The sequence below is a fragment of the Prosthecobacter fluviatilis genome, from assembly GCF_042655725.1.
GTDB lineage: Bacteria > Verrucomicrobiota > Verrucomicrobiia > Verrucomicrobiales > Verrucomicrobiaceae > Prosthecobacter > Prosthecobacter fluviatilis.
Genome location: NZ_JBHSMQ010000002.1, coordinates 517,072 through 628,640 on the forward strand (window position 1 = coordinate 517,072; position 111,569 = coordinate 628,640).

Annotated in this window: 101 protein-coding genes (1 of these 101 running past the window's edge); 48 read left to right on the top strand and 53 right to left on the bottom strand. The window is 61.9% G+C overall.

Annotated elements, in window-relative coordinates; genetic code table 11:
• From ACFQDI_RS07125 to ACFQDI_RS07140, 4 genes are all read left to right on the top strand, one after another.
• Positions 1 to 526: the 3' portion of a polyprenyl synthetase family protein gene (locus ACFQDI_RS07125; protein ID WP_377164875.1), read on the top strand. 485 nt of this gene lie to the left of the window's left edge; only the last 526 of its 1,011 coding nucleotides appear in the window; its start codon lies beyond the left edge, outside the window; the stop codon is at positions 524 to 526.
• A gap of 36 nt (positions 527 to 562) precedes the next feature.
• Complete coding sequence (gene radC / locus ACFQDI_RS07130) at positions 563 to 1,258, top strand: RadC family protein (protein WP_377164877.1); 696 nt, start codon at positions 563 to 565, stop codon at positions 1,256 to 1,258.
• Positions 1,259 to 1,389: 131 nt separating this feature from the next.
• Positions 1,390 to 2,106, top strand: coding sequence for an RNA polymerase sigma factor (locus ACFQDI_RS07135; protein ID WP_377164879.1), 717 nt, complete (start codon positions 1,390 to 1,392; stop codon positions 2,104 to 2,106).
• 40 nt (positions 2,107 to 2,146) lie between these two features.
• A complete protein-coding gene (locus tag ACFQDI_RS07140) occupies positions 2,147 to 6,244 on the top strand; it encodes a protein kinase domain-containing protein (protein WP_377164881.1) in 4,098 nt (1,365 codons plus the stop codon).
• A gap of 9 nt (positions 6,245 to 6,253) precedes the next feature.
• Here the strand turns inward: ACFQDI_RS07140 and ACFQDI_RS07145 are convergent, their stop codons facing one another.
• Positions 6,254 to 7,216: a phosphoglycerate dehydrogenase gene (locus ACFQDI_RS07145; RefSeq protein ID WP_377164883.1), complete on the bottom strand. Its 963-nt coding sequence runs from the start codon at positions 7,214 to 7,216 to the stop codon at positions 6,254 to 6,256.
• Positions 7,217 to 7,265: 49 nt separating this feature from the next.
• On the opposite strand from ACFQDI_RS07145, the gene ACFQDI_RS07150 reads away from it, so the two are divergent.
• The 5 genes from ACFQDI_RS07150 (at position 7,266) to ACFQDI_RS07170 (ending at position 10,590) form a co-directional block, all read left to right on the top strand.
• Positions 7,266 to 7,526 carry a hypothetical protein gene (locus ACFQDI_RS07150; RefSeq protein WP_377164885.1) on the top strand — a complete coding sequence of 87 codons (261 nt, stop codon included), beginning with the start codon at positions 7,266 to 7,268 and terminating at the stop codon, positions 7,524 to 7,526.
• A gap of 87 nt (positions 7,527 to 7,613) precedes the next feature.
• Positions 7,614 to 8,030, top strand: coding sequence for a cupin domain-containing protein (locus tag ACFQDI_RS07155; protein ID WP_377164887.1), 417 nt, complete (start codon positions 7,614 to 7,616; stop codon positions 8,028 to 8,030).
• A gap of 81 nt (positions 8,031 to 8,111) precedes the next feature.
• Positions 8,112 to 8,822 (top strand): SMC-Scp complex subunit ScpB, encoded by a 711-nt coding sequence (scpB, locus tag ACFQDI_RS07160; protein ID WP_377164889.1) that lies wholly within the window; start codon positions 8,112 to 8,114, stop codon positions 8,820 to 8,822.
• Between the two features lie 21 nt (positions 8,823 to 8,843).
• Positions 8,844 to 9,929, top strand: a complete 1,086-nt coding sequence (gene pheA, locus ACFQDI_RS07165) for a chorismate mutase (protein WP_377164891.1) — start codon at positions 8,844 to 8,846, stop codon at positions 9,927 to 9,929.
• A gap of 58 nt (positions 9,930 to 9,987) precedes the next feature.
• The gene (locus tag ACFQDI_RS07170) at positions 9,988 to 10,590 is read left to right on the top strand and encodes a CAP domain-containing protein (protein ID WP_377164893.1); all 603 of its coding nucleotides are present in this window, start codon (positions 9,988 to 9,990) and stop codon (positions 10,588 to 10,590) included.
• Between the two features lie 13 nt (positions 10,591 to 10,603).
• On the opposite strand, the gene ACFQDI_RS07175 is transcribed toward ACFQDI_RS07170, so the two are convergent.
• The 3 genes from ACFQDI_RS07175 to xseB form a co-directional block, all read right to left on the bottom strand.
• A complete protein-coding gene (locus ACFQDI_RS07175; RefSeq protein WP_377164895.1) occupies positions 10,604 to 11,986 on the bottom strand; it encodes an SUMF1/EgtB/PvdO family nonheme iron enzyme in 1,383 nt (460 codons plus the stop codon).
• A gap of 189 nt (positions 11,987 to 12,175) precedes the next feature.
• Entirely contained in the window at positions 12,176 to 14,068 is a 1,893-nt protein-coding gene (dxs, locus tag ACFQDI_RS07180; protein ID WP_377164897.1) for a 1-deoxy-D-xylulose-5-phosphate synthase, read from the bottom strand.
• Positions 14,069 to 14,072: 4 nt separating this feature from the next.
• Positions 14,073 to 14,420, bottom strand: a complete 348-nt coding sequence (gene xseB, locus ACFQDI_RS07185) for an exodeoxyribonuclease VII small subunit (RefSeq protein WP_377164899.1) — start codon at positions 14,418 to 14,420, stop codon at positions 14,073 to 14,075.
• Positions 14,421 to 14,691: 271 nt separating this feature from the next.
• Here xseB and ACFQDI_RS07190 point away from each other — a divergent pair, with 271 nt between their 5' ends.
• Positions 14,692 to 15,813: a hypothetical protein gene (locus ACFQDI_RS07190; protein WP_377164901.1), complete on the top strand. Its 1,122-nt coding sequence runs from the start codon at positions 14,692 to 14,694 to the stop codon at positions 15,811 to 15,813.
• Between the two features lie 67 nt (positions 15,814 to 15,880).
• Here ACFQDI_RS07190 and ACFQDI_RS07195 read toward each other — a convergent pair whose 3' ends face one another.
• The 4 genes from ACFQDI_RS07195 to folD form a co-directional block, all read right to left on the bottom strand.
• Positions 15,881 to 17,176, bottom strand: a complete 1,296-nt coding sequence (locus ACFQDI_RS07195) for a DUF1501 domain-containing protein (protein ID WP_377164903.1) — start codon at positions 17,174 to 17,176, stop codon at positions 15,881 to 15,883.
• Between the two features lie 45 nt (positions 17,177 to 17,221).
• On the bottom strand, positions 17,222 to 19,435 hold the full coding sequence (locus ACFQDI_RS07200) for a DUF1549 domain-containing protein (protein ID WP_377164905.1): 2,214 nt from the start codon (positions 19,433 to 19,435) through the stop codon (positions 17,222 to 17,224).
• 280 nt (positions 19,436 to 19,715) lie between these two features.
• Positions 19,716 to 21,272: a S10 family peptidase gene (locus ACFQDI_RS07205; RefSeq protein WP_377164907.1), complete on the bottom strand. Its 1,557-nt coding sequence runs from the start codon at positions 21,270 to 21,272 to the stop codon at positions 19,716 to 19,718.
• A 49-nt stretch (positions 21,273 to 21,321) separates the two neighbouring features.
• Positions 21,322 to 22,200 (bottom strand): bifunctional methylenetetrahydrofolate dehydrogenase/methenyltetrahydrofolate cyclohydrolase FolD, encoded by an 879-nt coding sequence (gene folD / locus ACFQDI_RS07210; RefSeq protein WP_377164909.1) that lies wholly within the window; start codon positions 22,198 to 22,200, stop codon positions 21,322 to 21,324.
• A 223-nt stretch (positions 22,201 to 22,423) separates the two neighbouring features.
• Between folD and ACFQDI_RS07215 the strand changes: the two genes are divergently transcribed.
• From ACFQDI_RS07215 to ACFQDI_RS07225, 3 genes are read left to right on the top strand one after another with little or no spacing between them, the layout of a single operon-like run.
• Positions 22,424 to 23,011: an RNA polymerase sigma factor gene (locus ACFQDI_RS07215; RefSeq protein WP_377164911.1), complete on the top strand. Its 588-nt coding sequence runs from the start codon at positions 22,424 to 22,426 to the stop codon at positions 23,009 to 23,011.
• Positions 22,992 to 23,297 carry a hypothetical protein gene (locus tag ACFQDI_RS07220; protein ID WP_377164913.1) on the top strand — a complete coding sequence of 102 codons (306 nt, stop codon included), beginning with the start codon at positions 22,992 to 22,994 and terminating at the stop codon, positions 23,295 to 23,297. Before ACFQDI_RS07215 ends, ACFQDI_RS07220 begins: the two co-directional genes overlap by 20 nt.
• A 7-nt stretch (positions 23,298 to 23,304) precedes the next feature.
• Positions 23,305 to 23,736, top strand: a complete 432-nt coding sequence (locus tag ACFQDI_RS07225) for a hypothetical protein (RefSeq protein ID WP_377164915.1) — start codon at positions 23,305 to 23,307, stop codon at positions 23,734 to 23,736.
• Positions 23,737 to 23,787: 51 nt separating this feature from the next.
• Here the strand turns inward: ACFQDI_RS07225 and ACFQDI_RS07230 are convergent, their stop codons facing one another.
• On the bottom strand, positions 23,788 to 23,997 hold the full coding sequence (locus ACFQDI_RS07230) for a hypothetical protein (RefSeq protein ID WP_377164917.1): 210 nt from the start codon (positions 23,995 to 23,997) through the stop codon (positions 23,788 to 23,790).
• A 90-nt stretch (positions 23,998 to 24,087) separates the two neighbouring features.
• On the opposite strand from ACFQDI_RS07230, the gene ACFQDI_RS07235 reads away from it, so the two are divergent.
• Positions 24,088 to 24,252, top strand: a complete 165-nt coding sequence (locus ACFQDI_RS07235) for a hypothetical protein (protein WP_377164919.1) — start codon at positions 24,088 to 24,090, stop codon at positions 24,250 to 24,252.
• A 175-nt stretch (positions 24,253 to 24,427) separates the two neighbouring features.
• Positions 24,428 to 25,123, top strand: a complete 696-nt coding sequence (locus tag ACFQDI_RS07240) for a 3-keto-disaccharide hydrolase (RefSeq protein WP_377164921.1) — start codon at positions 24,428 to 24,430, stop codon at positions 25,121 to 25,123.
• On the opposite strand, the gene ACFQDI_RS07245 is transcribed toward ACFQDI_RS07240, so the two are convergent.
• Positions 25,078 to 25,698 (bottom strand): hypothetical protein, encoded by a 621-nt coding sequence (locus tag ACFQDI_RS07245; RefSeq protein ID WP_377164923.1) that lies wholly within the window; start codon positions 25,696 to 25,698, stop codon positions 25,078 to 25,080. The genes ACFQDI_RS07240 and ACFQDI_RS07245 overlap by 46 nt on opposite strands.
• Positions 25,699 to 25,709: 11 nt before the next feature.
• Complete coding sequence (locus ACFQDI_RS07250) at positions 25,710 to 26,822, bottom strand: NHL repeat-containing protein (RefSeq protein ID WP_377164925.1); 1,113 nt, start codon at positions 26,820 to 26,822, stop codon at positions 25,710 to 25,712.
• A gap of 119 nt (positions 26,823 to 26,941) precedes the next feature.
• Between ACFQDI_RS07250 and ACFQDI_RS07255 the strand changes: the two genes are divergently transcribed.
• A complete protein-coding gene (locus ACFQDI_RS07255; RefSeq protein ID WP_377164927.1) occupies positions 26,942 to 29,188 on the top strand; it encodes a redoxin family protein in 2,247 nt (748 codons plus the stop codon).
• Positions 29,189 to 29,192: 4 nt separating this feature from the next.
• Here ACFQDI_RS07255 and ACFQDI_RS07260 read toward each other — a convergent pair whose 3' ends face one another.
• The 6 genes from ACFQDI_RS07260 to ACFQDI_RS07285 form a co-directional block, all read right to left on the bottom strand.
• Positions 29,193 to 30,128, bottom strand: a complete 936-nt coding sequence (locus ACFQDI_RS07260; RefSeq protein ID WP_377164929.1) for a hypothetical protein — start codon at positions 30,126 to 30,128, stop codon at positions 29,193 to 29,195.
• A gap of 17 nt (positions 30,129 to 30,145) precedes the next feature.
• Positions 30,146 to 30,484, bottom strand: coding sequence for a hypothetical protein (locus ACFQDI_RS07265; protein ID WP_377164931.1), 339 nt, complete (start codon positions 30,482 to 30,484; stop codon positions 30,146 to 30,148).
• 309 nt (positions 30,485 to 30,793) lie between these two features.
• Positions 30,794 to 32,497 (bottom strand): trypsin-like peptidase domain-containing protein, encoded by a 1,704-nt coding sequence (locus ACFQDI_RS07270; protein ID WP_377164933.1) that lies wholly within the window; start codon positions 32,495 to 32,497, stop codon positions 30,794 to 30,796.
• Positions 32,498 to 32,513: 16 nt separating this feature from the next.
• The gene (locus ACFQDI_RS07275; protein WP_377164935.1) at positions 32,514 to 32,822 is read right to left on the bottom strand and encodes a hypothetical protein; all 309 of its coding nucleotides are present in this window, start codon (positions 32,820 to 32,822) and stop codon (positions 32,514 to 32,516) included.
• 137 nt (positions 32,823 to 32,959) lie between these two features.
• On the bottom strand, positions 32,960 to 33,538 hold the full coding sequence (locus tag ACFQDI_RS07280) for a hypothetical protein (protein WP_377164937.1): 579 nt from the start codon (positions 33,536 to 33,538) through the stop codon (positions 32,960 to 32,962).
• Between the two features lie 14 nt (positions 33,539 to 33,552).
• Positions 33,553 to 33,885: a hypothetical protein gene (locus ACFQDI_RS07285; RefSeq protein ID WP_377164939.1), complete on the bottom strand. Its 333-nt coding sequence runs from the start codon at positions 33,883 to 33,885 to the stop codon at positions 33,553 to 33,555.
• Between the two features lie 112 nt (positions 33,886 to 33,997).
• Here ACFQDI_RS07285 and ACFQDI_RS07290 point away from each other — a divergent pair, with 112 nt between their 5' ends.
• Positions 33,998 to 34,807 (top strand): ParA family protein, encoded by an 810-nt coding sequence (locus ACFQDI_RS07290; protein ID WP_377164941.1) that lies wholly within the window; start codon positions 33,998 to 34,000, stop codon positions 34,805 to 34,807.
• Entirely contained in the window at positions 34,788 to 35,705 is a 918-nt protein-coding gene (locus ACFQDI_RS07295; protein ID WP_377164943.1) for a hypothetical protein, read from the top strand. Before ACFQDI_RS07290 ends, ACFQDI_RS07295 begins: the two co-directional genes overlap by 20 nt.
• 25 nt (positions 35,706 to 35,730) lie before the next feature.
• On the opposite strand, the gene ACFQDI_RS07300 is transcribed toward ACFQDI_RS07295, so the two are convergent.
• A complete protein-coding gene (locus ACFQDI_RS07300) occupies positions 35,731 to 38,340 on the bottom strand; it encodes a protein kinase domain-containing protein (RefSeq protein ID WP_377164945.1) in 2,610 nt (869 codons plus the stop codon).
• 191 nt (positions 38,341 to 38,531) lie between these two features.
• Here ACFQDI_RS07300 and ACFQDI_RS07305 point away from each other — a divergent pair, with 191 nt between their 5' ends.
• The 3 genes from ACFQDI_RS07305 to ACFQDI_RS07315 are packed head-to-tail and all read left to right on the top strand — an operon-like array spanning position 38,532 to position 41,193.
• Positions 38,532 to 39,008 (top strand): low molecular weight protein arginine phosphatase, encoded by a 477-nt coding sequence (locus ACFQDI_RS07305; RefSeq protein WP_377164947.1) that lies wholly within the window; start codon positions 38,532 to 38,534, stop codon positions 39,006 to 39,008.
• A gap of 54 nt (positions 39,009 to 39,062) precedes the next feature.
• Positions 39,063 to 40,766 (top strand): ribose 5-phosphate isomerase B, encoded by a 1,704-nt coding sequence (rpiB, locus tag ACFQDI_RS07310; protein ID WP_377164949.1) that lies wholly within the window; start codon positions 39,063 to 39,065, stop codon positions 40,764 to 40,766.
• 13 nt (positions 40,767 to 40,779) lie between these two features.
• The gene (locus tag ACFQDI_RS07315) at positions 40,780 to 41,193 is read left to right on the top strand and encodes a hypothetical protein (RefSeq protein WP_377164951.1); all 414 of its coding nucleotides are present in this window, start codon (positions 40,780 to 40,782) and stop codon (positions 41,191 to 41,193) included.
• Here the strand turns inward: ACFQDI_RS07315 and ACFQDI_RS07320 are convergent, their stop codons facing one another.
• The 5 genes from ACFQDI_RS07320 to ACFQDI_RS07340 all read right to left on the bottom strand — a co-directional run bounded on the left by ACFQDI_RS07320 (position 41,194) and on the right by ACFQDI_RS07340 (position 48,058).
• Positions 41,194 to 42,075: a CvfB family protein gene (locus ACFQDI_RS07320; protein WP_377164953.1), complete on the bottom strand. Its 882-nt coding sequence runs from the start codon at positions 42,073 to 42,075 to the stop codon at positions 41,194 to 41,196.
• Between the two features lie 39 nt (positions 42,076 to 42,114).
• Positions 42,115 to 43,338, bottom strand: a complete 1,224-nt coding sequence (locus ACFQDI_RS07325) for a PQQ-binding-like beta-propeller repeat protein (RefSeq protein ID WP_377164955.1) — start codon at positions 43,336 to 43,338, stop codon at positions 42,115 to 42,117.
• A 16-nt stretch (positions 43,339 to 43,354) separates the two neighbouring features.
• Positions 43,355 to 44,365, bottom strand: a complete 1,011-nt coding sequence (gene tsaD / locus ACFQDI_RS07330; protein ID WP_377164957.1) for a tRNA (adenosine(37)-N6)-threonylcarbamoyltransferase complex transferase subunit TsaD — start codon at positions 44,363 to 44,365, stop codon at positions 43,355 to 43,357.
• A gap of 578 nt (positions 44,366 to 44,943) precedes the next feature.
• Positions 44,944 to 45,141, bottom strand: a complete 198-nt coding sequence (locus ACFQDI_RS07335; RefSeq protein WP_377164959.1) for a CPXCG motif-containing cysteine-rich protein — start codon at positions 45,139 to 45,141, stop codon at positions 44,944 to 44,946.
• 79 nt (positions 45,142 to 45,220) lie between these two features.
• Positions 45,221 to 48,058 (bottom strand): PQQ-dependent sugar dehydrogenase, encoded by a 2,838-nt coding sequence (locus ACFQDI_RS07340; RefSeq protein ID WP_377164961.1) that lies wholly within the window; start codon positions 48,056 to 48,058, stop codon positions 45,221 to 45,223.
• A gap of 98 nt (positions 48,059 to 48,156) precedes the next feature.
• On the opposite strand from ACFQDI_RS07340, the gene ACFQDI_RS07345 reads away from it, so the two are divergent.
• The 3 genes from ACFQDI_RS07345 to ACFQDI_RS07355 all read left to right on the top strand — a co-directional run bounded on the left by ACFQDI_RS07345 (position 48,157) and on the right by ACFQDI_RS07355 (position 50,771).
• Complete coding sequence (locus ACFQDI_RS07345) at positions 48,157 to 49,026, top strand: hypothetical protein (RefSeq protein WP_377164963.1); 870 nt, start codon at positions 48,157 to 48,159, stop codon at positions 49,024 to 49,026.
• Positions 49,027 to 49,111: 85 nt separating this feature from the next.
• Positions 49,112 to 50,113 (top strand): sugar phosphate isomerase/epimerase family protein, encoded by a 1,002-nt coding sequence (locus ACFQDI_RS07350; RefSeq protein WP_377164965.1) that lies wholly within the window; start codon positions 49,112 to 49,114, stop codon positions 50,111 to 50,113.
• A 226-nt stretch (positions 50,114 to 50,339) separates the two neighbouring features.
• On the top strand, positions 50,340 to 50,771 hold the full coding sequence (locus ACFQDI_RS07355; RefSeq protein WP_377164967.1) for a hypothetical protein: 432 nt from the start codon (positions 50,340 to 50,342) through the stop codon (positions 50,769 to 50,771).
• Position 50,772: 1 nt separating this feature from the next.
• On the opposite strand, the gene ACFQDI_RS07360 is transcribed toward ACFQDI_RS07355, so the two are convergent.
• Both ACFQDI_RS07360 and ACFQDI_RS07365 read right to left on the bottom strand, forming a co-directional pair.
• Positions 50,773 to 52,125 carry a neutral/alkaline non-lysosomal ceramidase N-terminal domain-containing protein gene (locus ACFQDI_RS07360; RefSeq protein ID WP_377164969.1) on the bottom strand — a complete coding sequence of 451 codons (1,353 nt, stop codon included), beginning with the start codon at positions 52,123 to 52,125 and terminating at the stop codon, positions 50,773 to 50,775.
• Positions 52,126 to 52,130: 5 nt separating this feature from the next.
• Complete coding sequence (locus ACFQDI_RS07365) at positions 52,131 to 53,354, bottom strand: PQQ-binding-like beta-propeller repeat protein (protein WP_377164971.1); 1,224 nt, start codon at positions 53,352 to 53,354, stop codon at positions 52,131 to 52,133.
• A gap of 191 nt (positions 53,355 to 53,545) precedes the next feature.
• Between ACFQDI_RS07365 and ACFQDI_RS07370 the strand changes: the two genes are divergently transcribed.
• From ACFQDI_RS07370 to ACFQDI_RS07380, 3 genes are read left to right on the top strand one after another with little or no spacing between them, the layout of a single operon-like run.
• Complete coding sequence (locus ACFQDI_RS07370) at positions 53,546 to 55,951, top strand: Tex family protein (protein WP_377164973.1); 2,406 nt, start codon at positions 53,546 to 53,548, stop codon at positions 55,949 to 55,951.
• 47 nt (positions 55,952 to 55,998) lie between these two features.
• A complete protein-coding gene (locus tag ACFQDI_RS07375) occupies positions 55,999 to 56,451 on the top strand; it encodes a hypothetical protein (RefSeq protein WP_377164975.1) in 453 nt (150 codons plus the stop codon).
• A 53-nt stretch (positions 56,452 to 56,504) separates the two neighbouring features.
• On the top strand, positions 56,505 to 57,092 hold the full coding sequence (locus tag ACFQDI_RS07380; protein ID WP_377164977.1) for a hypothetical protein: 588 nt from the start codon (positions 56,505 to 56,507) through the stop codon (positions 57,090 to 57,092).
• An 85-nt stretch (positions 57,093 to 57,177) separates the two neighbouring features.
• Here the strand turns inward: ACFQDI_RS07380 and ACFQDI_RS07385 are convergent, their stop codons facing one another.
• From ACFQDI_RS07385 to ACFQDI_RS07405, 5 genes are all read right to left on the bottom strand, one after another.
• Complete coding sequence (locus tag ACFQDI_RS07385) at positions 57,178 to 57,429, bottom strand: hypothetical protein (protein ID WP_377164979.1); 252 nt, start codon at positions 57,427 to 57,429, stop codon at positions 57,178 to 57,180.
• A gap of 145 nt (positions 57,430 to 57,574) precedes the next feature.
• Positions 57,575 to 58,297, bottom strand: coding sequence for a hypothetical protein (locus ACFQDI_RS07390; RefSeq protein ID WP_377164981.1), 723 nt, complete (start codon positions 58,295 to 58,297; stop codon positions 57,575 to 57,577).
• 164 nt (positions 58,298 to 58,461) lie between these two features.
• Positions 58,462 to 59,640 carry a radical SAM protein gene (locus ACFQDI_RS07395; protein ID WP_377164983.1) on the bottom strand — a complete coding sequence of 393 codons (1,179 nt, stop codon included), beginning with the start codon at positions 59,638 to 59,640 and terminating at the stop codon, positions 58,462 to 58,464.
• Positions 59,641 to 59,820: 180 nt separating this feature from the next.
• A complete protein-coding gene (locus ACFQDI_RS07400; protein WP_377164985.1) occupies positions 59,821 to 60,900 on the bottom strand; it encodes a pyridoxal-phosphate-dependent aminotransferase family protein in 1,080 nt (359 codons plus the stop codon).
• A gap of 469 nt (positions 60,901 to 61,369) precedes the next feature.
• Entirely contained in the window at positions 61,370 to 62,266 is an 897-nt protein-coding gene (locus tag ACFQDI_RS07405; RefSeq protein WP_377164987.1) for a sugar phosphate isomerase/epimerase family protein, read from the bottom strand.
• 47 nt (positions 62,267 to 62,313) lie between these two features.
• Between ACFQDI_RS07405 and ACFQDI_RS07410 the strand changes: the two genes are divergently transcribed.
• The 3 genes from ACFQDI_RS07410 to ACFQDI_RS07420 are packed head-to-tail and all read left to right on the top strand — an operon-like array spanning position 62,314 to position 64,841.
• Positions 62,314 to 63,114, top strand: coding sequence for an SDR family NAD(P)-dependent oxidoreductase (locus tag ACFQDI_RS07410; protein WP_377164989.1), 801 nt, complete (start codon positions 62,314 to 62,316; stop codon positions 63,112 to 63,114).
• Between the two features lie 36 nt (positions 63,115 to 63,150).
• Positions 63,151 to 64,065 carry an ROK family protein gene (locus tag ACFQDI_RS07415; RefSeq protein WP_377164991.1) on the top strand — a complete coding sequence of 305 codons (915 nt, stop codon included), beginning with the start codon at positions 63,151 to 63,153 and terminating at the stop codon, positions 64,063 to 64,065.
• The gene (locus ACFQDI_RS07420; protein WP_377164993.1) at positions 64,062 to 64,841 is read left to right on the top strand and encodes a sugar isomerase domain-containing protein; all 780 of its coding nucleotides are present in this window, start codon (positions 64,062 to 64,064) and stop codon (positions 64,839 to 64,841) included. The genes ACFQDI_RS07415 and ACFQDI_RS07420 overlap by 4 nt, the downstream gene beginning before the upstream one ends.
• On the opposite strand, the gene ACFQDI_RS07425 is transcribed toward ACFQDI_RS07420, so the two are convergent.
• Complete coding sequence (locus ACFQDI_RS07425) at positions 64,838 to 65,671, bottom strand: PEP-CTERM sorting domain-containing protein (protein ID WP_377164995.1); 834 nt, start codon at positions 65,669 to 65,671, stop codon at positions 64,838 to 64,840. The two genes, ACFQDI_RS07420 and ACFQDI_RS07425, sit on opposite strands and share 4 nt — an antisense overlap.
• A gap of 168 nt (positions 65,672 to 65,839) precedes the next feature.
• Between ACFQDI_RS07425 and ACFQDI_RS07430 the strand changes: the two genes are divergently transcribed.
• Positions 65,840 to 66,877, top strand: a complete 1,038-nt coding sequence (locus ACFQDI_RS07430; protein ID WP_377164997.1) for a methionine synthase — start codon at positions 65,840 to 65,842, stop codon at positions 66,875 to 66,877.
• Positions 66,878 to 66,913: 36 nt separating this feature from the next.
• Positions 66,914 to 67,189 carry a hypothetical protein gene (locus ACFQDI_RS07435; RefSeq protein ID WP_377164999.1) on the top strand — a complete coding sequence of 92 codons (276 nt, stop codon included), beginning with the start codon at positions 66,914 to 66,916 and terminating at the stop codon, positions 67,187 to 67,189.
• A gap of 229 nt (positions 67,190 to 67,418) precedes the next feature.
• Here ACFQDI_RS07435 and ACFQDI_RS07440 read toward each other — a convergent pair whose 3' ends face one another.
• On the bottom strand, positions 67,419 to 68,252 hold the full coding sequence (locus ACFQDI_RS07440) for a PP2C family protein-serine/threonine phosphatase (RefSeq protein ID WP_377165002.1): 834 nt from the start codon (positions 68,250 to 68,252) through the stop codon (positions 67,419 to 67,421).
• Positions 68,249 to 69,352, bottom strand: a complete 1,104-nt coding sequence (locus ACFQDI_RS07445) for an aldose epimerase family protein (RefSeq protein ID WP_377165004.1) — start codon at positions 69,350 to 69,352, stop codon at positions 68,249 to 68,251. The genes ACFQDI_RS07440 and ACFQDI_RS07445 overlap by 4 nt, the downstream gene beginning before the upstream one ends.
• 150 nt (positions 69,353 to 69,502) lie before the next feature.
• On the opposite strand from ACFQDI_RS07445, the gene ACFQDI_RS07450 reads away from it, so the two are divergent.
• Positions 69,503 to 72,673 (top strand): serine/threonine-protein kinase, encoded by a 3,171-nt coding sequence (locus ACFQDI_RS07450; protein WP_377165006.1) that lies wholly within the window; start codon positions 69,503 to 69,505, stop codon positions 72,671 to 72,673.
• The gene (locus ACFQDI_RS07455; protein ID WP_377165008.1) at positions 72,670 to 73,386 is read left to right on the top strand and encodes an RNA polymerase sigma factor; all 717 of its coding nucleotides are present in this window, start codon (positions 72,670 to 72,672) and stop codon (positions 73,384 to 73,386) included. Before ACFQDI_RS07450 ends, ACFQDI_RS07455 begins: the two co-directional genes overlap by 4 nt.
• A 56-nt stretch (positions 73,387 to 73,442) precedes the next feature.
• Here ACFQDI_RS07455 and aspS read toward each other — a convergent pair whose 3' ends face one another.
• The gene (gene aspS / locus ACFQDI_RS07460) at positions 73,443 to 75,281 is read right to left on the bottom strand and encodes an aspartate--tRNA ligase (RefSeq protein WP_377165010.1); all 1,839 of its coding nucleotides are present in this window, start codon (positions 75,279 to 75,281) and stop codon (positions 73,443 to 73,445) included.
• A gap of 108 nt (positions 75,282 to 75,389) precedes the next feature.
• On the opposite strand from aspS, the gene ACFQDI_RS07465 reads away from it, so the two are divergent.
• Together ACFQDI_RS07465 and ACFQDI_RS07470 are read left to right on the top strand one after the other, a co-directional pair.
• Positions 75,390 to 76,877 (top strand): sulfatase, encoded by a 1,488-nt coding sequence (locus ACFQDI_RS07465; RefSeq protein WP_377165012.1) that lies wholly within the window; start codon positions 75,390 to 75,392, stop codon positions 76,875 to 76,877.
• 309 nt (positions 76,878 to 77,186) lie between these two features.
• Entirely contained in the window at positions 77,187 to 77,783 is a 597-nt protein-coding gene (locus ACFQDI_RS07470; protein WP_377165014.1) for an RNA polymerase sigma factor, read from the top strand.
• 772 nt (positions 77,784 to 78,555) lie between these two features.
• Here the strand turns inward: ACFQDI_RS07470 and dtd are convergent.
• From dtd to ACFQDI_RS07500, 6 genes are all read right to left on the bottom strand, one after another.
• Positions 78,556 to 79,008, bottom strand: coding sequence for a D-aminoacyl-tRNA deacylase (gene dtd, locus ACFQDI_RS07475; RefSeq protein WP_377165016.1), 453 nt, complete (start codon positions 79,006 to 79,008; stop codon positions 78,556 to 78,558).
• 49 nt (positions 79,009 to 79,057) lie between these two features.
• On the bottom strand, positions 79,058 to 79,642 hold the full coding sequence (locus ACFQDI_RS07480) for a YdcF family protein (protein WP_377165018.1): 585 nt from the start codon (positions 79,640 to 79,642) through the stop codon (positions 79,058 to 79,060).
• 7 nt (positions 79,643 to 79,649) lie between these two features.
• Positions 79,650 to 80,573 (bottom strand): amidohydrolase family protein, encoded by a 924-nt coding sequence (locus tag ACFQDI_RS07485; RefSeq protein WP_377165020.1) that lies wholly within the window; start codon positions 80,571 to 80,573, stop codon positions 79,650 to 79,652.
• A gap of 78 nt (positions 80,574 to 80,651) precedes the next feature.
• Entirely contained in the window at positions 80,652 to 80,999 is a 348-nt protein-coding gene (locus ACFQDI_RS07490; RefSeq protein ID WP_377165022.1) for a type II toxin-antitoxin system RelE/ParE family toxin, read from the bottom strand.
• Positions 80,969 to 81,175: a hypothetical protein gene (locus ACFQDI_RS07495; protein ID WP_377165024.1), complete on the bottom strand. Its 207-nt coding sequence runs from the start codon at positions 81,173 to 81,175 to the stop codon at positions 80,969 to 80,971. Before ACFQDI_RS07495 ends, ACFQDI_RS07490 begins: the two co-directional genes overlap by 31 nt.
• A gap of 79 nt (positions 81,176 to 81,254) precedes the next feature.
• Positions 81,255 to 82,487 (bottom strand): thymidine phosphorylase, encoded by a 1,233-nt coding sequence (locus tag ACFQDI_RS07500; protein ID WP_377165026.1) that lies wholly within the window; start codon positions 82,485 to 82,487, stop codon positions 81,255 to 81,257.
• A 75-nt stretch (positions 82,488 to 82,562) separates the two neighbouring features.
• On the opposite strand from ACFQDI_RS07500, the gene ACFQDI_RS07505 reads away from it, so the two are divergent.
• Positions 82,563 to 85,001, top strand: a complete 2,439-nt coding sequence (locus tag ACFQDI_RS07505) for a PSD1 and planctomycete cytochrome C domain-containing protein (RefSeq protein ID WP_377165028.1) — start codon at positions 82,563 to 82,565, stop codon at positions 84,999 to 85,001.
• 92 nt (positions 85,002 to 85,093) lie between these two features.
• Here ACFQDI_RS07505 and ACFQDI_RS07510 read toward each other — a convergent pair whose 3' ends face one another.
• The 8 genes from ACFQDI_RS07510 to ACFQDI_RS07545 form a co-directional block, all read right to left on the bottom strand.
• The gene (locus ACFQDI_RS07510; RefSeq protein WP_377165030.1) at positions 85,094 to 85,669 is read right to left on the bottom strand and encodes a hypothetical protein; all 576 of its coding nucleotides are present in this window, start codon (positions 85,667 to 85,669) and stop codon (positions 85,094 to 85,096) included.
• Between the two features lie 230 nt (positions 85,670 to 85,899).
• Positions 85,900 to 86,685: a hypothetical protein gene (locus ACFQDI_RS07515; RefSeq protein WP_377165032.1), complete on the bottom strand. Its 786-nt coding sequence runs from the start codon at positions 86,683 to 86,685 to the stop codon at positions 85,900 to 85,902.
• Positions 86,686 to 86,737: 52 nt separating this feature from the next.
• Entirely contained in the window at positions 86,738 to 88,147 is a 1,410-nt protein-coding gene (gene pyk, locus ACFQDI_RS07520) for a pyruvate kinase (protein WP_377165034.1), read from the bottom strand.
• Positions 88,148 to 88,942: 795 nt separating this feature from the next.
• A complete protein-coding gene (locus tag ACFQDI_RS07525) occupies positions 88,943 to 89,743 on the bottom strand; it encodes a TatD family hydrolase (protein WP_377165036.1) in 801 nt (266 codons plus the stop codon).
• A 114-nt stretch (positions 89,744 to 89,857) separates the two neighbouring features.
• On the bottom strand, positions 89,858 to 90,205 hold the full coding sequence (locus tag ACFQDI_RS07530) for a hypothetical protein (RefSeq protein WP_377165038.1): 348 nt from the start codon (positions 90,203 to 90,205) through the stop codon (positions 89,858 to 89,860).
• A 136-nt stretch (positions 90,206 to 90,341) separates the two neighbouring features.
• A complete protein-coding gene (locus ACFQDI_RS07535; protein ID WP_377165040.1) occupies positions 90,342 to 92,066 on the bottom strand; it encodes a Do family serine endopeptidase in 1,725 nt (574 codons plus the stop codon).
• Between the two features lie 933 nt (positions 92,067 to 92,999).
• Positions 93,000 to 94,028, bottom strand: coding sequence for a Gfo/Idh/MocA family protein (locus ACFQDI_RS07540; protein WP_377165042.1), 1,029 nt, complete (start codon positions 94,026 to 94,028; stop codon positions 93,000 to 93,002).
• A gap of 108 nt (positions 94,029 to 94,136) precedes the next feature.
• Complete coding sequence (locus ACFQDI_RS07545; RefSeq protein WP_377165044.1) at positions 94,137 to 94,562, bottom strand: outer membrane protein assembly factor BamB family protein; 426 nt, start codon at positions 94,560 to 94,562, stop codon at positions 94,137 to 94,139.
• A gap of 155 nt (positions 94,563 to 94,717) precedes the next feature.
• On the opposite strand from ACFQDI_RS07545, the gene ACFQDI_RS07550 reads away from it, so the two are divergent.
• The 3 genes from ACFQDI_RS07550 to ACFQDI_RS07560 all read left to right on the top strand — a co-directional run bounded on the left by ACFQDI_RS07550 (position 94,718) and on the right by ACFQDI_RS07560 (position 97,583).
• Positions 94,718 to 94,870 carry a hypothetical protein gene (locus ACFQDI_RS07550; protein ID WP_377165046.1) on the top strand — a complete coding sequence of 51 codons (153 nt, stop codon included), beginning with the start codon at positions 94,718 to 94,720 and terminating at the stop codon, positions 94,868 to 94,870.
• 80 nt (positions 94,871 to 94,950) lie between these two features.
• Positions 94,951 to 96,057 carry a CHC2 zinc finger domain-containing protein gene (locus ACFQDI_RS07555; protein ID WP_377165048.1) on the top strand — a complete coding sequence of 369 codons (1,107 nt, stop codon included), beginning with the start codon at positions 94,951 to 94,953 and terminating at the stop codon, positions 96,055 to 96,057.
• Positions 96,058 to 96,284: 227 nt separating this feature from the next.
• Positions 96,285 to 97,583, top strand: coding sequence for an AAA family ATPase (locus tag ACFQDI_RS07560; RefSeq protein ID WP_377165050.1), 1,299 nt, complete (start codon positions 96,285 to 96,287; stop codon positions 97,581 to 97,583).
• 249 nt (positions 97,584 to 97,832) lie between these two features.
• Here ACFQDI_RS07560 and ACFQDI_RS07565 read toward each other — a convergent pair whose 3' ends face one another.
• Positions 97,833 to 98,492: a hypothetical protein gene (locus ACFQDI_RS07565; RefSeq protein WP_377165052.1), complete on the bottom strand. Its 660-nt coding sequence runs from the start codon at positions 98,490 to 98,492 to the stop codon at positions 97,833 to 97,835.
• 38 nt (positions 98,493 to 98,530) lie between these two features.
• On the opposite strand from ACFQDI_RS07565, the gene ACFQDI_RS07570 reads away from it, so the two are divergent.
• The gene (locus tag ACFQDI_RS07570) at positions 98,531 to 99,325 is read left to right on the top strand and encodes an HNH endonuclease (RefSeq protein WP_377165054.1); all 795 of its coding nucleotides are present in this window, start codon (positions 98,531 to 98,533) and stop codon (positions 99,323 to 99,325) included.
• Positions 99,326 to 99,358: 33 nt separating this feature from the next.
• Positions 99,359 to 99,760, top strand: a complete 402-nt coding sequence (locus ACFQDI_RS07575; protein WP_377165056.1) for a hypothetical protein — start codon at positions 99,359 to 99,361, stop codon at positions 99,758 to 99,760.
• A gap of 1,511 nt (positions 99,761 to 101,271) precedes the next feature.
• On the opposite strand, the gene ACFQDI_RS07580 is transcribed toward ACFQDI_RS07575, so the two are convergent.
• Entirely contained in the window at positions 101,272 to 101,817 is a 546-nt protein-coding gene (locus ACFQDI_RS07580) for a very short patch repair endonuclease (RefSeq protein WP_377165058.1), read from the bottom strand.
• Between the two features lie 241 nt (positions 101,818 to 102,058).
• On the opposite strand from ACFQDI_RS07580, the gene ACFQDI_RS07585 reads away from it, so the two are divergent.
• On the top strand, positions 102,059 to 102,955 hold the full coding sequence (locus ACFQDI_RS07585; protein ID WP_377165060.1) for a hypothetical protein: 897 nt from the start codon (positions 102,059 to 102,061) through the stop codon (positions 102,953 to 102,955).
• 104 nt (positions 102,956 to 103,059) lie between these two features.
• On the opposite strand, the gene ACFQDI_RS07590 is transcribed toward ACFQDI_RS07585, so the two are convergent.
• Positions 103,060 to 104,376: an outer membrane protein assembly factor BamB family protein gene (locus tag ACFQDI_RS07590; protein WP_377165062.1), complete on the bottom strand. Its 1,317-nt coding sequence runs from the start codon at positions 104,374 to 104,376 to the stop codon at positions 103,060 to 103,062.
• 146 nt (positions 104,377 to 104,522) lie between these two features.
• Between ACFQDI_RS07590 and ACFQDI_RS07595 the strand changes: the two genes are divergently transcribed.
• Complete coding sequence (locus tag ACFQDI_RS07595) at positions 104,523 to 105,239, top strand: putative polyvalent protein kinase domain-containing protein (RefSeq protein WP_377165064.1); 717 nt, start codon at positions 104,523 to 104,525, stop codon at positions 105,237 to 105,239.
• A 276-nt stretch (positions 105,240 to 105,515) separates the two neighbouring features.
• Here ACFQDI_RS07595 and ACFQDI_RS07600 read toward each other — a convergent pair whose 3' ends face one another.
• The gene (locus ACFQDI_RS07600) at positions 105,516 to 107,018 is read right to left on the bottom strand and encodes a cellulose synthase family protein (protein ID WP_377165066.1); all 1,503 of its coding nucleotides are present in this window, start codon (positions 107,016 to 107,018) and stop codon (positions 105,516 to 105,518) included.
• Positions 107,019 to 107,354: 336 nt separating this feature from the next.
• Here ACFQDI_RS07600 and ACFQDI_RS07605 point away from each other — a divergent pair, with 336 nt between their 5' ends.
• From ACFQDI_RS07605 to ACFQDI_RS07615, 3 genes are all read left to right on the top strand, one after another.
• Positions 107,355 to 108,155: a class I SAM-dependent methyltransferase gene (locus ACFQDI_RS07605; protein WP_377165068.1), complete on the top strand. Its 801-nt coding sequence runs from the start codon at positions 107,355 to 107,357 to the stop codon at positions 108,153 to 108,155.
• 242 nt (positions 108,156 to 108,397) lie between these two features.
• Positions 108,398 to 109,378, top strand: coding sequence for a GDSL-type esterase/lipase family protein (locus ACFQDI_RS07610; protein ID WP_377165070.1), 981 nt, complete (start codon positions 108,398 to 108,400; stop codon positions 109,376 to 109,378).
• Between the two features lie 125 nt (positions 109,379 to 109,503).
• On the top strand, positions 109,504 to 110,061 hold the full coding sequence (locus ACFQDI_RS07615) for a YaeQ family protein (protein ID WP_377165072.1): 558 nt from the start codon (positions 109,504 to 109,506) through the stop codon (positions 110,059 to 110,061).
• Positions 110,062 to 110,193: 132 nt separating this feature from the next.
• Here ACFQDI_RS07615 and ACFQDI_RS07620 read toward each other — a convergent pair whose 3' ends face one another.
• Entirely contained in the window at positions 110,194 to 110,727 is a 534-nt protein-coding gene (locus ACFQDI_RS07620) for a hypothetical protein (RefSeq protein ID WP_377165074.1), read from the bottom strand.
• A 265-nt stretch (positions 110,728 to 110,992) separates the two neighbouring features.
• Here ACFQDI_RS07620 and ACFQDI_RS07625 point away from each other — a divergent pair, with 265 nt between their 5' ends.
• A complete protein-coding gene (locus tag ACFQDI_RS07625; RefSeq protein ID WP_377165076.1) occupies positions 110,993 to 111,364 on the top strand; it encodes a hypothetical protein in 372 nt (123 codons plus the stop codon).
• Positions 111,365 to 111,569: the final 205 nt, after the last annotated feature.

Here is a 111,569-nt window from a genome sequence, read left to right on the forward strand (position 1 = left end):
CGACTTTAATCTGTCCATCGCCGATTATCTCAAGATGATCGAGATGAAGACCGCTGCGCTCTTCGCCGCCGCCAGCGAGCTTGGCGCCCGCCTGAACCAGCAGCCCGACTCCGTCCAGGCAGCGCTGAAAGACTACGGTCTCAAGCTTGGCACCGCCTACCAGATCTATGATGACTGCCTTGACATTGTGGGTGACGAAAAGACCGTCGGCAAAACACTCCGCACTGATCTTGCGCGTGGCAAGCTGACCCTGCCGGTTCTCTATCTGCTCGAAGGCGCTACAGACGCGCAAAAGCAAAAGCTCAATCGCATGCTCCTCAAGGGCGAGCCCATGGACACGACCATCCTCGCGGGCATAGCCGACTACGAAGGCGCCGTCGAGAGAGCGGTCAAATTCGCGCAGAACATGCTCCTCGAAGCGCGTGCTGACCTCGTCTGCCTTGAGGCCTCACCGCACAAGCAGGCGCTCGAAGACATCGTTGGTTATCTGCACAGTTTGCTGGATCAGTGCCGGGCGATCCACTGAGATTTGTCTGCAGTCGTGTGAAGTGAGCACCGATTCATGAGCCGCATCCACGACATTCCGGAAAATGATCGGCCGCGTGAGCGCCTGCTCCGCCTGGGGCCGCAGGCGCTTTCAGACGCGGAGCTGCTCGCTCTTTTCATCAACACCGGAACGAAGGGGGAAAACGCCCTGCAGATCGGACAGCGCATTCTTCGAGATTACAAGTCCCTACGGGAGCTCTCCCGTCTCGAACCTGCCATATTGAGAAAGATCAAAGCCTTGGGGCCTGCGAAAACCGCCCTGCTGGCCGCTGCATTTGAGCTGGGGCGCCGCTCTGCGCAGGAGCCCTCACATGCCGAGGTCATCCTCGACCGGCCGCAGCGCATCTACGACTACATCGGCGCTGAGATGCAGGCCTTGGGCCATGAATCTGTCCGCATCATCCTGCTCAATACGAAATTCGTCCTCATGCGCAGCGAGGAAGTTTTCCGGGGCAGTCTGAACGAATGCATCGCCCATCCGCGGGACCTGTTGCGCAAGGTGCTGATCCACAACGCTCACGTCTTCATCCTTATCCACAATCATCCATCCGGAGACCCCACGCCGAGTGAGGCGGACCGCCGCCTTACGCGCCGCCTGCGTGAAGCTTCTGAGGCGACAGGCCTTCACCTGCAGGATCATGTGATCATCGGCGCCCCCGGGGATTCACGCCCGCTGCCCTATTTCAGTTTCAGGGAGCATGGCCTGCTCTGACCGGCGCTGGTCAGGATCTGTAGCAGCTGGGTAAAGGCGGTTCGCTTTTCATGGCATGTGAACAGGAGCTGTTTCTGATTCAGAGTTGTAACTTCATGTCCCGCATCTCCAAGGTACTCACTTAGCCCCCCATGCAAGACTCTCAACCTGCCGGCAGTTTCATGCCAACTCGCTGGACCTTGGTGCTGCGCGCGAATGCCGCTTCGCCCGAGGGCAGGGCGGCGCTGAGCGACTTGTGTGCGGCCTATTACCAGCCAGTCTTCGTTTTCCTGCGCCGCACAGGATTTGACCCGGACATGGCGCGTGACCACACGCATTCGTTTTTCGCGCATTTGCTGCAGCGCGGATTTGCCGGCCCTGATCCTGAGCGGGGGAGGTTTCGCAGCTATCTGCTCGGTGCGGTGAAATACTTTGTCATCGGGCTGCAGAATCACGCTTGCAGGGGAAAGCGCGGCGGCTGCATGACTCATGAACCACTGGATGCTGGCGGGGAAAGTTCGCCGCATCTTATGATCGGTGATCCCTCGGCTTTTCCGAGGTCGGAAATTTTTGACCGGGAGTGGGCTGTCGCTTTGATGAATCGTGCGGTGGCTGCTCTGGCGGCAGAGCACAGCTGTGGCAGATCAGCCCAGTTCGAAGCACTGCAAACGTGGTTGATGGGGGATGGTGCGGCATGCCATGCCGAGACGGCCAAAAAGCTCGGTATGAGTGAAGGGAGTGTCAAGGTGGCGGCTCATCGGCTGCGCAAACGATTCCGTGAACTCCTGCGGCAGGAAATCGCTCAGACGCTGCATGATGAGGCGGATGTCGAGGATGAACTGCGCTATCTTTGCTCCGTGCATGGTTGATTTGATGTAACGATGCACCGGCAGTCTTCAAGGAACATGCATGACCACGATCTCATCGAGCATCTGTCCGCATTGCGGCTCTCACATACCGGAGGATTCCATGAATGGACTGTGCCCGCGCTGTGTTTATGCCAGCGCCCTGGCTCCGACTGCCGATGGAGTTTGGATGGCCTATGCCCCGCCGAGCCTGGACGCCGTGCGTGCCGCCTTCCCAAACTTGGAAATCACCGCGCTCATTGGCAGTGGTGGCATGGGGGCGGTGTTTAAAGCCCGCCAGCCGCAGCTCGACCGTTTTGTGGCGCTGAAGATTCTGCCGGCCGAACTTGCGGACCTGCCCGGCTTCTCCGAGCGGTTTCAGCGTGAGGCGCAGGCTCTGGCAAGGCTCAGTCACCCGCACATCGTCACCGTGCATGACTTTGGGCGCGCAGGAGGCTTTTACTTCCTGCTGATGGAGTTCATCGATGGAGTGAACCTGCGGCAGCTCCTGCAGACAAAACGACTAACCCCCAGTGAGGCCCTCAGCATTGTGCCTCCAGTCTGTGAGGCGCTGCAGTGCGCGCATGATCACGGCATCGTTCACCGTGACATCAAGCCTGAGAACCTGCTCATTGACAAGGCTGGCACCGTGAAGATCGCCGATTTTGGCATCGCGAAAATCATCGATGGCAGTGACGCTGCTTCTTTTGGCGGGGAGGTTCGTGATTCGACCAACGGCAAGCACGAAGCCCCTAGCATGCCCCTCGGCACCCCAGACTATGCCGCTCCGGAACAGGCAAGCGGCTCCGCCGACCATCGCGCAGACATCTACTCTCTCGGCGTCGTTCTTTATGAGATGCTCACTGGGGAGCGCCCCACCGGCAAACTCGAAGCGCCGTCGAGACGTGTGCAGGTGGACATCCGCATCGACGAGATCGTGCTTCGTGCCCTGGAAAAATCTCCCGAATTACGCTTTGCCACCGCAGCGGAGTTCCGCACCTGCGTCGAGAATGTGCAGGCAACTTCCAGCCAGACGGTTGCTGCGGGCGGGTCCCAGATTGCCAGGGCATGGGTGCTGCCAGCAGCCGTCATCATGCTGCTTTGTGCAGGAGGTCTCATGATGGGACTGGGCGTGCATGCGGCGCAGCAATGGGGTTGGGGTGCTGAAAACGGACTGATGATTGCAGGTGTGCTGCTGCCGATCATTGCTGCCATCCTTTCTGTGTGGCGTCTTTTCCGCGAGCCAGCCCATGGCTCGCTTGGTCCTGTGGCGAGGGCTGTGTTTGCTGCAGTGTCCACCTTTGGACTGCTCGCGGTGCTTCGCATTCCCGGAACCTTGTGGCTGGTCTTCGCCCAGAAAATACTGAGCCCGTCTTCTCTGGTGACAGTGCTGGCGGTGCAGGGGGCCTTCTCACAGGTGGTGCTGGTGCTGCAGGTGGGCCTGGTTTTTGGTCTCTATGCGTGGACCCAACGGCGAATGCTTGGGGTGGGCACAAAGACGGCTGCCCATGTGGCGGCTGGCTGTTTTGTGCTGCTGATCATTCATTCCACGGCTCCCTGGGGAGTGCTGGCCTACGCAAAACTGACGGCGAATCAAAGTGCGCTTGCCTCTCGCGCCAGCAAGCCTGCCCTCTCCCCCGCGCCTCTTCAGTCCAGTGAGCCAGTCGCGGCAGCTGTCAAAAAACAAGACGCCAAAGAGCTTGGCGATGTCATCTTCAAAGGAGACCCCAAGCTGTGCTACGTCGCCTGGATGCCCAGAGAGAGCAACGGCTGGCAGTTGCGTGCACCGAGCGGTGAGGCCGTGGCTGCCCCGGGAGACATTCCCGTGAGTGACTGGGAATGGTGGAGAACGGGCTTGCTGGGAAATGGCACTGTTTCCAAAATCAGCGATACCGCGGGCTGGCTGATGTTTTTCTACTCACATCCGGCCATTGACCAACGCAGCGAAAGCAGGATAAGCCTTTTCACCCAAGAAGGAGTTGAAGTTAAGCAGACACAACGTGTGTCTGCCGCCCATGCACCCAAAGGCCCTCGGGCAGTTGGCTGGCTGGCCACCGGCTGCCGGGTTCCTTATGCAGCCGTCACCGGCCCCTTAAAGGTGCGTCTTGAGCTCACAGCCGGCTCCTGGCAAAGCAGTGCTCTCATTCAGGCGGGCAAGACAAACAACAGCGGGGGAGGTCAGTTCCTGACCAACTCAGGCGAAGACGCAAACCACCAGGCCTTCGTGACCGTGGTTACGGAGGATGAGGACCAATTTCCGCACGACCAATGGGAGGTGATTGGCCGACTGCATGACGGTTCGGATTTGCGCAGCCAGGGAAGCACTGTGGTGGATTTTCAGAGCCAATATGTACATACCATCTCCTTCGGGCAGCCGCTGTCATCCTTGGCCGGATTCATCATGCGCAACCGTGAGAGGCGAAACTTCATCAGCAATGGAGTGCATGTGCCGCCCTTGCTCTTTGTGCCTCCAGAGGTCGCTGCCAAGTCCACGTTCCAGATTTGCCGGGTTCTGGATTCTCCTTCTGCAGATACGGAGCCGATGAAAATCGCCGGGCAGGGGGAAGTGCTCAATGTCGAGAAAACCTCTCAGCTGGACCAGTCTGCCTTGCAGTCAGTCGAAGCCATTCACAGGCCGGTAGGGCCGCAGATTGCCTTGCAATTCAATCAAAGCGGCAAGCAGCGAATCGCACAGGTGACGCACGAAGCCAAAGGCAAAAAGCTCGCGATTCTGATAGATGGCCTGCTCTTTGCGGCGCCGGTTGTCCATTCAGAGATCCGTGGCGGACGCCTCGAAATCAGCGGACACCTGACCCATGAAGAGGCTGATGATCTCGCTGCCAGGCTGCAGCAAGTTCTTAACGGCACGTCAGCCACTGAGCCATCCACGACCCAACAGCCTGCCAATGAAAAAAAGAATCCTCCGTCGGCGCAGACTGAGAGCGAATGGATCTTTGGCTCCGCCAAACAGCACGTGCTTGCCTGCGCCGGGAATGGCATCGTGCCGCATTTCCAATTTGCCGGCGGGAAGACCTTCACCATCCGCGCTGCTTCTGCGCAAAGCCCTGGGGAAATCACGGACGAATGGCCAAAGGTCGATGCAGCGGGTGGGGCGGACTTCAGTCTGAGTCAGGAGGCTGGTGATGTTTTGATTCATCCGCATGGGTGTGCTTTTGGAAAGTGGCTTACGGGAAACCAACCGCTTTTCATGTCTGCCGCCAATGCAGCGGCTTCGGCCGGCGGACTGACTGGCAACGATGATGTCCTCAGGCTCGCCCAGGGGCAGTGGCCTGTTTCGTGTGTGTTTCGCACTTCTCGTGGCGCGGTCGGTTTGATGACCATCACCTCCGTGCAGCAGGCGGAAGGCAGCCCCACGAGCCTGTTCTTTGAATACAAGCTGGTGCAGAAGACCGAGCCTGCAGGCTCTCCACAAACGGTGGATGAAGCTTTGCAAAAAGCCCGCGTGTTATGGGATCAGGGAGATTTCGAAGGAGTGCTTCGCATTTACGATGATGCGATCCGGCATCATCCCGATGAATGGCGGCTTTGGCATAACAGGGCCAATGCCCATGCCGCCCTTTTGCAGCATACGAAGGCGCTGGCTGACTATGGCGAGGCTTTGCGGCTCAATCCTGGCAATGACAACATACGCAGAGCCCGGAGCGTGGCCTATTATCAGATGGGCGACTATGATCGAGCCATCGCCGACCTGGATGCTGCGATCAAACAGTCTCCAGAAGGTGTGAACTTTGACCTGCGCGGCCGCGCCTACCACGCCAAAGGTGATTTTCGGGCCGCGCTCGCAGACTACGAGAAAGGTGTGCAGAAGACGCCGGGCTACAGTCTCACGTTTCTGGATCTCGCCTGGCTGCTGGCCACCTGTCCGGACAGCTCGATCCGTGATGGGCAGAAGGCCGCTCAGTACGCGAGCCTGGCAGCTGGCATGTTATCGGCAAACCAGCCATACGTGTCTGCCGCCCAGGCGGCGGCCAGTGCTGAGCAGGGGGACTACGCAGCAGCCATCGGTCTGGAGCGGGAGTTTTTCAAAAAACTGCCGCCCGGCAGCAACGAGGCCGGAGTTTCAAGCGAGCGCTTGAAACTCTATCAGGCGCATCAGCCTGTGCGCAGTTCCATGCCGATCACGCGCAACATGTGGCGCTGAATCGGGGCATTACCACTTGTTTGCCTGAATCACGTCCTTCTCTCCCTTGAGATAATTCACGAGGTTCAGGGTGGCGCGCATAGCCTGCCGGGGGACGCTCTCGTAAGTGCGTGAGCCGATATGGGGCGTGATGAGGGCCTTGGGGTGCTTGAGCAGCGGGTGGTCAGCAGGCGGGGGCTCGATGTCGAGCACATCGGTGGCATAGCCGCCGACCTTGCCTGCGTCCAGCGCAGCGATCATGTCGGGCATGTGGACGAGCTCGGCACGGGAGGTGTTCACCACCAGCAGCTCTGGCTTCGCAAGCTTCAGACGCTCGGCATTGATGAGGTTGCGGGTGCTTTCGCTCAGGTTCGCGTGCAGGCTTAGCACGTCGATGTGTGGGAGCATCGTCTCAATTTCTTCGTGCTGGGTGATGCCGTGAACGTCCGCAAAGGCCTTGGGCCAGTATTGAGGCAGGTCCATGGCGTGAATGTTCATGCCAAAGGCGGTGGCCCGCTTGGCCACTTCCTGGCCGATGCGGCCCAGGCCTACGATGCCGATGGTTTTGTTCCAGATTTCGTGGCCGGTGACGCGCTTCCACTGGCCGTTGCGCACGGAGTTGGCGGAGTCGACGAGATTGCGTACGAGGGCGAGCAGCAGGCAGAAGGTGTGCTCGGCCACGGTGGTGTGATTCACGCCTGGAGTGAAGAGCACGGGCAGCTTTTTCTCCGTGCAGGCCGCCACATCGATCTTGTCCAAACCGATCCCGTACTTGGAGATCACCCGCAGGCGAGGCAGGGCTTTGTCCAAAACGGCGCGGGTGATTTCATCGTCGCCGCAGAGGAAGGCGTCAAATTCACCAGCGAGTTCCAGCATGCGGCTCTCCGGCAGGGGGCCGCGCTCACGGTGTACGTCGTAGCCTTGGGCGGCGAGCAGCGCGTGGTGTTCGCCGGGGGTGTCCTGATAGCTGGTGGTGGTGAGAAGGATGCGCATGGCTGGAATTCAGATTGCAGATGACGGTTTGCGGAATGAGAAGGTGATCATGGGACAAGACGAAATCGAGCGCAACATGGGCGTGCAGCCTTTGGACGGGATCATGACCGGGCATGAGCTGGGGAATCACGATCTTGTGGCCGCCAGCACGGAGCCCATGACCCACAAAGCCGTGCAGCGCGCCCGCAAAGGCCGCCGCCTGACCAGGCACATGAAGCAGCGCATGGCCGATGCGCTGACTGTGCTCATGCGGCAGAAGGGCATGGAGCTGGAAAAGCCCTGGACGGTGAAGGAATTGTTCACCTACTGAGAGCGTGGAGGACGTGGCAAAACGGATAGCCACAGGTGCATCGCCCGGCTTGCCGGGGGGATTTCACCACGCTAGCATCCGCCCATCATGTCAGACGCCATCGCCAACCGCCGTTTCGTTACTGCTGCCGAAAAAATCGACTATCTTTCTCCTTGGACGCTCGAAGAGTGGATCTGCCGCGGCGACATCGTGAACAACGAGCACCTCATGATGGTGCGGGCCAACATGGAGCCGGGGCGCAGTCATCCCTTTCACTCCCACCCGACCCGTGAGGAGCTGATTTACGTCATTTCCGGCAAGGCCGAGCAGTGGGTCGGTACGCAGAAAAAGATCCTCGGCCCCGGAGACACGGCCTTCATACCGATGGGGGAAGTCCACGGCACCTGGAACGTGGGTGAGGAAATGCTCGTCTTTCTGGCGATCCTCTCTCCCGCCAAGGCGGACGAGCCCGGCCTTGTCGATCATAGCGAAGAGGAGCCGTGGAAGTCCCTGCGCGCTCCCTAGGTGAGGGGGCGCCGGGGTGCGAAGTGCTGTTCCACAGCTTGACTCTCCCCGCTGGCTCGCTTGAGATTGCGTGTCCGCGCCATGGAACTGATCTCGATTGTCGAAGCCCTTCTTTTTGCCTCCCAGGAGCCCCTGGGGGTGCCGCAGATGTGTGCCGCCGTCAAAGACACGGCCAAGGATATTCTGGACGCCGCCAGCGAGTCTGCCGGCGCCGGTGAGGAAAGCCAGATTCAGATCCCGGAGTGGGTCGCCCCGCTGGCACAGACCACCGAGGAGCAGGTGCGTGGTATTTTGGATGAACTCATCGCCCGTTACGAGGCGGAGAAGCACGCTTTCACCCTCGTCGAGCGTGCGAATGGCTGGCGAATTGCCGCCCGTGGTGAATATGCCGAGTGGTGCCGTGCGCTTTATCCTGGCAAGAAGGTGCAGCGGCTAAGCCAGCCCGCGTTGGAGACGCTCGCCATCGTGGCCTACCGCCAGCCCATTACCAAGGCTGGCATCGAGGCGGTGCGTGGCGTTTCGGTGGACGCGATGGTGCAGCAGTTGATTGACCGTGGGCTGATGAAAATCGAAGGCCGCGCCGATCTTCCTGGCCGCCCGCTTCTCTACGGCACCACGGAGGCCTTCCTGGATCACTTTGGTGTGCGCAGTCTGGACGACATGCCCAACGCCTCCGAGCTGCGACGGGTGAAACTGCCCACCGCAGAGGAAGGGGCGCCTGCCGCCGAGCAGCCGCAGGAGCACCAGCTTTCCCTGGCCCCCGTCACATCTGCTGCGGCAGATGATTCCTAACCCCCTCTTTTGACGCGGCCCATGTCCCTTGAAGAAGTTCGCAACAAGATCGACAGCATCGATCAGCAGCTGCTGCGTCTGTTGAACGAGCGTGCCGAGCTGGTGCATGCTGTCGGTGAGATCAAACGCAAGGATGACCTCGACATCTACGTGCCTGGCCGCGAAGACAAGCTGCTGCGCAAGCTGGCGGAGATCAATCGTGCACAGAATGGACGTCTCACCGAGCGTGCGATTCGTGCGATCTACCGCGAGATCATGAGCGCTGCGCTCGCCTTGGAGGACAGCCTCAAAATAGCCTATCTTGGGCCCACGGGCTCCTGGACGCACCAAGCGGCGGTGAACAAGTTTGGCCATTGTGTCGAATACCTTGCTGAAGCCAGCACCGAAGGCGTGTTTGGCCGGGTGGCTGCGCAGATCGCCGACTACGGCGTGCTTCCCATCGAGCACTCGACTGAGGGAGCTGTGCATCACACGCTCGACCACCTGGCCGACAGCGCATTGCAGATCTACGCCGAAATTTTGTGGAAGGCCGATGCCGCCGTCATGGCACAGGGGCCGAACAGCAATATCAGCGAGATTCATGGCCGGGCGCAGATGCTCGCGCATTGCAGGCCCTGGCTCATGCAAAGTTTCCCGGGTGCACAGCTCATCGAGTCCCCCAGCTCCAGCGCGGCGGCCACCCTGGCTGCGCAAAATCCTGCTGTGGCGGCGCTGGGCACTCCCCTGAGCGCGGAACTGCACGATCTCCGTGTCATTGCCACTTCCCCGCGTGAATACGCCACCCAGACGCGGTTCATCATCCTCGGTCGCCGCTCGGGCCCGCCCTCTGGCAATGACAACACCATGCTCATGATCCATGCCAAGGACCGCGTGGGCGCCCTCATGGAGGTGCTGCAGGTGTTTGCCTCGCGGAATGTCAACGTCCGCCAGATCGAGAATCGCCCGACTTCCTGTGGCACCCAGGCACGTTTTTTCCTCGAAATCAGCGGCCATCATACCGATGCCACGCTTCGGCAGGCCATCAGCGCCCTCGAAGTCGAAGGCATCGCCGTTCAGGTGAAGGTGCTCGGCAGCTATCCCGCTCCGGGTTGGGTGGAGGAGCGGTGATTTTCAGGCGCAGAGTGCAATCAGTTGCCATCATCCGGAGCCTGCCTTCTTTCTCCTGATGAGGCTGATTTCGCTCCTGCTTGCTGTCGCGCTGCCTCTGTGGGCAGATGATAAGGCAAAACCGGTGGCTGATGTCCAGCCATGGACGATGGCCGACTATGCGCGGTTTACTCCGGAAACGTTCCGCCAGTACCCTCCTGTGCTGCGGGTGATGCAGCGCGAAAGCATGGATGGCGGGCTGCTGAGCGCAGCGATCTTCTTTGCCACCAATGCTGAGCGTGAGAAGCACAAGCTGCCGCTGTTTCAAACCGCGCGGGCGCTGGCGGCATGTGCCTATGAGCATTCCAGGGACATGGCGTTGGAGAATTTTTTCTCTCATGAGAACCCGCACAATCCTGCCAGACGCACGGCATGGCAGCGCATGGAGGCCTGGGGGCTGAAAAGCGGTGAGCGTGCCGAAAACATTGCCATGCGCACCACGAATGGCCTCACTTACCTCGCTTTCGCTGATGAGATGGTGAAGCTGTGGATGAAATCACCCGGACACAGGGCGAACATCCTCAACGGCAGAGTCCTCTTTCTGGGCTGCGGTGTGCATGCCTGCACGTGTCCGAAATTTCATCTCTATGCCACACAGAACTTTGCTTCGGTGGTGCCGTGAGTGTCTGCAGGATTCAGAGGCCGCGAACGACTCGAAAGCCCACATAGATCGCGCCCAGTTCCCCTGGCAGGCTGAAGCGGCTGGCACAGCGGGCATCGGCGGCTGTGTGCCGCCAGCTTCCTCCTCTGACAACGCAGTTTTTGCCCTTGTCAGGTCCATGGGGGTTCTCCAGCGCAGGCACTGCGTCTCCGTAGTCCGGATCATAAAAGTCCCAGCACCACTCGGCTACGTTGCCAGCCATGTCATGGAGGCCGTATCCATTGCTCTGGTAGCTGCCGGTAGCAGCGGTGTAGGGGGGGCTGCTCATCAGGTGGGCTGCAGTTCCATCATGCCGGCTTTTGTCATAGCTGATGAGGTGTGAGCCATGGTAGTTGGCCTGTTCATGCCTGATTTCGTCCCCCCAGGGAAAGCGGTTGTCTGCGAGGCCGCCTCTGGCGGCGAACTCCCACTCGGCCTCCGTAGGCAGGCGGTAGCCGTTGGCTGCCCAGTTGACATGCTGATTGCCGATGTCCACCATGCCTTTGCGGGCGACGTTTCGCCAGGTCGTTTCGGTGTAGTAACAAGGCGTGAGCCCCTCTTTTTCACTGAGTGCGTTGCACCACTTCACAGCATCCGTCCATGAGATGCCATGCACGGGGTGGTCATGCGCCTTGCCGCTGCCATCTGGAAGATCTGAGTAGCCGTGGCTCCGACCCCACAGCATGACTGTTTCCCAAAGCTCGAGATTGACCTCATGTTTTGCCATCAAAAGCGGTGCCACGCTGACCTGATGAGGCCTCGCATCCTTCAATCCGTCCAAGGAATCCCCCATCGAAAAAGTCCCGCCTTTGAGTGCCACCATCTGTATTTGGCTTCGTGGCACAGGCGCAGAGAGGGTGGCTGCTTTGGGTGAGTCAGTTTGTTTTTCTGAGGCGGCGGGAGCTGCTGGTTGCGGGCTGGACTGCTGAGCCGTGGCGGTAGGCACTGCTGGTTGCGGGCTCGACTGTTGAGCTGTGGCGGTTGGGACTGCTTGCTGCGGGCTGGATTGTTGAGCCGTGGCGGTGGGGATGCCATGACTAAGCCCGAGCAGATAGCCAGCAAAGGCGGCCACTAGAAAGCCCGCATCAGTGACCCACTTGGGCAAAGGCTGGGCACGCCGGTTTCGCCGGGACGGACGGCTGTAGAATGGCCGTTCATTTCCCCAGGCGACTTCATGGGTCTCCTGTTCAGGTTCGGGAGAAGATGGGTTGTCCTGGTGCTGTGTCTCGTGGTACCGCAGCCAGCCAGCCTGCCTTCCGGCATCAATTGCTTTTTGTGGGTAGTCGGAAACGGCGGCGTCGTTTCGATAGGGCATGGAGACTTGAGGGCGGCCTTTGAAAACTTCTGAACAGCTTTTTTCAGTGCATGCAAAACTCATGTCACTTCGTCTCTGAGACTTTTTCAGTACAGCTCAGATCAGGAATAGAATCAGGCAAAGAGCGGAGCATTGCCAGAAGGAAAGCTGCGGGTGATCGCAGTTGAATTAATATTTAGACAGTGCCGTTACAGGCGTCATGAGGTGAGCGGGACAGACTCAGAAAGTCTTTCCCACCCGAGTCCTTGTCTGTCAGGCCTGCCCCAGGGCATTGAGCACTTTTGCGACTGTGTTTTCCACACTCAGACCATGCTTTTTGCGAAGCACTGAAGGGGTGCCGTGCTCGATGAACTGATCAGGCCACCCGATCCGAACGACGGGGGTATGAATGCCCGCATCGCTGAGCTGTTCGATGACACCAGCACCAAAACCATTGCGGAGGACATGGTCCTCGAGGGTGCAGACAACCTTCACCTTCCGGGCAAACGAAGCGATGCAGTCCATATCCAGAGGTTTGATCCAGCGCGGATTGATCAGAGCGACGGAAAGGCCTTTGGCTTCGAGCTCTTTCTTGGCAGCTTCAGCCACGGGGAACATGTCGCCGAGGCCGATGAGGGCGACATCGCTGCCATCGGCAATGACTTCAGCCTTGCCGATCTCGAGCCTGACAGGCTTGTCTTTGGGCGTGACGCCAGGGCCGTTTCCACGCGGGTAGCGGATGGCGATGGGGCCGCTCTCGTAGCATGCCATGGTCCACAGCATGTCCACAAACTCATCTTCATTACGAGGCTGCATGTGGACGATGCCCGGGATGCCACGCAGATAGGCGATGTCGAAAAGGCCATGGTGAGTGGGGCCGTCATCACCGCTGAGGCCTCCACGGTCCATGCAGAGACGCACGGGCAGGTTTTGGATGGCCATGTCATGCACGATCATGTCAAAGGCACGCTGCATGAAGGTGGAGTAAATGGTCAGAAATGGCTTCAGGCCCCGTGTTGCCAGGCCGCAGGCAAAAAGCGCCGCATGCTCCTCGGCGATGCCGACATCGTAGTAGCGCTCTGGAATTTCTTTTTTGAAGACGCTCAAACCCGTGCCCCCGGGCATGGCGCCCGTGATGGCCACGATTTTTTCATCTGCCTTGGCAAAGTCGGTGACACTGCGGGCAAAGACTTGGGAGTAGGTGGGTTTGTCGCTGGTCGGGGTCTCGCCGGTCTCGACGGTGTATTTGCCCAGCCCATGGAACTTGCCTGGATCATTGAGGGCGGGGGTGTAGCCGCGCCCTTTCTCCGTGATGATGTGCAGGATCACCGGCTCATCCTGGGTCTTGAGAAATTCGAAGGTCTGGATGAGCAGCGGGATGTTGTGCCCGTCGATCGGGCCGTAGTAACGGATGCCGAATTCGTCAAAGAGTGAGCTGCGGTTGGAAGGGGTCTGGCTCTGCGGCAGAAGGATGTTCTTGGCGTGGTCTTCGACCTTTTTGGCGATGCGGCGTGCGTCCTCGCCCAGCACGAATTCGAGCAGTTTGCCGGCCTTTTGATGCAGGTTTGCGTAGGCCGGATGGGTGGCGATGGAATTGAAGTACTTGGCGATGGCGCCGACATTGCGGTCAATCGACCACTCATTGTCATTGAGCACGACGATGAGCCGCTTGGTATGTGCGGCGACATTGTTCATCGCTTCAAACACAGGGCCGCAGGTGAAGGCAGCGTCTCCAGCCACGCAGACGACGTGCTCGTCACCTCCGGCGAGATCACGCCCCGTGGCCATGCCAAGGGCGGCTGAGAGGGCAGTGCCGGCATGGCCTGCGCCATAGCAGTCGTGCTCGCTTTCGGTGCGGAGCAGGAAGCCGTTCAGGCCATCGTGCTGGCGGATGGTGTGTATGCGGTCCCAGCGGCCGGTGAGCATTTTGTGGACGTAGCCCTGGTGCGCCACATCGAACACAAAGCGGTCCTTTGGAGTGTCAAAAACCCGGTGCAGGGCGATGCTCAGTTCCACCACTCCGAGGTTTGGCCCCAGGTGGCCCCCGGTCTGACTCAGGGTGTTGATAAGTGTCTGGCGGATTTTTTCCGCGAGGTCAGGCAGTTTCTCCAGCGGCAGGGCTTTGAGATCGGCAGGGGAGTTGATGGCAGGCAGTTGGGTATCCACAGGTCTAAAAAAGTCTAATTTCGCCGCCTTCAGTCTCGGCGGTTTTGCGACGGCGGGCTGGGGAGCGGCTTTTTTCGGTGTCTTCGGCGCTCTCGTCGTTATCGGCGGCATCGTCAAATGATGTGAGCGACGCTTTGCCACCTTCCAAGTCGGCACTGATCAGCTCCACCCGGCGGCGGGCGCCGTCGATGCGCTGACGACACAGCTTGAGGAGACGTACTCCGTCTTCGTAACTTGAAATCATTTCCTCCAGAGAAAGCTGTCCGTCTTCCATGCCCGCGACGATCTCGTCCAGACGCTGCATGGCGTCTTCGAAGGAGGGTTCATCGGACTTGGGAACGGGTTTGCTCATAGGGTGTCTCACCAGCCTGGGCGGCACGGAAGGGCGCCCATTATCCGGGCTTCAAAGAAGCCCGCAAGCAGGAAAAGCCGTGCGTGGAAGGCAATTAACCACCAGATGCGCCTGGCTGAAAACTCAGAATGCCACGCGACTGGCAAATGAGGGGGGATGGCCGCGCCCTCAGCAGCCAATGGCGTGGCAAGAGTCGAGACGTGTCACTCAGAGATGAAAATCGCATTAATTATTAAATTTATATTTATTGCTTTTGAGTATATATTTAGAAGTGAGGATTCATGAAGTCAGACTTTGTCTCTATGCAGGCATCATCGGCGCGATGCTATGGCCGCAGGATGCGCATGCCTATCTGGGCAGTTTTGAAGAGCAAGATGGCTATCGTGTTCCGATGAACGGTCAAATTCTGTCGGGTTACCTGGCTGGAGATGCCCAGTATTATCTCAACAACAACATGGCCAATGGCTACACCGGGGTGGTGCCTGTGGGGGCCTATCCCAATACCTTGGGGGATGGAACGAACGGGCCTGACGTTTCGCGCTACAACGCTGGTCAATACGGCACGAACAGCTACGGCCCGGGAGGTGGGGCGGCGGACATTGCTGACAATTCAGGCCTCTGGAAGGCCCTCTCGGGAGGACGGCTTTATGAAGATGCCACCGCTCCCTACTACTATGGGAGTCAGTATGATAGAAACCAGATTGTCGCCTATCGGAATACCATGCCGCACACGGGCTCGCAAACCCTGAACCTGATGGCGTCTGATCAAAGCCTGAGCTATCTTTACATAATGGACTCCCGTGATTTTGGAGGGATTTCTCCCGCCAGCACCGAGGGATTGCTGGTCAGGATGTCATTCTGGGTCAAACCCTCGGACTGGGATGATCCGGATACAGGCAATATCCTGGGGGTGTCCCTGCTGGATGCAGCCAATCAATTCGTGTTTGAAGTCGGCTACACAGGAGACAATTTCCTGCAGTACCGCCTGAGTGGCGGTGCCTGGCAGACGACGGCCTATCAAATGGGCACCCTGGGCTGGTCTGAAATTACGGTGGCGCTGGATACGCTGAACAATACCGCCAGCCTGGGAATCAGCGCGTACAACGATGCGAATTCGCTGCTGGGCAGCAGTAGCAGTGTCATTAACAGCCTGAGCCTTGGGCTGAGCAGTGGTGCCATCACCGGTCTGCAGTGGGACTTGCGGGGAGGAACGCTGGACAACGGGGCCATCAGTTACATCCAGAGCTTTGATGACTTTAATTTTTCAGTCGCTTCCGTAACGCCCGTGCCGGAGCCCGGCGGGGTGGTGCTGGTGCTTCTTGCGGCGGCGTTGCTGAATGCTCCCCGCAGACGGGGAGGCATGAAAACTCAGGGCCTTGGCTGGGAGGAATAAAGGGGACAAAAAAACACCCGGTCTTGCGACCGGGTGCTTCTCACTGTGCAGATGCTGCTGCGCTTGATTATGCGAAGATATCGAGGACGGGCACCCCCTTGTCGCCGACCGTGAACGGACGGTTCGAAGGAGACATGACCACTTCGTCCACAGGCAGGCCCATGGCGTGGCCGATGGTGGCCTGGAAGTCCTGCGGTGTGCACTGCTTGTCAGCCACACGGCGTCCTTCCTTGTCGGTGGAGCCATAGACGAAGCCACCCTTGACGCCGCCGCCTGCGAAGACGGTGGAGTAGGCGAGCGGGTAGTGGTCACGGCCATCGTTTTCATTGATGTCCGGTGTGCGGCCGAACTCGGAACCCATGACGATCATCGTGGATTCGAACAGGCCGTTGGAGATCAGGTCTTCGATCAAGGCTGCGAAGACGTTGTCCATCGTGGCTGCGGTTGTGCCGAGAGCGGTGTCGATGGTGTTGTGCATGTCCCAGCCACCCGACTGAACTTCGACGAAGCGCACACCAGCCTGAACCAGACGACGGGCAAGGAGGGCTCCCTGGCCGAAGTTGTTTCTGCCGTATTTCTCACGCACTGCCTGAGGCTCCTGGCTGAGATCGAAGGCCTTGAGGTCTTCGCTCTTCATGAGTTTCACCGTTTCGTCATAAAACTCGGAGTAGGACTTCACCTCGTCCGACTGGAATTTTTTGCGGAAGGAGGCGTCGAATTCGTCGGTCAGAGACAGACGCTTCTTGAACTGATCTTCCGAGGTAGTCGGCTTGATGTTCTGCAGGCCGGTCTCTGGATTGGAGATCGGGATGGGGCTCATCGTGGTCGGGAAGAAGCCTGCGCCAGGGAACGCATTGCCGCTGTTGACGACCACGCTGTCCGGCAGGGTTGGCCCCTTGATGCGGCCCAGGAAATGAGAGGCCCAGGCGCCGATGCAAGGATGAACGATCGTGCCACGGGGTTCATAACCGGTCTTCATCACATAAGTGCCCTGATCATGCACCCCGGTTTTGGAGCTCATGGAGCGGATGATGGAGAACTTGTTGGCAATTTTGGCCATCTTTTCCATGGTCCCGCCGAGACGGTCCATATTGCCAGAGCCTGCATTCGCCTTGATGGGGTCGGTCGGGCCTTTGGTTGGTCCGTCCTTGGGATCCCAGGTGTCGATGTGGGTCATGCCGCCACCCATCCAGAGGAAGATGACGTTTTTGGCCTTGCCGAATCCGGGGGTGCCAGCACCTGTGGTGCCTGCCGCAGCCAGATTCAGAGAGGGCATGACGGTCACGCCGAGCGCGGCCTGGGCCGTGCGCATCATGAAGTCACGACGGGCGATGGGGTTAAGCTTGTTGAGTTCTGATTTCATAAAATAAGGATTAGCGCGTTACGTGTTGTGAATGGATCTGCAGATTTATTGGATGAAAATGAACTCACGGGTGTTGATGAGAGCCCAGATCATGTTGGCGTAGCCGTCATCTCCGCCGGAAAGAGCGCGCTTGGCGATGTCTTTCTCAGGAAGGGTCGGGCGGCGGTTGAGAACCGAGACAAACAGAGCCTCCACCTTTTCAGGCGGCGACTTCACTTTTTCCATCGTGCGGAAGACCAGTGAATCCGGGCTGGTCAGCATCTGCTGAGCCTTGCCGTTCATCATCATCAGCACCTGTGGGACCGAACCGGTCTTGACGCTGCCGTCGATCAGGGACCGCGGGGACTGGCCGAAGTCGATCAGGAAGTGACCTGCCGGGGCAGGCTGCTCCAGCGTGGATGCGCGGCGCAGAATCATGCCGTTGTAGGTGAGGGAGGCATTTTCCATCATGTCACCGGCAGGCTTTGCTGCAGCGGGTTTGCCTTTGGCTTTGCCGCCGCTTTCCATCATCATGTCGCCACCGCCCGCTTCGGCAAGACCACCACCCATGAGGGCGCGCTCTTTTTCGGCCATCTTGCGGAAGGCGTCATACTTCACCAGCACGGTCTGAGCATCCAGCTTGGGATTGCTGAGGTCCAGGTCGATGGAGCGGCTGTAGAGATCTTCCAGCGGCTTGGCATACTTGTCAGGGTCACCCAGAACCAGGGTCATGTAGGAATCCCATGCCTGCTCGGCACTCATGCGGCGGAGAAGCGGGCCCTGGAAGTAGTAGGGCTCACCCATGGCGATCTTTTCGGAGGTGGCTTCGGACTGGTAGGCGCGGGTGTTGTAGATGATGCGCATGAAATCCTTGATGTTGAACTTCACCCGTTTCATTTCTTCAGCCAGATGCAGGAGCAGTTCGGGGTTCACGGACTGCTTGGGATCATCGATGTTGGTCACCGGCTCCGAGATGCCCTGACCGAAAGCACGCTTCCACATGCGGTTGGCAATGGCCATTGCAAAGCGAGGGTTGGAAGGATCGGTCACCCATTTCGCGAAGGCTGGGCGAAGTTCTTCCGCAGACTTCATCTTCTGCTTGTACGCAGGAAGGTTTTTGTCATTTTTGCTCCAGGTGATGAACTTGGGCTCCACCGGATCATTCGGCTTGGCGTCCGGGTACTTGTAGTCATGGGGCAGCTTCATGCTGTTGGTGTCCATGTCGCCGACGATGAAACGGTTGGCTCCCATGTAGTTCTGGATGCCATTGCGGATGCGCTTGATGTCCATGCCGCTCTGGGTCACCATTTCTTCGATCTTGGGCATCAGGTCCCGCATGGCATTCGCTGCCATCATGCCAGAGGAGTCTTTGGCTTTGCGGTTGCTGGCCACGCGCATGTTGGTGGTGGTGGCTCCGAAGAAGGAGGCCATTTCATAGAACTGGTGCTGGGTCCAGTCGGAGAATGGGTGGTCATGGCACTGTGCACAGGCCACGTCTGTACCCAGAAACACGGCGAGGGTGTTTGCCAGGTTGTCCAGCGGCATGCCGGCGTCACGCAGAAGGTAGCCTGCGGCGCCATCCTGCCACATCTTGCCTTTGGCGGTCAGCATGTCGAACACCATCTTGTCCCAGGTGACGTTCTTCTCGATCTGGTGCTGCATCCAGTTGATGTAGGGGACGCCGCGCAGGTTGTCCTGCTCGAGGCGGTCTTTCACGCGCAGCATTTCAGCGAAGTAGTTGAACGTGTTGCTGTTGTAGCCAGGGCTGTCGAGCAGCATGTCAATCAGCTTGGCACGCTTGTTCGGGTTGCTGTCCTGGATGAACTGCATGGTTTCCGTGTAGTTCGGAATGCGGCCCACGATGTCGAGATAGACGCGGCGCACGAACTGCTCGTCGTTGGCCATGGGGTTGAATCCGGTGATCGGTTTCTTGCCTCCCTTGGCTCGTTCAGGATTGGCGCGCACAAGGCCATTGGCCACGAGGCGGTCAATCGCGGCAGATGCCTGGGCCACGGTCGCATTGGCCAGCATCACCGGCTGGTCAGAGGGCTTCATGCTTTTTGCCAAAGCCTGATCCTCCGCAGACAGCCTGGTCAGAGCAAACTTGTGAGTGACTCCATCAGCGGTTTTCAGGATGATGTCCTCACCATCGAGACCGATGAATGAGGCGGTGACTTGGCGGCCGGAGGTGTCCGTCCAAGTGCGAACTTCCGCCAAGGCGGAGGACACACAAAGTGCGGAAACAAGCAGGCTGCTGAGCAGTTTCTTGGTTTGTTTCATGGTGATGTGGAATGAGTGAAATTGGCTTCCATAGGTTCGAACGAGCCGGGGGGGCTTCCAATTAGGGGGAATTTGTCGTTTTTTTGAGTTTTTGGCCAGCCGGGAGACCTCAGCAGGCCCGATTGCCCAGTCGGAGCAGGGTTTTGTCCGGTTAGTCGCCTTTCAGCTGGCCGGATTGGGCTACAGCTGGTCCAAGATCGCCATTCGCCAGGATGAGGGGCTGAATTTCCGTGTCTTATTTATCTTTTATGAGAGCTTTCCGCGGCTTTTTGGGGTGAATTTACTTTAATGCCTTGATAATGAATGAAGTAATGTCGTTGTGCATTTTCTCCATGTCCGGACGATTGGTGTACATCATGTGGCCGGACTCGTACTCCGCGAATTCGATGTTGCCGCGCAGTTCATCGGGCAGCCGCATCTGGCGCACGCTCAGGAGCATGTTGTCTGGCGGTGTGACGAGATCCCGCCAGCCGGTAAGTGCCAGCACTCTGAGGTGGGGGTTCTGTTTGATCGCCTCGGCCAGCTGGCCGCTCACACTGGTGTAGCTGTTGCCCTTGCCGTGGTTCCAGTTTGGCTGTGGGGCCAGCACTTCATAGGGGAGATCCTTTTCATAATGCAGTTCCTCGCGCAGGTAGGCGTTCATGGAGGCTGCGGCTACGCTGCCCACGACACGCATGAAGGGCTCGATCTGTGGGTGGATGTCCGACTCATCGCCATCGCGCCCTGTCACACGGGCATCATAGGCACCCAGCACCAGCTTTTCTTTGCGCAGCAGCATTTCACGGAACACACCACTGTCGATCCGCAGTTCCTGCTGCTCGATCAGCTTGGGTTCCAGGCCCGTGAGTCTGGCCAGCTTTTTCACCACGCTCTCACGTTCTGCCTGGGGCAGGTCATTTCCCTTCAGCAGGGCGGAGGCGTATTCGCCGAAGGCAAAGGCGCGTGATTCGGCCACGGCTTTTTTGAAATCGGCCTGCAGGTCTGGGGGCAGCTTTTTGTGATAGTGCGCCGTGGCCGTCATGGCCGGCAGGCCCACGAGGTAGGGTGTTTCGTTCAGGGGGCCGGAGAGCAGCGTGGCGTAGTCCAGCAGGCCGGAGACGATCACAATGCCGTTCAGGTACATGCGGTGCCGCTGCTGCAGATGCTGCGCCAGCCCGCCGCCACGGATGCCGCCGTAGCTTTCGCCGGCGATGAACTTTGGCGAGCTCCAGCGCTCTTCGCGCGTGACCCACAGCCGCATGAACTCGCCCACACTGGCGATGTCCTCCTGCACGCCGAGAAACTCCGGCAGGTTTTTGGGATCCTCCGGACGGCTGAAGCCAGTGTTCACCGGGTCGATGAAAACGAGGTCCGTCACATCCAGCAGCGAGAACTCATTGTTCACCAGGCCACCCGGCGGGCGTGGGGGCGTGAGCCCGTCTGCAGGCAGGTCCACGCGCTTGGGGCCAAAGGCCCCGAGGTGCAGCCACACCGAGCTGCTGCCCGGGCCGCCGTTAAAGCAGAACGTCACCGGACGTGTGCTCTTGTCTTTCACCTCCTTCATCGTGTAGGCCGTGTAAAAGACCTGCGCCGAGGGTTTGCCATCCGGCTTCAGGATGGGCAAGGTGCCTGCCTTGGCCTGATACGCGATCTCCTTGCCGCCGATGGTCACCTTTCCCTCCGTCACGACGGGCTTGTCTGACTCGGACTTTTTGTCGTCCTTCTTCTCCGGCTGCTTGCCTTCCTTTTTTTCGGAGGCGGGGGCGGCGGGCTTGTCTGGTTTGGCTTCGTCGGCGTTGAGACAGACCGGCGTCGCAAGAGCCAGTAAGGTGGTCAGAAAGGTTGGGCGGATGCGCATATCCGCGCAGCATGGCATGCGCGCTCCGCCTTGAGAATCAAAATCCTCGTCAGGCCGCCGCCTGTTTGCAGGCCTTGATGGTGTTGGCCATCAGCATGGCGATGGTCATGGGGCCCACACCGCCCGGCACGGGGGTGATGGCGCGGCATTTGGGGGCGACTTCATCAAAGGCCACGTCGCCCACGAGCTTGTAGCCCTTGTCACTGGTGGCATCGTCCACACGGTTGATGCCTACATCGATGACCACGGCACCTTCCTTGACGTGCTCCGCCTTGATGAAATGCGGGCGGCCAATTGCCGCGATGATGATGTCCGCCGTGCGGGTGATGGCAGCCAGATCCTTGGTGCGGGAATGAGTCACGGTTACGGTGGCGTCTCCGCCCTTGCCCTTGGCCATGAGCAGCAGGGCCATGGGTTTGCCCACGATCATGCTGCGGCCCACCACCACGGCGTGCGCTCCGCTGGTTTCGATGCCGGCCTCAATCAGCAGGCGCTGGCAGCCCAGCGGGGTGCAGGGCACGAAGCCGGTGGGATCTTCCAGGGCTAGCTTGGCCACGTTCACCGGATGGAACCCGTCCACGTCCTTGGCGGGATCAATCGCGCGCACGATCGCAGCTTCGTCGATGTGTTTGGGCGGCGGGCTTTGCACCAGGATGCCGTGGATGGAAGGATCGTTGTTCAGGGCATCCACGTGTGCCAGCAGTTCCTCCTGGGTGGTGGAGGCTGGGAGCTCGAGCTTGACCGAGTGCAGGCCCAGATCGCGGCACTTTTTGTCTTTGGAGCGGACGTAGGCGCGTGAGGCAGGATCATCACCCACGAGCACGACTGCCAGGCCCGGCTTGCGGCCTTGTGCGGCCAGCGTGGCGATGTCACGGCGGCATTCTTCGAGGACTTTTTCAGCGACGGCGGTTCCAGAGATGAGCTGCATGTTTTCAGGTGGTGCAGGCGGGGCAGGGAGTCAACCGCCGAGGCCAAAAACCCCTGGCTTGATTTTTCTGTAACCAGTAGTCGCAGCCCGGCATTCAGGACTTTAGCCGCGGAAGTATGTGGCGGATGCCCTGAACAAGTCTGAAAGCCTCGTTTATGACGTTCGCTCAATGAGCCGCTGCGTTGCCATTTTTTCGTTTTGGAATTACCTCAGTTGCTCTGCCGTGACCGCTCCAGCCCACACCGATATCCAGAGGGACGATGACCTCGTTCTGGTGCAGTCGGCGCAGGCGGGCGACCTCGAGGCCTTTGACCAGATCATCAAACGCCATCAGCCCACCATGACCGCCATGCTTCATCGCTTCTCCAGCAGCCGTGCCGATCTTGAAGACATGGTTCAAGAGTGCTTTGTCCGTGCCTGGCGTGCGCTGCCGCAGTGGCGGCCAGACAAGCCCTTTCTTCACTGGCTCAGGCGCATCGCCGCAAATATCGGCCTCGAATTCTGCCGCAGGCATCAGCGCTCGCCATTCTCTCGCCTGGTGCAGCCCACGGCGGAGGGGCATCCGCTCGACCAAATCGCCTGCGCTGAAGATTCCTCGCCTGGGAATGACCTGGCCAGCGTTCAGTTCATCCTTTCCCATTTGCCGCCGGATGACCGGGCCCTGCTCACGCTGCTGCATCTGGAGCAGCTTCCTCTTCATGAAATCGCCGCGCATTTTGGCTGGAGCAAGGCGAAGGCCAAGGTGAAAGCCTTCCGCGCGCGGCAACGACTCAAAACCATCCTCACACGTCATGGATACACCCTCGACTAATCGGCGATCCTGGAATCGCCTCACCCAAAGCGCCCGCCTGGCCTCCATGCCGCAGGGGGTGGATGTGAGGCTCGCCGTCCGGGCAGAAATCAGCGCGCCGCAGTGCCGACGTCAGACCGCTTCTCTTTGGGATGATGTGCTCGATCTCTTTTGCTCCCGCTGGCTGCAGGCCGGTTTTGCAGCTCTCGCCCTTGCAGCGTTTCTTGCCTGCCATCACAGCCTGGATGTGTTGAATGAAATGGCCTGGATCTGGCAGCTTCAGGGGCCCGTGTTCGCTGGTATTTGATTCTCTTATGCACTCTTCACCCACCATCTCATCACGCTGGAAGGCCGCGCTCCTTCTTCTGCTGGTTTTCATCCTCGGTGCAGGCTGTGGCATCGGCGGCGGACTGCTTGTGCTGCGCCGTTTTGTTCAGCGCGCCATCGCCCATCCTGGTGAGTCCCAAGCGCCGGTGGACCGTCTCATTGACAAGGTCGAATCTGCCATGGTGGCGGAGTTGTCTCTCACAGAGGCCGAGCGCAGCGCCGTGCATGCGGAGTTGCTGCAGACGGCGGCTGAGTTCAAGCTGCTGCGTGCCGAGGTCTGGCAGAAGGCGGGCTCCGGTGTGGCCGGTTGCTTGGACCGCATCTGCAAACACCTGCCTTTGGAAAAGCAGGAAATCCTGCGAAAAAAAGCCGCCGAACGTCTCGGCCCCTGGGGGCTCCTCGGCAGCGAAAACCCATGACATCCACACATCGGGGACCACGTCTCCCGGAAGCGCCTGGGGCCTCAGCTATCAGGCTGCAGCCAGCAGCTTCTGCCTGCCGCCCTCGGCCAGCAGGGCGGCAAGTTCCGGCATGTAGCGGGTGATTTCGTGCGAAAGCATGGACAGCCGGGTTTCGGATTTCCAGCTGCCTTTTTTGCTGCGGTCAGTGTCAGTCAGTTCGACTTCAACAAGGGTGGAGAAGACAGTGGAGTCGGCCTGAGGATCGTGTTGAAGTGTCATGATGATAGGGAAGGTTGATCCGGCGTCAGAAGGACGAGCTGTCCGTCCTTGAGAGTCCATTTGCGTCTGTCCAAAGCTCCCGAGTTCAACATGGCATCTATCCCATTGCTCAACAGCATCCTCGCCGCCTCGGCGGGGCTGCTGCCAAACGTGCCCTTCAAAGTCATGTCTTCGAGGTACTGCTTGATCTGCGGTGTGATCGCGATCGTCAGTGACAATGAGTCGAAGGTGTTTGAAGGGCGGGCCATCCAATAATAACCGGGTAATAACCCCATTTTAATTCCATCCTGACCCTATGGTCAAGGTTGGCTTCGATTTATTTGGGGTTTTTACCCCATTAAAACCCTGGATTTATTTAAGTTTCCTTAAATAACTGGGGCTTATCGATGGAAAATCACTCTGAGCAGCGTTCCCAAACTCCCAATCACCTATGAAACGCTACTTCACCGTTACACTTCCCGCCGCCCTGCTGGGTTTTGCCCTCTTCAACCTGCATGCCGAAACCAAAAGCGAAGAGTGGCAAAACTGGTTTGCCGATGGCTCCCTCCAAGGCGGCCAGATCATCAGCGGCAAGGCTACTTACAAAGTGGAAAACGGCGTGCTGACCGGCACCACCACGGAGGGCAGCCCCAACACCTTTCTCGCCATCGGTCCCTTTAAAGACTTCGAACTCGAATTTGAAGTGAATGTGGACGATGCGCTGAATTCCGGGGTCCAGGTGCGCAGCCACATTGCCAAAGAGGGCGATCCGGTGCCCGAAGGGGCCAAAGGCAAGCTTCCCGCCGGCCGTCTCTACGGACCACAGTGCGAGATCGCGATCAACGGCACTGCCGGCGATTTCTATGATGAAGCCCGTCGTGGCACCTGGTGGAGCATTCTGACGAAAACCGAAGCCGTGCGCACCGACGCCGCCAAGGCAGCCTTTAAAAAAGGTGAGTGGAATCACTACCGCATCGTCGTAAAGGGCGATCACTACCAGAGCTTCGTCAATGGAGTGCCCGCTGCTGACTTTGCCCAGCCGAATGACCCCGAGGGCTACATCGGCTTCCAGGTGCATGGCATCAAGGCGGGCACCGGCCCCTACAGCGTGCGCTGGCGCAATGTGAAGTTCCGCGAGACGAAGTAAGCCCCGACTAGCAAAAAAAGGCCGCCTGCTCCTGCGGCCGCCATCCAGCCCCGCCACCACGGTGTCTGCTGGATGGGAATGGGGCGGGAGCGGTCTCCCGCCAGCAGGAGCATCCAGCGGGGAGGCGTTTCCGGATGCGACAGATCCTGGGTCCAGAGCAGCACATCGTGCAGTTTGCCCTTCTGCATTTCAAAGACGATCTCCGGCTCGCTGCTGCGCCACCTCCATGACGAAGTGATCAAGGCATGCTCCTCGCCTTCCGTGCCAGAGGGTAGATAGGCGGCGGGTGCGTAATCCGCCCAGTTGTGGTGCTCTGAAATGCGAGCTTTGCCCACAGAGTTGAGCGGCGTCAGCACGTCACCTTGCCGCAGGCGCACCGGATCTGCCAGTGCCTCCAGCGCTGCGGCTTCATCCATGATGAGGGGATTGCTGCCGTAGTCCGCGGTGATCTCCAGCAGCACTTCGGCCTCAGGCAGCAGCGTGAGCTTGGCACTGAGAAATTCCGCCCCGTGCCCCAAAGCACACAGGGGGGCCAGAACGGCTCCCCCTGTGGCGAGAATGAGGATGGATCGCACAAGGCGCATCATTACTTCTTCACGTTCCACTTCAGCACACGGCCCCACTTGTTCCACTCGGTCTCGAGGATGTTGCCGTCGTTGTCAAAGGTGATGCCGTGCGGGCTCGTGACGATGCCCTGCTTCCAGTCCTGCGGAGGAATGCCGGGGGTGTTGGTCAGCGCCGGGCTGGTGCCCAGATCGGCGACACGCTTGTTGGCCTTGTCCCACACGCTGACATTGCCGGCGATCTCGGCCACGCACATCAGGTCGCCGTGGAAGCTGGCGGAGCTGGGGTTGCGCATTTCGGTGGCAATCTCGCTGATGAAATTGCCTGCAAGGTCGGTGTGCAGCATCCGCTTGTGACCGCGGTCGCAGATCATCACGCGGGCGGGCTCAAAGCGGGTGTCGATGAAGATCTTGTGGGCGTTGGCCAGAGCAAGCGGCTTGTCAGGGCCGCCAAAGACGCTCTTGAATTTGCCATCTGCACTGAACACGAAGATGAAGCTGCGGCCGTAGCCGTCCACCACGTAGATGTCGCCATTGGGGGCCACATCGCAGTTGGTCAGCTTGAGGCCGCCGGCAGCGCCCACGCCTTTCTCTTTCGCGATTTTTTTCTCCGTGCCGTCAGCGAGTTTCAGGGTGATCTCCGTTTTGGAGTCAGCGATCTTCACGCCGGAGGCGATGGGGGTCTTCTTTTTCGGGTCGGCTTCGTCGCTCTTGGTGACACTGACGAAATCACGCTGCTCGGCCGGGAAGGCGCTGGTGGGGATCTCCATCACCACGGTGCCGTCCAGGTTGCACTTGATGACTTTCTGCTCACCCAGCACGGCGGCGTAGATGTGCTCGCCATCGCCCAGTTTTCGGATCACAAAGCCATGCAGGGAAGGGGGCAGAGGCAGGGTTTTGATGAACTTGCCGTCCTTGCCATAGACCTGCAGGCCAGCCAGGGCGGGGTCTTTGTCCTGCACGCTCACGTAGATCTTGCCGGTGGAGTCCACCGCGATCTCCCCGTGGCCGTCGCCAATGGTTTCCTTGCCGGGAGGCGGAGAGATGAAGTTGGGAACGAATTCATAGGACACCTCGGCGGCAGCGGTGCCGGCCAGGGCCATGACAGACAGGAGGGAGAGAATGCGGTTGCTCATCAGGCCGATTCAAACGAAGCCGGGCGGCAGGGTCAATCGTACAACAGCGATTTTGCTGGATGATCCTGTCATACGGCAGGAAACTTCAGGTCACATAGCTGGTTCCCATGCACTTTCCCATGAAAAAGGTTCTCTCCATCCTCCTTGGCGGCGCGACTCTGGCCGGTTCTGTCTTCGGTCTGCGTGTCCACGCCCAGCAGGCTGAATTCGATGAAAAGTTCAAGGCTTTCGACCTCAACGCAGACGGCATCATCAGTGGAGATGAAATGAATGGCGCCAGATACCTGCCCCAGCTGGACCTGAACAAGGACGGCAAGCTGACGCGCGAGGAGGCGCTGCTGGCCGTGCAAAAGATGCGCAAGCTCGCTGGCAATCCGCAGGCCAGCGGAGTCGGCAACGAATCCACGGCCATTCTGTTCAAGCGACTGGACAAAAACGGCGATGGCAAGCTGACCGCCGAAGAGCTGCCAAACCAGAAGTGGTTCAACGGGCTGGATGCCGATAAAGACGGCTACGTGACGCTGGACGAGGCCGAGAAAGGTGTGGCTGCTCTGCGCAGGCGTGGCGGTGCCGGCACCGCCAGCAGCCAGGTCTCGAGTACTCCGATCAAGCCCGCTTCAGAAGACCCGACCTTCAAGGAAGCTCCCGAGCGGCTCAAGGGGGGCGACCATGGTGTGGGCCGCATGGTTGCAGACACCACCCTCAAGACTCTGGCAGGAGCCGACCTTAAACTCAGCAGCGCCGCCGGCAAAAACGGCCTCGTCATCGCTCTCTTCAGCGCCACCTGCCCGATCAGCGGCAAGCTTGCCCCCGAGACGGCTCGGCTGGAAAAAGAGCTGAAGGAAAAAGGCGTGGGCATGCTGCTGGTGAACGTACCGCCTGGACAGAAGACCGAGGAGGCCGTCAAATTTCTCGCCGATCACAAGCTGGCCTCTCCTGCTGCCAGCGACGCGGAAGGCAAACTTGCTCAGCAGCTTGCTGCAGCCACCACGACCGAGGTCTTTCTTCTCGATGCCGCACGCACGCTGGTTTATCGCGGTGCGCTCAATGACCAGTATGGGCTCGGCTACTCCAAGGATGCTCCTCAACATCATTACCTGCGCGATGCCGTGGCTGCGATGCTGCGCGGCGAACCTGCGGACGTCGTGGCCACCAGCGCCCCCGGCTGCGCGCTGGACCTCCCCCAGGAGAAAGCCGTTGCGGGCACTGTGGCGACGTACCACCGTGACATTTCACGCATCATGCAGGCCAACTGCGTTGAGTGCCACCACAAAGGCGGCGTTGGGCCCTTTGCTCTGGAGACCTATGAAGATGTGATCGAGCACGCAGGGATGATCCGCAAGCAGGTGGAGCGTGGGGCCATGCCGCCGTGGTTTGCCGCGCCGCTGGAGGGCAGGGCACACTCTCCCTGGGCTAATGACCGCGCTCTCTCCGAGCGAGACCGCTCAGACCTTCTCGCCTGGCTGGCGTCTTCCGACCGGGCGAAGGGCGATGTGGCCGATGCACCCAGAGCGCGTGTGTTTCAAGGGGAGTGGACGATTGGAAAGCCGGATGCCATCATCGCCGGGGCACGTCCCGTGTCCGTCAAAGCCGAGGGCACCATGCCCTATCAGCATGTGACGGTAACCACCGACTTTCCCGAAGACCGCTGGGTGCGTGGCTATGAGATCCTGCCGACCGCCCGCGAAGTGGTGCACCATGTGATCGTCAGCGTTTTCGAAAAGGGCAGCCGGGTGAGCCAGGGCGGGGAAGAGGGGGCGCAAGGCTACTGGGCCGCGTATGTTCCTGGGAATTCCAAGCAGGTCTATCCCGAAGGCTTTGCGCGCAAGCTCCCCGCCGGGGCCACCGTGAGCTTCCAGATCCACTACACCCCCAATGGCAAGGCCGTGGAGGACACCATCCGCATGGGGCTGCTGTTTGCCAAAGAGCCGCCGAAGTACGTCATCCACACCACCGGCCTGCCCAATGCCCGTATCAGCATCCCGCCGGGAGAGGCCAATCATGTTGAAACGGCCTCACGCAAGCTGCCAACGGACATCAATGTGATGGCCTGGATGGCGCACATGCATGTGCGTGGGAAAGCCTTCAAATTTGAAGTCACCCTCCCGGACGGCAAGACCGAGACTCTGCTGGACATCCCCAAGTACGACTTTAACTGGCAGCTGCGCTACGATTATGCCACGCCGCACTTCCTGCCGCGTGGCAGCACGGTCAAGATTACCGCTGTGTATGACAACAGCGCATCCAATCCCGCCAACCCCGATCCCGGCAAAACCGTTCGCTGGGGGCAGCAAACATTTGACGAAATGATGATCGGCTACATGGAGCACTACACCCCGCTCAATCCGGAGCTGGCGAGCGAGTAAGCTCTTATTTGCCCATCACTGCAAAGTCGAGCTCGACCGCAAGCTTGGAGCGTTCTTCACGCATGCTGGCCATCTGGCTTTCCAGCGCTGCGGCTTGAGCCAGCACTTTGTTTGCATTTTCGGTGTGGCGGGTGGTCGGGGTGCCCCGATATTTGGCATTCTGCGCCAGCTCCTGATGGCTTGCCGCTGTTTTCCGATACTGCGAGACCAGATTTGTATAGCTGGTGATGGCTGCATCCAGCTCCGCCATCCTCAGCTTGATTCGTTTGATCTTGGCTTCGTCAATCTTGATCGAGGCTTTTGGTGCGGGGGAGCTCGAAACGAAGGGGGGCGGAGCGGCCGGCATGGATGGGCTTATGATGCTCTCTTCACCAGGATTTTGAAAAAGCGCCGCCTGGGCTTTCTCAATCATGGGCACCAGGGCATTAGGTCCCAGATCATATTGTTCCTTTAGGGTTTCAGGGGCTTGGTCTGCCGGAATGGAGCCGACACCGTCATCGTGAATGAACGAAATGCCGGAATCTTCCACTTTCCGTATTTTGACGCCGCGCAGAACCTTTCCACTGGCTAGTTTCACCTCTCCCAGATCGGTGCCGGGTGCATTCTTGCGCGTTCTGTCCACCCATTCTCTCATGGAGTCGAGAGTCTGCTTCAAGTCGCTGTCCGCTTTGTCAAAGCGTTGGTCCAGCGTGTCTCGTAACCCAAGAAGAGTGGCGTTTTTTTCAGTCTCGGCCTTGAGCTTCTGAACAAACTGCTCCTTTTCGGCCCAAAATTTCTTTCTCTTCGTCAGCTGGTCCTGAATGAGTGCCAGCCTCGATTTGCTGTCACTCAGCGCCACATTGGCCGTGTCCACAGAGCTCAGGTACTGGCCTGTGAAACAGAAGACGACGAGAAGGGTGAGCAGGGAAAGGGAGACCCAGATTTTTGATTCTTCGGACATGATAACCTCAGGGGAGTTTAATAAAGGTATTTGGCTTTGTAGGTGGCCATGCGCGGACGGATTTCACCCAGCGCAGCTTCGGCTTCGTCGCACTTTTGCCGGAGATACTCGACCTTCTCCTCCAGCTCCGCGTTTTTTTTCACGGTCTTTTCATGCTGTTGCTCCAAGCTCATGCCGTCCGGTGAAGCGGCGGTCTGAAGCGCTTCGAACTTGGCATCTACGGTGCGCATTTCCTCCTTGGCGCGTTCAAAGTCTGCGTCGACTTTGAGCCGTTGATCGTTCAGCAGGGCTGGTTTGTCGCAGGAGCTTCCCAAAACGACGAACGCAAGGCAGGTTAAAATGAAGATGCGACGCATTTCAGTAAATGTATTATGGTTTTTGCCCGGAGGCGAATTTTATTGATGGATGTACACCTATAGGCAGCCTTTTGCATGTGAAATATTCCATGATGATTCAGTGCCTGCCGGTAGGCAAAATGGCATGCCCGGCCGCACAGCGCTCATTGAACAGTCTGATGCGGGGATTCAGCGTCTGCACGTGACAGAATCGTAGGAATGGACGCCGTGCCCGTGATGCGAGTGGCGTCGAGATGATTTGCGGAGGCAGGCGGTGAGCCTCCGCTGCGGTCCTGAGCGTGCTACCAAGTGAGAGAAGCATGCCCCGCCTCAACGGTAGCGTGTGGCTCCCTCATTGAGAAACTGTGCATGAACCGCTTTTCTGATTTCCAGCAGTTCGGGAATGAACTGCTTCAGATATGGCGCTCTGTCAGCCAGTGAAAGCGAGCTTATCTGCGAGGATGAGGCTTGGGCGACGGAAGCAAAGAATTCGGCAAACACCGGCACCACGTTGGAAATGGATATCGTGGTTTTTGTGCCCCCGAGCTTTTGATTGACCCTGGTAATGCCACTGCTGATGACACCGCCCAGCGTGTACTTGCTCCCGTCCGCGATGACCTGGCGGATGATGTAGTCCCCGCGGGGCTGGCTGGGAACATCAAAGCCCCCGCGGTTGGGTTTGGGATTGAGATAGCAGGCAGCGGCCAAGGTCAGTGTATCTCGGTCAAAGGCTTTCAGTTCGGCCAATGAACTCATCAGGGAGGTGTATTGCATTTTTCTCCACTTGGTCACCTTGTCTGGCCTGACCGCAAATCTCCGCACCTTGTCAAAAACAGTCCCATTGGTCCAAATGTCGCGTTTGGCTGCATTCAGATAGGTCGAGATGCCAAGCACCTGCTTGGTGTCTGTGAGGACGACGGGGCCACCGCTGTTGCCGGGCACGATTTCACAGCTGATTTCGATGCGGTCAGTCCCCAGACCCACCACCATGCCGTTCAATGAAGTCACGGCATCGGCCCCCAGGCTGTTGCCATAAGCGGTTACCCTCTGATTCACGCTGACGGACAGATTGGTGTCTGCAAGCGTGTATGAGGGCTCCCCCTCTTTGAGGGACACCGGAAATCTTGCCACGTCTTCCAGCCCATGGGCTGCCTCGGGATCATAGTTGTTCGAAAGCTCAATCTCATACGGAACTGGAATGTTCTGTCCGGAGGCCGTTTTGATGCTGACAATCTTCGAGGTGAAGCCAGCGGGGGTGCCACAGATGACGTGTGCGTTGGTGTAAACATGGGTTTTGCCCCCCGCTTGTGCGATGAAGCCTGAGCCGCTGCCCCGGTCGGTTTTGATGATGACGAGACACCTGGCGTCAAAGGAGGCCCCCTCTGCCGGTGCCGGTGTGCTTTGTGGGGCGCTGGCGACGGGTGAGGTGGAGGCGTTGTTCGAGGGCTTGATCTCGGGGCTCTGATTTTTGGTGGTGACCACGTCACTGGGGGCTGTGCTTTGAAAGGCCGCCAGCGCCGTCATCATTTTGGGGACCAGGGCATTGGTTCCCAGATCATACTTCTGCTGCAAATTTTCAGGCATCAGCTCCACCGATGCCGTGCCGATGCCGTCTGCGTACGACAATGAGAGGCCTGTTTCGTCCACTTTGCGGATTTTGACGCCACGCAGCAGTCTGCCGTTGGTCATCGTTATGTCGCCCAGTTCCTTGCCGCTGGCGTCGTTGCGTGCTTTTTCCACAGCCGCTTTGAAGGATTTGGCGCTCTCTGCCAGCTCCTCGTTGATCTTTGCCAGCCGCTTGTCGAGAATGTCTCTGGCCTTCAGGAGTGCCTGGTTGTTTTCCATGTCCTCACGTTTCTGCTGAATGAGGGCTTTCTTTTGAGTGATGAGGTTGCGCAGCGAGGTCAGCTTGGCGCTGCTCTCCTGAAGCGAGCTCTCGGCAGATTTGAGCTTTTGGGTGTAATCGTTGTAGCCGCCGTAGCCGACAGCGCAGGCGATCAGAAGCAGCAGCCAGAACTTGGGGGAGGTAAGCATAAGCGGGCGTTTGAAACTATTGGGCGCTTAGGGCCTTGTAGGCTTCGAGCTTGCTCCGAACCTTTTTAAGCAGTTCGTCGCCCTGGGTGCAGGTTTTGCTGAGATCTGCCAGCTTCTGCTGAAGGGCTGTGTTCTTTTTCACCCATTCGGCATGTTGTTGCTCCGGTTGGATTTGGTCTGAAGCATGGGCATCCAAAGCTGCATACTGAGTGTCGAGCCCCTGCAGTTCGATGCTGTTCTGCAGGAACTCTGCCTCCAGCGCCTCCCTGTCTTTAGATAGGGATTCTATTTTATTGCAGGAACTTGCCAGCAGAATGACTGGCATTGCAGCGAAAATGCATAGGTAATTCATGTCGAACCCATTCATCAAACCACGGGGTATCGAAATCGACAAGAAAAATGCTGCATCAAGTTCGCGACGGCGATGGGCGATTGACGCAGCCTCTCAGCCCTATGTGGGCTTTATTTGGTCGCGCCCACTCTGAGCTCGCTGATGAGGCGATTTAAGCCGTTGTGAATGGATTTCGGGCCGAGATCATACTTCAGAACGTAATCCTGTGGCAGTTCATCCGATTTCACCTGCAGGTTGGCAACGCCGTCTTCATGCAGGAAGGAGATTGAATCATCGTTGATTTTGAATATTTTAGCGTTGTGCAGGGCTGGGCGTCCGATCAGCCGGAGTTCGGGGATCACAGTGCCGATGTCGGATGAGCGCACCTTTTCCACGGCCGCGGCCAAGGAATCCGCCATGTATTTGACCTCTCCGGTCAGTTTGCGCTCCCTGGCGTCCAGAAGATCGCGCTGCCGGTTGATCTCTGCCAGGCGTGCGTTCACTTGGGCCAGCTTGTCTTTGGCTGCTTTGAGCTCGGTCCATTCCTGCTTGCGCAGTTCCGCGATTTCCCGTGCCGTGTCGGCTTCGGCTTTGAGGTCGGCAAGGTCTGATTTGAGCTTGTCGAGCGTGTGGAGGTAGTCACAGCCGCCAAGGACGCAGGCAAAAAAGAGCAGGGCTTTGAGAAGGGTGCTGAAACGGAATTCGAACACAGGCGAGAGGGGGATTATTTAAGGTTTGCGGCTTTGTAGGCCTCTGCGGCTGGTTTCAGCATCGCGAACCCGCTTTCAATGGCCGAGAGTTTGCGCTCCCTGGGGGCGTTGACAAATTCCAGAGGGCGCACCTGATCCTCTGTCTCCTGAGCCTGCTGGGAGATGCGTGGCAGCGCCTCCTTGCCGCCGAGCGCGGCGATGTCCTGCTCGTACTGGAGCGTGTCCGCCTTGTCTTTTTTGATGCGGGCGTCCAGTGCGGCTATCTCACGCCTGAGCTCGGTATGACGTTCACAGGACAGGCTCGTCAGGCAGAACGCCATGCAGAATGACAAAAAGGGCCTGTTCATGTGAAGGAGCGAGGGGATGGTCCGCGCCAATGTGGCGCATGCAGCATTTAATCTTAAATGGTCTGCCACGCAACTTCCTTGCCATTCGGCAAACCCATCTTAGCATCGACGCGTGATAGCGATTGCAACAGCGAGTCAGAAAGGCGGCGTGGGTAAAACCACGTTGTGCATCAACCTCGCCTATTCACTGGCGCGGCGAGGCTGGCGTGTGCTCCTGATAGACACTGACCCGCAGGGCGGCGTGGGGCTGTCACTGGCAAAAAGCACCAAGGCACGGGAGGGCTTCCATGAGTTTCTCGTCCGTGGCGGAGACCTGGGAAAAATGGTGGTGGCGACCCGGCTGCCGGAGCTGGAAATCATGCCTGCCGGTCAGTATGACAACTGTGCCAGGCAGGGCTGGGCGGAGAGTGAGGTGCCGACGCGGCTGGCCGACCTGCTGCGCAGCGCCGAACTGCGCGGGGTGGACATTGTGCTGATGGACACGGCCGCCGGAATGAGCAGCACCACGGAGTCTGTGGTGAAGGCTTGTGACTTTGTGGTGCTGCCCCAGCAGGCTGAGCCTCTGGCGATTCGCAGTGTTCCGCATCTGCTGGAGACGCTGGCCCGGTTTCGTGCGGAAGGTGCCGGTGTACGCGTCGCGGGAATTTTGCTCACCATGGTGATGCGGGAAAACGAAATGAGCCTGAAGGTGGCGCGGGAGTTGCGGGACATGCTGCCTGCCAACCTGATGTTTCAGCAAAGCATTCCCCGGCTGGCCTCCTTTCTCGAAGCGAGCGCGCTCGGGGTGCCTGTGGCTTTGACACGGCGCAATCCGCCGCCGGAGGCTCTGATTTTTGACCAGATCGCCGCTGAGCTTGAGCAGCGCGCCGGGTTGAGCCACGAAAGAGAAAGGGAGCATGGCCATGCAAGTCTCATGGATTGATGCTGACCGGATCAAGGCGCTGGTGGCGCAGATAGCTCCCATGGAGACCTCTCCCGTGGAGTCATCTGCTGTCCTGGAGCTGGATACGACCCCCGAAAAACTGCCGGCGAGTGCTGCCGAGGCCTGGGGGTTTGCCATGGACAGACCTGAGCGGCCTGCAAGACCGGCGGCTGCCGCCTTGCTGCCTGAGGCTGTGCCAGATGAGCCCGAGCCTCTCCCAGAATTGAGGAGCGAAGTGCATGAGGAGGGGCCTGTGCTCCCCCCCTCCACTGCAGCTGTTGCGCTGCCCCTGAGCCGGATCCGTGACAAATTGCGCGCGATTCGTCAGCACGCGGCAGATGCCGGCATCCTGACGCGCGTGGGTGATGCAGTACCACAAGAGCCCATCTTGAACGGAAAAAAGACCGTGGTGGCTCCGGGATTGCAGGAAAAATGGGAGTCGAGCACGAGGGGGGATTTACCCGAAGAAGCCGTGACCGATGAGTCGCCGGAGCGCGCTGGCATGGCACTGCAGCGGCCCAGATTTGAAATTCCGCCAGGACCGCGTTCGACGCGGCTGGCTGCATTTGCCGGCTGGGCGCGGCAAGTGCTTCAGGAGGATGGCGGGCAGATGCTTGTCATGAGTGATGATGGTGAAGTCCTCTGGGGTGGGGAGGCGAAAGCCGGTCTGGTGCTTTCCACCATGATGGCCTGGGGGGCTGCGCTACGGGCGAATGCAACGTCCGCGTGTGCTCCTCCTCCGCTGATCCACCAGCCGCTGGCGTCTGGGAATGTGCTTACCGTCATACCGTGTGAAACAACGATCGGCATAGTGCACGCCGCGGTGGCCGCGCCCGCCGGGCTCAGTCATGAGCAGGCCGGAGCCATTCGGGGCGCGCTCTGCACGGCCATGAACTGAAGGGCTGCTTTTCCGTCAGGAGCAGCTACTTTTTGAAAAGCGCCAGTTCGTTGATTCCCCAGACGGTGCCGGACGGGGCGAGCTGAGTGATGCGCACAAACCGGCCTTTCAGAGGTGCTTTGAAAATGATCTCGGTCACAGCGCTCCCATCTCCCTGGGCGGCAGGAGTCCAGGCTGTGCCATCTGTTGATACCTCGACTTTGTATTTGCGAGGGTAGTCCTGAATGCTGGCCATGCTGTCGAGGGCGAGGCCGGCGATATTTTCTTCGTTGGGGAGTTCGACCGTGAACCATTCGCCGCCTTTGGTGGCCGCCCCCGTGGCCCAGCGGGAGCCGGTGTTGCTGTCCACTGCTTTGGAGCAGTCTTCCTTCTTGAGGCTGGCGCTTAGCTTCCAGGCGCTGCGCGGTTCGATCCAGGCCAGTTTGGTCCTGATTCTTGTGTTGAGCGGCGGCGGCGGGGTGAGGAAATAGTAATCACGCACGCGGCCGTCGATGAGCTGCGCCTGGTCGGGTTTCAAGATCACGGAATATACAAAGAGCTCGGCCAGATAGCCGCTGAACTGATCCTGCGGGCTGACGTTGTCTCCAGTGCTGTCTTTGCCCCGGCCGATCAGCAGCCAGTTCAGGGGCTTGGCAGGAGCGGTGGACTTGCCGTCCGAGGAGGCGAAGGCCTTGCCGTCTGCATCGCGTGCGCGGAGTTCCACGACGCCAGACCCGGCGTTCCAGGTGATGAAGGCCAGGGTGGCCAGGGTGCCATTCACATCTTTGGAGGTCAGCGTGGGGCTGCCGCCTGCGTTTTTCACTTCCGCGACGAGGTTTTTGTCTGCATCCACCAGCAGTGACACTGTGGTCCCATCGTCGTTGCCGAGGGTAAACACGCGCATGGGCAGCTTGGTGGCATCGGCCTGGAATGCGACGACGGCCGTCAGCCCTTTTTCGTTGGGTACACCGGTCTCCTTGGTGCCGAAGGGCATGCTTTGCGTTTCGCTGCCGGTGTCATCCAGTTCCAGGATGCAGGGTTTGCCATTACGAGAGTGGAAATCGAGCACGACTTTGCCCGGCTTGGGGCTGCCCCCTTTGGCGACTTCCGGCCAGTTCGCGCGCTTGGGGGCATAATCTGCGCTTTTTTGATAGCTTCGCAGGATGTTGTCGCCACCGCGTTCGGAAATGTCATGCCATTCCACCACCGGCTCGTTTGGGTTGGCCTGGGCGGGTTTGCCATCTTCGCCTTTGCGGTTGGTCAGGTTGCCGGTGTTGCCAACATAGAAGAGGGCGATTCCCCGGTCCACAGGGGGGAATGCACGGTCTTGCGGGAGCTGAAAGCTTGTCTTGGGCGGGTTGTTCGAAATGCCAATGGCCGAAAGCGCCGATTGGTTGGATGAGGACGGGGCGGATTTTTTGCCGAACAAAAAGCAGCCGCCGATGCCCAGCACAATCACGCCGCCGCCGATGATCGCGATCTGTTTGACCAGCTTCGCGTTTGTCTGAAGAAAGGAGGCCGAAGATGATGAGAGAGGTACGGATGGCTGGCGATGCTGCACCGTGGAGCGCCCGGTCACCGGCCGACGTGGTGCTGGGGCCAGCGGCGTCGTGATGGCGGCGAGTTCAACCACCGGCTGGGCTTCGGGTACGATCTCCACCGGTATGGCTTCGGCCACTGGCTCCGCATAGTAGGGCTGCGCCTGAACTTCAGGAGGGGCGTAGTAGCCGGTGAGAGGCACTGTGCCTGTGCCTGGGGGCATGCCTGGCGGCATGTAAACGGGCGGCGGTGCGTACATGCCCATCCAGGGGCCGTAGGGCACCATCGTGGGCATTTTTTCCCAGGCGCGGAATTCTTCGATGGCCTGCTGTGCATTGGCCGGGCGGTCATCAGGCTTCTGGGCCATGAGTCGGGCACACCAGGCTCCCAGCCATTGCGGCACATGCGGGGCGATCTCATGCAGCGGCACCAGGAGGTGATCGATGTGCTTGTCGATCACCTCCGCCATGGAACTGCCGTCGAAGGCCTTTCTGCCGGAAAGCGCTTCGTAGAACACGCAGCCGAGCGAATAGAGGTCGGTGCGCTCGTCCACGGGTTCGCGGGTGAGCTGTTCGGGCGCCATGTAATAGATGGACCCCATCACCGTTCCTTCCTGGTCCTCGGTCTGCTTGCGTGCGCGCAGGCCTGCACGTGCCAGGCCAAAGTCGATGATTTTTGCCTGCATGCGGCCGCCGGGCAGGCGCTCCACCTTGATGTTTTCGGGCTTGATGTCCCTGTGAAGGATGTGGTGCTGATGGGCCGCCAGAAGGCCTTCGAGAGTCTGCGAAGCCAGCTCTTTGAAATCGTCGTAAGGCAGCGGGCCGCGAGCGACGACATCCGCCAGGTCTTCACCCTGCAGCAGTTCCATCACCATGAACAGGCCCTCATCGTCGCTCGCCACATCAAAGATGGTCACGATGTTCGGGTTGCGCAGCGAGGCCAGCGCGTCTGCCTCGCGCCGGAGCTCGGAGGCGACGTTTTTGTCAACGTCGGCCTCATTGGCGGTCAGCAGCCGTTTGACGGCGACCCAGCGCTTCAACTGGCTGTCATAAGCGCGGAAAACGGCTCCAACGCCGCCCATGCCGAGCTTTTCATATATTTTATATCGTTCCGCCATCCGGGGTTAAGCGCTTGAAAAATAGGACGAACGGAAGGAAAGCCCATGACTCGCCCCTTTGGCAAGCGGGATATTCCACGAAAATGCTTATGAGCACTTTCTGCTCCGCCTTTGACAAAACGTGGCTGTGGCGGCACACTGCGTCCCCCTTGTCATTCATGGCTGGGGCGAATCAACCCCTGCTCAGCATCTTGAAAAACGTTCTTTTTGTCTGCACCGGCAACACCTGCCGCAGCCCGATGGCGGAGGCGCTTTTTCGTGACCTGGTCAGAGAGCGCGCCGACTACCAGGTGGCCAGTGCGGGAGTGGCGGCGGCTCCAGGAATGCCAGCCAGCAAGCACACGGCGGCATTGCTGAAAGAGCGCGGGATTGATCTTTCCAGCTTTCAGAGCCGCATGCTGGACCGGCAGACGCTGGCGCAGGCCACGCATGTCTTTGCCATGTCCTCTCACCACATGGCTGCGATTGTGGATGAGTTCCCTGAAGAGGCGGACAAAGTTTACCTTGTCTCCGAATTTGCCGCCGAGGACGCCCTGCGTGGCAGAGATGTTTCCGATCCTTTTGGACAGGGCCGTTCAGCGTATGAAGAGACGCTGCGCAGCCTGGAAAAAATGCTGCCCAGCCTGCTCGCCTACATCGACCAGACCTGGAAGAAAAATGATGGATGACAGCAGCCTTCAGCCCATCATCTTGAGTCCCCCCCTCACCCCCCAACGCAAACAATGACCAGCACCTCCAACGGCATCCTCCCTCATAAACTCGCCATTGCCTCTGACCACGGCGGTGTGGAACTGAAAAATGCCGTCGTTGCTCACCTGAAAACCGCCGGTTATGGCGTGGAGGATCTCGGGGTGCATTCGCACGATTCGGTGGACTATCCCGACTACGCTGAGCTCGTTTCCGAAAAGGTTCTTTCCGGAGCAGCTGACGCAGGCATCCTCGTCTGCACCACGGGCATCGGCATGTGCATCGCCGCCAACCGCCACGTCGGCATCCAGGCCTCTCTGGTGGGCGATGCCCAGACTGCCGCCATCACCCGTGAGCACAACAACTCCAACGTGCTCTGCCTCTCCGGTAAAAACACCCCTGAGGCCACGGCCATGGAGATCGTGGACGCCTGGCTCAAAACCCCCTTTGCCGGTGGCCGTCATGGCCGCCGGGTGGATAAAATGAACGCACAACCTCACCCCCTCGACATCCTGGAGGCCAGCGACTCCGCCGTGGCCGAAATCATCCGCGGCGAGCAGCATCGCCAGCAGGACCACATTGAACTTATCGCGAGTGAGAACTTCACGAGCAAGGCCGTCATGGCCGCCCAGGGCAGCTGCCTCACCAACAAGTATGCTGAAGGCTACCCCGCCAAGCGCTGGTACGGTGGTTGTGAGGAAGTGGACAAGGTGGAGCAGCTGGCCATCGACCGCGCCTGCCAGCTCTTTGGTGCCAAGTATGCCAACGTGCAGCCGCACTCCGGTTCCCAGGCCAATGCCGCTGTCTATTTCAGCGTGCTCCAGCCCGGAGACAAGGTGCTGGGCATGAACCTGGCCCACGGCGGTCACCTCACCCACGGCAATCCGGCCAACTTCTCCGGCCGCTTCTACCAGTTCTGCCAGTACGGCGTCAGCGCCACGGACGATCGCATCAACTACGATGAACTCGCCGAAGTGGCACTGCGTGAGAAGCCCAAGATGATCACGGCCGGTGCCAGCGCCTACCCGCGCATCATTGACTTCAAGAAGATGAGCGAGATCGCCAAGAGCGTGGGTGCCTATCTCTTTGTGGACATGGCCCACATTGCCGGTCTCGTGGCCGGTGGCGCGCATCCTTCCCCCATGGAGTATGCCGACTTCGTCACCACCACCACACACAAGAGCCTTCGTGGTCCGCGTGGCGGCATGATCCTCACCAACAACGAGGAGCTCTTCAAAAAGATCCAGAGCCAGGTCTTCCCAGGCGTGCAGGGCGGCCCCCTCATGCACGTCATCGCCGCCAAGGCCGTCTGCTTCGGTGAGTGCCTCAAGCCTGAGTTCAAGGACTACACCGCCCAGGTCGTCAAAAACGCCCAGGCGCTGGCCGCTGCTCTCATCGAGCTGGGCTACCGCATCACCAGCGGTGGCACGGACAATCACCTCATGCTCGTGGACCTCCGCCCGAAAGGCCTCAACGGCAAGATCGCCAGCGAGACCCTCGACAAGGCCGCCATCACCGTGAACAAGAATGGCATCCCCTTCGACACCGAGAAGATCACCCTCGGCGGCGGCATCCGCGTCGGCACCCCGGCCGTGACCACCCGTGGCATGAAGGAAGCTGACATGAAGCAGATCGCCGCCTGGATCGACCGTGCTCTTTCCAATCGTGAAAACGACGCCGTCCTGGCCGAGATCCGCAAGGAAGTCAGCGAGGCGAACAAGCGTTTCCCTCTGCCCTGATAGGCTGGAAAAGATGACATGGGCAGCAAGCACCGCGGTGCTTGCTGCCTTTTTCTTTTGGGCGAACGTGACCCGAATGAAAACTGAGCTGGTTTCGGACGAAGAGATCCATGCATTCACCGAAACATCTCACACCATCTCCGAAGATGAGTTTGACGTGTTTTACAATGCGGTCAGGGATTATCTCGAGACACAGGGGAGTTTCTGCGAGGGAGGGCTTGAAGAAGCAGATTTTTCTTCAAGCCGCTGGGTGGATCCTGTATCCACACTTACCGTGGTTTCGAGCGTTACGGTCACTCAATCAATGGCCGAAGGGCTCCTTCGAGAGCTGATGAAACTCAAGAAGCCTCATGTCGTTGTTTTTGACGGTGGCATCGAAACTTCATGTGTCACATCCGATGGCCGCTTTTTGAAGTCGCAGCATTGATCAAGGTTTCCCTGAAGGCTTCCAGTCACCTTCTTTCGCTTCGCGAACATCCAGGGTTTCGATGCCCGGGTTCGTGAAGCGGATGCGGCGCTGCTTGTAGAGCGCGCCAAGCGCCTGCTTGAAGGCTTTCTTGCTGGCCTCAAAGTGGCTGCGAATGACTTCCGGCGGGCTGTCATCGTCATAGGGGAGCTTGCCGCCGTTGTTCTTGAGAGCTTCGAGAATCCGGTCCGTCAGTGAAGCCACACGCTGGTAGCCTGAGGCATCCAGGCTGAGGTCGATCTTGCCTCCCGGATGGACGGCGCTGACGAAGCCGTTGATCTTCTGCCCGACCTGCAGCGGGGCACCGATGTTGGTGTGATAGAGCAGACCAAGGTGAGTGCCCGCCACGATCGCGTTGTAGCCCAGCGGTGTGCGGGCGGTGATCAGCAGGGGGACTGGCTGTGCTGGTTTGAATGGCGGGCGCTCGCGGCTCAGATGGCGGTTTAGCCGCGTGGTGGCGATGATGCGGTCTGTTTTTTCGTCGAGCATGATGTAGGCGACGACCTTGTCACCGACGTAAACCTGCTCCGCCTGCTCACGGAAAGGCAGCAGCAGATCCTTGAGCAGGCCCCACTTTAAAAACGCTCCGATGTTGCGGTTCACACTCACGACTTCCAGGGTGGCGAATTCACCCACCATGGCAAAAGGCTGCTCCGTGGTGGCCACGAGCCGGTCTTCGGAATCGCGGTAGATGAACACATCGAGCGAATCGCCAAGGCTGGTGCCCTTGGGGATGTAGCGGTTCGGCAGCAAAATTTCGCCATGCTCGCCCCCGTCCAGGTAAACGCCATGCGGCGTGCTGTGTAGTACGATGAGTGAGTTGCGTCTGCCAATCTGAGCCATGATGCCCAGACTAGACGCGGCTGCGGATCAATCCAGCGACTACTTCACCTTCAGCACAACCAGCTTTTCCGCATCCCGGGCAAACAGCAGGCCGTTGGAGAAAGCATCATGGCTGCGGTGCCCTGCCCGTGTGATCTGGCTGCGCTGCAGGAGGTTGAATTTTTTGGGGTCGGCGGTGAAGATCAGCAGCTCACCGGCTTCGCTGTGCAGCAGGATTTGGTCACCTACCAAGATTAGAGTGCCGCCCTGCAGGTGGTCAGGCGCTTCCCAGGCCACCTTGCCATCGGCCACGGAGATGCAGCGCAATGTCATGCCGGTCTCCTGGCGCCCGTGCAGACCATACACATGCCCGGCGTGGTAAATGGGGGTGGTGTAATGGCAGTCCAGCGCGTCGGCTTTTTTCCACACGCCGGTCAGGACGTGTTCAGACTTGTTCCACTGCCAGAGGCCGGCCCCCACGTCATAGGCGGCGCTGAAAAACAGCCTGCCATTCTCACAGGGCACCGGGGCGGAGGCGTTGACGGAGGCGTCGATGCGGGCGCGGAAAGGTTCATTGGCCAGCACCTTGCCGTCGTTGCTCTGCAGCAGGAGGATGCCGCTGCGGGTGAAAAAGGCGCATACCCCCGGATCTTCAGGGAGCAGCACGGGGGAAGAATAGCTCGCCTCATCTTCGCCGGCCTGCCAGAGCAGTTTGCCCGTCGCCAGATCCAGCGCGATGATGCCTGCACCGCCTTTGGAATTTCTGCCCCCCACATTGAGGAGCACCTTGCCGTTCGTCACAAGCGGGGAGCAGGCACGGCCAAAGTAGCCCTGCGGCGATTCGAGCTCGGCGACGGTGTCATAGCTCCAGAGCTCCCGGCCGGTTTCGAAATCGAGCGCCTGCACCATGCCCTCAGGGCCGTGAGTGATGACTTTGCCTGCGGAAATGCATGGCACAGCCCGTGGGCCGTTGTCGAAGCCAAAGCTGTCGCGGTAGCTGGTGGGGCAGGCATGCTTCCAGAGCGGTTTGCCATCTGCGGCTGCCAGAGCTTCGGTGATCACCTCGCCCCCTACACGATGAGTCACGATCACGCGGTTGTTGCTGACGACGGCTCCGGCATGGCCGCTGCCCAGCATGCGCTTCCAGATGATCTCTGGCTCTGTGCTGCCAGTGACCGGCGCCTCGTCAGTGGCGGTGCAGTTTCGCTGCGGACCCAGGAACTGCGGCCAGTCGCCCGCCTGCAGGGTGGTTAACGCGCAGAAAATGAGCAGGAGCGGGCGCATGGCAAAGAGGGGGGGATTAGCTGACGAGGGAGAGGTTGGGGTCCACATCCGCCTCCAGGGGAGAGGTGTGACCAGTGCTGAAACGCTGCGACGCGGCAAATGCGATCATGCCGGCATTATCTGTGCAAAGATCCGGCCTGGCCAGCAGCAGTTGCAGGCCTGCTTTGGCGCTGCGCGCTGCAAGTGCGGCTCGCAGTCCCCGGTTGCAGCTGACGCCGCCGCTGACCGCCAGGGTTTTCTCGCCGCATTGCTTTGCCGCCAGCAGCAGCTTTTCGACCAGCACCTCAATGATCGCCGCCTGCACGCTGGCGCAGAGATCTGCCAGCACCTGCTCGTTTTTCAGATCCAGGCGCGGCAGCTCATAAAGCACCGCAGTCTTCAGGCCGCTGAAGCTGAACTCCAGGCTGCGACCGTCCAGGAAGCTTCTTGGAAAGGCAAAGGCCTCTGGATTGCCGCGGGCGGCCAGCTTGTCGATCTCCGGGCCGCCGGGGTAGGGGAGGCCGATCATTTTGGCCACTTTGTCAAAGGCCTCGCCGGCGGCATCATCCCGGGTGCGGCCCAGCAGTTCGTAGCGACCAACACCGTGCACGCGCACCAGCATGGTGTGGCCTCCGCTGACGATGAGCGCCACGCAGGGGCGCACAGGACCGTTTTCGCCCATGAAAGGAGAGAGCAGATGGCCCTCCATATGGTTTACGGCAATGAAGGGCTTGTCTTCCGCAATGGCCAGCGCCTTGGCCATCGAGGTGCCGATGAGCAGTGAGCTGACCAGTCCCGGGCCGCTGGTGGCTGCAAAAGCGGCCATGTCACCGAGTGTTTTTCCGGCATCTGCCAGCACCTGCTGCACCAGCGGGCGGGCATGCAGAATGTGATTGCGAGAAGCCACCTCTGGCACGACCCCGCCATACTGGCGGTGGATTTCAATCTGCGAGGAGATGCGGCTCGCGATCAGTTCGCCCCTCAGCGTGCAGATGGCTGCAGCGGTCTCATCGCAGGAGGATTCTAGGGCGAGCAGGCAGTCTGGCATGGTGCTGCATCCATGAAGTGAAAAACGGGGGAAGGCATCAGGAATTCGGTGCCAGGGGAACAAAAAACCGCCGTCCTCCGGTTGGGTGGGGGACGGCGGCTTGGATGAGTGCTTGTGACCGTCTTTGCAGTCGGCCTTCGCTTTGGCGTTGCACTTCGCACATGCCTTCTTAGCTGGGACAGGATGCATGAAGCATCACGGACGCAGCGACAGAACAGTGGCAAGACGGATCATGAAATGATCAGACGCAAGTCGGACAATCAGCCGCTCTAAGCGGCGGAATGCTTACTTGCCGCTGTGCACTGGTGGCGGCGGAGGAGGAGGAGCAGGCTGCTGGCAGGCGGACAGGACGGCGGAAGCCGCGATGAGGGTGAGGATAGCGATTTTCATGTGTGTGGGTGTTAACCAGTTTGTTAAGCATCCCATCCACCAGACTCCTGGCAGCGGGATTTTTCGAAACTAACGACAACTTCTGTTTTTGCAAATATCCAAATGCATTCTCTGCGAAAACTCGCATAAAAGAGTAGTAACACGGAAACTTGGGACTACCAGAATGTCAGTCTTCATGATGGGGGACATTACCCGTAAGGTCCGCTCTCCCCCAGCCCGTAAGCCATGCCCATGACTTCGCCGTCATCTTCTGAAAACAAGATGCGCAGAGGACGGCAGCATATCTCGCAGTCGTAGTCCACATCACATGGCACTTCATCATAGGACGGCGCAGGAACTTCAAATTCCTGGAAGCAGCTCGGGCAGGTGACAGGCGTGGTATGCATCACATGCAGGGTAACGCGCCAGACGGTGCCTGTGTACGCAGCTTTGTCATCGGAGGAATGCGGGGCGCGGGCGGCCTCTTTATTTCAGTCCTGATAGATACGAAACCACATCCGCCGCCTCCTGTTCCGTCATGCTTTGCAGCAGCCCTTCCGGCATCAGCGAGGAGGGCTGTGACTGCTGGCTTTGGATTTGATCCTGGGCAATGGCCTGCGGCTGGCCGCCGGGAAGTTTCATGGTGGTGGAGCCACCGTTGGAGCGGGTGATGAAACCTGTCTGCACACGCCCGTCCTTCAAGGTGACGACCCAAGTCTCGTAGCCTTTGGCGATGACCTTCGATGGCTGCTTCAGGCTTTCGAGGATTTGCTCGCGCGTGAGCCGTGCCCCGACCTTGCTCAGGTCGGGGCCGAAATCATGGCCGCTGCCGTTGATGATGTGACATGCGAAGCACGCGGCCATTTTGCCGGTCATGCTCAGGAGCTCGCCGCCCCGTTTTGCGTTCCCTTGGACGGCGAGAAGTTTCTTCACGTCGAAGTTCATGCCCAAAGTTTTGACCCGCTGATCCGGTGGCAGAAAGCGCTCAAACAGGGAGGTGATGTTCGGGTCACCGCTTGCCATCGCTGCTTTGATGGCGGCTGCCCGCCGCGGCTGCGGGATTTGTTCATTGGACACCGCCATCATCAAATGAGTCGGAGAACTTCGGAACCAGTGCAGGGGATCCGCATGGATTCGATGTTCGTTTTCCGGATGTCTGCCAGAGAGCAGCTCGGCCTCATGCTCTGAGTCTCCTTTCTGCAGCATGTCCTCTTTGCTGACATAGCTTTCTGCGGGGCCTTTCTTGGGGGAAATGCCCGAGATCCATTCCCACAGCAGCTTCAGGCCAGCGGGGTCGGGATCACGTGCGCCGATCATCGGCATGTGGCCGCTGCCAGTCCGCGCCACACGCTGAAAAAGGATGCTGCGGTGAGGGGCCCATGGGTAGATCACGGCGGGATCGCTGATGCCAAAGTCTCCTCGGGTCGGCTTTTCATAGACCGTCATCGTTTCGGCCGTGGGCAGGTCAAAGTTCAGCATCAGCGGCACGCTGCCCCCACCATGGCGGCGGTGGCAGTGCGCGCAGTTGGCATGCAGCCAGGAGCGCGCGCGGGTTTCCAGAGGGGGCTTCGGATCATGGCTGGAGACGAGGTGAGCAGGCTGCCATTCAGTGAAGGGGCCGTCAAAGAGCTCAGATACATCGGCTGGCTCTTTGCCGGCGATGCGGACGAGCTGGTCGGGCTGAAAACCCAGGGTGAAGCCGCTCCAATTGGTGTGGCAGCGTGCGCACTCGCCACGGCTGTGGATACGCCAGGGCTGCTTTTGCACGGTGAATTCCTCGCCATCTGCTTTCACCAGTTCGGCATCCGTGCCTTTCTCATTCCAGCGGTAGGAGTAGCCGTTCCAGGTCTCGCCGTCGAAATGTAAAACCTGCGTCTCGATGCGCTGCTGCGTGGCCGGCCAGGTGATGGTGCGGGCGAGCACGGAGTCGGCGGGCCATTCGACTTTGTAGTTCGGTTTGGCGGGGGGGCCGCCACGGGTCGTCTTGATACGGCTGCTTTGTGGAAGCGCAATGAAGCGCGTGGCGGTGGCGCCGTCCTGCCACATGGGTTCGGCGATCTCAAAGGGCAGCACACCTGCTGCGGGTGTTTGAGAGGCGGTGTCCTTAAACAAGCCTGTCTCGCTGAGCTTGTGTGGGAACTGGCTCGGCTTGGCGACCGAGGGATTCGGTGCCAGACGGTAGATGCGCGTGTCCTTCTCCCAGTTCATCCAGTACAGCTCGCCGTCTTCACTCTGGCCAAAGGTCACAATCTTGTGCGGCGTATCGGCGATCTCCTCGCGTCGCGTCACCTGTTTGCCGTCATGCCAGAGCGCCCAGATTTTGCCCGTCTCGTAGTCGCCGTAGATGTAGGCATCCTTCAGCTCCGGAAAGCGGTTGCCATGGTACACATAGCCGCCGGTGATGCTCGCGGCCTCCGTGTGCGGATGTGCAGCCACAGGCGGGATGACGGGCTCAGGGCGCTGAGTCTCGGGCTTGATCGGCTGGCTCGCCTCGTAGGCGCTCCAGCCGTGGTTCCCGCCGCGCTGCACCAGGTGGATCATTTCCCACAGCTCCCAGCCGACATCGCCACACCAGAGGCGGCCCTTGCCGTCAAAGCTGATCTTCCAGGGATTGCGAAAACCGAAGGCCCATATCTCCGGCATGGCGTTGGGCGTTTTCAAAAACGGATTGTCCGGCGGGATGGCATAGGCTTGGCCGTTTTCTGTGCGGTCCACGTCAATGCGCAGGATGGAGGACAGCAGGTCGCTGATGTCCTGCCCGGTGTTCAGCGGATCGGGTGGCGAGGGCACCTCGGAGTCGCCGGTGGAGATGTAGAGCATGCCATCGGGGCCGAACTGCAAAGACGCTCCGTTGTGCCCGCCGCTGCGCCACGTCAGCAGCACGGTCTCGGATGTGGGATCGAGCACCGGGGGCTCCTGCTGGCTGAGCTTGAAGCGTGAGAGCTTGGTGCCATCCGGCACTTTGTCTCCATACGCATAGCAGAGGAAGACGTGGCCGTTCTCCCGCCACTTCGGGTGGAAGGCGATGCCGTAGGCGTATTGCAGCTGCGGGTGGCCGGGTTTGAGGTCGATGAGGAGATCCTGCTGCCGGGCATCCGGTGCGTCCTTGAAGCTCCATATTTTGCCTCCCTTTTCCACGGCGATGAAACGTCGCGCGCCGGGCATGGGCACCATCTCCAGCGCCTCATGGAGGACGATGCCGGGAAAGGCCTGCTCGGGGATGCAGGGCTTTGCGGCCTCGGGTGAGCCCTGAATGCGCGAGGTTGTCCATTGCGCATGAATCGTGGTGGAAAAGGCCAGGCAGAGCAGCAGCACGCGGGTCATGGCCGCATGATGCAGGGTGGCGGCCCTTTTAGCCAAGCAGGAAATGCGGGGCACTTGCAGCTTGTGCGGCCCTGCGTGGTTTGGATAGTCTCGCCGCCATGTCCTTTTTGCTCCGCCTTCTGCTGCTCTGCCTCGCAGCCGTGTCGCTCAATGCCGCAGACAGCGAATCTCCTGTGGAACTCAGCTCCACAGCCGGTCTCCGCAGCGGCACTCTGCTGAGGGAAAAGCGCGAGGTCCGCGTGCAGGAAGGAAAAGCACGCATGGAGCCGTCGAATCCTGACAGTGGCTTTTCCTGCCGGTTTATGCAGAAGGTCAACCTGGTCCGCCGCCTGCTGGGCAGCGACTCCGAGGAGGTGCAGGTGCGCGAGATGGTCTGCGAACTGGTGAACTACAGCGGTGTGCCGCCGCCCCCCAGCGAGCAGGCCGCCCCTCTGGTGGGTAAAACCCTGCGCATGCGCAAGACCGGCGGCTCGTGGAAGGCCACCTTGACCGAGGGCAAAGCCAGCGCCGAAGAGCAAAAATTCATGGCCGATCTGGCTTTCACCCGGCTGCTGCTGGAAATTCCCGAAGCCTGCCTGCTCAATCAGACACGCAAAGCCGGAGAGGCCTGGAAAGTCGGCATCAACGAATCTGCCGGCAAGGCCTACGGAGCCGTGGTGGCCAGGGACATCGAGTGCACGCTCGTCTCCATGAATGAGCAGCCTGGCGGCCCTCTGGCCACGGTTCACCTTGCGGGCAGTTTCAGCATGCAGCGGCCCATGGGCTACCTGAGCGAGATCGAGGTCACCTTTGACGCCACCCTCGTCCGCCGGCTCTCGGACATGCTGGATCTGGACACCAGGATCTCCGGCCAGCTGAAGCTCGTCGGCATCGTCAAAGACAAGGCGGGAAAACCGGTCCGGCTGATCCAGGAAATGCCCTACACCCTGACCCGCTCAATGGCCCCGGAGCGCAAACAGGCCCCGTAAACCCGGCAAAAAAACGTCATTCATATTCGACATTCGCCAATCTTTCTCCTTCTTCCCCGCCTCAACTCAACCACACCCTACGTTCATGCCACGCCCCGTCACCCTCTTCACCGGCCAGTGGGCCGATCTTTCCTGCGATACCATGATCCAGAAGGCCAAGGCCTTCGGCTATGACGGTGTCGAACTCGCCTGCTGGGGCGACCACTTCGAAGTGGACAAGGCAGACCAGGCCTACTGCGACGCCAAGCGTGCCAAGCTGAAGGCCGCCGGCATGCAGTGCCACGCCATCTCCACCCACCTCGTGGGCCAGGCCGTGTGCGACAACATCGACCCCCGCCACGCGCAGATCCTGCCTCAGCACATCTACGGCGACGGCAATCCTGAAGGTGTGCGCCAGCGCGCCGCTGAGGAGCTCATCAAGACCGCTCACGCCGCCAAGCGCTTTGGCGTCAGCGTGGTGAACGGCTTCACCGGCAGCAGCATCTGGCATCTCGTCTATTCCTTCCCGCCGAATCTCCCAGGGCAGATCGACGCAGGCTACAAGGACTTCGCCAAGCGCTTCACCCCCATCTTCGACGAATACCAGAAGCTCGGCATCCGCTACGCGCTGGAAGTGCACCCCACGGAAATCGCTTTCGACATCGCCAGCGCCGAGCGCGCCCTCCAGGCAGTCGATTACCACCCCGCCTTCGGCTTCAACTTCGACCCCAGCCACTTCGGCTACCAGGGTGTGGACTACATCAAGTTCATCTACAAGTTCAGCGACCGCATTTTCCACGTGCACATGAAGGACGTGGCCTGGGGCATCGGTGACGGCACAGCCGGCGTCTTCGGCGGCCATGTGGACTTCCACAAGCCCAGCCGCTACTGGGACTTCAAGTCCGTGGGCCGTGGCAACATCAACTTTGAGCGCATCATCCGCGCCCTCAACGACATCGACTACGGCGGCCCGCTGAGCGTCGAGTGGGAAGACGGCGCCATGGACCGCGAGTTCGGCGCCGCCGAATCCGCCGCCTTCGTGAAGAAGATCGACTTCCCGCCGAGCAAGATCATCTTCGACGCGCAGTTCGCCGAGAACAGCAAGTAATGCGACCGCGCACTCTGCGCGCACCTGCTGCAACCTTGAACGGCCCGGGAATTATCCCGGGCCGTTCTAGTTTTGTCGGCCCAGACGCTGCAATCGAGTGGCGTTCGCTCCTAAGATGCGATTTCCAGGACTCAAAAGGCTGTAACCTTCCAACACAGACCCCGTTGGTACATGGGCAAACTGTCGGCCAATCAGGCCGCAGTTGCAGATGAATCTGACCACGCCCATGAAGACCCAACTGATCACCGTCGTCGTCGCAGCGCTCTTTCCGTTCACACTCCTTGCCCAGGAGCCGTCCAAGGCTTCCGGGCCGGATGCGAAAATCATCGCGAAACTCACCGAGCTTGTTCAAATCCGGGAGCAGCAGGTCGAAATCGAGCAGGCTTTGTACAAATCGGGCCGGGCTTCTGCGGAGAATGGAGCCGGGGTGGAGGCGGCCCAGGTGGAGCTGGCGGAGGCACGGGTGGATCTTGCTCTCGAACAGGGAGTGAGGGAGGCTCTGATCACCGCGCTGCAGGGGCTGGTGGCGGCGAACGAACAGCGGGTGGAATGGGCCATACGCATGAAGGAGCTCGCACGTGCATCAGACGTCGGAGTCAAGCAGGCGCAGGCAGAGCTGCTGAAGGCGCAGGTGCGCCTGCTGCGGGCGCAGAAGTGATTCACTCCACCGCCTTCCGCAGCTCCATCACCGTGTTGATGATGTGCTCCTCCGTCTTGTCGCTCCAGCGCGTGGGGTGGCTGCCGTAGATCATGGCGCCGCCGCCTTCGTAGCCGCCCTCCTGCCAGATGCGCAGGCTGGGGATGTAGGCCATCACGTCATTGGTGTAGCCGCTGATCCAGACGATGGGATCCTTGAGGTCCTGCTTGAGGCGGAGCGAGTAGTCCACCACCACCTCACCGCCGAGCGTGACCCAGGTGAGGTCATTGCCCAGGCGCAGCACCTGCACTGGATAGGGGTAGGTCGTGGGTAGGGCACCTTCATCGGCCATGCGCTGCAGGATGCGTGTGCCATGCCCGACCAGGTATTTGTTCGTGGACTTCTGCTCTTCGAGCAGCTGCTCGCGTGTGGGCAGCTTGTCATAGGCCAGCGGGATCTCGCGATACGCGGCACGGATGGTGCCCTTGAGTCGCTGCATGTTCGTCTCCAGCGCAGCCTGCACGGAGGTGGCGAGAGATTTGCCGTGCGTTTGCGCCAGCTCCATCGTCTTGCGCGGGTAGGGGTTCTGGTCGCCGCTGCAGCCGTTGGCAAACATGGCGACGGCATCGGGGTGCGCCTTTTCGATCTCCTGCTGCGCATAGCCTGCGTAGTCGCCGCTGAACTTCTGGTGCCCGAGCACGGTGCAGTGGCAGGCGTAGCCAAAAATGATGGCGATGTCCTTGCCCTCTGCCGTGCTGGCTCGCAGCACAGGCACGGTTTGGTCCACCGGTCCTTTTGGATTCGGAAAGTTGTTCCACCCGCCTTTGCCATCCGGTGTGCGGCGGTTCATCGAGACCCCGCAGCGTGCCGTGCTGTAGTCCAGATGCGCGGGCACGGATTTCTCCATAGCCTCGCCGACGAGGCGCACCAGCGTGTCCTCCAGTTGTGCCGTGTATTCTGCGGCCTCTTTCTCGCGCAGCGCCAGATCATCCGCGCCATAGATTTTGCTCGTGCGCAGTTCGGGGCCGCTATGCGTGTGGGAGGCATTGATGGCCAGATTCGCGGGCTCGATGCCGTGCTGTTTCTTCACCCGCTCCGCCACAGCCAGGCGCAGATTTCTCGGCACGCCGATCAGGTCCATCGTGATGAGGGCAAACCGTCCACCCGTTTGATCCGTGAGCACAAAGGCCTTGGCAAACAGGTCCAGTTCCACGCCTTCAGACGGCTTGGTGCGTCCTGCATAGCCTGCCATCCACATGGGCTTCTCGGGTGTGATCTTGGCCGAGGCCGCGCCCGCCTTCCAAACGGGGGCCTCAGGTGCGGGCACAGCGGCGATGACGAAGACGGCGAGAAGGACGGGCAGCCAGAGTTTCATGCCAACTACCAAAGCCTCCAGGCGGACAATTCTTTATCGCTGCGCGCAAATATCCTGTTTCCCGCAAAGGCCGGGTGCGCCCAGGTTTTGCCAATGATCTGCCAGCGGGCCAGTTCCACGTGCTTGTCAGGCTGGAGTATGACATACACGAGTTCGCCGTCGGCATTCAGCAGTGCGGCGAGGCTGGCAGACTCCTGCATCCACACCAGGCTCATCTGCGGATTGCCGCCCTTGGGCGTCAGCGTGTTGCCATCGCTCCACAGAATCTTGCCGGTCTTGAGCTCGAAGGCCTGCAGGCCACGGCTCTTGTCGAGCATGTAAACCACACCGTCTTTAAACAAAGGAGCCGACATGAGGCCGCAGATCTCAGCCTGATTTTCCCACAACAGGTCGGCACTTTTCTCGCCGAGTTGCAGCGCCTTCGCTCCATGCCAGTAGCCCGAGACGAGCAGCATGCCGTCATGATAAAGCGGCTGCGCGATGCTGACTCCGTACGTGATCTTGTAGGGGAAGGTCCAGTTCAGCCGGCCGTTGTCCGGATCAAGGCTCTGCACGTTTTCCGGCCCCCACGCGATGAGCTGACGCGCGCCTGCATGGGTGATGATTTCCGGTGTGCAGTAGCCTGCCGGATCAGGCCCGCCGCGCCAGACTTCCTTGCCCGAGTTTTTATCCAGGGCGATCACCGATCCGGCATCCGCACCCACATGCAGCAGCACGCGGCTGCCATCGATCACCGGAGACGCCGCGAAGCCCCACTTGGGAAGCTTCGCCCCAAACGTTTGCACCGTGTCCACCTGCCAGATCACCCGGCCTGTCTCGGCCTCGAGGCAGGCAGCCACCCCCGTCGCACCCAGCGCATAAGCCTTGCCCTCGCTGATGCTGACCGAGGCACGCGGTCCGGTGCCGTACTCCATGCCGCCATAGCTCACCTCCCAGCTGTGCTGCCAGAGAGTGCTGCCGCTTTCTGCATCAAAGCACAGGACGCGCTCGATCTCTTTGGGCGTCTTGACCCGGTCCATCACATACACTTTTCCCCCGCTTGCAGTGACGCCGCCGAATCCGGCGCCGATCTCTTTTTTCCAAAGTCGTTCAGGTTCTTTTTTGGCAAAGTCAGCAGGGATGCCCTGCGGATTCCAGCGCCCATCGGCATTCGGCCCGCGCCAGCGGGGCCATTCATCAGCGGCGGACGCCACGGCCGAAATCCAAAAAAACGCCAAAATTTTCTTCATGGAGCTTCAATACGGCGCGGTCATGAAAATTTCGCAGCGCGATGTCAAGCCATGCCTCTGACAAAAGTTTTTCACAAGTGACGCTGATTGGTTGCTGCATGGAAACGTCTCGCTAATTCCACCCTCCCCAACGGCTTCATACACTGCAACGGAGTGCATGAGGTCCGCAACCATCCCAACAATTTCCAACCATGTCTGCTGCCAACGAACTCAATATCAATGTCGCCCACGTCGAGCGTGTCTCCAAAGAGCTGGGGCTGAAGGCCATCCAGGTGGGTGCCACGGCCAAGCTGCTGGCTGACGGAGCCACCGTCCCCTTCATTTCCCGCTATCGTAAAGAGGCCACCGGTTCCCTCGACGAAGTGCAGATCCAGAACATCCAGGAGCGCATGGGCCAGCTCGTGGCGCTGGATGACCGCCGCACCGCCATCGTGAAATCTCTCGAAGAGCGCAAGCTCATGACCGACGTGCTGCGTGGCAAAATCGAAAAGGCCGAGACGATGAATGCGCTGGAGGACATCTTCGCGCCGTTCCGTCCGAAGCGCCGCACCCGCGCCACCATCGCCAAGGAAAAGGGCCTCGAGCCGCTGGCCGATTTCATCGAGGCCAATCTCATGACCTCCGGCGTGGATCTCAACACCGAGGTGGCCAAGTATGTGAACCCGGATCACGAAAACGAGGAGCTGCGCGTCAAGGATGCCGCAGACGCCCTCAGCGGTGCGCGCGACATCATCGCCGAGCGCATCAGCGACCACGCCGAAGCACGCGCCGCGTTGCGCAAGCTTTTCGCCGAGCAGTCCACGGTCGTCTCCAAGGTCATGTTTGGAAAAGAGAAGGACGAGGAGGCGCAGAAGTTCCGCGACTACTTCGACTGGACCGAGCCGCTCAAGTCCATCCCCTCCCACCGCATGCTGGCCATCCGGCGTGGTGAAAAAGAAGGCTACCTGCTCATGCGCATCCAGCCGGCGGAAGACACCGCCATCAAGATCATCGAGAACCTTTTCGTCAAAGGCGGCAACGCCTGCACCGACCAGATGAAGCTGGCCTGTGCAGACAGCTACAAGCGCCTGCTCAGCTCCAGCATGGAGACCGAGGCACGCCTTGAGTCCAAGAAGAAGGCGGACACCGAGGCCGTGCGCGTGTTTGCCGACAACCTGCGCGAGCTCCTGCTGGCCGCTCCGCTGGGGCAGAAGCGCGTGCTCGGCATCGACCCCGGCTTCCGCACGGGGTGCAAGATCGTCGTTCTGGATGCCCAGGGCCAGCTGCTCTACAATGACGTGATCTACCTCCTCGGCGAAGGCAGTGGTCTGCTGCACGCGAAGAATTTGGTGCTCAATCTGGTGGACCGTTACAAGATCCAGGCCATCGCCATCGGCAACGGCACCGCCAGCCGTGAAACGGAAATGTTCGTGAAGAAGATCGGCGTGCCGGCCTCCATCCCCGTCATCATGGTGAATGAAAGCGGCGCCTCCATCTACAGCGCCAGCGAGGTCGCGCGTGAGGAGTTCCCGAATCACGATGTCACCGTGCGCGGCTCCGTCTCCATCGCCCGTCGTCTCATGGACCCGCTGGCAGAGCTGGTGAAGCTGGACCCCAAATCCATCGGCGTGGGCCAGTACCAGCACGACGTGGATCAGAACCAGCTCAAGACCAGCCTGGACAACGTCGTCATCAGCGCGGTGAACGGCGTGGGCGTGGAGCTGAACACCGCCAGCAAGCAGCTTCTCAGCTACGTCTCCGGTCTCAACAGCGCGCACGCCGCCAACATCGTGGCCTTCCGCAACGAGAACGGCCCCTTCAAGAGCCGCAAGGATCTCATGAAGGTGCCGAGACTTGGAGACAAGGCCTTCGAGCAGGCCGCAGGCTTCCTGCGCATTCGCGATGCCGCGCATCCGCTGGATGCCAGCGCGGTGCATCCCGAGCGCTACCCGCTGGTGGAAAAAATGGCGGCGGACATCGGCTGCACTGTTTCAGACCTCATGCAGCGCGCCGAGCTGCGCCAGAAGATCGACCTCAAGAAATACGTGAGCGCAGACGTGGGCCTGCCGACGCTGCAGGACATCATGAACGAACTCGCGAAGCCCGGACGCGATCCGCGCAAGCAGTTTGAAGTCTTCACCTTTGCCGAAGGTGTGAACGAGATGAAGGACCTTACCGTGGGAATGAAGCTTCCCGGCATCGTGACGAACGTGACGGCTTTCGGCGCCTTTGTGGACATCGGCGTGCATCAAGATGGCCTCGTACATGTGAGCCAGCTTAGCGACACCTTTGTGCGGGATCCCGCCGAAGTCGTGAAGGTGGCGCAAAAGGTCACGGTGACCGTCACGGAGGTGGACATTCAGCGCAAGCGCATCGCCCTCAGCATGAAGTCGAAGCCCGACTTTGAGAAGAAGCAGGGCAGCGCCGGCCCGCGCCCCGCAGGCGGCGGTGGCGGCCAGGGCGGCGGTCAGCGCAGCTTTTCCAGCAGCGGCGGTGGTCGCAGCTCCGGCGGCGGCATGGGCAACCCCTTTGGCGGCGGTGGCATGGGCAATCCTTTCGGAGGCGGCGGTGGCGGCGGCGACTGGTTCACCGCGGCAACGCAGAAAGGCAAGAAGTAGCAGCTGCGCCTTGTCTTCACGGCTCGTTGACTGTGTATTGACAGTCAATGAGCCAAGGCTCCTCAGCTTCTCCGAAATCCCGGCTCGTCTTTCATCTTCAGCACCTGCTGCCCCTGGCGTTGGTTGTGCTGGTATGCTGGGGGCTGTTTCGGGAGGATCAGTTCAGGCAGGAAGTTTTTCTGCACGGAGTCGATGCAAGGGCGGCTGTCGAGCGCTGCGAAACTTTCAGGCACGGCCCCCAGCTGCTTTTACGGTATTGGGTAGATGCTCGCGCCGTCACCAACTGGGTTAAGGTCAGTGGCAAGTTTGCGGAGAGATTTAAAGAGGGCGTCCCTCCCTCTGCCGAGATTTCAATCAAGCATCCGAAAGGCAGGGACCGGCCGGTTGTCATCCCAACGGACCCATCCTACGGCAATGGCGTGAATTACTTTATCCCGGTCATTTTGGGGCTGCTCATCGTCATCTCCTATGGGGGCAAGCTTGAGCAAAAACGTGAATGAAAACCATCGGTCTGCGGCCTTGCCACACGGCGGGGCGTCTCTTACGCTCTCCCATGAATCTCGCGCGCCTCGCTTCGCTGGCCCTTCCGCTGCTCCTCGCCCACTGTGTGGACCCCTATTACGGACCCAACGGCCCGGACCCCTATGCCAATCCCTACCGCCAGGACATGCGGGATCAGGGGGCGCAGATGAATGCCATGGCCTTTGAGCGCGGCCAGCAGGACGGCCAGTCGGACGCGCAGCAGGGGCTGCCGCCGGACTACACGCGCTACCCCTCGCGGTTTGACCGCAATACCACAATGGCCTACCGCGACGGCTACAACCAGCGCTACAATCAGATGCGTGGCAGCCAGGGGCAGCCCGGCGTGAATCCCGGCTACGGCAACAATCAGCCCGGAGCCCTGCCACCACCTCCTGGCACCGCACAGCAGCAGCGCGATCCCGTCTACAATCAAGGCTACGACTACGGTCTGCGTGACCGCACCAACGGGCGCGTGGCAGACCCCTCAGCTTTTGTGGGGCGCTATGACCCACGCTACCGCTCCAGCTTTGAGCGCGGTTATTACGATGCCTTCAACTCCAGCTCCAATGGCACTGCGCCCGCCTATCCCGGCAGTGGCGGCAATGGCTGGTTCCAGTAAGCACCTCGGTGGCCGGGCAAAAAAACACCGTCATGGCAGGCCATGACGGTGATCTTTAAAAAGGCAGTTTCAGCCGATGGGCCGACTACTCCTGAGCGGCAGCTTCAGGAGCGGCGGTTTCTGTCACTTCCACGGCGGCGGCGGTTTCAGCGGCCTTGGCCTTGGCAGGGGCCTTCTTCACGGCTGCTTTCTTGGCTGGAGCTTTCTTGGCGCCTTTGGCGTCTGCTTTGGCGGCACGTGCCTTGCGGGACACGCCGGCTTTGGCCAGAGCTTTCTTGCGGGCGATGTAAAGCTTACGGCGGCGGCGTTTGATGACTTTGTTCAGTTGTTGACCCATGATGGATGATCGGTTGTCGTTTTACGTTTTTTGAGGGCTGGAAGAGTTCCACTGTTCAAGGTCGAATCAAGACCAAATACAGGCCCCCACCCCGGTTTTCACCGGAGGCGGCTCTAGGGCTGGTTTTGGGCGGCCCGGCGCTTTATCAGGGTTTTTTCTCCTCAGGCTGGGGCTTGTCGCTCGTTTTGGGGGGCTCGACGCTGGGTTCCAGCCGCGGCTCCACGGTGTTTGTGGCCTGCTGAGTCGGCGGCACGCGGAACAATTTTCCGGTGTAGGGGCATTTCACCGTCTGGCCCGCGCTCATGCCGGAGACATCCACCAGCTGGGTTTTGCCGGCGAAGGGGCTGGTGACCATGTTCATGCGGCCGGGCACTGCGCTGCCGTAGGGCAGGGCGTCGGTGGACAGGGCGACTGGCTCATTGTCATCAGCTTTCGGTGTCGGGCTGACGGCCGGGGTCTTGCGCTCAGCGGGAGTGGTGCGGAGATGGGTGGGTTCTTCCACCGGGATCTTCACATCCGGTTTGCTTGCCAGCGAGGGCAGGCTGGACCTCGTGCGTGGCACATACCTGGTGCCGCCAGCGGGGGTGGAAAGTGTGCCCAGGTAGCTGTTTGGCACAAATCCGGAAAGGCCGGACGAGCCGTAGTGTGGGCGCCGGGGCAGGGTGGAGTACCTCTGGGCGTAGGAGCTGCCAGCCCGGAAGGGTGGGGAGGGCTGCCTGGCGGAACTCAGGTAGGGCAGCAGTCCCTGTGTCTGAATGCTGCGCCAGGCCTGCTGCGGAGGCATCGAGCACTGCACCAGAAGGACGCCTGTCGTCAGCACGGCGAGCATTCGTGCTGCAGTGGCAGCGGGGCGGTGCGAGGTACTCATGAGTTTCAGTGAGATGAAAATGTTGAAGCGGATGCAGCAATGCCACACCGCATGACTCCACGCATGCTTGCAGGGACAGAGCCAAAGGGCAAGAAATCAGGCGCGCAAAATCTGCCCGCCACAGCAGACTTCATGGAATTTCCATAGCGACTGAATTTTATGTCTCAAGCTGCCTGCGCGATGCCAATTTCCTGCTCATTGAGATAGCAGGAGGGGTCAGGAGCCCAGAGGTCACCCGTCATCTGCAGGGCACGCACGCGGAAGCCGCCTCCGCACACATCCAGAAAGCTGCACTCGGCGCACTTGCCGGTCAGGTGCTCTTTGCGATTCCGCAGGGCATTGAGCGTGGCGTTGTCGCGGTTGCTCCAGATGTCGCTGAACTTGCGGTCCTTCACATTGCCGAGGGTGAGCTCGTGCCAGAACTGGTCCGGGTGCACATTCCCCTGGGTGTCGATGTTGCTGATGCCGGTGCCGCTGCTGTTGGCGCCACCGCCGTTCCATTTCAGCAGCTCCATGGCACGTTCTGCCCGTTCCGGGTTTTCGCGCTTCAGGCGCATGTAGAGGTAGGGACCGTCCACGGGCTGGTCCACGGTGAGTACTTCGCGGGGCTTTCCGCTGGCGGCCCACTTGGCGGTGCGGTCCAGGATTTTGTCGATGGCGCCGCGCGTCTCCTCATGCGGCACCTCCATCAGCTCCGCGCCGCGGCCGCTGTAAACGAGGTGGTAGAAGCACACGCGCTCGATGTCTTCTTTTTCGATGAAGTCCAGGATGCCCTCGATGTCGGCGATGTTGTGGCGGGAGAGCGTGAGGCGCAGGCCCACCTTCTGACCCACGGCCTTGCAGTTGCGGAAGGCGGCCACCGCCTTGTCAAAGCAGCCCACCTTGCCGCGGAAGTGGTCGTGCGTGGCGCCCATGCCGTCCAGCGAGATGCCCACATACGAGAAGCCGATATTCTTGATGCGCTGCGCCCACTCCGGGGTGATCAGCGTGCCATTGGTGGAAAGCGTGAGGCGCAGGCCCTTGCTCGTGGCGTATTCGGCCAGCTCAAAGAAGTGCGGGTGGATGGTGGGCTCGCCACCGGAGAGCAGCAGCGCGGGTATCTTGTACTCCGCGAGATCATCGATGACGGCCTGGCACTGCTCCCACGTGAGTTCGCCGGGGTAGAACTTGGAATCGGAGTCCTGGTAGCAGTGCACGCACTTCAGATTGCAGCGGCGGGTGATGTTCCAGACGACGATGGGGCGGCGCTCGGCGGCGGAGGTGGGCGAGCCATGACCGCGCCCGTAGCGCAGGTGGTCCATGGGCTGGGCGACATCACAGTAAAGGCGGGTGAGGTTGATCATGACGCCCTTAAAAACGCACACCGCCTCCCGCGATGCCCCGCCGATCTTGCGCAATGCGTGGCAGCGATTGCCCCGGCCTGATTGCCTGCCTGTCTGCCGCCATACAAACAAAGAACGGCCCTGAATCCAGGGCCGTTCGAAGGTCCATCAGCGTTGTCGCTGAGGCGTGGGGCGCAGCGGCTAGAGCTTCGCGAGGCTGTCGTCCAGCGCGGCGATCACCGTGCTGATGCTGGCCTCGGACTCGTCGCCCATGTTGGACACGCGGAAGGTCTTGCCCTTCAGCTTGCCGTAGCCGCCGTCGATGATCATGCTGTGGTTCTTCTTCAGCAGGGCGATGAAGGCCGCCACGTCGATGTTCTTGTTGTTGGCCACGCAGGTCAGGGACTTGGAGCGGAAGCCTTCGGGGGCGAAGAACTCAAAGCCATTCCGGCGCACCCACTCGTGCACCATGCCGTTGAGCTTGGCGTGGCGGGCGTAGCGGTTTTCCACGCCTTCGGCGAAGATCTTCTGCAGCTGGTGGCGCAGGCCGTAGATGAGGCTGATGCACGGCGTGCTCGGCGTCATGCTCTTCTCGCCGTTCGCCTTGAACTCCAGGAAGTCAAAGTAGTAGCCGCGGTCATTGATGGTGGCGGCGCGGGCCATGGCGGCCTCGGACGCGGTGAAGAGCGCCAGGCCCGGAGGCAGCGCAAAGGCCTTCTGGCTGCCAGTCAGCAGCACGTCCAGGCCCAGCTCGTCAAAATTCACCGGTACGGTGGTGAAGCCGGACACGGAGTCCGTGATGAACATCACATCCGGGTACTTCTTCTTTAGCGCGGCGATCTCTGCGATGGGGCTGAGCACGCCCGTGGAGGTCTCATTGTGGATGAAGGTCACGGCGTCGAACTCGCCGGTGGCCAGGCGCTTGTCGATCTCGTCGGCACGCACGGGCTGGCCCCACTCCACCTGGTAGGCCTCGGCTTCCTTGCCGCAGCGCTTGGAAACGTCCAGCCACTTGTCGGAAAAGGCGCCGTTGCAGCAATTGAGAACTTTCTTTTTCACCAGATTGCGGATGGAGCCCTCCATCACCCCCCAGGCGGAGGAGGTGCTCAGAAACACCTGCTGCTTGGTGCCGAAGAGCGTCTGCAGCATCGGCTGGATTTCGGCGTACAGATCCTGGAACCCCTTGCCGCGATGCCCGATCATCGGCTGCGCCATGGCGGCATAGGTGTCAGGGCTGACTTCAACGGGTCCGGGGATGTAGAGTTTGACGTGGTTGCTCATTGCGTTGGGTGAAGGGGGGAGGCGGAGTGTAGGGCGCTCCGGCGGACGCGCAAGGGCTGTGTGCGTGGGCGGGTCAGAGACGGTCCTGGCGCCTTTCCAAAGTTTCCGAGTATTGCGGGCGGAAAGTCGCCAGTGGAAGCAACCGCCAAGATACCTACAACAACGGTTGGCTAGGCGGCATTGGTAGACTCCTGAGTGTAGTATGTCGGCTCTCCATCGTGCTTCCAAAACACAATGAGACGTGAACACTTTTCACAATGAAAGACCTCGCGGCTATGGACAAAAAGTTTGGAAAAGTCGTCCGAGGTTGGCGAATTTCCGAGGTCATCCCATTCATCATCCAGAATGAGGCGGAATACCTTCGATCCCGCGAACAGATTCGTTCCGATGCGGTTGCCGCATGTGCAAAGAATCGTAGATGACATAAGGAATGCGAGACGAGAACAGTGGGAACTCAAAGGTGGTTAACTCACGTCCACCCCAGCCACCCCTTGAGCGTCGCGAAATCGCGCACATGCGCTTCGCGGAAGCCCTTCAGCACCGCAGCGTCCTTGGGGTTCCCCTCCAGATACTCCAGATGCAGCGAGATGGGGCCGGTGTAGTCGGATTTCATGAGCATCTCCCCATATTTCGGATCCACCTGGCCTTCGCCGAGGGGGCAGGTGACGAGCTTGCGGCCGTTCCATTTGAAGTCCTTAAAGTAGGCGGCGCCGATGTGGTCTTTGACGAGGTTGAACTCCAGCGGCCATGACAGGCCGCCTTCGCAGGTGGAGTGCAGGATGTCGTAGGCGAAGCTGAAGTCCGCCGCCGGATACTCGCGCATGATGGAGTAGATGTCCCACACAGGCGCGCCGAAGTAGTCCTTGCCGCTGTGGTTTTGGAACATGGGCTGGATGCCGATCTCCTTGCACAGGGCCACGAGGTCCTTGATCTTGGGGCGCACGGCCTGGAGCTGGTCCCAGATGGGCTGCTTGAGGTCGTACTTGTAGTAGTTCATGCGGAAGCGCTTCACGCCCAGCTTGGCCGCCGTGCGCAGCACCTCCTCGGTGCGCTGCTCCTTGCTTACCTCATTGATGCCGGAGGTCATGATGGTCATCTCCAGCCCCTGCTTTTTCAGTGCCTCGATGTACTTCGGCAGCTCGTCCACCACCTTCTCAGGCTCGATGTGGCCCTTGGGCCGGATCGGCGACTCCACGCCATTGTAGCCGGCCTCCGCCCCCAGGCTGGCGATGTCGTCATAGCTCAGGCCGATCAGGTGCTTGGTGAAGAAGCACACGGTGTTCTTCGTTTTCGGCGTTTCCGCCATCAGCGGAGTTGTAAAAGCCAAAGCAGAGAGGTTGCGCAGGAAAGTACGGCGTGTGTTCATGAGTGAGCTTGAACAACGACATCGCACGTCCGACTCCTTCACTCAACATGCATTCCGTCTCCGGCCAGAACATCATCCTCATGGGCGGCACCACAGGCCTGGGCCTGTCTGCGGCCAAAAAGCTCGTGGCCGCCGGGGCGCGGGTGGTGGTGACGAGCCGCACGCAGGAGAATGTGGACGCCGCGCTGGCAGAGCTTGGCCCGCAGGCGCGTGGCTTTGCTGCCGATGCCGCCACGCCTGAGGCCGCCGAGCGCGCGGTGGAGCTGGCCGTCACCGAATTTGGCCGGCTGGACGCTCTCTACCATGTGGCCGGCGGCAGCGGCCGCAGCCGGGGAGATGGCCCGCTGCATGAGCTGACCGACGAGGGCCTGGAATACACGCTCGCTCTCAACCTCAACTCCGTCATCTACTCCAACCGCGCTGCGGTGAAGCAATTCCTCAAGCAGGGCGGTGGCGGGGTGATCCTCAACATGGCCAGCGTGCTGGGTTACTCGCCCTCCGCGCAGTTCTTTGCCTCGCACGCCTACGCGGCGGCCAAGGCGGGCATCATCGGCTTCAGCAAATCCATCGCCGCCTACTATGCGCCGCAAAACATCCGAGTGAACGTCATCGCCCCCGCGCTGGTCGAGACGCCGATGTCCAAACGCGCTGCGGGAAACAACGAGATCATGAACTTCATCAAAACCAAACAGCCCCTCGACGGCGGCCGCATCGGCCAGCCCGAAGACTGCGATGCCGCGGCGCTGATGCTGCTCTCTGCCGATTCCAAGTTCATCACCGGCCAGGTCCTCGCCGTGGACGGCGGGTGGACAGTGAGTGAGGGGCAGATTCCGGATGCTGGCTGCTAGATGCTTGATCCAAACGCCACGACCCTTGAAGGCCGCATGACTTCCTCCATCCAGCCACTAGCCGTCGGCATCGACCTCGGCGGCACGAACATCAAGGCCGCGCTTGTTGAAACGGCCAGCGCTCGCACCGTGGCCGCGCTTTCGAAGCCCACCCGCGATGGCGAATTCGACGGCGACACCCCGCGCTTTGCCCTGACGGTGCGCGAGATCGTTCAGGAGTTTGAGGCGCAGGCCGGGCAGAAGCTCCGCGTCGGCCTCTCCGCACCCGGTTTGGCAAATCCCGATGGCCATTGCATCGACTGGATGCCGGGCCGCATGCACGGGCTGGAGAAATTCCACTGGTCCGTCTTTCTGGAGCGCGACTGCCGGGTGCTCAATGACGCCCACTCCGCCCTCCTCGGCGAGGTGTGGGCAGGCGCGGCGAAGGACACGCAGGACGCCTTCATGCTCACGCTCGGCACGGGTGTCGGTGGCGCGATCTGGAGCGGCGGACGCCTGCTCAAAGGCAAGATCGGCCGGGCAGGGCATCTGGGTCACATCACCGTCGATGCCAATGCACCGTGCGATGATTTCAACACTCCCGGCAGCCTGGAGGACGCCATCGGCAATCAGACCATCTCCCAGCGCGGCGAGGGCCGCTACGCCACCACGCATGCGCTGATTGACGCCTACGGCGCAGGCGATGCCCACGCCGCCGCCGTGTGGCTCACATCGGTGAAGCATCTCGCTGCCGCCATTGCCTCCCTCATCAACGTGCTCGACCCCGAGGTCGTGATCGTCGGCGGCGGCATCGCCACCGGGGCGGGGGAGCGCTTGTTCGGCCCGCTGCAGCAGGCGCTGGACGGCTTCGAATGGCGTCCCGGCGGAAATGCGGCCCGCATCGTCCCTGCCACCCTCGGCGACAGCGCCGGATGCCTCGGCTCTGTTTTCAATCTTCTTCAACACTCATGACTCCCGCCCTCCAATACCTCGACGCCAGCCAAGGCCTTCTCAACCGCGTCCGCGATCAGCTTCCGCTCATCCAGAAGGCGGCGGACATGTTCGCGCAGACGATCCTCGCCGGGCAGATGGTGCACGTCTTTGGCTCCGGCCACAGCCGCATCCTGGTGGAGGAGATGTGGCCGCGCTACGGCTCCTTCCCCGGCTTCAATCCCATCGTCGAGCTCTCACTGACCTTCCACAATCTCGTCGTCGGCGCGAACGGCCAGCGTCAGGCCATGTTTCTGGAAAACGTCAGCGGCTTGGCCAATCGCATCCTGCGGAATTTTGATCTCAAGCCCGGCGACAGCGCGCTCGTCATCTCCAGCAGCGGCTGCAATGTGGTGCCGGTGGAAATGGCCGAGGAATTTCAGAAGCGAGGCGTCAAAGTCGTGGGCATCATCAGCACGGTGCACAGCCAGGCCAGCACCAGCCGCCATCGTGAGGGCAAGAAGCTCCAGGACTTCTCAGACATCGTCCTCGACACCGGCGCACCCGTTGGCGATGCCATGATCAAGATCGAAAACCTCGACACCCCCGTGGCTCCCGGCAGCACCGTGGGCGGCTGTCTGCTCGTCAATGCCATCAAAGCCGAAGTGGCCGATCGCCTCACCAAAGCTGGCCAGCCTCCAAAAGTACTCACCGCCGGAGCCGTCGTCGGCGCAGCGAAAGCGACCGAGCTGTTTGAGGCCGCCTATGACGAGCACGCACGGCGCATCGCGCCGTATTATGCGGGGCTGGGGGCTTAGCTCAGCCGCCTCCGTCTCAGCAGAGCCGCAACACCTACGGAGCCGATCAGCAAACTGCCTCCGGGCTCCGGTACAGGGGTGGCGCTGATGTTCAGGTTCGAGATGGTGGCAAAGTCTGTCCCCAGGCTCAGCGCGGTGGCTCCGACCTGCGCATCACCGATGAACCGCACGCCTATGGGACCGCTGGGCGCTGTGCCGCCCAGGAGGTAGTCCAGATTCACCGTGCCTGTCGTCACCCCTGAACCCAGCAGTCCTGCGATGTTGATCTGGGTAGTGTTGTTGCTGCTCGTCAGCGTGTTCCCCAGCCCGTCGATGAGCTCAAAGGTGAAACTCGGGTTCAAGCCCAGCACAGAACTGAGCAGGCCGTTGTTGCCATCCACATCAAAGCTGATGCTGTAATGGGTGTTGGGTGTGTAGTTGAGCACATCTCCAGGAGTGTCGAAATAGGCCACCGCCTGCCACGCGTAATGGATGCTGGCTCCAACACCCAGGAGGCCGAGCAGCGAATTGTTGTCGTTGGTGATCTGGAACTGCAGGGCCGAGCCGTTCAAAGCCACCTGCGCGGCGGATTCGGTCAGGCTCGCCAGGATCGTGGCATTGGCCCCGCCCTGAGCGGTGAGGTCCCACAGCCCCCGGGTTGCAGTGGTGGAGCCATTGGAGAGCGTGATCGAGGCCAGTCCTCCACCCGGGACATCGTAGGTGACGGGGGTGGATGAAGGGAAAATATCGTTATAACTGCTCCCGCTGCCTACAATTGAAGTTTGGGAGTAAAGGGATGAAATGGTACAGCAATTGACTAAAGCCAAAATGAAAACATGGTTGTATTTCATAAGGTTAGATGGTTGTATGAGTACTATCACTGACTAGTACTGTCATTGAAAACTAAACTAAGGTTTAGTTTTGGGGGTGGGTGAGCCGAATGAACCTTTCCGCCGCAACGGTTGTGTTTTGCGGCTTGGCTTTGACGCTGAGCATCTTGCGTCGATAAGCTGTTCCACATGCAGACCCAACCCCTCCGCACCTCTGTCATTGGCAGTTATCCCTTTCCCGGGTGGCTCGAGTTTTCCGCCCGGCACCTCGGGGAATTCGGCAGCGCGGATATCGCGGAATTGCAGGATGACGCCGCGCAGGTGGCCATTCAGGACCAGATCGTGGCCGGGCTGGACGTCATCACGGACGGCGAGCAGACGCGCTTTGACTTCAATTTATCCTTCTACGGCTTCATCGAGGGCATTGCGCTGGAGCCCGCCAGCCCGCGCCGCTTTGGGCCTCCGGCACATGATCAGCGCGGCAAGCATGAGATCGTGGGAGAGCTGCGTGCTCCGCGAGGATTGGGAGCCGTGGAGGAGTATGAGAGGCTCAAGCGTCTGGCCTCACATACCGGCAAGCGTCTCAAGGTCTCTGTCCCCGGCCCCTACACCCTCAGCGGGCGGCTGGCGCCCAATGCGCGGTATCAGGACCGCTACGCCATCACCGAGGCGCTGCTGCCCATCGTGAACAAGGAGATCGCCGATCTCGTGGCCGCCGGTGCGGAGGAGATCTGCGTGGATGAGCCGAGCATGAGCTGCTACGGCTACCGCGAGGATACCAAGCGCTTTGTGGACATCTTCAACCGCACCGTGAGCAGCGGCTATGGAAAGACGCGCATCTGCACGCACCTGTGCTTTGGCAATTTCAAAGGCCACCCCGTGGGCTGGCGGAAATACGCCCCGCTCTTTCCTGCCTTCCTCGATCTGCACTGCGACGAGGTGCACGTGGAGATGGCGAATCGTGAATACGCCGAGCTGGAGGTCATCCAACCGATGGCCGAACGCTACGACGTGGCCGTGGGCATCATCGATGTGAAAAGCTACCACATCGAAACACCGGAGCAGATCGCCGACGCCGTGCGCGCCTGCCTGAAACACGCCCCTGCGGACAAGCTGGTGTTTGCGCCAGACTGCGGCCTGTCTCAAACCGCACGCTGGGCTGCGAAGAAGAAGCTGGCCAGCATGGTGGCGGGGGTGGGCATCGTGAAAAGGGAGCTGGGATTGTAAGAGACAGCTTTTCTGCTTCGCGCAGATTCTGCTCTCATGGAGGTTCCCACCAAGGCAACACCGGCAGGCTGTGTCATCGGTCTGGTGGGCATCGCGCTTGTCGGATATGCCATCGCCTCCGGTTGGGTTTGCTACCTCACCATTCAATCCGCCGAAATCGTGAAGAAAGGGAGCCTGCTGCGCTTCTACGGCATCTCATGCGGAGTGTCGCTCGTTGGTGGTCTCTGGCTGCTGAGGCTTGGCTGGCGCTGGGCCTTGGAGGCGGACATGTCCGATCCGGATGATCCGGACAAGCCGGTCATGCGCTTCTGAATATCCGGCTTGTTGCCATTCTGGTCGTAGGTTGGGTGTGTTTGGCGTCGAGTGCGTAGTGATGCTCCATGGCATGCTCCGCCAAACCGCCCGACTGCGAGGACGTTCGCACGCCACAGTGTTTGCCGTACGCTCATGGACGGGCGGGCTTTCGCCACACCCATCCTACGTCCAAGCATGCTGAAGTCCCTGCTCGTTGAACCAGGCTGTTGCTGGGCACGCTTCGCCGCTACCCGATCTTCACCACACCCACCGTCGTGTTGTCCTGGCGGTCGTTGTTGATGCGGCGGATGGCGAAGATGATCGCGTCGGCGATCTTGTCCGCCGTGGTGTGCTTGCCAAAGCTGAGCAGCTCCTCCAGCGCCTTGTGGCTGAGGGTGAAGATGCCGTCGCTGGCAGCGATGATGATGTCGCCTTTCTTCAGGGGCCAGGGCTCGGCGGGAGTGTCGATCATGGCCAGCGGCATGCCCAGCAGCGCGGCCTGCAGCGTGTGGCGGTCGGGGTGGTTTTCGGCCTCCTCGCGGGTGATCTCTCCGCGCTCGGCGCGGGCGTCGATGAGCGGGGAAAGGCTGTGGTCGGCATTGAGGCGGTGCAGCACGCCATCCCGGAAGAGGAAGAGGGGGGAATCGCCCACGCTGATCCATTCCATGGTCTTGGGCGTGATCAGCACTCCCACCATGGTGGTGCCCATGGGCGGAGCCACGCTGGGCATGCGGCTGGTGATGATGCCGAGCGTTTCATTGGCCGTCTCGATGGCGTGCTTGAGCTTCCAGGAGTGCGGACCGTCCTGCTCGTGGTAGGCGCGCACAAAGGCGTTCACCCCGATGTAGCTGGCCACGCTGCCGCCGGCATGCGCACCGAGGCCGTCTCCCACCACGAGGAGCAGGCGCTCCAGGCTGCGCTCCTCGGGCTCTGCCGCATCGGCAAAGGCATAGTAGTCCTCCTGGTTGTCGCGGCGGCCCCGGTACTGCCTCGCGGCAAAATCCTGCTCCTGAATGAAGGCAGGGGGCTGGGTTTCAAACAGGGGGACTCGATCTGTCAGGACGGTGGTGGTGGCGCTCACTCGGCGGAAAACTGGTAAATCGTGGTGCTGTGAAAAGTTTCCCCGGGGCGCAGGATGGTGCCTGGGAAGCTGGGATGGTTCGGGCTGTCGGGATAATGCTGCGTTTCCAGGCAGAAGCCATGACGCTTTGCATAAATATGCCCTCCTTTGCCAGGCACGCCATTGAGGTGGTTGCCGGTGTAGAGCTGCACACCGGGCTCCGTCGTTCGCACGGTCATCACCCGGCCGCTGGCGGGGTCTTTGACGGTGGCAGCCAGCTTCAGGCCGCTGCCGGAGAGGACGTAGTTGTGGTCGTAGCCGATGCCCTGGATGAGCGGCTTGAAGTCCGCGCCGATGCGCTCGCCGATGGCGTGCGGTGCAGTGAAATCCAGCGGCGTGCCCTGGATGCTGGCGATCTCTCCGGTGGGGATGAGGTCGTCGTCCGTGGCGGTGATCTTGTCCGTGGGGATGGTGAGCTCGTGACCCAGGATGTCGCCGCTGCCTTCGCCGGAGAGGTTGAAGTAGGCGTGGTTGGTGAGGTTCAGCACGGTGGGTTTGTCCGTGGTGGCTGAGTAGTCGATCTTCAGGCCGTTGTCCGGCGTGAGCGTGTAGGTCACGGTGCACTTCAGGGTGCCCGGGTAGCCTTCCTCGCCGTCGGGGCTGGTGTAGCTGAGTTCCACCCCGTCTTGAACCGCTTTGGCGGCCCAGAGTTTCTTGTCAAAGCCCGCCTTGCCGCCGTGCAGCTGGTGTTTGCCGGAGTTGGCCGTCACGGGGTATTCCACGCCATCGAGCGTGAACTTTGCCCCGCCGATGCGGTTGGCGTAGCGGCCGGTGATGCAGCCAAAGAAAGGGTTCCTGCCCAGGTAGCCGTCCAGGCTGTCAAAGCCCAGCGTCACATCCGCGAGGGCGCCCTTTTTGTCTGGCACCTTCAGCGCAACGATGTACCCGCCCCAGGTGCAAATGTGAGCCTCCATGCCGCCGGTGTTTTTCAGCGTGAAGAGCTGCACCGCCTCTCCCGCCGGTGTCTGGCCCCAGGTGCGGGATTCCACGCTGGCGGCAGATGACGGACCGGTGATGGACATGAGTAGCAGAAAAAGGCTGGGCAGCGCGTAGCGGCGCATGGCGGGTTCAGGTGGCTGGTTGGTCCGTGAGTGTGACGGTTTCGCCAGCTTTGCGCAAGAAAGGATTCCACCCTCGGGGCCGAAGTTTCTGGCCAGTGGGGCAGGATCGTGTGTAACCTCTGCCGCCACTTTCCCCATGCAGCCGGTGTCATGGACTCCCCCACCCCTCCGAACGATCCCTTTCACGGTCTGAATCCGGCCGACCTGATGGCTGCAGCCGCCATGCCCACAGACGGGGGCGCGGACACGCTGCCGCTCTCCCGTGCGGAGCTGCCCTCCGTGGCGGAGATTGCGGCTGCGTTTCCTGATCTCGAAATCCTCGATCTCATCGGCCACGGTGGCATGAGCGCCGTCTTCAAGGCACGGCAGCCGCGGCTGGACCGCATCGTGGCGCTGAAGGTGCTGCCAAAGTCGCTGGCGGCCACGCCGGGCTTTGCGGAGAGGTTTACACGGGAGGGGCGCGTGCTGGCACGGCTGAGCCACACGGGCATCGTCACCGTGCATGACTTTGGCGAGAGCGGAGGCTTCTGCTACCTCATCATGGAGTATGTGGATGGTGTGAACCTGCGCCAGGCCATGCGCGCCGGGCGCTTCACGCCGGAGCAGGCGCTGGGCATCGTACCCGTGATGTGCGAGGCGCTGCAATACGCCCACAGCCAGGGCGTGCTGCACCGTGACATCAAGCCCGAGAACATCCTGCTGGATGCGCAGGGCCGCGTGAAGATCGTGGACTTTGGCATCGCCAAGATCCTCGATGAAAACGGTGGCGATGAGATGATGCTGACGCAAAGCGGCGCACGGCTGGGCACCGCGCCCTACATGGCGCCGGAGCAGATCGAGAAGCCCGCCACCGTGGACCACCGCGCGGACATCTACAGCCTGGGCGTGGTGTTTTACGAGATGCTCACCGGCGAGCTGCCGCTGGGCCGCTTTGCCGCCCCCTCTGAAAAGGCGGCGGTTAATGGCGGCATGGACGAGATCGTGTTCAGGGCACTGGCCAAGGAGCGCGAGCGCCGCCAGCAGAGCGCGGGAGAGTTTAAGACACAGATCGAGGGCGTGGCCGCCATGCCGCCGCAGATGCGGCGCTCGCTGGCATGGCAGTTTCAGAGCTTTGAGTACAAGACCAGGCGCACGCTCTTTGGCATGCCGCTGCTGCATGTGACCTCTGGCATTGATCCCACGACAGGGCGCAAGCGCACGGCGCGCGGCTTCTTTGCCTTTGGGGACAGGGCGGTGGGCGTGGTGGCCTTTGGGGGCAATGCGCGCGGGTTGTTTGCGTGTGGGGGGCTGGCTGTGGGCGTGGTGGCGGTAGGGGGCATGAGCCTTGGCCTTGTCTCGTGGGGCGGGCTGGCGCTGGCATGGCTGCTGGCCTATGGCGGCATAGGAGTGGGTTTTTTTGCCGCAGGCGGCATGGCGCTGGGCTGGGAGGGGGTGGGCGGGCTCGTGGCCTGCGTCCATGGCTATGGTGGCCAGGTGTACGCATTCGCCATGGGCATGGGGGCGCAGGTGCATGCGCCGTACGTGGCGGACAATCTGGCCCTCATGCCGGGTCCGCTGCAGTGGCTGGTGAAGATGACCCGCGTGACCGGACCTTTTGTGACCTGGATCTGGCTGCCGCTGATGCTGCCATCCGTCTTCATGCCGTGGTGGGCGCGCAGGCAGCTCGAATACGAGGCCTGCGGCGGTGCGCAGCGTGCCACATCATGGTATGAGCGCCCCTCCCGCGTGCTCTGGTTTCTGCCCGCATCTCTCCTGCTGCTGCTGGCGCTCGTATGCCTGACCCGTCAGTGGTTCCATGCGGGCGCTGCCGGCGTGACTGCGCAGATCATCATTGCTACCAGTGTTGAAACTGCGGGCCTCCTCGTCGCAGCGCTGAGTCTGCCGCTCTGGCTGCGCCTGGTCCCGATGAACTCCCTCTACGGTGTGCGGCTGCCCTCCACCTTTGCGTCCGATCAGCGCTGGTACGATGTGAACGCCGTGTGTGGCCGGCATCTCTTTTGCTGGTCGTTCACGATCATCGCCGCAGGCATCGCGGGCTTTTATCAGCTCCCGCGACACCAGGACGCCTATGCCTGGGCGGCCACTGCGCTGACACTGGTCGCGGTGGCTGCCCCCATCGTTTCCACGCTGGTGTGGATGCGCCGTCATCCCGTGGGCCTGCCCGCCATCAAGCCGCACCGGCTGGTGAGGAACATCGAGGTCGCCATCCCCATCATCGTGCTGATGTTTTTCATCCGCGCCTTCATCGGGGCTTCGTATTCGGTTCCGCCCGGGAAGGCGTTTGGCATCGCCAGCCGCAGTTCGTGGCTCGCTTCCAAGCTCAACACGGGCTTTGCTCCCGGAGAGCTTGTCGTTTACGAACACGAAAGCGGCCAGACCTGGCTCGCGCGTGTCGTCGCCGTGGAGCCCAAAGGCCTGCACCTGAAACGCGACGGCAGGCCGGAGGAATTCTCCATGCCGTGGGACAAGATCATCGGGAAGATGCTGTTTCCATACTGGCCCAGGGAGGCGTGGAAGGCGGGCGCGGATGTGTGGCCGGAAGCGCCTGACGCCGCACTTCCGCCTGTGGTGGAAGGCACCGCCCATGCTCTGGATCAAAAGCCCGTGCTGCGGTTTGTGCGGTTGCAGCGGAACCAGCAAAGCTGGGAATGGCCGTTGTATTCTCCGGAGGGAAAGCCGCTGGACGATGAAGAATCCCGGCGTCTCGTCACCGCATCATCGGGAGATTCCATGTGCTCTGCGGGTGCTGAAGACTGCTGGCTGCAGATGTGGTTTGAACATCCGGACTTTGATCCTTACAGCGCGGTCGGGGTGGAAATCAGTGATGCGAGCGGCCTGCCGATAAAAGATCGCGATGGCAGCCTCATGGGGCCGGGCAATGGTCTGGCGGGGCGAAATTATCCATTGATGGGGTATGTGCTCAGCCCCGGGCGCATTGGCAGGCTGCCTTCGGAAGTTCAGATCACTCTGCGGTATGCCATCGGTCCATGGCAGCTTGGCAATGTGATTCCATCCACATGGCAGGGGGCGGGGTGGCTCGGCAAGGACTGCATGCTTGCCGGGCCTGGAGACGACTCCCGGCATCTGGCCTTTGTCTCATGGTCCATGGGTTCCTACGACACTCTCTATGACGCCGTGGCGCGGCTGAAAAACGGCGGCAGCACCGGGTCGCTAGATTTGTCGTGGGCTGGAAACGGAGGAAACATCGTTCAGCGACGGAGCTTCCGGGTTTCGCTCAGCGAAGTGGAGTCTTTTCAGTTTCGCAGCCGCAAGATCCAAAGCGTGACTTTTACTCACGTGAAGATCCCGCCCCTCCCATGACCTCCTCTTTCCACGACACGCGTTGGACGCTGGTCTCCCGCTCGCGCGGTGATGATGCGCAGGCGCGGGCGGCGCTGAGCGAGCTGTGTGCGGCCTACTACGCGCCGGTGGTGGCCTTCCTGCGGCGGGACGGGCGTGCGGAGGATGTGGCGCGGGATCTGGCGCATGACTTCTTTGCCAAGCTGCTTGAGGGCGGGACGATTGACGGTGCTGATCCCCTGCGCGGGAAATTCCGCAGCTACCTGCTCACGGTCTTGAAACGCTTTGCCGCCAACCAGCGGGAGCGTGATCATGCAGCCAAGCGCGGCGGAGGCATCGCCCATGCGGTGCTCGACGGCGGCTCCGAGCAGACCGGCGCGGGACTGCAAATCGCGGACACTAGCATCGAAGCACCGGATGCGGCCTTTGATCGTGAATGGGCCCTGACGCTGCTGGCGCGTGCCCTTGCGCAGTTGGAGCGTGACATGCGCGACGATGGCAAATCCACGCACTTCGATGCGCTGAAACCGTGGCTGACCGCCGAAGGCGATGCCGTCCCGCAAAGCGAGGCCGCTGCGAGACTTGGCATGAGCATCGAGGCCGTGAAGGTGGCCGTGCACCGCCTGCGAAAACGTTTTCGCGAAGCCGTGAAGGCGGAGATCGTGCAGACGGTGGGGCAGGCCGGAGATGTGAAAGAGGAGATGGAAGCGCTGATGCGGGCGCTGAGAAAATAAAAATCCCCTGTCCTTGCGGAACAGGGGATCGTTTGCTGCACAGCAACAAAGCAACTTTACGCCACCGGCGCAGCAGCAACCGCTGCCTCGGGCTTCTTCTCCTTCCAGGTGCTCTGGATGTAGATTTCGCGCAGGGTCTTGAAGTCGATCTGGGTCGGGCTGTCCGTCATCAAATCGCTGCCCTTGTTGTTTTTCGGGAAGGCGATCACTTCGCGGATGCTGTCCTCGCCGCTCACCAGCATGGCGATGCGGTCCAGGCCCAGGGCGAGGCCGCCGTGAGGAGGTGCGCCAAAGCGGAAGGCGTCGAGGATGTGGCCAAACTTGTGCGCCTGCTCCTCTTCGTTCACGCCGAGCACGCTGAAGAGCTTGGCCTGCAGATCCTTCTCGTGGATTCGGATGGAGCCGCCGCCGAGTTCGTAGCCGTTGAGCACCACGTCGTAGGCTTCGGCGCGCACCTTGGCGTATTCGCCGGCTTCCATGAGCGGGATGTCCTCCGTCTTTGGACGGGTGAAGGGATGATGCACGGCCACCCAGCTCTGCGTTTCCGCATCCTGGGCTAGCAGCGGGAAGTCCACCACCCACAGGAAATTCAGCGCGGTGCTGTCCTTGGTGAGCTGCGTCATGTTGGCGATCTCCACGCGCACGCGGCCGAGGATGTCGCAGGCCTCCTGCCAGGTGCCGGCATAGAAGAAGACGATGTCGTTTTCCTCGACCCCGAGCTTGGCGATGAGGGCCTTCTGCTCGTCTTCGCTGAAGAACTTCCACAGCGGGCTCTTGTACTCGAGCACGCCGTTGGCATCGCGCTCCACCTTGATGAAGGCGAGCTGCTTGACCTTCATGCCGGCCTGCGTGGCGATCTCGTTGAGGCGGATCATCTGGCCGGTGGTGATGCCGGCAAAGCCCTTGGCATTGATGGCGCGCACGACGCCGCCGTTTTCAATGGTGGTGCGGAAGATCTTGAAGCCGCTGTTCGCGAATACGTCGGCCATGTCCACGATCTCGTTGCCGTAGCGCGTGTCCGGCTTGTCGGAGCCGTAGCGGTCCATGGCTTCCTGGTAGGTCATGCGCGGGAAGGGCGCGGGGATGTCGCGTCCGGTGCCGGCCTTGAACATGCTCACGAGCAGGCCTTCGACGAGGTTCACGATGTCGTCGCGCTGGATGAAGCTGGCCTCGATGTCGATCTGGGTGAACTCCGGCTGGCGGTCGGCGCGCAGGTCTTCATCGCGGAAGCAGCGGGCGATCTGGAAGTAGCGCTCCAGACCGGCCACCATCATGAGCTGCTTGTACTGCTGCGGGGCCTGCGGCAGCGCGTAGAATTTGCCGGGGTTCAAGCGGGCAGGCACCAGGAAGTCGCGTGCGCCTTCGGGCGTCGGATTGCTGAGGATCGGCGTTTCGACCTCGATGAAGCCAGCTCCGTCGAGGTAGTTGCGTGCTGCGTTGGTGATCTTGTGGCGCGTGCGGATGTTTTTGCTCATGCGCTCGCGGCGCAGGTCCAGGTAGCGGTACTTCATGCGCATGTCCTCGTTGGACAGCTCGCGGTCCAGCTGGAAGGGCAGCACATCGGCCTTGTTGAGGATCTTGCACTCGGTGGCGACGATTTCGACATCGCCGGTGCCCAGCTTGGCGTTTTCGGTGCCCTTGAGACGGGCGGCCACCTTGCCGGTGATCTGCAGCACGTCTTCGTCACGCAGAGTGTGGCTCTGGGCGGCGAGCTCGGCGTTTTCTTCCGGGCGGAAGACCACCTGGGTCAGGCCCTCGCGGTCGCGCAGGTCGATGAAGATGACGCCGCCATGATCTCGGGCCGAATTCACCCAGCCACACAGGGTGACGGTCTGGCCGATGTGCTCAGAGCGGACGGCGTTGCAGTGAAGGGAACGGTAGGCGTTGGGGATCATGGCGGAAAAAAGGGCGCGTAGAGTCGGCGGATTCGGCCCGCGTGCAAGGGGGAAAGGCGGGGGCAGAATGAGGGCAAGGTTCCCGATGGGGCGGCGTTTTTAGGGGTCATGTTTTGGAAATCCCTGCTTCTTCTGGGTGGCTTTGCCGCAGCACTCTCCGCCGCCGAGCGGCCCAATGTGGTCTTCTTTTTGGTGGATGACCTGGGCCAGCGAGACCTCGGCTGCTACGGCAGCACCTTTTACGAGACGCCCAACATCGACCGCCTGGCAAAGGAGGGCGCACGTTTTACCGATGCCTACGCGGCCTGCCCGGTGTGCTCGCCCACGCGTGCGGCCATCCAGACAGGGCGCTGGCCGCAGCGCACGGGCATCACGGACTACATCGGCGCGCCGCTGAAGCCGGAAGGCTGGAAGCGCAACACGCGCCTGCTGCCCGCTCCTTACTCCGACCGCCTGGCGCATGAGGAGGTGACGCTGGGAGAGCTCATGAAAAGCGCAGGCTACGCCACCTTCTTTGGTGGCAAGTGGCACCTGGGCCCCGAGGGCTTCTGGCCGGAGGATCAGGGCTACGATGTGAACATGGGCGGCGTTGACCGTGGCGGCCCCTACGGACGAGGGAAATACTTCGTGCCCTACGACAACCCGCGCCTGCCCGACGGCCCGCCCGGCGAGCACCTGCCAGACCGGCTGGCCACAGAGGCGGGCAAGTTCATCGAGGCGCACAAGGCGCAGCCCTTCTTTGTCTGCTTCTCCTTCTACTCCGTGCACACGCCGCTGCAGTCGCGCCCGGATTTGCAGGCCAAGTACGAGGCCAAGCGCCAGAAGCTGGGCCTGGAGCCCAAGTTTGGCCGCGAGGAGCCGCGCGATGTGCGGCTGGTGCAGGAGCACGCCGTCTATGCCGGCATGGTGGAGGCCATGGACGCCGCCGTGGGCAAGGTTTTGTCTAAGTTGGAACAACTGGGCCTGGACAAAAACACGCTCGTCTTTTTCACCTCTGACAACGGCGGCCTGAGCACGAGCGAGGGCTCCCCCACCTCCAATCTGCCGCTGCGTGGCGGCAAGGGCTGGCTGTATGAGGGCGGCATCCGCGAGCCCCTCATCGTGCGCTGGCCGGGTGTGGTGAAGCCGGGCACCCAGGTGGCCACGCCGGTGTGCAGTCCGGACTACTTTGCCACCCTGGCGGACGTGACCGGGAGCATGCCCGCCGCCAAGACCGACGGCGTGAGCCTGCGCCCTCTGCTGGAGGGCAAAGACCTGCCGGAGCGCCCGCTTTTCTGGCACTACCCCCACTACGGCAACCAGGGCGGAGCCCCCGGGGCGGCCATGCGCCAGGGAGACTGGAAGCTCATCCAGTGGTCCGAGAACGAGCAGCAGCCGGAGCTTTTCAATCTCAAGACCGACCTCGGCGAGACCAAAAACCTCGCCGCCCAGGAGCCCGAGCGGGTCAAGGCCATGCTGGCCGAGCTCCACGCCTGGCAGAAGGACGTGGGTGCCCTGATGCCCACGCCCAACCCGGCCTACGATCCCGCCAAGCCGGATGGCCGCGCCGCCAATGCACCCGCCAGGAAAGCGGGGAAGAAAAAAGGCCCCCAATAGCCAAGCTGCGGCGAGGGTCGCAGGCCTGCCAAACTTAGACAGCCCATGGGGGCAGGGGCCTGCGTGGCCTTGTGTCTGGGTGTCTACAGCACGCGGCGGGCTGCAAATCTTCGACAACAGCGTGCGAAATTCTGGACAAACGGGAATAAAACTCGGCCTGCTGTCTCACACCTGCGTCCATTTTATTTCGACTGCCTTGTGGCGGAAGTTAGACAAAGGTCACTTTTTATTAGACAAAAATAAAACAAATCTTTGACGAAACCCTGTTTTGTCGCAATTGTCGAACTCGTTAGTCAACCACCCCTCATCATGAACGCGACTGAAACGACCCCCGAGTTAGATCCCAGCGTCATCGAAGACATCCGGCTTCTGAAGCGCATCGCCGAACGCGATTCCGCCAGCTTCCAGATCTTCTACAAGAAGTACAGCGGCCTGATTTTCGCCTCGATCTCCAATGTGCTGAACGATCATCACGACACCGAGGACGTGATGCAGGAGGTGCTGGTGCAGGTCTGGAACAAGGCCCACCTCTATGAGCCCCGCAAAGGCAAGCCCCTGACCTGGCTGACCACCCTGGCCCGGAACCGCGCCATCGACCGCATCCGCTCCAAGCAGCGCCGCTCACGCCTCAACGACGACTTTGAGACAGAGAACAAGAAGGACCAGTACGAGTTTGAGCCCTCCGGCCACGAAAACCTGGAGACCAAGGAGCGCGACACCATCCTGCACAGCGCGGTGTCCCGCCTGACGGACGACCAGCGCGAGGCCATCGAGCTGACCTACTTCAGCGGCCTGACCCAGGCCGAGGTGGCCGAGCGTTTGCATGAGCCTCTTGGCACGATCAAAGCTCGCATCCGCCGTGGTGTGAACCGCCTGGAGACGCTGGTGAAGCCACGACTTGCCTGATCATTCCCCCCAAAACCCAAACCCAAAACAGAAGGGCGGACTCCGGTCCGCCCTTTTTCGTTGCAGCCTTGTTGCTGTGCAACAAGGAGACCGCCCGCGCTGGTCATGGCTATCGTGTTATACCACGATGCGATGAAAACGGGTCTGAAGGTGGAGGCACGATCCGACGGAGGGGGATCATCTTGATCCCCCCACCTGCAGCGTGTTCGTGGATCTGCGAGGGCGCAGGGCGATGCGGGAGCGTGTGGGATCGGGACGATCCCACTCCGCCAGAGGCTTCGCCGCAGCGACGGAGGGGGATCATCTTGATCCCCGCACCTGCAGCGTGTTCGTGGATCTGCGAGGGCGCAGGGCGATGCGGGAGCGTGTGGGATCGGGACGATCCCACTCCGCCGGAGGCTTCGCCGCAGCGACGGAGGGGGATCATCTTGATCCCCGCACCTGCAGCGTGTTCGTGGATGTTCGAGGGCGCAGGGCGATGCGGGAGCGTGTGGGATCGGGACGATCCCACTCCGCCGGAGGCTTCGCCGCAGCGACGGAGGGGGATCATCTTGATCCCCCCTCCTGCAGCGTGTTCGTGGATGTTCGAGGGCGCTGGATGATGAGGGAGCCTGTGGGATCGGGACGATCCCACTCCTCCAGAGCGCTGGCTGGCCGCATGGAATGCTGGCTTTCACCCATGAGACCCGTTTTCAGCTGTGCGTGGTATTAGGACAAGCGCATGATTGGCTGTCAGCGGAGTGTTTCCTTGTTCCGCAGGAACAGGGCAACTTTACTCCCGGGCCCGCGAGTCGATGCAGATGGTGACGGGGCCGTCGTTGACCAAAGCCACCTTCATGTCGGCCCCGAAGATGCCGCGTGCCACGGGGCGGCCCATCTCGGCCTCCAGAAGCGCCAGAAACTGCTCGTAGAGGGGGATGGCAGTCTCGGGGCGCGCTGCGCGGATGAAGCTGGGGCGGTTGCCTTTTTTGGTGCTGGCATGCAGCGTGAACTGGCTGACCACCAGCAGATCTCCGCCGATGTCCCTCACGCTGAGGTTCATCTTTCCCTCGGCGTCTGAAAAAACGCGCATCTGCGTGACCTTCTGCACCAGCCATGTGAGGTCTTCGGCTGTGTCCTCGTGCTCGATGCCTGCGAGGATCAGGAACCCGGTACCGATCTGGCCGGTGATGGTGTCTTCGACGGTGACAGAGGCGGAGGAGACGCGTTGCAGGACGAGGCGCATGGGGGGAGGCAGGAATGACGTATGCCGGAAGATGAAATGGAAGTCACAATCATTTCTTGTCGAAGCTCCGCAGCAGGTAGCTGAAATAGCCGAGCAGCTCGCGTGGCGCGGAGTAGAGATCGCGCAGCTCAAAGTAGCCTGGGGATGCGGAGCGTATTTCTTCAATGCCGCTGCGCTTGAGCGCCAGGCGTGAGCGGGGGATATGGAAATACTGGGAGATGACGAAGACGCTTTTGAGCCGTTTTTCCCGCAGGATTTGCAGGGTGTTCTGGGCGCTTTCGAAGGTGGTGTTTCCTTGGCTGTCCAAAAGGATGCGGTCTTGAGGCACGCCGTGAGCTGCGAGGTAGTCACGCATGACGACGGCCTCATCATATCCTTCCTTGCCCAGGCCTCCGCTGGCAATGACCCAGGGGAACCAGCCTGCCATGTACAGCTTCACGGTTTCGTCCAGCCGTGCCTGCAGGCGCGCTGAGGGCTTTCCGGAGGGCTCCACCTTGCTGCCGAGCACGAGGGCCACATCCGTTTTGCCGATGTCATCCCGCAGCCCCGCCAGAGCCAGAAGCAGGGTGGCGAGCACAAAGCTTCCGACGGCTGCGAAAAGGGTGAGCAAAAGACGCTTTTTGAAACGGGTCATCGGAGGTTCAGGTGCGTTCCACCCAGCGATAGGCCGCCTTCGAGTTCTTCCAGAAGTACTTCTCGCAGGCGTCGGCGCCCTTGGCGCGGAAGTACTCGTCCACGACCTTGAAGACGCCGGCATACGTGGCGCCTTTGTCGGAGACGGGCCAGTCGCTGCCGTAGATGAGGCGGTCGGGGCCAAAGCATTCCCACAGGTGGTCGAGCACGGGGAGGTAGTAGGCGGTGTCGGTCGGGGCTTTGCCGTAGTCGCACTTCAGCTGCTCCACCAGGGCGGAGACTTTCATGAAGACGTTGGGCTGTTTGGCCACGGTGCGGATGTTTTCCTTCCACTCGGGGCGCAGGGACTGGGGATCGCCGGAGGCGCCGAGGTGGTTGATGAGCACGCGCAGGTCGGGGACATCGGCGGCGAGTTTGGCGGCATGCGGCAGGTAGGCGGGGCTGCCGTTGAGGTCCAGCTCCAGGCCGTGGCTGGCCAGCGCTTTGGCGCCGGAGAGCACGGCGTCCTGCTTTGCTGCATCCTGCAGATGGGCGCCGCTCCAGCGCACGCCGCGGAAGATGGGATTGGCGGCGAAGCGCTGCAGGTGGCCTGCGAAGTCTGCACCGGGATCGAGATGGCCCACAAAGCCGACGATGCTCTTTTCCCTCTCGGCGAGGTCGAGGATCCACTGGTTGTCCTCCACCAGCGGGCTGGCTTCGACGACGACGGTTTCTTTGACGCCATGCGGTGCGGCCACGGCCAGCCAGTCGGCGGGCAGCACGGTGCGGTAGAGCGGAGAGCCTTTGCCGGGCCACGGCACGCCGCCGGGGCGTGCGGGGTCATAGAAATGCGTGTGCGTGTCGATGATGCGCGTGGCAGGCGGCGCGGCCTGCGAGGGTTCATGCAGCAGCGCGGCGGCGGCGGTGGTCTGGAGAAAGCGGCGGCGGTTCATGCGGAAGAGGTACGGGGGCATCAAGGTTTCTCAAGCATGGAGAATTGCGCTGGGGCCTGCTGCCGTCGAGGGCTCCGCCTAATGGGAGCCCCCGCTGCCTTCGCCCCAATCCGGCTCATGGCGATGGCTGTGCCAGAAGCGCAGGATGTGAACGACGCTCTCGGCCGGGTCAATCCGGTAGATGATCCTGTAGCTGCCCTTAAAGGCCAAAATCTCCCGTGTGCCTGGCAGGACCGACACACGCACCGGGCGGCCACTTTGCGCCCGCAGGGGCGAGGACAGCTCCGTCTCTGCTTTCTCGATGAGGTTGCGGACGTACTGCTCTCCGCGCTCTGGATCACCATGCAGGCACCAGTAGTCGTCGATCTCATGGAGATCGTTCAGTGCCGAATCGGTCAGGCGGACTTGGAGCGACGTTGAGCCCATTTGTGTTCCAGCAGCTTTTTAGCCTCCGCCATGGGGCGTTCACGTCCGTTTCGCACATCTGCCTCGGCCATCGCGATGTCACGCAGCAATCGGGCATCATCATGCAGCTCGCGCCAGGCGGGCGAATCCTCCGGCAGTTCGGCCAGCCAGGACAGGGTTTGCTCTTTGGTGCTCATTTTGGCAAAGCTAACATGGGGCTTTCTGTCCGCAACCGGTGACTAGTGCAGGGAAACGGCGCAGTTCTCGAGCGTCGCCTCACACGATCTCCACGCACTCTGCCAGGACATCGAGCGTGCGAAACAGCGCGCCTTTGGTTCGCGCATGCACGCGCAGCAGCACATCGCCGGCCTGCACGTGGGTGCCGGTTTTGGCGATCTGGTCGCAGCCCACGGCGTAGTCGATGGGGTCGGCGGCTTTGGAGCGGCCGGCACCGAGTTCGAGAACGGCGTGGCCGATGCCGCCTGCGTCCATGCGGGTGAGCATGCCGCTGGCGGGGGCCTTGAGTTCGCCGATGAAGGGCGCGCGATGCACGGTGGTCATCCGCTCCAGGGCGTCCACGTTGCCACCTTGCGCCGCCACCATCTTTTGGAACTTCCGCCAGGCGTCGCCGCGGTGCAGCATGGCGGCGAGGTCGGCGCGGGGGGAGATGGAAACGGCGGAGGCGAGATCGAGCACGATGTCCTCCAGGTCCTGCGGGCCGTGGCCTTGCAGGCAGCGCACGCACTCGGCCACCTCCAGCGCATTCCCGGCGGACTCGCCGGTGGGCTCGTTCATGGCGCTGAGGCGCACGCTGGAGCGCACGCCCATGGCATTGCCAACCGTGACAAGGCTGTCGGCCAGGCGGCGCGCCTCCTCCTGCGTTTTCATGAAGGCGCCGCTGCCCCACTTCACATCCAGCACCAGGCGGTTGAGGCCCTCGGCGAGCTTCTTGCTCATGATGCTGGCGGTGATGAGCGGCACGCTGGGCACGGTGCCGGTGACATCGCGCAGGGCGTAGAGCTTCTTGTCCGCCGGGCAGATGCCGGCGGTCTGGCCCACCATCACGCAGCCGATGCGGTCGATGATGTTGTGGATCTCCACCTCGTTGAGCTGCGTGCGGAAGCCGGGGATGCTCTCCAGCTTGTCCAGGGTGCCGCCCGTGATGCCGAGGCCGCGCCCGGAAATCATGGGCACCCACACGTTGTCGCAGGCCAGCAGAGGCGCGAGAATGAGCGAGGTTTTGTCGCCGATGCCGCCGGTGCTGTGCTTGTCCACGCGCATGGGGTCGTGGTCGTTCCACAGCAGCATGCTGCCGCTGTGCAGCATGGCCTCGGTGAGCGCGGCGGTTTCCTCCGGCGTCATGCCCCGGAAGTAGATGGCCATGGCGAGCGCGCTCATCTGGTACTCCGGCATGTCGCCGCGGGTGAAGGCGCTGATGACGAAGCGGATCTCCTCGGAGGTGAGCACGCCGCCGTCGCGTTTGTGCTCGATGAGGGTCGGGATGTGCATGGGGCATGCTAGGATCTGCCTTGCAGGTTTGGCAATAGTGAAGCTGCGGAGATCGTATGCTCCATCCGTCCCGCCATGCGTGCCTTTTGCGTTTTCCTCAGCCTCTGCTCCGCCCTGCCTGCGGCGTCGATTGATTTTTCGCGGGACATCCAGCCGATCCTTTCGGACAAATGCTACTTCTGCCACGGGCCGGATGCCAGGGAGCGCAAAGGGGACCTGCGGCTGGATGTGGAAAAGGAGGCCAAGGCGGTGAAGGAGGGGGTGGCGGCCATCGCGCCGGGGAAGAGCGCGCAGAGCACCCTGATCGAGCGCATCTTCAGCACGGACCCGGATGAGGTGATGCCCACGCCGAAGAGCAACCGCACGCTGACGGAGGCGCAGAAGAGGCTGCTGAAGCAGTGGATCGACGAAGGGGCAAAGTGGGGCACGCACTGGGCCTTTGAGCGCATTGAGCGGCCCAGGATTCCAGACGTGGGGGCGCAGCATCCCATCGATGCCCTGGTGCGGGCCAAACTGGCGGAGAAGGGGATGAAGCCTGCGCCACGGGCTGCTGCGGCGACGCTGCTGCGGCGTGTTTTTCTGGACCTGACCGGACTGCCGCCGACGCCGGATGAACTGGGGCTGCCGTATGACAAGGCGGTGGCGCGGCTGCTGGATTCGCCGCGCTTTGGCGAGCGCTGGGCCTGGGACTGGCTGGATGCGGCGCGCTATGCGGACACCAACGGCTACCAGGGCGACCCCGAGCGCACCATGTGGCCGTGGCGTGACTGGGTGGTGCAGGCCATCAATGCCAACATGCCCTATGACCAGTTCACCGTCTGGCAGCTCGCGGGCGATCTTCTGCCGGGGGCGACACAGGAGCAGAAGCTGGCCTCCGGCTTCAACCGCAACCACATGATCAACGGCGAGGGCGGCCGCATCGCCGAGGAGACGCGGGTGGAGAATGTGATGGACCGCGTGGAGACGACCAGCACCGTGTGGCTGGGGCTGACGATGGGCTGCTCGAAGTGCCATGACCACAAGTTTGATCCGCTGACGATGCGGGACTACTACGGGCTCTACGATGTCTTCAACCAGACGAGCGAGGATGGCAAAGGGCGCAGCGGGCAGGCGGCCCCGGCCATGGACATGTCCACGGCGGCGGAGCTCGCGCAGGTGAAGGCGGCTTCTGAAAAGGTGAACGCCGTCGCGGCGGAGGTGGAGGCCTTTGAGCTGACGAAATTTCCGCGCCCCGCAGGCAGGCCGCTCACGGAGTCCGAGGCCATGAGGCTGCCGGGAAATCTGCCGAGCTACATCGCCAAGACGGAGCCGAAGAACCGGGGCGTGGACCCGCTGCTGGAGGCGGTGAGCTATTTCAAGGACAAGGACGCCGCCTACACAAACCTGCTGCAGCGGCTGCTCGCCGCGGTGCGTGCGCGTGTCTCTGCCACCAGCGCCGTGACCAAGGTGATGATCATGGACACGCTGCCCGCGCCGCGCGAGACCTTTGTGCTGGAGAAGGGCGCGTATGACAAGCCGACCGCCACGAAGGTGAGCTTCAACGTGCCCGCCAGCCTGCCCGCCATGAAGCCGGATGCGCCGCGCAACCGCCTGGGACTGGCGCAATGGATGGTGAGCCGTGACAATCCGCTGACGGCGCGTGTGACGGTGAACCGCTTCTGGCAGGCGCTCTTTGGCGTGGGGCTGGTGAAGACGGCGGAGGACTTCGGCCTGCAGGGCGAGGTGCCGCCGCAGCGCGAGCTGCTGGACTGGCTGGCGGCGGAGTTCATGGAGAGCGGCTGGGATGTTAAGGCGCTGCTGCGGCTGATCGTGACGAGCGAGACCTACCGGCAGTCGTCCAAGATCACCGATGCGCAGGCCGACCCCGAGAACCGCTGGCTGGCACGCGGGCCGCGCTTTCGCATGCCGTCGTGGATGCTGCGGGACCAGGCCCTGGCTGTCTCCGGCCTGCTGCAGGGCAGGCTGGGCGGCCCTGCGGTGAAGCCCTACCAGCCCGAGGGCATCTGGGAGGAGGCGACGTTTGGCAAAAAGAGCTACGTGCAGGACCACGGCGAGGCGCTCTACCGCCGCACGCTGTATGTCTTCTGGCGGCGCATCGTGGGGCCCACCATGCTGTTTGACAATGCCGCGCGGCAGACCTGCGTGATCAAGGCCACGCGTACCAACACGCCGCTGCATGCCCTGGTGACGCTGAATGACGTGACGTATGTGGAGGCGGCGCGTGCGCTGGCGCAGCGTGTGCTGCTGGCAAATCGTGGCAATGAGGACGCGGCGCTGGCGCAGGCCTTCCGGCTGGTGCTGTGCCGTGAGCCCGCGCGTGCGGAGGCGGCGCTGCTGAAGGCGCAGCTGGGCAAACTGAGGCAGCAGCAGTCGGCAGACCGCGCGGCGGCGCTGAAGCTGCTGGCGGTGGGGGAGTCCAAACGGGATGAGTCGCTGGACGCCGGCGAGCACGCTGCGTGGACGGGCCTGTGCCTGCTGCTGCTAAACACGGATGAGGCGCTGACCAAGGAGTAGGGCGCCGCCTGCTGTGCGGTGAAACCAGGGGCGCTGAGGTGAGGGATTTGGCATCATCCCCTCACGCTCACGCTCCTGGCGCCGATGTGCGGCTAGCGGCGGTTGGAAGACCGGCGCCAGTCCTGCTGATGCTCGTTGTGATGACCGTTTTGGTGGCCGTTGGACGGATGGCTGCCGGAGGGGCGGTAGCTGCCGGAGGGGATGCTGCCGGAGGGGTGGCTGTTTGAGGGGAAGCTGCTGGTGGGGCGGTAGCCGCCGGAGGGGTGGCTGTTCGTCGGGTAGGTGTTTACCGGGCGGTAGGCAGAGGGTGGCGGCACGGTGGGGCGCGGCACGGAGGGGTAGCTCGGCTGCGGGCGGTAGCCGCTGGGGCGGTAGGGCTGTGTGTGGTGGTGATGCTGGCCGCCGTAGTAGTAGTGCCCGTTGTGGTAGTAGCGGCTGGTATAGCGCCGGCCCTGGTAGATGTAGCTGCCGGTCTGGTACTGGCCGCCGGAGTAGTAGCGCCCCTGGTAGTAGTAGGCGCTGCCGGTGAAGTTTGGCGGCAGGGTGCTGTAGGTGTTGTAGCCGCCGTAGCCGTAACCACCGCCGTAGCCGCCGCCGGCAAACATGGGGTCGACACAGGAGGCGAGCGCCAGGGCGGCGAGTGCTGGAAGGAAAAGAGTGAGTTTCATGGGGTGGGGGAGGTCAGGGGTTTGTGGGGGTGGGTGCGGCCACGGGGCCGCGAAAGGGATGGGGCACCGCCTCCGGCACGCATGCTGCGGCGTCCCTGCCGGGGGCAGATGCAGGGCGTGCTGGGATGGAGGCTGGGCGGGAAATAAGAAAGGAGCGGGAAGTGGCGCCTGCATGTACAGGCTGATGGCTTATGACAGCTAGGCGCGCGACTGTGTTCAATGCGGAGGCCTCAGAAGCTGATGTAGCCCAGCGGCAGCTCGGCCCGGGGATTGGGCCGGAACTCGCGGTCCACCATGCAGGGCACTTCGGTGATGGAGAGGATTTCCCGGATGTATCTGGCGCTGGTGTCCGGGTTGGCCTCCACATGCAGGAGGGCTCCGGCGGCGTCGCGGATGATGAGCACGTAGCCGTAGCTTTTCACGCCTGCGATGGGCGCATTCACCCCCACGTTGTAGGTCAGGCGCACGGGCTGGGTGATGTGGACCATTTTTGACTTTGCGGGGATGGAGATGTCGAACTCCTCCTTTTGCAGCACGATGAGGTCGCCGTTGGATTCAGCGGCGTTTTTTCCCAGAATGAGGGCCAGGCCCCGGGCTCCCCGCAGGTCGCGTGTCACCTCCTGATTGCTGAGGCTGAAGCTGTAGGTGCATTCGAAAACACGCTGGTCGGTGTCGCCGGAGCTGCGGTTGTTCCTGGCCGGCAGGATCTGGCAGAAGAGGCGGAATTTTTGCGCTGGCGCTGAGGTGCCCGCTGTGGCGGGTGCGGTGGCGGGGGGCTGCTCCGCGTGCTGCGCTGCCCAGCGGGCGATGTAGGCGCCATCCTCTTTGCAGAGGGTCCTGCGGCTGACGACGAGGGACTGCTGGTCGCTGGCGCGCTTCAGCGTCACGCTGTCTCCGGAGACGGCGGTGATCTCCGCCTCCAGCAGCGTACCCACGAGGCTGACGAAGACGCGGGTGTCTGCCAGCGCTGCGGCTGTGCAGAGCTGGGAAACGAGAAGCAGGAGGAGGAGGCGCATCATCAGGAAATACGGGCGGCTCCGGCTAGATTGGCGGAGCGGCCCGGCGCTTTCAAGCCTCGCGCAGCAGGATGGCGTCCACATTCACGCCGTCGTAGAGGGCGTCGCTGAGGATGACGAGGGGGTCTCCGTGCTTGATGAGCTTTTCCCGGCGCAGCAGGTCCAGCGCGCCGCGGATGCTGTCCTCCGGCTGGCCTTCGATGAAGGGCAGCACGAAGGGGTTCACACCACGGGCGGTGACGAGCGTGCGGCTGACGTGGAGATTGGGCGTGAAGGCAAAGATGGGGGCAAACTCCGGGCGCTGATGCGCGAGCAGGTGCGCCATGACGCCTTTGATGGTGAAGACGAGCAGCTTGCTGCCGGGGATGCTGTTGGCCAGCAGGATGGCGGCCTTCACGGTCTTGTGCTTGTTCGTCTTCAGCGGGGCGTCGCTGGCAAAGCGGCCGGAGGGATATTTCTGCTCGATGCGGCTGATCACGGTGTCCAGCACCTCCACGCATTTCTCGGGGTAGCGGCCCACGCTCGTTTCACCGCTGAGCATGACGCAGTCCACCTGCTCGATGACGGCATTGAAGATGTCGGTGACTTCCGCGCGGGTGGGCACGGGGTTTTCGATCATGCTCTCCAGCATCTGCGTGGCCACGATGACCTTGCGGCCGTGGTAGGAGCAGCGCTCCACGATCTGGCGCTGGATGAGCGGCAGGTCCTCGATGGGGCACTCGCTGCCGAGATCCCCACGGGCGATCATGATGCCGCCGGAGGCCTCCACGAGGGCGTCGATGTTGTCGATGGCCTGCTGGTTTTCGATCTTGGCGATGACGCGCGCCTTGCTCTGCTTTTGCTCCAGCAGGAGCTGCAGGTGCTGCAGGTGGCCGGGCTCGCGGGCAAAGCTGAGGGCAAAGAAATCCACGCCCAGCTCCACGCCGAGGTCGAGGTCTGCGTAGTCCTTTTGCGTGAGCGGTGGCAGGCGCACGGGCACGCCGGGGAGATTGATGTGGCGGCGGGATTTCATCTCGCCTTTGGTCATGACGGTGCCGATGACGCGGAGGGTGGAGACTTCGGTGGCCTTGATCTGGATCATGCCGCCATCGACCATGATGACGTCGTCGGCTTTGAGGTCCTTGCCCAGCTCCGGGTAGTTCACCGTCACGGAGTACGCGGTGGTGGAGGGCACGTCGGGCTTGCAGCGAAACTCCACGGTGTCTCCCACCTGGAGCTGCCAGGGCTGCTCCACGTCTCCGGTGCGGATGCTCGGGCCGGTGAGGTCCATGAGCACGGCGATCTCGCGCTTGGAGGCGGCGGCGGCCTCGCGCACGCGGCCATAGACGGTGCGCACCCAGTCGTGCGAGGCGTGGCTCATGTTCAGGCGGATGACGTCGGCGCCTTTGGCGATCAAATTGGCGAGGACTTCAGGACTCTCCGTGGCAGGTCCGAGAGTGCAGAGGATTTTGGTTTTGCGCATGGATGGCATGGATGAAAGCAGGGGACGGGCCAGCGTGGGCGCTGATGTGCCCGAAAGCAAGGCGCACCTCGCAACGGGGCTGGAACTTGCGGGCCGCGGGAAAGAAACTTCTGCAATCCACAATCGGTTGTTGATCAATCGTCAATCGCGCATGCCCACGGAGCTCAGCCGGTGGATTGACGATGGTCGAGCCATCGAGGCGTTGATTTTGAGGTGCCTGGATCGCGCCAGCAGAGGCTTCGTTGATGCGCCTATGTGTTGCGCCGCCGCCGAAAGAGATTGAGACGGTGAAGGGTGGGGATGCTCCTGAAGCGCAGGCGCTGTGGCCATGCGGCCTGAGGAGGCTCGGGAGACGGCGATGCGCCATGCGGCCTGAAGGGCCGCAGGCGTTTGGTGGGATGAGCACTCGAAGTGCCACTCGATCTCTTGCCACGAGTCCAGCGCCCCTTCTGGCCGGGGCACCAAACAGGGCGCGGTAATTCACGGCGATGACCGCACTCCAGGACGCTCCGCGTTCGCGAAGGCATCACGGCTCCCGCTGGCGCGTCAGCCTTTTGGAGTGCGGTCGCGCAGATGCGAGGCGCAAGCCTGCATCGGAGCCACCGCTTTCGGGTGTCTCGTGGCGCTCGTTGGCTCGATGAGCTGGCGCGCGCCTTGCGTGGTGCTGTGTTCGGCGGGGCTGAGGCTCGCGCCAATCGTCCTGCCTGCGAAAGCGGTAGCTGCGGTCGTGCCTCCCTCCGCGACCGCACTCCATATCAGAGCTGCGCGCGCGCTTCGCATTTCAGGGGCAGGGTTTCAACGGGCGGTGCCAAAGAGCGTGTTGTAATTCACGGCGATGACCGCCTCCAGCTCCGCCACATCCATGCCGCGCACCTGGGCGAGCAGCTCATAGCTCACGCGGAGGTTGGCGGGGTGGTTCAGAGATTTGCCATCGGCTGCATGCAGCGGGTGCGGATTGAGCTCATCCGGCGGCCACATGTCGGGGGCGTCGGTTTCGGCGAGGAGGCGGTGAATGGGCACCTCTTTGAAGACGGCGAGCTGCGCGGCTTTGCGCGGGTGGCCAAAGTAGGGGCTGAGGGAGAAGTAGGCACCGAGCTTCACAAAGCCGGGAATCATCTCGGCGGGGCCGCCGTAGGAGTGCAGGAGGAAGCCTCGGCGCGGGAGCGGGGTGCTGCGAAGGGTTTCCTCCAGCAGGCCAAAGGCGCGCAGGCAGTGCAGGGTGGCGGGGCGGTCCAGCTCCACGGCGAGGGCGAGCTGCGTGCGCAGGCAGCCGAGCTGCGCGTCGATGTCCGGGTTTTCGATCCAGCGGTCGAGGCCGATCTCGCCGACGACGGCGCGGGGGTGGGATACCAGAAAATGACGCAAGGTGGTGGCCCAGTCCGCCGTGCGCTCCTTCACATACCACGGGTGCAGGCCAAAGGCGGGGCGGACCCAGGAGTGCTGCCGCGCGAGGTCTGCCACGGCTTGCCAGTCCTCCTCGCAGGAGCCGGTGACGATCATCTCCGCTAGCCCGGTCTGCGGCGTGCTGGCGAGAATCTGCTCACGCCAGGGGTCAAGGCGCACGTCCTGGAGATGGTTGTGGGCGTCGTAGAGCATGGGGGGAAAGTAGCCTTGTTCCTGCGAGCGGGAAAGCTTGGTTGCATGGCAACGGATCGTAAGCGCTACGCGCTTCCGGGCCTGCCATAGACTGCATGCGGCAGTTTCTGCGTCTCAGCAATAATCCGCTGCCATGCGCATGGCGGAAAATGCAATGTAGGCGGCTGAAAATGGCGGCTTGTCCGCCAGCGGTCCCGCCAGCCAGGCGTCTATCGCGTCGTCGTTTTCACGAATGACAAGTTTGAGATTCGCCGTGATCTCGGGAGTGGCTGCTTCCACCAAGTTCTCCCGGTCCAAATCGTCTGAGAGCCCCCAAAAAGCTGCATAGGGAATCAGTGGCACAAGTTCATCCGGCACATCGGCAGGATCAAACTCCGCCTTTGGACTGAGTTCATGGAAGTTTCCGTAATGCTGCTGCAACTGTGCAGCTGTAAGAACTGTTCCGGCTTTCATATTCATCATGGAGCTGGCTGCAAAGGTGCCTGTTTCTCAGTGCTTGTCAGGAGATCTTTGTTCCGCAGGAACAAAGCAACTTTAGGCCACAAAAAAAGCCCGCGCATGCTTCGCAGCACACGCGGGCGGTTGAATCATTCGCGGCTCAGTTGTTGCCGATCATGAGCAGCATGGTGTCGCCTTTGCGCCAGACGCGCAGGAGCACGGTCTTGTCGTTGCCTTTGGCCAGGGTGGTGGCTTCGGCGGCGTTGGCCACGGGCTTGCGGTTCACGTGGGAGATGACGTCGTTTTCCTCCAGCCCCATGGCGGCGGCGCGGCTGTCTGCCTCCACTTTGGTGACGATGACGCCGCTGACGCTGGCGGGGATGTCGTGGCGCTCGCGCAGCGCGGGGGTGAGGGTCTGCACGGTGACGCCGGAGACGAGCTCGCTGATGTTTTCCTTGCCGGGGCCGCTGCCGCCGGGGCGGGGGATGCCGCGCTGGCCGCCGCCCATCTCAGAGAGGGCCTCCTCGGGCAGGGCCTCGAGCGTGGCGTTCAGCGTCAGGCGCTTGCCGCCGCGCATGACCTCGATGGGGATGACGCTGCCGGGCTTGGTGCCGCTGACGATGAGGCGCAGGCGGCTGCTGCTGTCCACCCGCTGGTTGTTGATGGAGATGATGACGTCTTCGAGCTGGATGCCGGCCTTTTCGGCGGGGGACTCCGAGCCGACCATCATGACGACGGCGCCGCCCTGCTCCTTGATGCCGAGGCGCTCGGCGAGGGAGGCGTCCAGGTCGGTGATCTGCACGCCGAGGAAGCCGCGCTGCACAGAGCCGTCATCCAGCAGGTCTTCCACGATGTGGAGCGCCATGTTGATGGGGATGGCAAAGCCGATGCCGGCATTCATGCCGGTGCGGGAAAGGATGGCGGTGCTGATGCCGACGACGCGGCCCATGCCGTCCACGAGCGGGCCGCCGGAGTTGCCGGGATTGATGGAGGCGTCTGTCTGGATGAAGTCCTCATACCCCTGCACGCGGCCGCCGCGGCCGTTGCCCCGGCCTACGATGCCTTCATTGCTGCGGCCCAGGGCGCTGACGATGCCCTGCGTGACGGAGCGGCTGAGCTCCATGGGCGCGCCGGCGGCGAGCACCACGTCTCCCACGCGGAGCTTGGAGCTGTCTCCCAGGATGGCGGGCTTGAGGCCGGTGGCTTCTATCTTGATGAGGGCCACGTCGGTGAGCGGGTCGGTGCCGATGATGGCGGCCCGGTAGGTCTTGGTGGAGCCGTTCACGTCCACGGCGACTTCGATCTTCTTGGCGTCTGCGACGACGTGGTTGTTGGTGATGATGTAGCCGTCCTGGGTGATGATCATGCCGGAGCCGACGCCGCGCTCCTGGTGGGCGTCATCGTCTTCCGGGGGCTTCGGCTGCGGGCGCTGGGGCTGGCCGCGGCGGCGCGGATTGGGCGCGGGCTCGTCGTCCTCATTCATGCCGCCTCCAAAGGGGTCGGCACCGCCGGGGGCGCCAAAGAAGCGGTAAAAGAAGGGGCGGAGCTGCGGGGGGATCTGGTCCACCTCAGGGGTCTTGATGGGGGTGGAGGAGTAGATGGTGACGACGCTGGGGAGGATCTTGTCCACCACGCTGGCGTAGCTCATCTGCAGCTGGCCGTTGTTGGGCAGGGGGCTGAGGTCCTTGACGATCCGGGAGTTGAACTCTGCCAGGGCGGGATTCACCGCCGCGGGTGCTGCCGCTGCCGCCGGCGGCTGCGGGGCCGCAGGGGTGTCCGCAGCGGGGGGCAGGGGGGCGGGCTGCTGGGCGCGCAGGCCGGGCAGTCCAGACGCCAGCATGCCGGCGCAGGTGAATGCGATGCAGAGACGAGGTTGGGTCTTCATGGAGTGTTTTTTAGGATGGGATTTTTCAGCGGTTCTTGGAGGAGCGCGTGATTCTCTGACGTAGTGCCGGGGGGAATGTTGAACATATTCGGGCGAAAGAAAGGGACTCTTTCACTTCGGCCCCCGCAGTCCAAAGACCCGTCCCGGGGGCGGTTGGAGCCCCCCAGGGTACTACGCGCCTCGCGCCTGGGAGAGCGGGTCTATTCCTGCGGCGGCCTCGCGGGGGCAGAGATTTCCATCGCAAATGGCAAGACCTCTCCGGCCGTAGGTTGGGTGTGTTTGGCGGATGTGACATCTCAACCACTTGCACCTCTCTCCGCCAAACCGCCCGACTGCGAGGGCGTTCGTACGCCATGGTGCCTGCCGTGCGCTGATGGACGGGCGGGCTGTCGCCACACCCATCCTACGACCCTGCAGCCGCCGTGCTCCGGCCGTAGGTTGGGTGTGTTTGGCGGATGTGACATCTCAACCACTTGCACCTCTCTCCGCCAAACCGCCCGACTGCGAGGACGTTCGTACGTCATGGTGCCTGCCGTACGCTGATGGACGGGCGGGCTGTCGCCACACCCATCCTACGACCCTGCAGCCGCCGTGCTCCGGCCGTAGGTTGGGTGTGTTTGGCGGATGTGACATCTCAACCACTTGCACCTCTCTACGCCAAACCGCCCGACTGCGAGGGCGTTCGTACGCCATGGTGCCTGCCGTGCGCTGATGGACGGGCGGGCTGTCGCCACACCCATCCTACGACCCTGCAGCCGCCGTGCTCCGGCCGTAGGTTGGGTGTGTTTGGCGGATGTGACATCTCAACCACTTGCACTTCTCTCCGCCAAACCGCCCGACTGCGAGGGCGTTCGTACGCCATGGTGCCTGCCGTGCGCTGATGGACGGGCGGGCTTTCGCCACACCCATCCTGCCATGAGGGCTACGGGGGGCTTACTTCCGCGCTTCCGCGAGGGCCTTGTCCATCACCTCCTTGAGGGTGACTTCGGCGCCGCCGCGGCGCTTGCTCTCGTCTGCGGCCTCCATGAAGGCGTAGATCTCCAGCGTCTCCTCGGGGCTCACGGGGGCTACGCCGGTGCGGAAGAAGTGCACCACGGAGTAGAGCAGGGGATCGTAGCCGTCGTAGGTGCCGATGTCGGCCTCGCCCTTTTCGCCCACGGCCTTGCCGCCGTAGCCTTTGGACTCGGTGAAGGTGCCGGTGCGGCCGCCGGCCCAGGTGCCGGTGACGGTGATGCGGCTGACCGTCTGCTTCGTCTCCTTCTTGGTGGCCTTGTCCACGGTGGTCACTTCCTCGGTCACGCTGCCGCGCTTCACGCTCTGGCAGCCGGTGCCCATGACGGTAAAGAGGGACTCCACGCCGTGGATGCCGTACCAGAAGAGGTCCGGGTGGTGGGGCTCCAGGCTGGCGGGGCTGGTGGTGAGGGCCTGCTTTACCTGGCCCACGCTGCCGCCGCGCACGGCCTGGGTGCCTTTGCCAAAGCGCAGCGAGGAGGAGGTAAAGAGCGGGATGCCCGCCTTCTTGGAGGCGTCAAAGATCTTGATCGCGTCCACCAGCGTGCCGGCGATGGGTTTGTCGATGAAGACGGGCTTGTGCGCCTCCAGGCAGGGCAGCACCTGCTCCAGGTGCACGCGGCCGTCGTTGGACTCGAGGAAGACCACGTCCACCTTGTCCAGCAGGTCATGGATGCTGGGGACGATCTCCACGCCCAGCTCCTTCACCTTGGCGGTGTACTCCGGCACGCGCTCCGTGCTGGAGGGGATGTCCTTCGACCCCTGCGGGTAGGCGGCCACCAGGTGCACGCCCATGACCTCCGGCTTTTGCGGGCTGGCGTTCAGCGTCTTGGTGAAGGCCAGCACGTGGGAGGTGTCCAGGCCGATGATGCCGGCGCGGATGTGCTGCGCGCTGGCGTGGGGGGAGAGCAGCGCGAGGGCGCCGAGGGAGAGAAGCAGGGAGCGGATCATGGCCAGAGACTACGCAGCCCGCAGCGCCGCCTTTCGCCGCTGCGGGCGTGGCAGGGGCATGCGGCACAAAAGCACGGAAACAGGTGCGAAAATGCGGGGGCTGGCGGCCTACCGCGCGTCTGACTCTGCGGCATAGGCCAGCACGCGGGCGCCGCCGGGGCTGCTGCCGCGCACGGAGGCCAGGCTGGCCACGCCGTAGCCAAAGCCCTTCATCTCATTGGCCCACAGCACGCGGCCCGTGGCGGCATCCAGCGCGTACATGTAGCCGTGCACGCAGACGATGAGGCGGTCCCCGTCCAGCAGCAGGCTGGCGTAGGTCTCGCCGGAGGGCGCCGTCCACTGCCAGACGAGCTCCCCGGTGTCGCGGTGCAGCGCGGCCACGCGTTTGTTGAAGGCGGTGAAGACGAGATCGCAGATGTCCATGCGGCGGAGCGTGGCCGGGGCGGGCCGGGCCGCCAGTGGAAGATGGGGCTCATTTTGGAACGGCGCCGGGGCGGCGGCCCTGCGTACGGCGGCGCGGGTGGTTGCAGGCATACCACGAAATACCACTTTTATAGCAGCGTGCAGCAGGTTGTATGAAAACATCATTCTGCATCGATCTGCGAAAAGGCGGTTGACTTTTAAAATTCGGACCCAAGGAGTTTTGCATGACCACGCAACGTCCTGCAGCCCCGCCGCAGGCCACGCCCATGCCCCCCCGAGCCCCGCACGCCCGCCCGGGCGGTGCCGCCGCCGCCGCGCGCCAGGCCCCTCCTTCCGCCCGCCCTGCGCCGCGTCCCGGCACCCGCGCCCCCGCCCATGCCTCCGAATACCATGAGATGCAACAAAATGCCATGAAGTGACCGGCTTCTCCCGGCCTGCCCAGCCGCCGCCGCCGCCGGGACCGCGCCTGCCCCGCCCTCCTTTCCACCCGCACACCGCCATGAAGACCCACACCGCACACGCCAGGGCCGCAGGCCCGCACCACCACGACATACCAGCGCTGAAGCAGCGACTGCGCATCCCGGAGGTGTGGCGGGCCCTGGGCCTGACGGGGCAGCCCGCGCACGTCTGCCGCTCCCCCTTTCGCCAGGACCGCAGCCCCTCCTTCTCCATCTACCAGGACGGGCGGCGGTGGAAGGACTTCGCCACCGGGGAGGAGGGAGACGTCATCGACTTCATCGCCGCAGCACGGCAGACGGGGAAGGGCGAGGCGCTGCAGCACTTCCTGGAGCTGGCCGGGGTGCCATGCCAGCCCTCCCGCCCCCTGCCGCCGCCTGCGCGGAAGTCACCGCCACCGCAGAAAGCGGAGCCGCAGAAAGAGCAGGCGCAGCCGGATGGCGTGAACGTGGCGCTGCAAAACGGCACGGAGGCAGACCGGCGGCTCGTGGCCGAGACCCGCCGCATCTCCCCGGAGGCCGTGTCGCTCGCGCTGGCGCTGCGCACCCTCACCTTTGCCATCGTGCGGGGCTTCCGCTGCTGGGTGCTCACAGACGCGCAGGGCCGCTGCGCCGAGGCACGGCGGCTGGACGGCCTGCCCTTTCCGGAGTGCGGCACGCTGGGCCGGCGCAAGGCGCACACCCTGCGCGGCTCCCGCAAGAGCTGGCCGCTGGGCGCGGCTGTGCTGCACCGGGTGCCGGGCTTCCGCACCCTCCTGCTGGTGGAGGGCGGGCCGGACTACCTGGCCGCGCTGCACTTTGCCACCGCGCTGGAACGATGGGACGTGCTGCCCGTGGCCATGCTGGGGCGCGGCACCGGCGCACGGATCGACCCCGCAGCGCTGGAGCTCATGCGCGGCCGCCGCGTGCGCATCTACCCGCACAACGACGCCGACGGCGGCGGTGTCAAAAGCGCCCGCCAGTGGGCCCGGCAGCTCCACGCGGCTGGCTGCACGGTGGACATCTACGAATTCAACGGCCTGCAGCGCACGGACGGCACACCCGTCAAGGACCTCAACGACTGCACCAGCGGCCTGGACGCGGCCTCCGCCGCCGAACTGCACCACAGCCTCCTCCCCCCGCCCGACCTGGAAGTGCACCCGCCGTATTGACCGAACCCACGCGGCAAAGCGCCGCCACTCATCCGCCGTTCAGCAATCAACCATCCCTGTTCATCAATCCTCAATCGCGCCCGCCCGCCGCCCACCCCAAGCCGGCAGCCACCAAGAACCGAGAACCGAGAACCGAGAACCGAGAACCGAGAACCGAGAACCGAGAACATCCCCCTTTCAGCCAGACATCACAACAAACCACAACCTAACACAAAAAAACACACACCATGCCCACCATCACCACCTTCGTCCCCACGCCAGAAGAGCTCGCCGAGAGCGCGCGCGAGCACGCCCGCAGCGTGTTTCCCGCAGGCAGCGCCACGCACACCCAGAGCACCGGCGCCACCACGCCCCTGCACGCGGCGCCGCCGCAGGCCCAGGCGCTCCCCGCCCAGCGGCCGCCACGCCCGCCGCTGGACGACTGCCTCATCAGCTCCGCAGAGCTGGCGCAGCTCCACATCCCGCCGCGCCCCGCGCTGCTGGACCGCTGGCTGTGCGAGGGGGACCTCGGCTTCATCTTTGCCCCGCGCGGCGTGGGCAAAACGTGGATGGCCATGGCCCTGCCCGGCGCCATCTCACGCGGCAGCGCGCTCGGCCTCTGGGCCGCCGGAGACGCCACCACCGGCCCGGCGCCCTCCGCTTCAGCCGAGCCCCCTGCCAGCACCGCCCCGGACAGCGGCGGCGACGCGGAGGCCCCGGACAGCGGCGGGTCCACGCCCCTGCCCGTCCTTTACGTCGATGGCGAGATGTCCCTGAAGCTCACCCAGTACCGCAACAACGGCCTGCACCTGGACACCTCCCACGTCACCTACCTGCACCACGAGCGCATGTTTGAGGTCCAGACCCACTGCGTCAACATCGGCGAGGCCGAGGACCGCGAGCGCCTCACCGACGTCATCGTCCGGCGCGGCTACCGCGTCCTCATTCTGGACAACCTCAGCTCCCTGGCCTCCGGCGTGGATGAAAACAAAGGCACGGACTACGAGCCCCTCTCCCACTGGCTGCTCGATCTGCGGCGGCGGAAGGTCACCGTCATCGTCGTGCACCACGCCGGGCGCAACGGCATGATGCGCGGCCACAGCAAGAGGGAGGACGCCTGCTCCTGGATCCTCGAGCTGCGCGACGCCCGGCAGGAGAGCGACTCCGGCGCGAAGTTCGTCAGCCACTTCGCCAAACCCTCCCGCAACACCGGCGACCCCCTCCCCGACCTCCTCTGGCACTTCACCACCGACCCCGCCACCGGCATCACGGACATCCGGTGCGAGCTGGCTGTGGAGAACGATTATGAACAATTCATCCAGCATGTGCTGGAGGGCGTCACCAGCCAGAAGGACATGGCGGAGCTGATGAACCGGCACAAAGGAACGGTGAGCAAATGGGCGCGCAAGGCGCTGGAAGACGGACGCATCAGCGGAAACTCGCACAAGCTCCTGCCGCCCCGGTCCAAAGACAACAAGCCCGTCAAAAGCCACTACCACCCAGACGAGGACAGCGGCGATGAAGACGAGGAGGACGACTCCTTCTAAGAGCCCGCGCCGCCCGCCCAACGCCGAGTTGCCGAGTTTCCACACCTAAGCACGGCAACTCGGCAACTCGCTCTCCCAAGGTCCGGGAGGGCGGTCAATCGGTGGCATGATACAGCATGATGTGGCATGCTTTGGAAATTGGATGCAGTTTTGCGAAGTCATGAAGCAAAACTCATGGCAACTCAGAGAGTGGTCCGAGTTGCCGTGTGGCAACCTGGCAATAGCAGCACCGACAGCCTCCGCTGGGCATCAGCTCCCTTGCGCTTTCACCACCGGCACCTCAGGAAATTCGACTTCCGGCGCAATTTTGCTCACAAAGGCCACGGCATCCGCATAGCGGTCGAAGTCTTTGATGTGCTCAACAAGCCCCTCGGCATTCACTCCATAGAGGGCGAGGATGGAAGGCTCGTATTCGGGATCGAATGGATCATCGCCAAAGATCATGGGCTCAAAGCTGTCGTCGCCGCTCAGGCAGCGAATGGTTTGAATGCGCCAGTGGGTGAAGTGAGATGCAGAGACAGGATTGATTGCCGTCACATCCAGCGGCAGTCGTGGCGCATCTTGATAATGCAAAGGCAGCAGGAGTTTCATGGCCACATCCGGGCAATCTTCTGCGTCGAAACCTCTTAGATCCTCCACACTCATGCGCTGCAGGCAGGCGGCTCCAAACTTGTCCTCCAGCAGGTAGGGCCAGACGTCCTCCGTCTCATCAAAGACCACATGCTGGCATGCCCATTCCTCAAACAAGCCGGCAATGCGCATCGCCTCGCGGTAGAACTGATCCACGCCGCTGAAGGCATCGCTTAGGCTGAGGTTTTGCAACTTGGCGGCCTGATCGCAGGCGTCACGCAAAGAGATGGCGCAGGCAAAGACGGCGGCAGGATCAAGGGAGTCGTTTTTAAAAATCATGACTTCCCAGCAACGCGCCGGGGTTTTAGTTTCCTGGCATGGCTGTGCGAAAAAACTGGACCCGTCCTGAGCTGCTCATTCTCCTGAATGTGTACCACAAGCTGCGGTTTGGGCAGATGCATGAGCGGCAGCCGACGGTGATCACGCTGGCGAAGAGGCTGGAGCGTACGGCGGGCAGTGTGGCGATGAAGCTGTGCAATCTGGCCTCTCTGGACCCCGCGCTGAAGCTGCGCGGCATCAAGGGGTTGGACGGTGCGAGCAGGCTGGATGCGGCGATGTGGCAGGAGTTTCACGACAACCTGGAGGCCAGCGTGCCTGCCAGCGAGGCGGCGCTGCGGGAGCTGATGAAGGCGGGGCCGGACGCTGCGGTGGAGGTGCTGCCAAAGAAGGGCATCCGCATCATCAAGCCGCCGCCTACGGGGCCGACGACGGCCACCAGCACGGTGCAGGTGCGGCTGGGTCAGGACTATTTTCGCAATGCGGTCTTAAACAACTTCGGCGGCCGGTGCGGCGTGACGCAGCTGGGCGTGCGCGAGCTGCTGATCGCCTCGCACATTCTGCCCTGGGGCACGCATGCCGGCCAGCGCCTCAATGTGCGCAACGGCCTCTGCCTCTCGCGCCTGCACGATGCGGCGTTTGACCGCCACCTGATCTCGTTTGACGACAACCTGCGTCTGCTGCTTTCCAAGCGCCTGCGCAGTGAGCTGCCGCAGCGTGCGGTGCAGGAAAACTTCGCCGCGTATGAGGGCCACGCTTTGGAAATGCCGGAGGACTCCGTGCTGCCGGATCTCGCCTTCATGGCGGAGCATCGGGAGGCGTTTTTGAAGATGTAGTGGAGTTCAATGAACGAGATCCAACCCCAACTCATGTCTATCCGTAAATCCCTTTTATGTGCCGTGATTTTCATCGCCGGTTTGGCGTTTGGCCAGTTCATCAGCAGGCCGATGTATGACCGCAATGGCGAGTCCCGTGAAAATCTGGTGAGGCTGAAATGCCTGCACGGTCTGGCGGAGGATTTTCGCCGTGCACATGAGCGCTGGCCGCAGAGCCTGCCGGAGTTGCAGTCCTGGTGCCAGGAGGATGAGCTACGACGAATCATGTTTGATCGGTCATCGAACGTTTCTGCGAAGGGTATGACGTTCGTCTCTTGGAAGCTGCTGAAGGACCCGCAGTCAGGGCTCTTCAGCGGCTTCACCTCCGGCAAACAGGAGACCTTGCGATGCGAGTACCAGATGGATGCCGAGGGGCGGGCAACGTTGATCAAGTGAATGGCTGATCCTCGGGACACGTTTTTGAAGATGTCGCGGAGCGAGCGCTGAGGAGATATTTTCGCACTTCACTCCGCTTGTGCCGGTGCGGGCACAGATGACTCATGCCGTTTCTTTGCTGAAGCGGTGCGCTTCAACTTAGAAATAAGTCTAGGTGCTTTCACGGAAACCGTTATAAACAAGTGCTGATTTTATCCTTGTTACAAATGCTGAATCCTTGCAACAATTCGTTCGTAAACACTTCCAAGAACAACCTGCAAAACACACAATATGGGCGCTAATCCTGACAGGGATCAAGAGGCCGAAATCGGCCATCAAATACGCAATCAGAAGGAATGGAATGACACACATAGGCCGTCCTCAAAAGGTGGTGGTGGATGCCTGGTGCTCCTCTTGGGCGTTCTGATCCTGGGGGCCACCACAGGCTGGGCCGTTTTGGCCTGAACTTCCAAAACACACTTTCTCCGATAATCCAAACCAAGTCAGCCATGCAACGCGCAGCTTTCACTCTTCCATTTGCCGTTATCGTCTCCTTGTTTTTTTCTTCATGCTATGGCCCGCTGCCACCGCAGCAGACCAACTATTTGAACGACTGGGGAGACGGCCCACCCCGCTACAATGGCTATGCACCACGGCCAGCTCCGCCACAGCCCCATTACTCGCATTCAGCACCGTATCAGCGAGTCAATTACAACTCGAGCGGGCAAGCCCTGCGCCCCCGCTCGTTCTGGGAGGACATGCTTCTGGGGGCCCGCAGGTTCGACATTGAGAATGCGAAGAAACGGGCCGCTCTTGGCAGCAAAGAAGATGCAGACTTTGTTCGACGTGAGGAACCGATTCAAAGAGGCTTCGAAAACTACTACGGGCCTCAGGGCACCAATTCCTCGCGATAGCAGGAACTGAAACCGCTGGATCAGGGCACGGTAGCGTTGACTCATGCCGACCACCTTGGACTATGAGTCAAGTCAGGCCATGGTTTGAGCTTTTCGCAGTCCCCCCACTTCAACGCTGCCACTTCCCCACCTCCCAGCGCGAGTTGCCGAGTTGCCGTGCTTAGGTGTGGAAACTCGGCAACTCGGCGAGAGAAGGGGCAAAGACACGGTGCAGCAAATGGCAAGGGGCCGCAGCGGTGTGCAGGCGGCGGCGGTGCGTGGCTGGTGGTGGAAGGGGCGAAGGGGTGCCTGAGTCGAAAACATGGCAACTGGAGGGGGTGTTTGAGTTGCCGGTTTTTTTTGTTCTTGGTTCTTGGTTCTTGGTTTGTGGGGCGGAGGGTTGGGGAGGATGGGTGCGTAGCGGCGTGAAAGTTGCCTTGTTGCTGTGCAACAAGGGAGGGCTGCGCATCGCCCATGCTGTATGGTGGTCCCACATGGCGGGTGTTTGCGGCGCGCTTCCCAGTTGCGGCGCAACTGGGCTACTTTCTAGCGCTTCACGGGTGTTTGCGGCGCGCTTCCCTGTTCCGCAGGAACAGGGCTACTTTGGCGCTGGCGCTTCCCAGTTGCGGCGCAACTGGGCTACTTTCCCAAAGCGCGCTTCACCCGCGCCAGCGTGTGTGCCTGACGCTGGCGGGTGAGGGCGCATTCCCAGAGGCGGAGGACGGTCCAGCCGAGCTGGCGCAGGCGGCGGGTGACGTGGCGGTCCCGGGCGCGGTTGCGGGCGATCTTTTCGTCCCAGAATTTCCGGTTCTGCCGGGGGCGGGTGCCGTGGCGGGGGCAGCCGTGCCAGAAGCAGCCGTCCACAAACACGGCGACGCGCTGCGCCCGGAAGACGAAGTCCGGCCGCACGCGGGGGCGGCGGGCGGACGCTGCGGTGCCGGTTTTCGCTTTGGCTGCTGCTTTGGCTGCTGCTTTGGCCGGGGGCGTGAGGGGCTGGGAGGTCTTCGCGGGCCGGGTGCTGCGTGGGGGGGAGGGCGGCAGGGTGAGGGAGAGGTGCCGCCGCCAGCCGGTGATCTTTTCCGCCCGCAGCAGGCTGGCGAGGCGCAGCTCCGTGGCGGCATTTCCGGTGGAGCGGATGCGGCTCATCACTTCGCTGCGCTTGGCCGGGGTGAAGACGTCTGTCATGACGCGGGGAACAAGAGGGGGGCTGCGCTGAACATTCAACATGGAACGTTGAACATTGAATGCCTGAACCAAGAACAAGGAACGGGAAACTCAAAACGCTGCAAAGGCAGCTGGGCGCGGGAGGGGCGGGCTGGAAAGGGCGCTGCAGGGTGTGGTGCGCGATAGGCTGAGAGCCTGCGGGTTTCAGTTGCGCTTCTTATGGTGTTTTTGCATGGTGGGGCTCTCACTCCCTTTTTGATCCATGAGTCTGTGCTCACCGCTTTATCGGAATGTCAGGTGCCTCCCCACGGCTGCGGCCTTGCTCTTTCTGCTCGTCGTCTCTGCGGGTGCTGCGGGTGAAAAGCGGAACTTCAAAGACCTGCAGGGCCGCGTGCTGCGCGCCAGCCTGGAGAGGATCTCCGGCGATGACATCGTGGTGAAAAAATCGGTGGATGGCTCGCTGGTGACGCTGAAGGCCGGGCAGCTGAGCGATGCGGACATCCTCTACCTGGTGCGGCAGGGCTTTGACCAGAGCTCGCTGCAAAACAGCCCGCGCAATGCCCCGGGCTCCGTGCCAGCCACTGCGGAGGGCCTGCGCGCCTCCCTGGAAAACACCCTGTGGGACTGGTTGAATGCGGATGACAAGGTGCAGGTGGGCGGCACCACGGTGCTGAAGCAGGGGGCGTGGCAGGCGGTGCGCTTCCGCCCGGGCGGCAGGATCAGCGCCTGGCACAAGGACCGGATCGTCTGGGAGGGCAGGTGGGAGATCATCGATGCCCGTACGGTGCGCCTGGCGGTGCGGGATGCCGTGGGCCTGGTGCTGACCTTTAACACAGATGCGAACCACTTCACCGTGGCCAATGAGCGCGACACCCATGGAGAGCGCCGGGGCCGCGCGCCGGTGCCCGAGCCCTTTGTGGGCACGTGGAGGTGGAAGGACGGCTTCGTCGCCAACATCCGCGAGGACGGCACCGCAAACTCTGACGGCACCTGGAAGCGCGTGGTGCGCCACCTCAATGACAGCACCTCCTACGACCTGCGCTGGGGCACCGGCGAGCGCGTGGACCACTTCACCGTGCACCGGGACGGCAAGCAAATGCATGGGCGGAACCACCTCGGCGCGGAGCTGAGCGCGGAGCGGGTGCTGGACGAGCCCTGAGACCTGCGGGGCGGAGATGACGACGGGGAAAGATTCAACGCTGAAACCAGGAACCAAGAACGAGAAACCCAGAACGCTGCACCTGGAACATCGCCCGGCCCGGCTCAGCGGGTGCCGATGCAGTAGAGGGCTTTGTTGCTGCGGAGGAGGAGGAGGTCGCCGCTGATGGCGGGGGTGGCGTTGAAGTGGGTGGTGTCGCTGGCGAATTCGTTGGTGCTCAGCAGCTGGTACTGCGGCCGCGCGGCGAGGATGTAGGTGCCGCTGCGGCGGGAGACGCACACGAGCCTCCCGCCCACGAGCACGGGGGAGGCGTAGATGGGCTTGCCGCCGCCGCGGGCACCCAGCGCCACGCGCTCGCGGTACACGGTCTGGCCCGTGCGGGCGTCGATGCAGAGGGCAAAGCCCTGGTCGTTGATGACGTAGAGGTGGCCGTCCTTGTACACGGGGGTGGGCACGTAGCTGCTGGCGCTGCTCTCCCACAGCACGGCGGCGGGGCCGAGGTCTCCTTTGGCTCCGGGCCTGAGGCTGAGGCCCACGCTGTGCGTGGTGGGAAAGCCGCCGGTGATGAAGACGGTGCCCGCTGCGCCGGGGACGAGGCTGGGGGAGACATTCCCGGCGAGGCCGTGCGTGGCGTACCAGCGGAGCTTGCCGGTCTCGGGGTTCATGCCCCAGAGCTCGCGCGGCAGGGCCAGCACGAGATCGTACCCGCCGTCGCGCCTGAGGAGGCTGGGGGTGCCGTAGGCCATGCCGTAGTCGCCTTCGGCCTTCCACACGATCTGGCCGGTGGCTTTGTCCAGGGCGTAGAGGGCCTGGCTTTCGTCGCTGGCATTGACGATGAGCAGATTTCCATGCAGCACGGGGCTGGCGGCGGAGCCCCAGCGGCGCTGCCCGGAGCCGGTGCCGCAGGAGGTCTGCCAGAGCTTTTTGCCCTGCAGGTCAAAGGCCAGCGCGCCGGATTTGCCAAAGAAGGCGTACACGCGCTCGCCATCGGTCACGGGGGTGTGGGTGGCGTAGCCGTGCTCGGTTATGTAGCCGGTGTACGGGTCCTCCGCCGCAGCGCTGGGCACGCGGGCGTCCCAGAGGATGTGGCCGTCTGCGCGGCTGAGGCAGAGGAGGTGGCGCACGAGCTTGCGCATGCTGTCCGCGCCGGGTTTGTCTCCGTAGCCGGTCCAGCAGGTGATGAAGACCCTGTCTCCGGAGACGATGGGGCTGGAGGAGCCGGGGCCGGGGAGGTCGGTCTTCCAGAGCAGGTTTTCGGTGTCGCTCCACCGCAGGGGGATCCTGGCGTCTGCCACCACGGCGGTGCCGGTGGGCCCGAGAAAGCGCGGCCAGTCATTGCCAGCGGCGCTCAGGTGCGCCGCAGCGCTGAGCGCGAGCATGGAGGCAAAGGCGAAAGCAGAGGCGCAGGAGGGCGGGTGCATGCGGCGCAGGATAACCCGGAACGGGCGGGAAAGTTACGCGGGGAATGCAGTCTGTGGAGCGCGGACTTCAGTCCGCAGCACTCCGCAGAGGCTCCAGCTTGCAATGTGTCCAAGATCATTGACATCTATGATGTCTTCGTCTTTCGATGCCCAATGAGTTCAGAGAATCCAGCGTCCTCTTCGCAGCCATCACGATCCTCCGTGGTGACTCACATGCTGGTGGTACGGCAGTTCAAGGCCAGCGCGAGGCAGCGCCGGAAGCTGGGGCAGGTGGTGCCTACGGAGCCCTACTTCGTTTCGCCGAAGGCCACGGCCTTGTTTCGTCAGAAGAATGGCTCTCACTGCTTTCTGCCCTAGAAGGTGGCAACGAGCATGAGGTGTTTCAGGATCCAAGTGATCCCGGGGTCCTGATCAAGGTGACCGAGCCAGAACTGCGTTTACGCAATGGACGTGACCGCATTCCCAAGGTGACGCCGCTGCATTATCTGGAGCGCTGGCACCTGGCCAATGTGGCGTTTGGTGATTGTGCAGAGCTGGTGGCGGTGATTCCCACAGCGGAGGGCGTTCGCATTGTCATGGAGCAGCGGTTTGTGCCTGCGGCAGATCCCGAGTCGCCCAACCCGGATCAGCGCGAGATCAACCGCTGGTTGCGGGCTGCCGGTTTCGAATACCAATCCGGCGCCTGGGTGCGCCAGGAAGATGGACTGGTCATGGTGGACACACACGAAGGTAATTTCATCCTTTCTCCTGAAGGCCTTCGTCCTGTGGATGTGGAGCTTTACCGTCTCAAAGAATCGACAGGGCCGGTCATTCCATGGGAAGTCACGTTGCAACGGCTTGCTGACAATAGCGCGTATCGCTGACATGTTCGTTCGACGCTGCGCCTGTTGCGCCGCTGCACCGCTCGAATCAGGAAGCGCGTAGCGCTGGCACAATGGTAGCCGTGGGCGCAAGCCCACGGATCAGCGCATCCCCGTCGTTTCCCGATCCGTGGAACCGCGTAGCGGTGGCACATCACGCTGCGTTCCGCTGGCGAGAGACGGGGATGGATCATCCAAGGTCGGGCGGTCCGCGTGCCGAAGACCTTGCACCCCCAGTTGCGGCGCAACTGGGCTGCTTTGCGCTGGCGCGCAGAATCGCTACACCTTCACCGGCACCGGCTGCGGGGCCTGAAACGCGGCCATGGAGAAGCGCTTCATCAGCGAGCCCGCCGCCACGTACCCAAAGCCGAAGAGGAACAGCAGCAGGAAGGGGATGCTGCCCCACTGGCCGCGCTGCGCGGCGAGGGCGATCATCCAGCCAAAGTAGCCGGTGAGCAGCACCTCGATCCACAGGGCGATGGATTTGCCGGCCTTGTACAGCGGGCGCTGCCTGGAGGCCTGTGCCTTGTTTTCGATGCCATACTTCGGCGTGCGGACGAATTCGGACGACTGATTGAGCAGCGCCTCCAGCACGGCCTTGCCGTTGTTGATGCTCATGCCGATGCCCAGCGCCAGCAGCATGGGCACGTACGGCAGCGCCTTGAGCCAGCCCCAGCGGCCCTGCGCGCCCTGCGCCGTCATGTAGAAAATCACGACGCTGAGGGAGGCAAAGAAGAACACCGGCACGTCCACAAACACGGCCTTGTGCCAGGAGCTGCCCATCACGAAATTGGCCGGGTACATGAGCACCAGCGTGCAGAGGGTGAGGAGGTAGGCAAAGTTCGACGTGAGGTGGGAGGTGGCCTCGATCTTGAGGCGCAGGGGGATGTCGCTGCGCCACACGTCGCCCAGGATTTTTTTGCACACCTGGATGGAGCCCTTGGTCCAGCGGTGCTGCTGGCTCTTGAAGCCGTCCATGTCCGGCGGGAGCTCGGCGGGGACGACGACGTCCTTGAGGTAGATGAATTTCCAGCCCTTGAGCTGCGCGCGGTAGGAGAGGTCCAGGTCCTCCGTCAGCGTGTCGTGCTGCCAGCCGCCGCCGTCTTCGATGGCCTTGCGCCGCCAGATGCCGGCGGTGCCGTTGAAGTTGAGGAATTCGCCATGGCGGCTGCGCGCGGTCTGCTCCAGCACGAGGTGGCCGTCCAGAAAGAGCGCCTGCAGCTTGGTGAGGAGGGAGAAATTTTTGTTCAGGTGCCCCCAGCGCGCCTGCACCATGCCCACCTTCTCGTTGGTGAAGTGGTGGATCACCTGCTTGAGGTAGTCGGGCGCAGGCTGGAAGTCGGCGTCGAAAATGCAGATGTACTCGCCCTTGGCGGAGGCCATGCCCTCGTCCAGCGCACCGGCTTTGAAGCCGTGGCGGTTGGTGCGGTGGCGGTACTCGATGTCGTAGCCCTGCGCCTTGAGGTCGGCGGAGAGCTTCTCGGCGTGCGGGGCCGTTTCGTCCGTGGAGTCGTCCAGCACCTGGATCTGCAGGCGGTCGCGCGGGTAGTCCAGGGCGCTGACGGTGCGCAGCAGGTTTTCCACCACATGGAGCTCGTTGAAGATGGGCAGCTGCACGGTGACGACGGGCAGCTCGGCAAACTCATGCGGCGGCACGGGCACATCCTCCCGGTGCTTCCAGAAGTGATATAACACCTTGATCCTGTGTGCGCCAAAGGCGGACAGGGCGGTGAAGACGAGGATGTAGCTGGTAAACCAGAAGAAATTATCCCACACAAACATATTGGAAGGGGCGGCAGGGCACGGGGGCGCAATCAATCTCCACCAGTTCGAAACAATCAAGCAGCATTTCGGGTGCCACCAGAGGAGGGATTTTTAAGCCTCCTGTGGAGGCTGCCGCTACTTTGGGGGATTTTCCCAGTCGCAGGCCGGGTAGGCAGCGGCCCGATTCGGCGGGGGCTTGGAACTTCTTCAATCAAAAATCGAATGCTCGACAATCGTCAATCCTCCGGCTCCAGCGGGTCCTGGGTGCGCGTGATTGACGATTGTCGAACCATCGATTGCTGATTTTTGAAGTGCCTGTCGCGCATCCCGCGCGGCTCGCCATCTTCCCGCCTCATGCCCACCGAACAGCGCGACTGGTACGACACGCCCCTCTACTACGACATCGTCTTTGACGACGGCACCGTACGCGAGGCCGACTTTCTGGAAGAGGCCTACGCCAGATACGCCACGCCCGGCAAGGGCCACCGCCTGCTGGAGCCCGCCTGCGGCAGCGGCCGCCTGGCGCTGGAGCTGGCCAGGCGCGGCTGGGAGGTGTCCGGCTTCGACGGCAACGCGCACATGATCGCCTTTGCGCAGCAGCGGCTGGAAAACGCGGGGCTGCAGGCGAAAGCCCGGCTGTGGGAGGACTGGATGCAGAGCTTCACCCTGCCCAAGGGCGTGAAGGGCGGCTTTGACCTGGCGCACTGCCTCGTCAGCACCTTCAAGTACCTGCTCAAGGAAAAGGACGCCGCCGAGTGCCTGCGCCGCGTGGCCGCCGCCCTGCGCCCCGGCGGTGTGTTCTTCCTGGGCCTGCACCTGACCGACTATGACCGCGCTGGCGACGAGCACGAGCGCTGGGTCGCATCCCGTGGAAAGATCCAGGTCGTGTGCAACACCCACACCTGGCCCGCCGACCGCCGCACCCGGCTGGAAAACCTGCGCACGCGCCTGAAGATCACCGACGCCGGCCGCACTCACCTGCAGGAGACGCGCTGGCAGTTCCGCACCTACAGCGCCGCGCAGCTCAGGGCCCTGCTGCGCAAAGTCCCCGAGCTGGAGTACCTCGAGTGCTACGACTTCACCTACGACCTCACCGCGCCGCGCCGGTTTGACGACAGCTACGCCGATGTGCTCCTGGTGCTGCGGAAGCGGTAGGGCAGGGGAGTTGGCAGTGGCTGGCGGTGGTTTTGCAGAAGAGCTGCGAGAGGCCCTGCGCCGGTCTGGCACCTCTTCAATCAACGCCTCGATGGTTCGACAATCGTCAATCCTCCGGCTCCTGTGCATCGTGGGCACGCGTGATTGACGATTGATGAGCAATCGATGGTTGATTGTCGAAGTTTCCTCCCCCCAACCTCCCGCTGGACAACTCCCACCGCATCCGCTCCAATAGCGCCCGCATGAATTTGAAATCCCTGGCCGGACTCAGTCTCCTCGCGCTCGCTTGCGCCACCCTCGCATCTGCCCAAGCCCCGGCGGAGCCGGACGCCCCTGCCGCGCCGCCGCAGCCCAAGACCTTTGAGTTCAAGGACGGCGACCGCCTCGTGCTCCTGGGCAACACCGTGCTGGAGCGCGAGCACGACTATGGCTCCTTTGAGCCCCGCCTCGCGCTCGCCCTCGGCGAGGCCAAGGTCACCGTGCGCAATCTCGCCTGGAGCGGCGACACCGTCTTTGGCCACGCGCGCTCCTACTTCGGCCCGCCGGAAGAGGGCCTGCAGCGCCTCTCCGTGCACCTGGAGATGCTCAAGCCCACCGTCGTGCTCCTCTGCTACGGCAGCGAGCTCGCCTTTGAGCGCCTCGGCGGCCTGCCGGAGTTCCTCACCGGCTACCGCAGCCTCATCGAGCTCATCCGCTCCAAGTCCCCCGGCGTGCGCATCATCATCGCCAGCCCGCCGCCGCTGGAGACCCTGCCGCCGCCCCTGCCGGACCTCAGCGCCGCCAACAAAAACCTCTCCAGCCTGCGCGATGCCCTGAGAAAATTTGCCCTCATGCAAAACGCCTTCTTTGTGGACTGGTTCGAGCTCATGGGCGGCATGCCCAAGCCCGGCGTCATCCGCAAGCCCCTCACCGAAAACGGCGTGCACTACACCCGCGCCGGGTATGAGGTGCTCAGCGCCCGGCTCATCGAAGGCCTCGGCCTCAAAACACCGGACGCCCCCACCCCCGCGCTCGAAGGCCTGCGCCGCGCCGTCATCGCCAAAGACACCCTCTTCTTCAACCGCTGGCGCCCGCACAACGAGACCTACCTCTTCGGCTTCCGCAAGCACGAGCAGGGGCAGAACGCCAAGGAGATCCCCATGTTTGACCCCCTCATCGCCCAGGGAGACGAAACCATCCAGAAGCTCAAGGAAGAGGCCCTGCAGCAGGCCCGTCGCCCCTGAGAGGCGCCCCCAGCTCCATGCCTCCCTGCCGTGCCGCAGCGCACCCGGCAGGGCGGAGGCCAATCTGACAGCCGCGTGGCACAGCCTTTCTTGCCACCGCCCGCATTTCCGCGTATGGCCAGCACATGGCCCTCAAAGCGATCATCTACAAAGCCAAGGTCTCCCTCTCCGACCTCGACCACAACGTTTACGCCGACCACGAGCTCACGATCGCGCGCCACCCCTCCGAGACGGAGGAGCGCATGATGGTCCGCCTGCTGGCCTTTGTGCTCAACGCGCCTGAAAACAACGACCACGGCCTGCTGGAGTTTGGCAAGGACATGTGGGAGGCCGACGAGCCCGCGCTCAGCCAGCACGACCTCACCGGCCTGCTCATGCACTGGATCGAGCTGGGCCAGCCCGATGAAAAGAAGCTGGTCCGCGTGTGCGGCCGGTCCAAGAAGGTGAGCGTGTACAGCTTTGCGAACACCGCCGCCACCTGGTGGGCCGGGCTCGCGGGAAAATTCACCCGCGTCAACAACTTGAACGTCTGGCAGATCCCCGCCGCCGAGAGCGAGGCCCTGGGCGGGCTCGCGCAGCGCTCCATGGACCTCACGCTCACCGTTCAAGAGGGCGTGCTCTTTGCAGAGGAGGGCGGCCGCACCGTGGAGATCAGAATGGTGAAGCTCTGTGGCGGGGAGTAGGCGAGGGCGCAGCGAGTTCGTCTTCGTCCCCGTCCTTGAACTGGAGCTCAAACGACGCGCGCCGTTTTCAAGCTTTACGTTTGAAATCACCAGCCGCTTCGCTGCAGCCGCGCTTCGGCTGCCTCGCCCGGCCTACTTCTCATCTTCATAGAACAAGTCACCCTCCGACCCTTTCGGCATACGCGTCTCGACGAAGTAAAGCACCTCGCCGCTGCGTGGCAGCGTGGTGGTGATGGAGGGCTGGGTCGAGCGTTCGCGAACATTGATAAACTCATCGATGCGTACACAGCGGTATTTTCCACGGACCAGGCGGGTGAGGCAGCGCGTGTAGAAACCACCACCGCCGCGCCCCCAGATCTCCAGTTGCGGATGGCCTTCAAACGGCGCCAGCCACCGCGTGCCGACGCTTTGCTTGTAGAAGACCTGCTTCCATCCGCTTTTCTCGTTCAGCACGGTGAAGGTCAGCATCGGCCCGCCGGAGCCGCGCATCTTGCGGATCTCCGGATCACCCGGCTCGCTGATGGAAATGCGAACACCGCCCTCCGTCAGCGTGCAGGGAGTTTCATCGGGGAAGTCACGCGCCGCCTCTGGCCACGGCTCCTTGGCAAGATCCGCACGTGCTGTGAGCACCACCGCCAGCAGGCCGAAAAAGAAAGTTCGTCTCAAAGTCCTCATGTGGCATGATCATTCACAAATCCATCCGGTTGTCAGCATCCATCGTGCGCGAGGCCATGGCATGCCAGGAGGCACGTGGCGCTACATGTCCCGCAGGTTTAGGCTCTCTGCCTACGCACGCTCCGTCCGCCTCCCGCTGCCTCCGGGGCTTTCATTTTGAATCGATGCCTCCGGGGCGGCGTCTCAATCCAGTGACGTTTCGATTTTTCGAACGCCGCAATAAATAAAAAGAGAAACCCTCAACCCCCCTCATCCCATGAAAACAGTCACCACTCTGGCCCTGGCCACCCTGCTGGGCACTGCGGCCCTTCCCAGCAATGCCAGCGCGCTCGATTTCTTCCACCCCTTCCGCCCGCGCACCGCTGAAGTGAACGGCAGGATGAACAACGAGCAGCGACGCATCAACAACGGCGTCGCCACCGGCCGTCTCAACCCCTGGCAGGCGAACCGCCTGGAGCGCGGCGAGCAGCGCATCATGCGCCAGGAAAACCGCGACCTCGTCCGCCACAACGGCCACCTCACCTGGCGCGACCGCATGCACCTGAACCACGCGGAAAACGTGCAGTCCCGTCGCATCAACCAGACTGAGCACCACAACATCTTTCACCGCTGGTTCGGACGCCGTTAAGCATCCACGGGCCGGAGTCACGCCCGTTTGATTCTGCGTGCGCTAGCCTTCCCAATCCCCAACGCGGCACCGCGCAGGTGCCGCGTTTTTTTTGGGCCGCTCCCCGGTGTCCATGGCGGTGAACTGGGCACGCCGCACCCACCCTCATTTTGGAGTGCGGCTGCCTAACGAGGAACGAGTGAAGCTGCCGCTTTCGAGCGTCTCG

Excerpts from the sequence above, each read along its gene's own strand:
- radC (WP_377164877.1), top strand. The coding sequence starts at position 563 with ATGAGCCGCATCCACGACATTCCGGAAAATGATCGGCCGCGTGAGCGC.
- ACFQDI_RS07135 (WP_377164879.1), top strand. The coding sequence starts at position 1,390 with ATGCAAGACTCTCAACCTGCCGGCAGTTTCATGCCAACTCGCTGGACC.
- ACFQDI_RS07140 (WP_377164881.1), top strand. The coding sequence starts at position 2,147 with ATGACCACGATCTCATCGAGCATCTGTCCGCATTGCGGCTCTCACATA.
- ACFQDI_RS07145 (WP_377164883.1), bottom strand. The coding sequence starts at position 7,216 with ATGCGCATCCTTCTCACCACCACCAGCTATCAGGACACCCCCGGCGAA.
- ACFQDI_RS07150 (WP_377164885.1), top strand. The coding sequence starts at position 7,266 with ATGGGACAAGACGAAATCGAGCGCAACATGGGCGTGCAGCCTTTGGAC.
- ACFQDI_RS07155 (WP_377164887.1), top strand. The coding sequence starts at position 7,614 with ATGTCAGACGCCATCGCCAACCGCCGTTTCGTTACTGCTGCCGAAAAA.
- scpB (WP_377164889.1), top strand. The coding sequence starts at position 8,112 with ATGGAACTGATCTCGATTGTCGAAGCCCTTCTTTTTGCCTCCCAGGAG.
- pheA (WP_377164891.1), top strand. The coding sequence starts at position 8,844 with ATGTCCCTTGAAGAAGTTCGCAACAAGATCGACAGCATCGATCAGCAG.
- ACFQDI_RS07170 (WP_377164893.1), top strand. The coding sequence starts at position 9,988 with ATGAGGCTGATTTCGCTCCTGCTTGCTGTCGCGCTGCCTCTGTGGGCA.
- ACFQDI_RS07175 (WP_377164895.1), bottom strand. The coding sequence starts at position 11,986 with ATGAGTTTTGCATGCACTGAAAAAAGCTGTTCAGAAGTTTTCAAAGGC.
- xseB (WP_377164899.1), bottom strand. The coding sequence starts at position 14,420 with ATGAGCAAACCCGTTCCCAAGTCCGATGAACCCTCCTTCGAAGACGCC.
- ACFQDI_RS07195 (WP_377164903.1), bottom strand. The coding sequence starts at position 17,176 with ATGAAATCAGAACTCAACAAGCTTAACCCCATCGCCCGTCGTGACTTC.
- ACFQDI_RS07200 (WP_377164905.1), bottom strand. The coding sequence starts at position 19,435 with ATGAAACAAACCAAGAAACTGCTCAGCAGCCTGCTTGTTTCCGCACTT.
- ACFQDI_RS07205 (WP_377164907.1), bottom strand. The coding sequence starts at position 21,272 with ATGCGCATCCGCCCAACCTTTCTGACCACCTTACTGGCTCTTGCGACG.
- folD (WP_377164909.1), bottom strand. The coding sequence starts at position 22,200 with ATGCAGCTCATCTCTGGAACCGCCGTCGCTGAAAAAGTCCTCGAAGAA.
- ACFQDI_RS07220 (WP_377164913.1), top strand. The coding sequence starts at position 22,992 with ATGGATACACCCTCGACTAATCGGCGATCCTGGAATCGCCTCACCCAA.
- ACFQDI_RS07225 (WP_377164915.1), top strand. The coding sequence starts at position 23,305 with ATGCACTCTTCACCCACCATCTCATCACGCTGGAAGGCCGCGCTCCTT.
- ACFQDI_RS07230 (WP_377164917.1), bottom strand. The coding sequence starts at position 23,997 with ATGACACTTCAACACGATCCTCAGGCCGACTCCACTGTCTTCTCCACC.
- ACFQDI_RS07235 (WP_377164919.1), top strand. The coding sequence starts at position 24,088 with ATGGCATCTATCCCATTGCTCAACAGCATCCTCGCCGCCTCGGCGGGG.
- ACFQDI_RS07240 (WP_377164921.1), top strand. The coding sequence starts at position 24,428 with ATGAAACGCTACTTCACCGTTACACTTCCCGCCGCCCTGCTGGGTTTT.
- ACFQDI_RS07250 (WP_377164925.1), bottom strand. The coding sequence starts at position 26,822 with ATGAGCAACCGCATTCTCTCCCTCCTGTCTGTCATGGCCCTGGCCGGC.
- ACFQDI_RS07255 (WP_377164927.1), top strand. The coding sequence starts at position 26,942 with ATGAAAAAGGTTCTCTCCATCCTCCTTGGCGGCGCGACTCTGGCCGGT.
- ACFQDI_RS07260 (WP_377164929.1), bottom strand. The coding sequence starts at position 30,128 with ATGTCCGAAGAATCAAAAATCTGGGTCTCCCTTTCCCTGCTCACCCTT.
- ACFQDI_RS07265 (WP_377164931.1), bottom strand. The coding sequence starts at position 30,484 with ATGCGTCGCATCTTCATTTTAACCTGCCTTGCGTTCGTCGTTTTGGGA.
- ACFQDI_RS07270 (WP_377164933.1), bottom strand. The coding sequence starts at position 32,497 with ATGCTTACCTCCCCCAAGTTCTGGCTGCTGCTTCTGATCGCCTGCGCT.
- ACFQDI_RS07275 (WP_377164935.1), bottom strand. The coding sequence starts at position 32,822 with ATGCCAGTCATTCTGCTGGCAAGTTCCTGCAATAAAATAGAATCCCTA.
- ACFQDI_RS07285 (WP_377164939.1), bottom strand. The coding sequence starts at position 33,885 with ATGAACAGGCCCTTTTTGTCATTCTGCATGGCGTTCTGCCTGACGAGC.
- ACFQDI_RS07295 (WP_377164943.1), top strand. The coding sequence starts at position 34,788 with ATGCAAGTCTCATGGATTGATGCTGACCGGATCAAGGCGCTGGTGGCG.
- ACFQDI_RS07300 (WP_377164945.1), bottom strand. The coding sequence starts at position 38,340 with ATGGCGGAACGATATAAAATATATGAAAAGCTCGGCATGGGCGGCGTT.
- rpiB (WP_377164949.1), top strand. The coding sequence starts at position 39,063 with ATGACCAGCACCTCCAACGGCATCCTCCCTCATAAACTCGCCATTGCC.
- ACFQDI_RS07315 (WP_377164951.1), top strand. The coding sequence starts at position 40,780 with ATGACATGGGCAGCAAGCACCGCGGTGCTTGCTGCCTTTTTCTTTTGG.
- ACFQDI_RS07320 (WP_377164953.1), bottom strand. The coding sequence starts at position 42,075 with ATGGCTCAGATTGGCAGACGCAACTCACTCATCGTACTACACAGCACG.
- ACFQDI_RS07325 (WP_377164955.1), bottom strand. The coding sequence starts at position 43,338 with ATGCGCCCGCTCCTGCTCATTTTCTGCGCGTTAACCACCCTGCAGGCG.
- tsaD (WP_377164957.1), bottom strand. The coding sequence starts at position 44,365 with ATGCCAGACTGCCTGCTCGCCCTAGAATCCTCCTGCGATGAGACCGCT.
- ACFQDI_RS07335 (WP_377164959.1), bottom strand. The coding sequence starts at position 45,141 with ATGCATACCACGCCTGTCACCTGCCCGAGCTGCTTCCAGGAATTTGAA.
- ACFQDI_RS07340 (WP_377164961.1), bottom strand. The coding sequence starts at position 48,058 with ATGACCCGCGTGCTGCTGCTCTGCCTGGCCTTTTCCACCACGATTCAT.
- ACFQDI_RS07345 (WP_377164963.1), top strand. The coding sequence starts at position 48,157 with ATGTCCTTTTTGCTCCGCCTTCTGCTGCTCTGCCTCGCAGCCGTGTCG.
- ACFQDI_RS07350 (WP_377164965.1), top strand. The coding sequence starts at position 49,112 with ATGCCACGCCCCGTCACCCTCTTCACCGGCCAGTGGGCCGATCTTTCC.
- ACFQDI_RS07355 (WP_377164967.1), top strand. The coding sequence starts at position 50,340 with ATGAAGACCCAACTGATCACCGTCGTCGTCGCAGCGCTCTTTCCGTTC.
- ACFQDI_RS07360 (WP_377164969.1), bottom strand. The coding sequence starts at position 52,125 with ATGAAACTCTGGCTGCCCGTCCTTCTCGCCGTCTTCGTCATCGCCGCT.
- ACFQDI_RS07365 (WP_377164971.1), bottom strand. The coding sequence starts at position 53,354 with ATGAAGAAAATTTTGGCGTTTTTTTGGATTTCGGCCGTGGCGTCCGCC.
- ACFQDI_RS07370 (WP_377164973.1), top strand. The coding sequence starts at position 53,546 with ATGTCTGCTGCCAACGAACTCAATATCAATGTCGCCCACGTCGAGCGT.
- ACFQDI_RS07375 (WP_377164975.1), top strand. The coding sequence starts at position 55,999 with ATGAGCCAAGGCTCCTCAGCTTCTCCGAAATCCCGGCTCGTCTTTCAT.
- ACFQDI_RS07380 (WP_377164977.1), top strand. The coding sequence starts at position 56,505 with ATGAATCTCGCGCGCCTCGCTTCGCTGGCCCTTCCGCTGCTCCTCGCC.
- ACFQDI_RS07385 (WP_377164979.1), bottom strand. The coding sequence starts at position 57,429 with ATGGGTCAACAACTGAACAAAGTCATCAAACGCCGCCGCCGTAAGCTT.
- ACFQDI_RS07390 (WP_377164981.1), bottom strand. The coding sequence starts at position 58,297 with ATGAGTACCTCGCACCGCCCCGCTGCCACTGCAGCACGAATGCTCGCC.
- ACFQDI_RS07395 (WP_377164983.1), bottom strand. The coding sequence starts at position 59,640 with ATGATCAACCTCACCCGCCTTTACTGTGATGTCGCCCAGCCCATGGAC.
- ACFQDI_RS07400 (WP_377164985.1), bottom strand. The coding sequence starts at position 60,900 with ATGAGCAACCACGTCAAACTCTACATCCCCGGACCCGTTGAAGTCAGC.
- ACFQDI_RS07405 (WP_377164987.1), bottom strand. The coding sequence starts at position 62,266 with ATGAACACACGCCGTACTTTCCTGCGCAACCTCTCTGCTTTGGCTTTT.
- ACFQDI_RS07410 (WP_377164989.1), top strand. The coding sequence starts at position 62,314 with ATGCATTCCGTCTCCGGCCAGAACATCATCCTCATGGGCGGCACCACA.
- ACFQDI_RS07415 (WP_377164991.1), top strand. The coding sequence starts at position 63,151 with ATGACTTCCTCCATCCAGCCACTAGCCGTCGGCATCGACCTCGGCGGC.
- ACFQDI_RS07420 (WP_377164993.1), top strand. The coding sequence starts at position 64,062 with ATGACTCCCGCCCTCCAATACCTCGACGCCAGCCAAGGCCTTCTCAAC.
- ACFQDI_RS07425 (WP_377164995.1), bottom strand. The coding sequence starts at position 65,671 with ATGAAATACAACCATGTTTTCATTTTGGCTTTAGTCAATTGCTGTACC.
- ACFQDI_RS07430 (WP_377164997.1), top strand. The coding sequence starts at position 65,840 with ATGCAGACCCAACCCCTCCGCACCTCTGTCATTGGCAGTTATCCCTTT.
- ACFQDI_RS07435 (WP_377164999.1), top strand. The coding sequence starts at position 66,914 with ATGGAGGTTCCCACCAAGGCAACACCGGCAGGCTGTGTCATCGGTCTG.
- ACFQDI_RS07445 (WP_377165004.1), bottom strand. The coding sequence starts at position 69,352 with ATGCGCCGCTACGCGCTGCCCAGCCTTTTTCTGCTACTCATGTCCATC.
- ACFQDI_RS07450 (WP_377165006.1), top strand. The coding sequence starts at position 69,503 with ATGGACTCCCCCACCCCTCCGAACGATCCCTTTCACGGTCTGAATCCG.
- ACFQDI_RS07455 (WP_377165008.1), top strand. The coding sequence starts at position 72,670 with ATGACCTCCTCTTTCCACGACACGCGTTGGACGCTGGTCTCCCGCTCG.
- aspS (WP_377165010.1), bottom strand. The coding sequence starts at position 75,281 with ATGATCCCCAACGCCTACCGTTCCCTTCACTGCAACGCCGTCCGCTCT.
- ACFQDI_RS07465 (WP_377165012.1), top strand. The coding sequence starts at position 75,390 with ATGTTTTGGAAATCCCTGCTTCTTCTGGGTGGCTTTGCCGCAGCACTC.
- ACFQDI_RS07470 (WP_377165014.1), top strand. The coding sequence starts at position 77,187 with ATGAACGCGACTGAAACGACCCCCGAGTTAGATCCCAGCGTCATCGAA.
- dtd (WP_377165016.1), bottom strand. The coding sequence starts at position 79,008 with ATGCGCCTCGTCCTGCAACGCGTCTCCTCCGCCTCTGTCACCGTCGAA.
- ACFQDI_RS07480 (WP_377165018.1), bottom strand. The coding sequence starts at position 79,642 with ATGACCCGTTTCAAAAAGCGTCTTTTGCTCACCCTTTTCGCAGCCGTC.
- ACFQDI_RS07485 (WP_377165020.1), bottom strand. The coding sequence starts at position 80,573 with ATGAACCGCCGCCGCTTTCTCCAGACCACCGCCGCCGCCGCGCTGCTG.
- ACFQDI_RS07490 (WP_377165022.1), bottom strand. The coding sequence starts at position 80,999 with ATGGGCTCAACGTCGCTCCAAGTCCGCCTGACCGATTCGGCACTGAAC.
- ACFQDI_RS07495 (WP_377165024.1), bottom strand. The coding sequence starts at position 81,175 with ATGAGCACCAAAGAGCAAACCCTGTCCTGGCTGGCCGAACTGCCGGAG.
- ACFQDI_RS07500 (WP_377165026.1), bottom strand. The coding sequence starts at position 82,487 with ATGCACATCCCGACCCTCATCGAGCACAAACGCGACGGCGGCGTGCTC.
- ACFQDI_RS07505 (WP_377165028.1), top strand. The coding sequence starts at position 82,563 with ATGCGTGCCTTTTGCGTTTTCCTCAGCCTCTGCTCCGCCCTGCCTGCG.
- ACFQDI_RS07510 (WP_377165030.1), bottom strand. The coding sequence starts at position 85,669 with ATGAAACTCACTCTTTTCCTTCCAGCACTCGCCGCCCTGGCGCTCGCC.
- ACFQDI_RS07515 (WP_377165032.1), bottom strand. The coding sequence starts at position 86,685 with ATGCGCCTCCTCCTCCTGCTTCTCGTTTCCCAGCTCTGCACAGCCGCA.
- pyk (WP_377165034.1), bottom strand. The coding sequence starts at position 88,147 with ATGCGCAAAACCAAAATCCTCTGCACTCTCGGACCTGCCACGGAGAGT.
- ACFQDI_RS07525 (WP_377165036.1), bottom strand. The coding sequence starts at position 89,743 with ATGCTCTACGACGCCCACAACCATCTCCAGGACGTGCGCCTTGACCCC.
- ACFQDI_RS07530 (WP_377165038.1), bottom strand. The coding sequence starts at position 90,205 with ATGATGAATATGAAAGCCGGAACAGTTCTTACAGCTGCACAGTTGCAG.
- ACFQDI_RS07535 (WP_377165040.1), bottom strand. The coding sequence starts at position 92,066 with ATGAAGACCCAACCTCGTCTCTGCATCGCATTCACCTGCGCCGGCATG.
- ACFQDI_RS07540 (WP_377165042.1), bottom strand. The coding sequence starts at position 94,028 with ATGATCCGCTCCCTGCTTCTCTCCCTCGGCGCCCTCGCGCTGCTCTCC.
- ACFQDI_RS07545 (WP_377165044.1), bottom strand. The coding sequence starts at position 94,562 with ATGCCTGCAACCACCCGCGCCGCCGTACGCAGGGCCGCCGCCCCGGCG.
- ACFQDI_RS07550 (WP_377165046.1), top strand. The coding sequence starts at position 94,718 with ATGCCCCCCCGAGCCCCGCACGCCCGCCCGGGCGGTGCCGCCGCCGCC.
- ACFQDI_RS07555 (WP_377165048.1), top strand. The coding sequence starts at position 94,951 with ATGAAGACCCACACCGCACACGCCAGGGCCGCAGGCCCGCACCACCAC.
- ACFQDI_RS07560 (WP_377165050.1), top strand. The coding sequence starts at position 96,285 with ATGCCCACCATCACCACCTTCGTCCCCACGCCAGAAGAGCTCGCCGAG.
- ACFQDI_RS07565 (WP_377165052.1), bottom strand. The coding sequence starts at position 98,492 with ATGATTTTTAAAAACGACTCCCTTGATCCTGCCGCCGTCTTTGCCTGC.
- ACFQDI_RS07570 (WP_377165054.1), top strand. The coding sequence starts at position 98,531 with ATGGCTGTGCGAAAAAACTGGACCCGTCCTGAGCTGCTCATTCTCCTG.
- ACFQDI_RS07575 (WP_377165056.1), top strand. The coding sequence starts at position 99,359 with ATGTCTATCCGTAAATCCCTTTTATGTGCCGTGATTTTCATCGCCGGT.
- ACFQDI_RS07580 (WP_377165058.1), bottom strand. The coding sequence starts at position 101,817 with ATGACAGACGTCTTCACCCCGGCCAAGCGCAGCGAAGTGATGAGCCGC.
- ACFQDI_RS07585 (WP_377165060.1), top strand. The coding sequence starts at position 102,059 with ATGAGTCTGTGCTCACCGCTTTATCGGAATGTCAGGTGCCTCCCCACG.
- ACFQDI_RS07590 (WP_377165062.1), bottom strand. The coding sequence starts at position 104,376 with ATGCACCCGCCCTCCTGCGCCTCTGCTTTCGCCTTTGCCTCCATGCTC.
- ACFQDI_RS07595 (WP_377165064.1), top strand. The coding sequence starts at position 104,523 with ATGCCCAATGAGTTCAGAGAATCCAGCGTCCTCTTCGCAGCCATCACG.
- ACFQDI_RS07600 (WP_377165066.1), bottom strand. The coding sequence starts at position 107,018 with ATGTTTGTGTGGGATAATTTCTTCTGGTTTACCAGCTACATCCTCGTC.
- ACFQDI_RS07605 (WP_377165068.1), top strand. The coding sequence starts at position 107,355 with ATGCCCACCGAACAGCGCGACTGGTACGACACGCCCCTCTACTACGAC.
- ACFQDI_RS07610 (WP_377165070.1), top strand. The coding sequence starts at position 108,398 with ATGAATTTGAAATCCCTGGCCGGACTCAGTCTCCTCGCGCTCGCTTGC.
- ACFQDI_RS07615 (WP_377165072.1), top strand. The coding sequence starts at position 109,504 with ATGGCCCTCAAAGCGATCATCTACAAAGCCAAGGTCTCCCTCTCCGAC.
- ACFQDI_RS07625 (WP_377165076.1), top strand. The coding sequence starts at position 110,993 with ATGAAAACAGTCACCACTCTGGCCCTGGCCACCCTGCTGGGCACTGCG.